Source organism: Micromonospora sp. WMMB482, from assembly GCF_019038635.1.
Classification (GTDB): Bacteria; Actinomycetota; Actinomycetes; order Mycobacteriales; family Micromonosporaceae; genus Micromonospora; species Micromonospora marina.
The window spans coordinates 1,873,988-1,982,500 of sequence record NZ_JAHOPD010000020.1 but is presented as its reverse complement, the minus strand read 5'-3'; the positions used below and the strand labels follow the sequence as shown (position 1 = coordinate 1,982,500).

93 protein-coding genes, 3 tRNA genes, 2 rRNA genes, 1 other RNA gene and 5 pseudogenes (2 of these 104 only partly in view) are annotated in these 108,513 nt (G+C 71.9%); 57 read left to right on the top strand and 47 right to left on the bottom strand.

Going from position 1 to position 108,513, the window contains the following annotated elements; translation table 11 throughout:
- The 3 genes from KSK32_RS10215 to KSK32_RS10205 form a co-directional block, all read left to right on the top strand.
- Positions 1-1,311 (top strand): 23S ribosomal RNA (locus KSK32_RS10215) (it extends 1,797 nt beyond the left edge of the window).
- Positions 1,312-1,388: 77 nt separating this feature from the next.
- Positions 1,389-1,505: ribosomal RNA gene (gene rrf, locus KSK32_RS10210) — 5S ribosomal RNA — on the top strand.
- A gap of 355 nt (positions 1,506-1,860) precedes the next feature.
- Positions 1,861-2,487, top strand: a complete 627-nt coding sequence (locus KSK32_RS10205) for an NADPH-dependent F420 reductase (RefSeq protein ID WP_216930716.1) — start codon at positions 1,861-1,863, stop codon at positions 2,485-2,487.
- 58 nt (positions 2,488-2,545) lie between these two features.
- Here the strand turns inward: KSK32_RS10205 and KSK32_RS10200 are convergent.
- A pseudogene (locus tag KSK32_RS10200) lies at positions 2,546-4,362 on the bottom strand (VanW family protein).
- Between the two features lie 186 nt (positions 4,363-4,548).
- On the opposite strand from KSK32_RS10200, the pseudogene nudC reads away from it, so the two are divergent.
- Positions 4,549-5,472 (top strand): annotated as a pseudogene (gene nudC, locus KSK32_RS10195) (NAD(+) diphosphatase); the annotation flags it as partial.
- Here nudC and KSK32_RS33295 read toward each other — a convergent pair.
- Together KSK32_RS33295 and KSK32_RS10190 are read right to left on the bottom strand one after the other, a co-directional pair.
- The gene (locus KSK32_RS33295) at positions 5,363-6,646 is read right to left on the bottom strand and encodes a lipopolysaccharide biosynthesis protein (protein ID WP_374226703.1); all 1,284 of its coding nucleotides are present in this window, start codon (positions 6,644-6,646) and stop codon (positions 5,363-5,365) included. The pseudogene nudC and the gene KSK32_RS33295 sit on opposite strands and share 110 nt — an antisense overlap.
- Positions 6,643-11,313: an alpha-(1->3)-arabinofuranosyltransferase gene (locus KSK32_RS10190; protein ID WP_216930713.1), complete on the bottom strand. Its 4,671-nt coding sequence runs from the start codon at positions 11,311-11,313 to the stop codon at positions 6,643-6,645. The genes KSK32_RS33295 and KSK32_RS10190 overlap by 4 nt, the downstream gene beginning before the upstream one ends.
- A 160-nt stretch (positions 11,314-11,473) precedes the next feature.
- On the opposite strand from KSK32_RS10190, the gene KSK32_RS10185 reads away from it, so the two are divergent.
- From KSK32_RS10185 to KSK32_RS10175, 3 genes are read left to right on the top strand one after another with little or no spacing between them, the layout of a single operon-like run.
- A complete protein-coding gene (locus KSK32_RS10185) occupies positions 11,474-13,357 on the top strand; it encodes a hypothetical protein (protein WP_254187000.1) in 1,884 nt (627 codons plus the stop codon).
- Positions 13,357-15,066, top strand: coding sequence for a DUF3367 domain-containing protein (locus tag KSK32_RS10180; RefSeq protein ID WP_216930711.1), 1,710 nt, complete (start codon positions 13,357-13,359; stop codon positions 15,064-15,066). Before KSK32_RS10185 ends, KSK32_RS10180 begins: the two co-directional genes overlap by 1 nt.
- 35 nt (positions 15,067-15,101) lie before the next feature.
- Entirely contained in the window at positions 15,102-15,296 is a 195-nt protein-coding gene (locus KSK32_RS10175) for a hypothetical protein (protein WP_091425994.1), read from the top strand.
- Here the strand turns inward: KSK32_RS10175 and KSK32_RS10170 are convergent.
- Together KSK32_RS10170 and KSK32_RS10165 are read right to left on the bottom strand one after the other, a co-directional pair.
- Positions 15,281-16,459 carry a glycosyltransferase family 4 protein gene (locus KSK32_RS10170; protein ID WP_216935972.1) on the bottom strand — a complete coding sequence of 393 codons (1,179 nt, stop codon included), beginning with the start codon at positions 16,457-16,459 and terminating at the stop codon, positions 15,281-15,283. The genes KSK32_RS10175 and KSK32_RS10170 overlap by 16 nt on opposite strands.
- 152 nt (positions 16,460-16,611) lie before the next feature.
- Entirely contained in the window at positions 16,612-17,862 is a 1,251-nt protein-coding gene (locus KSK32_RS10165; RefSeq protein WP_216930709.1) for an acyltransferase, read from the bottom strand.
- A 113-nt stretch (positions 17,863-17,975) separates the two neighbouring features.
- On the opposite strand from KSK32_RS10165, the gene KSK32_RS10160 reads away from it, so the two are divergent.
- From KSK32_RS10160 to KSK32_RS10150, 3 genes are all read left to right on the top strand, one after another.
- On the top strand, positions 17,976-19,127 hold the full coding sequence (locus tag KSK32_RS10160) for a DUF3068 domain-containing protein (RefSeq protein WP_216930707.1): 1,152 nt from the start codon (positions 17,976-17,978) through the stop codon (positions 19,125-19,127).
- A gap of 391 nt (positions 19,128-19,518) precedes the next feature.
- Positions 19,519-20,142, top strand: coding sequence for a DUF6230 family protein (locus KSK32_RS10155; protein ID WP_216930705.1), 624 nt, complete (start codon positions 19,519-19,521; stop codon positions 20,140-20,142).
- A 74-nt stretch (positions 20,143-20,216) separates the two neighbouring features.
- The gene (locus tag KSK32_RS10150; protein WP_216930702.1) at positions 20,217-21,704 is read left to right on the top strand and encodes a DUF6114 domain-containing protein; all 1,488 of its coding nucleotides are present in this window, start codon (positions 20,217-20,219) and stop codon (positions 21,702-21,704) included.
- Between the two features lie 45 nt (positions 21,705-21,749).
- On the opposite strand, the gene KSK32_RS10145 is transcribed toward KSK32_RS10150, so the two are convergent.
- The gene (locus KSK32_RS10145; RefSeq protein ID WP_216930700.1) at positions 21,750-23,420 is read right to left on the bottom strand and encodes a DUF885 domain-containing protein; all 1,671 of its coding nucleotides are present in this window, start codon (positions 23,418-23,420) and stop codon (positions 21,750-21,752) included.
- 74 nt (positions 23,421-23,494) lie between these two features.
- On the opposite strand from KSK32_RS10145, the pseudogene KSK32_RS10140 reads away from it, so the two are divergent.
- A pseudogene (locus KSK32_RS10140) lies at positions 23,495-24,590 on the top strand (DMT family transporter); the annotation flags it as partial.
- Here KSK32_RS10140 and KSK32_RS10135 read toward each other — a convergent pair.
- Together KSK32_RS10135 and KSK32_RS10130 are read right to left on the bottom strand one after the other, a co-directional pair.
- Complete coding sequence (locus KSK32_RS10135; RefSeq protein ID WP_216930697.1) at positions 24,473-25,543, bottom strand: PHP domain-containing protein; 1,071 nt, start codon at positions 25,541-25,543, stop codon at positions 24,473-24,475. The pseudogene KSK32_RS10140 and the gene KSK32_RS10135 sit on opposite strands and share 118 nt — an antisense overlap.
- Before the next feature lie 56 nt (positions 25,544-25,599).
- Entirely contained in the window at positions 25,600-26,340 is a 741-nt protein-coding gene (locus tag KSK32_RS10130; RefSeq protein ID WP_216930695.1) for a M23 family metallopeptidase, read from the bottom strand.
- A 76-nt stretch (positions 26,341-26,416) separates the two neighbouring features.
- Here KSK32_RS10130 and KSK32_RS10125 point away from each other — a divergent pair, with 76 nt between their 5' ends.
- The 4 genes from KSK32_RS10125 to KSK32_RS10110 all read left to right on the top strand — a co-directional run bounded on the left by KSK32_RS10125 (position 26,417) and on the right by KSK32_RS10110 (position 28,312).
- Entirely contained in the window at positions 26,417-26,809 is a 393-nt protein-coding gene (locus KSK32_RS10125) for a hypothetical protein (RefSeq protein ID WP_374226702.1), read from the top strand.
- A 72-nt stretch (positions 26,810-26,881) separates the two neighbouring features.
- Positions 26,882-27,052, top strand: a complete 171-nt coding sequence (locus KSK32_RS10120; protein WP_018786529.1) for a hypothetical protein — start codon at positions 26,882-26,884, stop codon at positions 27,050-27,052.
- A gap of 122 nt (positions 27,053-27,174) precedes the next feature.
- On the top strand, positions 27,175-27,696 hold the full coding sequence (locus KSK32_RS10115) for a tRNA adenosine deaminase-associated protein (protein ID WP_216930693.1): 522 nt from the start codon (positions 27,175-27,177) through the stop codon (positions 27,694-27,696).
- 148 nt (positions 27,697-27,844) lie between these two features.
- A complete protein-coding gene (locus KSK32_RS10110) occupies positions 27,845-28,312 on the top strand; it encodes a nucleoside deaminase (protein WP_353939634.1) in 468 nt (155 codons plus the stop codon).
- A 17-nt stretch (positions 28,313-28,329) separates the two neighbouring features.
- Here KSK32_RS10110 and KSK32_RS10105 read toward each other — a convergent pair whose 3' ends face one another.
- From KSK32_RS10105 to deoD, 3 genes are all read right to left on the bottom strand, one after another.
- Positions 28,330-28,797: a thioesterase family protein gene (locus KSK32_RS10105; protein WP_216930691.1), complete on the bottom strand. Its 468-nt coding sequence runs from the start codon at positions 28,795-28,797 to the stop codon at positions 28,330-28,332.
- The gene (locus KSK32_RS10100) at positions 28,794-29,432 is read right to left on the bottom strand and encodes a TetR/AcrR family transcriptional regulator (RefSeq protein WP_216930689.1); all 639 of its coding nucleotides are present in this window, start codon (positions 29,430-29,432) and stop codon (positions 28,794-28,796) included. The genes KSK32_RS10105 and KSK32_RS10100 overlap by 4 nt, the downstream gene beginning before the upstream one ends.
- A gap of 113 nt (positions 29,433-29,545) precedes the next feature.
- On the bottom strand, positions 29,546-30,253 hold the full coding sequence (deoD, locus tag KSK32_RS10095; RefSeq protein WP_216930686.1) for a purine-nucleoside phosphorylase: 708 nt from the start codon (positions 30,251-30,253) through the stop codon (positions 29,546-29,548).
- Between the two features lie 75 nt (positions 30,254-30,328).
- Between deoD and KSK32_RS10090 the strand changes: the two genes are divergently transcribed.
- Positions 30,329-30,415 (top strand) — tRNA-Ser (locus tag KSK32_RS10090).
- A 123-nt stretch (positions 30,416-30,538) separates the two neighbouring features.
- On the opposite strand, the gene KSK32_RS33290 is transcribed toward KSK32_RS10090, so the two are convergent.
- Entirely contained in the window at positions 30,539-31,387 is an 849-nt protein-coding gene (locus tag KSK32_RS33290; protein ID WP_254186999.1) for a DUF4231 domain-containing protein, read from the bottom strand.
- A gap of 142 nt (positions 31,388-31,529) precedes the next feature.
- Positions 31,530-32,581 (bottom strand): annotated as a pseudogene (locus tag KSK32_RS10080) (tyrosine-type recombinase/integrase).
- Here KSK32_RS10080 and KSK32_RS10075 point away from each other — a divergent pair.
- Positions 32,572-32,826: pseudogene (locus KSK32_RS10075) on the top strand (HAD family hydrolase); the annotation flags it as partial. The pseudogenes KSK32_RS10080 and KSK32_RS10075 sit on opposite strands and share 10 nt — an antisense overlap.
- Positions 32,827-32,919: 93 nt before the next feature.
- On the opposite strand, the gene KSK32_RS10070 reads toward KSK32_RS10075, so the two are convergent.
- Positions 32,920-33,891 carry a toll/interleukin-1 receptor domain-containing protein gene (locus KSK32_RS10070; protein WP_216930683.1) on the bottom strand — a complete coding sequence of 324 codons (972 nt, stop codon included), beginning with the start codon at positions 33,889-33,891 and terminating at the stop codon, positions 32,920-32,922.
- A gap of 258 nt (positions 33,892-34,149) precedes the next feature.
- On the opposite strand from KSK32_RS10070, the gene KSK32_RS10065 reads away from it, so the two are divergent.
- Positions 34,150-34,635 carry a TIR domain-containing protein gene (locus tag KSK32_RS10065; protein WP_216930681.1) on the top strand — a complete coding sequence of 162 codons (486 nt, stop codon included), beginning with the start codon at positions 34,150-34,152 and terminating at the stop codon, positions 34,633-34,635.
- A complete protein-coding gene (locus KSK32_RS34920) occupies positions 34,632-35,075 on the top strand; it encodes an HIT domain-containing protein (RefSeq protein ID WP_216930679.1) in 444 nt (147 codons plus the stop codon). The genes KSK32_RS10065 and KSK32_RS34920 overlap by 4 nt, the downstream gene beginning before the upstream one ends.
- Positions 35,076-35,893: 818 nt before the next feature.
- On the opposite strand, the gene KSK32_RS10055 is transcribed toward KSK32_RS34920, so the two are convergent.
- From KSK32_RS10055 to KSK32_RS10035, 5 genes are all read right to left on the bottom strand, one after another.
- The gene (locus KSK32_RS10055) at positions 35,894-36,478 is read right to left on the bottom strand and encodes a SigE family RNA polymerase sigma factor (protein WP_289256128.1); all 585 of its coding nucleotides are present in this window, start codon (positions 36,476-36,478) and stop codon (positions 35,894-35,896) included.
- The gene (locus KSK32_RS34525; protein ID WP_216930677.1) at positions 36,475-37,086 is read right to left on the bottom strand and encodes a permease-like cell division protein FtsX; all 612 of its coding nucleotides are present in this window, start codon (positions 37,084-37,086) and stop codon (positions 36,475-36,477) included. Before KSK32_RS34525 ends, KSK32_RS10055 begins: the two co-directional genes overlap by 4 nt.
- Positions 37,087-37,172: 86 nt before the next feature.
- Complete coding sequence (locus KSK32_RS10045) at positions 37,173-37,694, bottom strand: hypothetical protein (protein WP_216930669.1); 522 nt, start codon at positions 37,692-37,694, stop codon at positions 37,173-37,175.
- On the bottom strand, positions 37,691-38,305 hold the full coding sequence (locus KSK32_RS10040) for a hypothetical protein (protein ID WP_216930668.1): 615 nt from the start codon (positions 38,303-38,305) through the stop codon (positions 37,691-37,693). Before KSK32_RS10040 ends, KSK32_RS10045 begins: the two co-directional genes overlap by 4 nt.
- A 51-nt stretch (positions 38,306-38,356) precedes the next feature.
- Positions 38,357-38,869, bottom strand: coding sequence for an NUDIX hydrolase (locus tag KSK32_RS10035; RefSeq protein ID WP_216930666.1), 513 nt, complete (start codon positions 38,867-38,869; stop codon positions 38,357-38,359).
- Positions 38,870-39,046: 177 nt separating this feature from the next.
- Here KSK32_RS10035 and KSK32_RS10030 point away from each other — a divergent pair, with 177 nt between their 5' ends.
- Positions 39,047-39,379, top strand: a complete 333-nt coding sequence (locus tag KSK32_RS10030) for a YciI family protein (RefSeq protein WP_216930664.1) — start codon at positions 39,047-39,049, stop codon at positions 39,377-39,379.
- Positions 39,376-40,596, top strand: a complete 1,221-nt coding sequence (locus tag KSK32_RS10025; protein WP_216930662.1) for an RNA polymerase sigma factor — start codon at positions 39,376-39,378, stop codon at positions 40,594-40,596. The genes KSK32_RS10030 and KSK32_RS10025 overlap by 4 nt, the downstream gene beginning before the upstream one ends.
- A gap of 64 nt (positions 40,597-40,660) precedes the next feature.
- Here the strand turns inward: KSK32_RS10025 and KSK32_RS10020 are convergent.
- Positions 40,661-40,745, bottom strand: a tRNA-Ser gene (locus KSK32_RS10020).
- Positions 40,746-40,826: 81 nt separating this feature from the next.
- On the opposite strand from KSK32_RS10020, the gene ffs reads away from it, so the two are divergent.
- The 9 genes from ffs to KSK32_RS09975 all read left to right on the top strand — a co-directional run bounded on the left by ffs (position 40,827) and on the right by KSK32_RS09975 (position 51,355).
- Positions 40,827-40,916: signal recognition particle sRNA small type (ffs, locus tag KSK32_RS10015), an RNA gene on the top strand.
- Positions 40,917-41,024: 108 nt separating this feature from the next.
- On the top strand, positions 41,025-44,018 hold the full coding sequence (locus KSK32_RS10010; protein WP_216930660.1) for a DNA polymerase III subunit gamma and tau: 2,994 nt from the start codon (positions 41,025-41,027) through the stop codon (positions 44,016-44,018).
- Positions 44,019-44,126: 108 nt separating this feature from the next.
- Positions 44,127-44,435, top strand: coding sequence for a YbaB/EbfC family nucleoid-associated protein (locus KSK32_RS10005; protein WP_018786541.1), 309 nt, complete (start codon positions 44,127-44,129; stop codon positions 44,433-44,435).
- Between the two features lie 8 nt (positions 44,436-44,443).
- A complete protein-coding gene (recR, locus tag KSK32_RS10000) occupies positions 44,444-45,037 on the top strand; it encodes a recombination mediator RecR (protein WP_013289050.1) in 594 nt (197 codons plus the stop codon).
- A gap of 322 nt (positions 45,038-45,359) precedes the next feature.
- On the top strand, positions 45,360-47,021 hold the full coding sequence (locus KSK32_RS09995) for an ABC transporter substrate-binding protein (protein ID WP_216930659.1): 1,662 nt from the start codon (positions 45,360-45,362) through the stop codon (positions 47,019-47,021).
- A gap of 78 nt (positions 47,022-47,099) precedes the next feature.
- Positions 47,100-48,104, top strand: a complete 1,005-nt coding sequence (locus tag KSK32_RS09990; RefSeq protein ID WP_216930657.1) for an ABC transporter permease — start codon at positions 47,100-47,102, stop codon at positions 48,102-48,104.
- Positions 48,101-49,069, top strand: a complete 969-nt coding sequence (locus KSK32_RS09985; protein WP_216930655.1) for an ABC transporter permease — start codon at positions 48,101-48,103, stop codon at positions 49,067-49,069. Before KSK32_RS09990 ends, KSK32_RS09985 begins: the two co-directional genes overlap by 4 nt.
- A gap of 70 nt (positions 49,070-49,139) precedes the next feature.
- The gene (locus KSK32_RS09980) at positions 49,140-50,255 is read left to right on the top strand and encodes an ABC transporter ATP-binding protein (RefSeq protein ID WP_216930653.1); all 1,116 of its coding nucleotides are present in this window, start codon (positions 49,140-49,142) and stop codon (positions 50,253-50,255) included.
- Complete coding sequence (locus KSK32_RS09975; protein WP_091047835.1) at positions 50,252-51,355, top strand: ABC transporter ATP-binding protein; 1,104 nt, start codon at positions 50,252-50,254, stop codon at positions 51,353-51,355. Before KSK32_RS09980 ends, KSK32_RS09975 begins: the two co-directional genes overlap by 4 nt.
- A 53-nt stretch (positions 51,356-51,408) precedes the next feature.
- Here the strand turns inward: KSK32_RS09975 and KSK32_RS09970 are convergent, their stop codons facing one another.
- Positions 51,409-51,855: a hypothetical protein gene (locus tag KSK32_RS09970; protein WP_216930651.1), complete on the bottom strand. Its 447-nt coding sequence runs from the start codon at positions 51,853-51,855 to the stop codon at positions 51,409-51,411.
- On the bottom strand, positions 51,837-52,496 hold the full coding sequence (locus tag KSK32_RS09965) for an HNH endonuclease family protein (RefSeq protein ID WP_216935962.1): 660 nt from the start codon (positions 52,494-52,496) through the stop codon (positions 51,837-51,839). The genes KSK32_RS09970 and KSK32_RS09965 overlap by 19 nt, the downstream gene beginning before the upstream one ends.
- A 108-nt stretch (positions 52,497-52,604) precedes the next feature.
- Here KSK32_RS09965 and KSK32_RS09960 point away from each other — a divergent pair, with 108 nt between their 5' ends.
- The 3 genes from KSK32_RS09960 to KSK32_RS09950 all read left to right on the top strand — a co-directional run bounded on the left by KSK32_RS09960 (position 52,605) and on the right by KSK32_RS09950 (position 54,960).
- Complete coding sequence (locus KSK32_RS09960) at positions 52,605-52,772, top strand: hypothetical protein (RefSeq protein WP_374226701.1); 168 nt, start codon at positions 52,605-52,607, stop codon at positions 52,770-52,772.
- A gap of 122 nt (positions 52,773-52,894) precedes the next feature.
- Complete coding sequence (locus tag KSK32_RS09955) at positions 52,895-53,677, top strand: transposase family protein (RefSeq protein WP_216930649.1); 783 nt, start codon at positions 52,895-52,897, stop codon at positions 53,675-53,677.
- A complete protein-coding gene (locus KSK32_RS09950) occupies positions 53,596-54,960 on the top strand; it encodes an MFS transporter (RefSeq protein WP_374226744.1) in 1,365 nt (454 codons plus the stop codon). The genes KSK32_RS09955 and KSK32_RS09950 overlap by 82 nt, the downstream gene beginning before the upstream one ends.
- Before the next feature lie 112 nt (positions 54,961-55,072).
- On the opposite strand, the gene leuA is transcribed toward KSK32_RS09950, so the two are convergent.
- Positions 55,073-56,818 (bottom strand): 2-isopropylmalate synthase, encoded by a 1,746-nt coding sequence (gene leuA, locus KSK32_RS09945; protein WP_216930646.1) that lies wholly within the window; start codon positions 56,816-56,818, stop codon positions 55,073-55,075.
- Positions 56,819-57,056: 238 nt separating this feature from the next.
- Positions 57,057-58,331, bottom strand: coding sequence for an MFS transporter (locus KSK32_RS09940; protein ID WP_216930644.1), 1,275 nt, complete (start codon positions 58,329-58,331; stop codon positions 57,057-57,059).
- Positions 58,332-58,402: 71 nt separating this feature from the next.
- On the opposite strand from KSK32_RS09940, the gene KSK32_RS09935 reads away from it, so the two are divergent.
- The gene (locus KSK32_RS09935; protein WP_216930642.1) at positions 58,403-59,389 is read left to right on the top strand and encodes a DUF5937 family protein; all 987 of its coding nucleotides are present in this window, start codon (positions 58,403-58,405) and stop codon (positions 59,387-59,389) included.
- Positions 59,390-59,399: 10 nt separating this feature from the next.
- Here KSK32_RS09935 and KSK32_RS09930 read toward each other — a convergent pair whose 3' ends face one another.
- Positions 59,400-60,155: a hypothetical protein gene (locus KSK32_RS09930; protein ID WP_289256528.1), complete on the bottom strand. Its 756-nt coding sequence runs from the start codon at positions 60,153-60,155 to the stop codon at positions 59,400-59,402.
- 238 nt (positions 60,156-60,393) lie between these two features.
- Between KSK32_RS09930 and KSK32_RS09925 the strand changes: the two genes are divergently transcribed.
- On the top strand, positions 60,394-61,659 hold the full coding sequence (locus KSK32_RS09925; RefSeq protein ID WP_216930640.1) for an aspartate kinase: 1,266 nt from the start codon (positions 60,394-60,396) through the stop codon (positions 61,657-61,659).
- A 6-nt stretch (positions 61,660-61,665) separates the two neighbouring features.
- Positions 61,666-62,727 (top strand): aspartate-semialdehyde dehydrogenase, encoded by a 1,062-nt coding sequence (locus KSK32_RS09920; protein WP_216930638.1) that lies wholly within the window; start codon positions 61,666-61,668, stop codon positions 62,725-62,727.
- A gap of 128 nt (positions 62,728-62,855) precedes the next feature.
- Here the strand turns inward: KSK32_RS09920 and KSK32_RS09915 are convergent, their stop codons facing one another.
- Positions 62,856-64,313: a diguanylate cyclase gene (locus KSK32_RS09915; protein WP_216930636.1), complete on the bottom strand. Its 1,458-nt coding sequence runs from the start codon at positions 64,311-64,313 to the stop codon at positions 62,856-62,858.
- Positions 64,314-64,491: 178 nt separating this feature from the next.
- Here KSK32_RS09915 and KSK32_RS09910 point away from each other — a divergent pair, with 178 nt between their 5' ends.
- The 3 genes from KSK32_RS09910 to KSK32_RS09900 all read left to right on the top strand — a co-directional run bounded on the left by KSK32_RS09910 (position 64,492) and on the right by KSK32_RS09900 (position 68,116).
- Positions 64,492-65,271 carry a phosphodiesterase gene (locus KSK32_RS09910; RefSeq protein ID WP_216930634.1) on the top strand — a complete coding sequence of 260 codons (780 nt, stop codon included), beginning with the start codon at positions 64,492-64,494 and terminating at the stop codon, positions 65,269-65,271.
- Between the two features lie 8 nt (positions 65,272-65,279).
- Positions 65,280-65,972: a histone deacetylase gene (locus tag KSK32_RS09905; RefSeq protein ID WP_216930632.1), complete on the top strand. Its 693-nt coding sequence runs from the start codon at positions 65,280-65,282 to the stop codon at positions 65,970-65,972.
- A gap of 401 nt (positions 65,973-66,373) precedes the next feature.
- Positions 66,374-68,116: a bifunctional UDP-sugar hydrolase/5'-nucleotidase gene (locus KSK32_RS09900; protein WP_216930630.1), complete on the top strand. Its 1,743-nt coding sequence runs from the start codon at positions 66,374-66,376 to the stop codon at positions 68,114-68,116.
- A 57-nt stretch (positions 68,117-68,173) separates the two neighbouring features.
- On the opposite strand, the gene KSK32_RS09895 is transcribed toward KSK32_RS09900, so the two are convergent.
- Positions 68,174-69,454 carry an MFS transporter gene (locus tag KSK32_RS09895; RefSeq protein WP_216930628.1) on the bottom strand — a complete coding sequence of 427 codons (1,281 nt, stop codon included), beginning with the start codon at positions 69,452-69,454 and terminating at the stop codon, positions 68,174-68,176.
- A gap of 109 nt (positions 69,455-69,563) precedes the next feature.
- Between KSK32_RS09895 and KSK32_RS09890 the strand changes: the two genes are divergently transcribed.
- Complete coding sequence (locus tag KSK32_RS09890; protein WP_289256527.1) at positions 69,564-70,037, top strand: hypothetical protein; 474 nt, start codon at positions 69,564-69,566, stop codon at positions 70,035-70,037.
- A gap of 68 nt (positions 70,038-70,105) precedes the next feature.
- Here KSK32_RS09890 and KSK32_RS09885 read toward each other — a convergent pair whose 3' ends face one another.
- Positions 70,106-71,209 carry a calcium:proton antiporter gene (locus KSK32_RS09885; RefSeq protein WP_216935958.1) on the bottom strand — a complete coding sequence of 368 codons (1,104 nt, stop codon included), beginning with the start codon at positions 71,207-71,209 and terminating at the stop codon, positions 70,106-70,108.
- Positions 71,210-71,284: 75 nt separating this feature from the next.
- Entirely contained in the window at positions 71,285-71,971 is a 687-nt protein-coding gene (locus KSK32_RS09880; RefSeq protein ID WP_216930624.1) for an HAD family hydrolase, read from the bottom strand.
- A 196-nt stretch (positions 71,972-72,167) separates the two neighbouring features.
- On the opposite strand from KSK32_RS09880, the gene KSK32_RS09875 reads away from it, so the two are divergent.
- Positions 72,168-72,617, top strand: coding sequence for a hypothetical protein (locus tag KSK32_RS09875; RefSeq protein WP_216930623.1), 450 nt, complete (start codon positions 72,168-72,170; stop codon positions 72,615-72,617).
- A gap of 39 nt (positions 72,618-72,656) precedes the next feature.
- On the opposite strand, the gene KSK32_RS09870 is transcribed toward KSK32_RS09875, so the two are convergent.
- Positions 72,657-72,730 (bottom strand) — tRNA-Pro (locus KSK32_RS09870).
- Between the two features lie 131 nt (positions 72,731-72,861).
- The gene (locus tag KSK32_RS09865; protein ID WP_216930621.1) at positions 72,862-73,755 is read right to left on the bottom strand and encodes a metallophosphoesterase; all 894 of its coding nucleotides are present in this window, start codon (positions 73,753-73,755) and stop codon (positions 72,862-72,864) included.
- Positions 73,756-73,780: 25 nt separating this feature from the next.
- On the opposite strand from KSK32_RS09865, the gene KSK32_RS09860 reads away from it, so the two are divergent.
- Positions 73,781-74,236 (top strand): GatB/YqeY domain-containing protein, encoded by a 456-nt coding sequence (locus KSK32_RS09860; protein ID WP_216930619.1) that lies wholly within the window; start codon positions 73,781-73,783, stop codon positions 74,234-74,236.
- A gap of 70 nt (positions 74,237-74,306) precedes the next feature.
- On the opposite strand, the gene KSK32_RS09855 is transcribed toward KSK32_RS09860, so the two are convergent.
- Positions 74,307-76,745: a transglycosylase domain-containing protein gene (locus tag KSK32_RS09855; RefSeq protein ID WP_216930617.1), complete on the bottom strand. Its 2,439-nt coding sequence runs from the start codon at positions 76,743-76,745 to the stop codon at positions 74,307-74,309.
- 404 nt (positions 76,746-77,149) lie between these two features.
- On the opposite strand from KSK32_RS09855, the gene KSK32_RS09850 reads away from it, so the two are divergent.
- Positions 77,150-77,470 (top strand): WhiB family transcriptional regulator, encoded by a 321-nt coding sequence (locus KSK32_RS09850; RefSeq protein WP_018786567.1) that lies wholly within the window; start codon positions 77,150-77,152, stop codon positions 77,468-77,470.
- 9 nt (positions 77,471-77,479) lie between these two features.
- On the opposite strand, the gene KSK32_RS09845 is transcribed toward KSK32_RS09850, so the two are convergent.
- From KSK32_RS09845 to KSK32_RS09835, 3 genes are read right to left on the bottom strand one after another with little or no spacing between them, the layout of a single operon-like run.
- Positions 77,480-78,628: an ArsA-related P-loop ATPase gene (locus KSK32_RS09845; protein ID WP_216930615.1), complete on the bottom strand. Its 1,149-nt coding sequence runs from the start codon at positions 78,626-78,628 to the stop codon at positions 77,480-77,482.
- Between the two features lie 54 nt (positions 78,629-78,682).
- Positions 78,683-79,657, bottom strand: a complete 975-nt coding sequence (locus KSK32_RS09840; RefSeq protein WP_216930613.1) for an ArsA-related P-loop ATPase — start codon at positions 79,655-79,657, stop codon at positions 78,683-78,685.
- A gap of 49 nt (positions 79,658-79,706) precedes the next feature.
- Entirely contained in the window at positions 79,707-80,297 is a 591-nt protein-coding gene (locus KSK32_RS09835) for a hypothetical protein (protein ID WP_216930612.1), read from the bottom strand.
- 337 nt (positions 80,298-80,634) lie between these two features.
- On the opposite strand from KSK32_RS09835, the gene KSK32_RS09830 reads away from it, so the two are divergent.
- The 7 genes from KSK32_RS09830 (at position 80,635) to KSK32_RS09800 (ending at position 88,343) form a co-directional block, all read left to right on the top strand.
- Positions 80,635-81,069: a hypothetical protein gene (locus tag KSK32_RS09830; RefSeq protein WP_216930610.1), complete on the top strand. Its 435-nt coding sequence runs from the start codon at positions 80,635-80,637 to the stop codon at positions 81,067-81,069.
- A gap of 62 nt (positions 81,070-81,131) precedes the next feature.
- Positions 81,132-81,287, top strand: coding sequence for a DUF4177 domain-containing protein (locus tag KSK32_RS09825; RefSeq protein ID WP_013289021.1), 156 nt, complete (start codon positions 81,132-81,134; stop codon positions 81,285-81,287).
- Between the two features lie 5 nt (positions 81,288-81,292).
- Positions 81,293-81,754, top strand: coding sequence for a RidA family protein (locus tag KSK32_RS09820; RefSeq protein WP_216930608.1), 462 nt, complete (start codon positions 81,293-81,295; stop codon positions 81,752-81,754).
- A gap of 117 nt (positions 81,755-81,871) precedes the next feature.
- Positions 81,872-82,666 (top strand): MBL fold metallo-hydrolase, encoded by a 795-nt coding sequence (locus tag KSK32_RS09815; protein ID WP_374226700.1) that lies wholly within the window; start codon positions 81,872-81,874, stop codon positions 82,664-82,666.
- Entirely contained in the window at positions 82,663-86,244 is a 3,582-nt protein-coding gene (locus KSK32_RS09810; RefSeq protein WP_216930606.1) for an adenylate/guanylate cyclase domain-containing protein, read from the top strand. Before KSK32_RS09815 ends, KSK32_RS09810 begins: the two co-directional genes overlap by 4 nt.
- 134 nt (positions 86,245-86,378) lie before the next feature.
- Positions 86,379-86,837, top strand: coding sequence for a hypothetical protein (locus tag KSK32_RS09805; protein ID WP_216930604.1), 459 nt, complete (start codon positions 86,379-86,381; stop codon positions 86,835-86,837).
- A gap of 30 nt (positions 86,838-86,867) precedes the next feature.
- Positions 86,868-88,343: a serine/threonine-protein kinase gene (locus KSK32_RS09800; protein WP_216930602.1), complete on the top strand. Its 1,476-nt coding sequence runs from the start codon at positions 86,868-86,870 to the stop codon at positions 88,341-88,343.
- On the opposite strand, the gene KSK32_RS09795 is transcribed toward KSK32_RS09800, so the two are convergent.
- Positions 88,330-88,794, bottom strand: coding sequence for a hypothetical protein (locus tag KSK32_RS09795; protein ID WP_216930600.1), 465 nt, complete (start codon positions 88,792-88,794; stop codon positions 88,330-88,332). The two genes, KSK32_RS09800 and KSK32_RS09795, sit on opposite strands and share 14 nt — an antisense overlap.
- Before the next feature lie 234 nt (positions 88,795-89,028).
- Here KSK32_RS09795 and KSK32_RS09790 point away from each other — a divergent pair, with 234 nt between their 5' ends.
- Positions 89,029-90,807 (top strand): alpha/beta hydrolase, encoded by a 1,779-nt coding sequence (locus tag KSK32_RS09790; protein WP_216930598.1) that lies wholly within the window; start codon positions 89,029-89,031, stop codon positions 90,805-90,807.
- Positions 90,808-90,864: 57 nt separating this feature from the next.
- On the opposite strand, the gene KSK32_RS09785 is transcribed toward KSK32_RS09790, so the two are convergent.
- The 9 genes from KSK32_RS09785 to KSK32_RS09745 form a co-directional block, all read right to left on the bottom strand.
- Positions 90,865-92,028, bottom strand: coding sequence for an acyl-CoA dehydrogenase family protein (locus KSK32_RS09785; RefSeq protein WP_216930596.1), 1,164 nt, complete (start codon positions 92,026-92,028; stop codon positions 90,865-90,867).
- Positions 92,025-94,040 carry a biotin carboxylase N-terminal domain-containing protein gene (locus tag KSK32_RS09780; protein ID WP_216930594.1) on the bottom strand — a complete coding sequence of 672 codons (2,016 nt, stop codon included), beginning with the start codon at positions 94,038-94,040 and terminating at the stop codon, positions 92,025-92,027. The genes KSK32_RS09785 and KSK32_RS09780 overlap by 4 nt, the downstream gene beginning before the upstream one ends.
- A gap of 13 nt (positions 94,041-94,053) precedes the next feature.
- Positions 94,054-95,661 carry an acyl-CoA carboxylase subunit beta gene (locus KSK32_RS09775; RefSeq protein ID WP_216930592.1) on the bottom strand — a complete coding sequence of 536 codons (1,608 nt, stop codon included), beginning with the start codon at positions 95,659-95,661 and terminating at the stop codon, positions 94,054-94,056.
- On the bottom strand, positions 95,658-96,827 hold the full coding sequence (locus KSK32_RS09770; RefSeq protein WP_216930590.1) for an acyl-CoA dehydrogenase family protein: 1,170 nt from the start codon (positions 96,825-96,827) through the stop codon (positions 95,658-95,660). Before KSK32_RS09770 ends, KSK32_RS09775 begins: the two co-directional genes overlap by 4 nt.
- Positions 96,824-98,500, bottom strand: coding sequence for an acyclic terpene utilization AtuA family protein (locus tag KSK32_RS09765; RefSeq protein ID WP_216930588.1), 1,677 nt, complete (start codon positions 98,498-98,500; stop codon positions 96,824-96,826). The genes KSK32_RS09770 and KSK32_RS09765 overlap by 4 nt, the downstream gene beginning before the upstream one ends.
- A 104-nt stretch (positions 98,501-98,604) precedes the next feature.
- On the bottom strand, positions 98,605-99,402 hold the full coding sequence (locus tag KSK32_RS09760; RefSeq protein ID WP_216930577.1) for a TIGR03084 family metal-binding protein: 798 nt from the start codon (positions 99,400-99,402) through the stop codon (positions 98,605-98,607).
- Positions 99,403-99,434: 32 nt separating this feature from the next.
- Positions 99,435-100,046 (bottom strand): TetR/AcrR family transcriptional regulator, encoded by a 612-nt coding sequence (locus tag KSK32_RS09755; RefSeq protein ID WP_216930575.1) that lies wholly within the window; start codon positions 100,044-100,046, stop codon positions 99,435-99,437.
- 104 nt (positions 100,047-100,150) lie between these two features.
- Positions 100,151-100,894 (bottom strand): metallophosphoesterase, encoded by a 744-nt coding sequence (locus tag KSK32_RS09750; protein WP_216930572.1) that lies wholly within the window; start codon positions 100,892-100,894, stop codon positions 100,151-100,153.
- 166 nt (positions 100,895-101,060) lie between these two features.
- Positions 101,061-101,738 (bottom strand): Crp/Fnr family transcriptional regulator, encoded by a 678-nt coding sequence (locus KSK32_RS09745; protein ID WP_007466162.1) that lies wholly within the window; start codon positions 101,736-101,738, stop codon positions 101,061-101,063.
- Positions 101,739-101,957: 219 nt separating this feature from the next.
- Here KSK32_RS09745 and KSK32_RS09740 point away from each other — a divergent pair, with 219 nt between their 5' ends.
- The 6 genes from KSK32_RS09740 to KSK32_RS09715 all read left to right on the top strand — a co-directional run bounded on the left by KSK32_RS09740 (position 101,958) and on the right by KSK32_RS09715 (position 107,377).
- Positions 101,958-102,665, top strand: a complete 708-nt coding sequence (locus KSK32_RS09740; RefSeq protein ID WP_216930571.1) for an adenosylcobinamide amidohydrolase — start codon at positions 101,958-101,960, stop codon at positions 102,663-102,665.
- Between the two features lie 85 nt (positions 102,666-102,750).
- Positions 102,751-103,992: a CapA family protein gene (locus KSK32_RS09735; RefSeq protein WP_254186995.1), complete on the top strand. Its 1,242-nt coding sequence runs from the start codon at positions 102,751-102,753 to the stop codon at positions 103,990-103,992.
- 59 nt (positions 103,993-104,051) lie between these two features.
- Positions 104,052-104,831, top strand: a complete 780-nt coding sequence (gene nth, locus KSK32_RS09730) for an endonuclease III (protein ID WP_216930569.1) — start codon at positions 104,052-104,054, stop codon at positions 104,829-104,831.
- Entirely contained in the window at positions 104,828-105,433 is a 606-nt protein-coding gene (locus KSK32_RS09725; protein WP_216930568.1) for a TlpA disulfide reductase family protein, read from the top strand. The genes nth and KSK32_RS09725 overlap by 4 nt, the downstream gene beginning before the upstream one ends.
- Positions 105,430-106,122, top strand: a complete 693-nt coding sequence (locus KSK32_RS09720) for a CoA pyrophosphatase (protein ID WP_216930567.1) — start codon at positions 105,430-105,432, stop codon at positions 106,120-106,122. Before KSK32_RS09725 ends, KSK32_RS09720 begins: the two co-directional genes overlap by 4 nt.
- 76 nt (positions 106,123-106,198) lie before the next feature.
- A complete protein-coding gene (locus KSK32_RS09715; protein ID WP_216930565.1) occupies positions 106,199-107,377 on the top strand; it encodes a MarP family serine protease in 1,179 nt (392 codons plus the stop codon).
- A gap of 15 nt (positions 107,378-107,392) precedes the next feature.
- Here KSK32_RS09715 and KSK32_RS09710 read toward each other — a convergent pair whose 3' ends face one another.
- Positions 107,393-108,118, bottom strand: coding sequence for a phosphatase PAP2 family protein (locus KSK32_RS09710; protein WP_216930563.1), 726 nt, complete (start codon positions 108,116-108,118; stop codon positions 107,393-107,395).
- 30 nt (positions 108,119-108,148) lie between these two features.
- Positions 108,149-108,513: the final stretch of a phosphatase PAP2 family protein gene (locus KSK32_RS09705; protein ID WP_216930561.1), read on the bottom strand. Its footprint extends 430 nt past the window's final position; 365 of the gene's 795 nt are visible here — the last part of the coding sequence; its start codon lies beyond the right edge, outside the window — the gene reads right to left on this strand; it ends in the stop codon at positions 108,149-108,151.

Sequence of the window (108,513 nt, the reverse complement as noted above, 5' to 3'; positions counted from 1 at the left end):
TGAGCGGCCCGTACCCCAAACCGACACAGGTGGTCAGGTAGAGAATACCGAGGCGATCGGGCGAACTGTGGTTAAGGAACTCGGCAAATTGCCCCCGTAACTTAGGGAGAAGGGGGGCCGGAGACGTGAAGCCCCGCGCGGGTGGAGCGTTGTATGGCCGCAGAGAGCAGGGGGAAGCGACTGTTTACTAAAAACACAGGTCCATGCGAAGAAGTAATTCGATGTATATGGACTGACGCCTGCCCGGTGCTGGAACGTTAAGGGGACCTGTTAGCCCGCAAGGGCGAAGCGGAGAACTTAAGCGCCAGTAAACGGCGGTGGTAACTATAACCATCCTAAGGTAGCGAAATTCCTTGTCGGGTAAGTTCCGACCTGCACGAATGGCGTAACGACTTCCCCACTGTCTCAACCACAGGCCCGGCGAAATTGCAGTACGAGTAAAGATGCTCGTTACGCGCGGCAGGACGGAAAGACCCCGGGACCTTTACTATAGCTTGACATTGGTATCTGAATTAGCTTGTGTAGGATAGGTGGGAGCCGGTGAAGTCCATACGCCAGTATGGGTGGAGGCAATCTTGAAATACCACTCTGGTTGATTTGGGTATCTAACTTCGGACCGTTATCCGGTTCAGGGACAGTGTCTGGTGGGTAGTTTAACTGGGGCGGTTGCCTCCTAAAGGGTAACGGAGGCGCCCAAAGGTTCCCTCAGCCTGGTTGGCAATCAGGTGTTGAGTGCAAGTGCACAAGGGAGCTTGACTGTGAGACTGACAGGTCGAGCAGGGACGAAAGTCGGGACTAGTGATCCGGCACTGGCATGTGGAAGCGGTGTCGCTCAACGGATAAAAGGTACCCCGGGGATAACAGGCTGATCTTCCCCAAGAGTCCATATCGACGGGATGGTTTGGCACCTCGATGTCGGCTCGTCGCATCCTGGGGCTGTAGCAGGTCCCAAGGGTTGGGCTGTTCGCCCATTAAAGCGGTACGCGAGCTGGGTTTAGAACGTCGTGAGACAGTTCGGTCCCTATCCGCCGTGCGCGTAGGATACTTGAGAAGGGCTGTCCCTAGTACGAGAGGACCGGGACGGACGAACCTCTGGTGTGCCAGTTGTCCCGCCAGGGGCACGGCTGGTTAGCTACGTTCGGAAGGGATAACCGCTGAAAGCATCTAAGCGGGAAGCTCGCTTCAAGATGAGGTATCCCACCCACATTGTGGGGTAAGGCCCCCAGCTAGACGACTGGGTTGATAGGCCGGAAATGTAAGCCCGGTAACGGGTTCAGTTGACCGGTACTAATAGGCCGAGGACTTGACTACCAAGCTGCTACGCGTCCACTGTGCAACTCTGAACAAACCACCACCCACCGATGGGTTGGTTGACATGTTCATAGAGTTACGGCGGTCATGGCGGAGGGGAAACGCCCGGCAACATTCCGAACCCGGAAGCTAAGCCCTCCAGCGCCGATGGTACTGCACTCGGGAGGGTGTGGGAGAGTAGGACACCGCCGGACAACCTTTCAATTCAGGGCCACCCCACACGGGGTGGCCCTGAATTGCGTGCCCCACAAAAAGCCGGCCAACCCGCTGGCACAAGCAGGCGAACCGGTCACCACTACCCCGAAGTGGTGGCAACGGACTGCCCTGGACCCAGCCACCTCCCCGAACTGGCGGGCCTGGGCGCTCCCAGACCACAGCGCCCCGGATTCGGGTCGGCCGACGGGAATCACCACGACGGCCGCGTCAGTCTCGTACCGTCGAGCCGGGACCGTCGACGCACGCTCGCCCGCCGGCTCGGCGGCGAGAAAAGTGACGTGTCGTACGCCGGGACCGTGATCGGGTCCGACCGCACGGGGTACAGGAGTGAGCATGGAGATCGGAATCATCGGGTCGGGGCACATCGGGGGCACCCTCACCCGTCGTCTGCGTTCACTCGGTCACGACGTCGCGGTGGCCAACTCCCGCGGGCCGCAGAGCCTCGCCGACCTCGCCGCCGAGACCGGCGCCCGGGCGGTGCCGGTGGAGGACGCCGTGCGGGACGCCGAGCTGGTGGTCATCGCGATCCCGCTGAAGGCGGTGCCGCAGCTCCCGGCGGCGCTCTTCGACGGCAAGCTGGTGGTCGACGCCAACAACTACTACCCCCAGCGCGACGGTGACATCGCCGAGCTGCTGGACCGCAGCCTCAGCTCCAGCCGCTGGACCGCTGACCACCTCAAGGGCGCGCGGGTGGTGAAGGTCTTCAACAACATCCAGGCCGCGCACCTGATGGACGAGGGTAAGCCGGCGGGTACGGCGGGCCGGATCGCGCTGCCGGTGGCCGGTGACGACGCGGACGCCAAGCGGATCGTGATGGGGCTGGTGGACGAGCTGGGCTTCGACCCGGTCGACGCGGGCACGCTGGACGAGAGCTGGCGGCAGCAGCCGGACACCCCCGTCTACGGCACCGACCGGGACGCCGACGGCGTACGCCAAGGGCTGGCCGCGGCACGCCCGTGAGCAACATGGGAAAGGCCCCGCCGGGCGTGTCCGGCGGGGCCTTTCTGCGTCTCGTGGATCAGTCGTCGCCCGGCTTCGGGGCGCAGATGAAGCGCGGCTCGGCGTCGTAGCGCCAGCTGAACTTCTCCCGCTTGAACACCTCGCCGTCCTTCTTGATGACCCGGTACGCGTCCTGGGCGAACCCGACAGCGCCGGCGGCGGCGATGCAGGTCGGGCCCGGCGTCAGGTAGACCGTCTTCGGCTGGGTGATGTCGCGGCGCGGCCCGTACTCGGTCTTCACACTGTCGTAGATCTTGGTGCTCCAGATCGAGACGGTGATCGAGCTGGACGTGTACGACGTGTCGATCAGGACGCCGTACGGCGTGTTGTTCCGGAACTTGAAGTCGAGGTGCGGCCAGTAGATGGTCGACTCGATCACCGCCGGGTAGCGGCTGAAGTAGAACGAGTGCGGCTTGTGCTCGACGTCCTCCAGCCCGGCGTAGTAGGAGGCGTTGAACAGGGTGGTGGTGAACTGGGAGACACCGCCGCCGACACCAGGCACCAGCTTGCCGCCGACGATCGTCGGCGCGTCCTTGTACCCCTGGTCGTAGCCGCGTTCGCCGGTGTGCCCGTTGAGCGAGAACGTCTCGCCCGGCTTCACCAGAGCGCCGTCCACGTCCTTCGCCGCCCGGACGATGTTCTGGCTGCGCGGCGACGAGAGGCCGCCGGTGAATCGGGTGGTGAACGTCGACACCCGCTCCTTGATGCCGAGCTTCGCCAGTTCCGCCTCGGTCAGCTCGGGGGCGGCCGGCTTCAGCTCGGCGGTCACCGTACGGCCCTCGGTCTTCGGCAGCACCGCGAGCAACGCCGGGCCGAGCGCGGCGGCGTCGACCTGGCGCCCAAGCTTGCTGGGCAGCACCTTCGGCTTGCCGCCGCTGATGGTCAACCCGGCGTCCCGCGGCTCGACCTCGAGCTTCGTCAGCCGGTCGTCGAGTGCGGTACGCAGCCGATTGACGTCGACCTTCGGGGTCAGCGTGCCGGCGTCGTCGGCGGAGAAGCGCAACGACCGGGCGATGGCGGCGGGCGGGATGGAGACCGAGCCGCCATCGGTCGTGAGCGTGACCGGTGCGGCCACCGCGGGCCGGGCCAGCTCGGCGACGAGGCGGTCCACCTCCTCGCGGGTGGTGGCCGGCCACTTCTCGACGAGCGGCACGGTGACCGGCTCGGCGGCCAGCCAGCCGGTCTTCACCACAGCGGTGGCGCCGTCGGTGTCGATCGTCAGCGCCGGCTTCGGGTAGACCGGCTTCGGTGTGGTCCCGGTCCAGATGATCGCGGGCATGGTCATCTCACGCCCCTGTGCGCCCATCACCTTGCGCAGGGCCGCCCCAGCTTGGCCTGGTCGACCGTGACCACCGGCTCGACCGTCCGGGAGCCGACGAGCCGGCTCACCGCGTGCGCGTCGGCCTCGGCGGCCGCCGCCACCGTCGCGTCCACGTCGATGGCGAGCCCCACCTCGGACGGCTTCAGCTCGGCCTTGTTCTCACCGACTGTGACCGCGAGCGGGGCGTTCAACGTGTCGGCCCGGCGTTCCAGCTCGGCGCGGAGCGCCTGGGCCGCCTCCGCGCGACTCCGCCCGCCCAGCTCGGTGCCGAGCACCGTGGTGCCGCGGGGCACGTCACCGGCGTAGGCGTAGGCGCCCAGGCCCACACCGGCGGCGAGCACGGCCGCGACGATCCCTCCGGCCAGCAGCAGCCGGGCCCGTCGCGAGCGTGCGGGCTTGGCCGCGCCGCCTCCGGGTGGTGTGGCGACCGGCTCCATCTCGACGCCGGGCCAACTCACCGCCGCCACCTTGATGGTGGGACGGTCGTCGGCAGCCGGCATCTTCTCGCCGTACATCGTCACTGCAACCTCGATCGGAAGTACACGCGGGGACCGCTTCCCCCGCGGGAGACACCTACGGTAACCAACGCTCGGGCCCGCCGGGAGTGTCCGGTCCGGCGGTCGTGTCGGTTGCCCGCCGGTGTCGCACCGATCACCCGTTTCGGGGCCGTGCCGCGCCGGGGATCGTGGCACGGTGAACTGGTGCGGACACAGGATCGGGTGCCGGCGTACGGCGGTGGATGGCTGGACCGGGCGGCGGCGCGGCGTGCCGACGCGGACTGGCTGGCCGAGCGGCTGACCGACCCGGCGAGCGTCGTGCTGCCGTTGTGGCGCGACCGCTGCCTGGTCGACGGGGACGGCCCGGTCCGGCTCACCGGGGAACGTGCGTCGGCTGTCCGGGCCGCCGCGGGCGAGACCGTCTTCCTCGGGGTCGACGGGGACGCCGCGGTCTTCGCCGTCGACCTCTCCGAGCTGGCCGAGCCGGCCGCCGTGGAGGCGGCCGCCGCGACGCGGGCGGTCGACCTGCGGGCGCTGGCCGGCCGGCTCGACCCGGCCGGTGCGGCCGTCCAGGCGTACGCCCGGGGGTTGCTGCTGTGGCACCGGCAGCAGCGTTACTGCGGCGCGTGCGGCGCGGCGGCGGTGGCCGGCGGCGGCGGACACGTCCGGACCTGCGCGGACGCGGAGTGCGGGCGACTGCTGTTCCCCCGGATCGAGCCGGCCGTCATCGTGCTCGTCGAGGCGCCCGGCCCGCCGGGGCGCTGCCTGCTGGCCCGGCATGCGGGCGCGGCCGAGGGGGCCTATTCGACGCTCGCCGGTTTCGTCGAGGTCGGTGAGAGCCTGGAGGACGCGGTCCGCCGGGAGCTGGCGGAGGAGGCGGGGGTGACCGTCACCGACGTGACCTACCAGGGGTCGCAGGCGTGGCCGTTCCCCGCGGGCCTGATGGTGGGTTTCCGGGCCGTCGCCACCTCGGAGCAGGTCCGCGTCGACGGGGTGGAGCTGCTGGAGGCGCGCTGGTTCACCCGGTCGGAGTTGCGGGAGCGGATCGCGTCCGGTCGGTCGCTGGGCCGGGTGGACTCGATCGATCACCTGTTGCTGGGTGACTGGCTGGGCGCTGACGCCCCGGCACGGCCATCAGCAGTGTCGTGACGGCGGCCGTGGCGAGGGCTGCGACGACCAGACCGCCGACGGTACGCGGGCGCACGATCACGGCAACAGTCACCAGCGCGCCGGTGCCCAGCCACAGCGGTGCCGCCGCCCACCTGACGCCCCCGGCGAGACGGTCGTTGAGCAGCACGAACGTCACCGCGTAGAGCGCGCCGACGGCGGCGAACAGCGGCGCGTACCGGCCGAGCGCGGTGTAGTCGGGTCCGCCGACGAGCCGGAAGGCCAGCCCGCCGGCGACTGTCGACGCGCCCACCAGGACCAGACCGCAGGCACCAGTCACCGCGAGCGCGACGGTGCGGCTGCGGCGGTCCCCGCGGGCCAGGCGCGGCAGGGCGAGGACGGCGGCGACCTGCGGCGCCCACAGCGCGCCCTTGGTCAGGACCGTTCCCACCGAGTACGCCCCGGAGCCCGACGGCGGCAGCAGCTGGCGGGCCAGCAGCAGGTCGGCGTAGGAGACGACGAGCATCGCCAGCGTCGCTCCGCACCCGGCGGTCACCTGGGCGACGGTCAGGCGCGGGGCGGCCGACGGACGCCTGGGCGTACCGGTGAGCCAGGCCAGCGTCGGGGGTGCCAGCGCGGCGGTGAGCGCACCGAGCCCGAGCGCGCCGGTCAGGCCCGCGCCGAGCAGCAGCCCTGCGATCACCCCGCCGTATCGGGCGGCGGCCAGCAGTGCCATCGCGGCGGCGAGCCGCAGGAAGCGCTGACCGCCCTGCAACTCGCCGAGCGAACGCGACGAGAGCACCACCGAGGCCGTCGTGACCGCCAGCAGCGCGGGTACCACCGCCGGCAGGTCCAGCGCGGCGACCAGCACCGGTGTCGCCACCAGCAGCGCCCCCGCGCACAGGGCGGCCGTCAGCACGGTGAGCCGCCGGGTGTCGGACGGGCCGTGCCGGGCGTGGTGCACGGCGACCGCGAGTTGCAGGCCGAGCCCCGGCACCCCGGCGATGGCCACCAGGCCGAGGGCGGTGGCGAGCGCGCCGAGGTCGTCCGCGTCGAGCTTCCGGGCGGCGAGCACCGGCACCAGGTAGGCCAGAGCGTTCACCAGGACACCGGCGAGCGTGACGGCGACACCGGCCGCTCCCAGCCCGGTTCGCCGGCCGTCCGCCGGCTCCAGGTCCGGCCGGCTCTCGCTCACGTGATCTCCGAGACGCGGGACACCGGGACGCCGCCGGTGCCGGGCGCGGCGTCCGGTGCCGGCCGCCCGTCCGAGCCCGGCTCGACCCGACCCTCCACGCCCGCATCCCGGTCCGGATCCGGCGCGGCCCCACCGTCCGGCCCGCGGTCCGTGGCCGGCTCGGCCTCGCCGTCCGGCGCTGGGCCCGTGGCCGGCTCGGTATCGCGGTCCGGCTCTCGGTTCGCGTCCTGGTCCGGACCCGGTCCGGGGTGGTGGGCCGCGCCCGGCTCGGCGTCGCGGTCCGGCCGTCGGTCCGGACCCGCGCCTGGACCCGTGTCCGGACGGGCGAGGGCGGCGGGGGTGGCGACCGCCCCGGCGAGGGCGAGGACGCCGGTCGGCTGCCCGTCCGCCTCCGGCGCCCGTGGGCGCGGCACGACCGGGACCGCCGGTCTGATCCGGCGTACGGGCCGTCGGCGGGCGGTCGTGGAGAGCCAGAGCGCGCCCAGGGCGGCGACCGTCAGGAGTTGCGGCAGCGCGTCGGTGTGCCGGTCGCCCGACTCCAGGTGGACCCATCCGGCCAGCGCCACGAACGCGCCGGGAAGCCACGTCTCGGCGGCCCGGGCGATCCTCCTGACCCGCCGGGGGTCGGCGGTCCAGGGCAGGCGGCGCGGCCCGGGTACGGCGAGCATGAAGCCCGCCGCCACCAGCAGGCCACCGATCAGACCGCTGTGGAGCACGAGCGCGGCGGCGCCGACCGCGAGCAGCGGCAGCGAGCGGATGAGCCGTCGCCGGGCCGCCGGTGCGACGGCGACCGCGCGATCCCCCGCGGGCCGGCGATCGGGCAGCACCGCGAGCAGGACCACCACCGCCAGCAGGACGCCGCCGAGCAGCAGACCCATCCGGTACGGGGTGTCCGGCGTGAAGCGCAGCACCACGTCGCCGGAGACACCTGCCGGAAGGATCCAGCCCTGCTGCCAGCCGTCCACCACGAGCGGGGTGAGCGTCTTGCCGCCGACGGTCGCCTGCCAGCCGGTGTTTGTGTTCTCCCGGACCGCGAGCACCCGGTCGACGGGGTGCTCGGACACCCGTACCCGCCGCTCGGTGGCCGACCAGGAACCCACCTCGATGTCCCCGGCGGTGGCCTCCGCGGCGGGCGTCGCGGTCCGTGGCGCCAGCGCGACGCGGGTGGCGGTGGCGAGTGTGCCCGCCGCGGTGACGACGCGGTGCTCGCCGCTGCCCAGGTCGAGCTGCCGGGGCGTGTTCCGGCCGCAGGCGGTGACCGGCATCTCGCGCATCTCCAGCAGGTCGCGGACGGTGCCCGTGAGCGTGGTGGTGATCCGGGACGCGCCGACCTGGAGCGTCGGGCCGGAGCCGCACGCCAGCTTCAACGGCGTCTCCGGACGGGGCGCGACTGTGGTCCCGAGGGGCAGGACCGCCACCTCGCCGACCGCGACGGGCAGCGGCTCGGGCAGCCGCAGGCCGTACGGGTCGGTGCTGGTGGCGGACGGCTTGTCCAGGAACTGGATGGTGATCGAGTCGGTCCGCATCGGCGGGTCGAGCGTGAGCACGCCGTCGCCGGTGAGCAGGTTGCTGCGGAACCCGTCGTTGCCGACCACCCGGACACTGCCGAGCCGGGTAGCCGCGGTCCCCTCCTCGACGGTGAAGCGGATCCGGCTGATGACCTGCGGTTCGAGCCAGGTGAGGCGCAGGATCGGCGCCTCGTCGTTGAGCGCCGGTGACCAGCTCGTGGCGGGGTCGCCGTCGAGGACCGCGCCGGGCCGGCCGGCCGGGTCGGGCACTGCCGTCGAGGACGCGGTGACCTGCGGCGCGAGGCGCAACGGCTGGGCCTCGGCGACCAGCTCGTCCAGGGCGGCGTTCAGCTCCGGGCCGGGGGTCGGCCGCGCCCACAGCTTCGCGTCGTACGTCCCGGCCACCGGCAGGGTGAAGGTGCGGTCGATGGTGGAGCCGTCCTCCGAGCCGCGGATCGCGTCGGTGGAGCAGCGCGGCCGGCCGTCGACTGTGAAGCAGGCGGGAGTGGTCGGGGCCGCCGACACGACGACGCCGGCCGGCTGGTCGGTGGCGGGGGCGGCGGGCAGCTGGAGGGTCCGGCCGGTCTCGACGCCGGGAATCTTGATCTCGGCGATGCCCACCGACTTGTCGCCGAGCGGGCGCAGGTCGAACGCGGCGTCGACGGAGACCTCGACCTTGCGGGTGGCGTGGACGCCCTGCAGCTCGAAGACCATGTGGTCGCCGAACTGTTCGACGGTGCGGCTCTCGTACCCGGCGGTCACGGTGACTGTGGTGGGCAGGGCGTCGGCCTTGAGGTCGAACCACACCTCGACCCGGGTGACCCGGGTCGGGTTCGCCAGGTTCACCTCGATCCACTGCTTGTCGCTGTCCGAGTGCGGCGCCGACCGCCAGGATGTGGCGGTGTTCCCGTCCATCGCGGCGTACGGCTGATATTCGGGTCGGGCCCCGCCGATCGCGTCGATCTGCGAGCGGGCGGTCGAGGCGCGGATCCCGCTGATGCCCTCGAAGCGGGCGACCGTCGACCACTCCGGCCCCCAGTCGGGCAGGTAGTCGTGCGCGGGCGCGGACACCGTGAAGGTGTCGTCGGCGGTGAGCGTCTGGGAGGAGTTGTCGCGCAGCCGGCCGAACGAGACGTCGCGCCGGCGCAGCCCGTCGGTCAGCACGACCCGCCCGGTGGTCCCGTCGGCCTTCGCGTCGCCGGCCAGGACTGTGGGCGCGGCGCCGAGCTGGCCCGAGGCGGCCAGGTCGAGCAGCGACTCGGGACCGCCGACGACGGTGGTCACGTCGTCGCGGTCGTACGCGACCACCGGCTGGACTGCCCGGTCCACCCGGTACACCTCAAGCGCCGGTCCGGGCACGTCGAGACCCTGGTCGCGGAACTCGTCCGGGTCGTCGGAGCCGCCGCGTACCGGGCCGAACGACACGACGCGGGTCAGGCCGGGCGAGCGTTCCAGCGCCTGCCGCACGACCGCCGGGCGGGCCGTGTCCGAGCGGCCGTGGTCGAGGTCGGCGCGGAACAGGACGTGGCTGATCCCGGAGCGGGCGAGCAGATCGGCCAGGCCGGCCGAGCCGGCGCCGGTGGCGAGCGTCGACTCGATCGCGTCCAGCAGCCGGATCGTGGCGGGCGGGGTGAACGGGATGGCGTTGCGGACCGCCCACCGGCTGTCCAGCAGCGGCTGGGCGATCTCGTCGGTGGTGCTGCCCCAGTCGTACGCGGGGAAGCGCGCGCCGGGGACGACGAGCACGCGCCCGCGGCCGGTGTTCGCGTCCAGCCAGCCGGTCGCCTCGTGCCAGTAGCCGGGCACGTCCTTCACCGCGCCCGGCGTGGCGAGGCCACCGGCGAGCGCCGGTGAGGCGACGCCCGCGACCGCGACCATCGCCGTGCCGGCGGTGAGCCAGGCCCGGGCCGTGGCACGGCCACGGCGCTGCTCGGGCGCGGTCCGGGCGGCGCGTACGGCGAGGCTGACCAGGTGCGCCAGACCGAGCGCCAGCGGCAGGCGGAGCAGCACGTCGAACTTGTGCACGTTGCGCAGCGGGGCGCCGATGCCGTCGAGGAACTGCTGCTGCGGCCCGGCGAGGATGTTCGGCAGGTCGCCGGTGTGCCCGAGCCCGACGAGCGCGACGCCGAGGAGCAGGCCGGTGATGAGGAACCGCCGGTGCGGCATCCCGCGCCGCGACAGGCCGAGCACCCCGAGCGCGGCCACCGCCAGGGTGGCCACGACGAGCAGCGTGTCGTTCGCCAGCCGCGCGCCGGCCGGGATGGTCGCGCCGAACGGGGAGGCCAGGTACGCGACCCAGTAGGAGGCGCCGCGCAGCGTCGTCACCGCGTCGGTGACGCTCGTGGTGTTACGGGCGGTCTCGATGTAGTCCAGGAAGGGCGGGCTGTACCGCCCGAGGACCAGCAGCGGGATCAGCCACCACGCGGTGGCCAGGGCGACCGCGCCGCACCAGGCCGCGAGGGCGGTGACGCGGCGGCGCAGGGGCCGGAGCGTGGCGAGCCAGAGCAGGGCGAGCGGCACCACGGCGGCGACGGCGGTGGCGTTGACGCCGCCCGCGCAGGCCACGGCGACCGCCGACCCGGCGACCGCGCGGCGCAGCCGGGCGCCCCGGGCGAGCCCCACGAGCGGGATGAGCACCCACGGCGCGACGGCGCTGGGCCAGGACTCCACCGACGACCAGCCGAGCTGGGTCAGGATGCGCGGGGACAGTGCGAACGCGACACCGGCGATCATCCGGCCGGCGGGACTGCCGATGCCGAGCCGGCCCGCCAGCCGCACCACACCGAGGTACGCGACGCAGAACAGCAGCGCCCACCACAACCGCTGGACGATCCACGGCGCGATGCCCAGTTCCGTCCCGAACAGGAAGAACGGGCCCATCGGCCAGAGATATCCGTATGCCTGGTTCTGGAGCTGGCCGAACGTGCCGGTGGGATCCCAGAGGTGCAGCGAGCGCAGCAGCCACCCGGCCGGATTGACGTTGAGGTCGACCTTGGTGTCCGGGACCACCTGCCCCGGGGCCTGCTGGAACGCGAGGGCGGTGAGCGCGAGGCAGATCGTCAGGTGCCGGAACCGTCGCGCCGTCTGCCGGGCACGGCCGGTCTCCCGGGCGGGGATGTCCGTCCCCGTCGGCGACGTTGTCGTCCCGTCCGCACGCATTTCGGCTCCTGTCTCCGCCGGCCGTACGCGCACCTGCAACATGACGCGTGTCGCGCGACGTTATCCGGACCGGACGCGCAGCGGCGACCTGGGGGCTGCAGGGCTTTATCAGGAGAACGGCCGTCCCCACGGCGTGTAAGCGTGTGGCAGGCTGCCGACCATGTCAATGCCACAAGCAGCGGCCGAGACGCATCCGGCAGCCGTCGGCGCGGAGGACGACGGACCCGGACCGATCGGTCGTTGGATACGCGCCGACCGGGTCCGCGCGGTCGCGATCGCGCTCATCGTCGTGTCCGTCGCGTCGCGCGCCGGGCTGGCCGCCCGTGGCTGGTTCTCGCAGGACGAGTTCGTCATCGCCGCGCAGGTGCTCGACACCCGGCTGGACCCGGACTACCTGCTGGGCACGTTCAACAACCACCTCATGCCGGGCGGGCTGGCGGTCGCGTGGGTGATGGTCCGGGTCGCCGGTTTCGCCGGCTGGCCGTGGATCCTGCTGCTGGCGGCCGGGCAGGCGGCGGTGGGGATCGCCCTCTACCGGCTGCTCCGTGACCTGCTGCGGCCCGGCTGGGGGCTGCTGGTCCCGCTGAGCCTGTTCCTGTTCAGCCCGCTGACGCTCGAGGTGTCGTCGCTGTGGCTGGTCGGGCTGCTCGTGCTGCCGCCGCAGCTCGCCCTGGTCCTCGCGGTGGCGGCCCAGGTCCGGTACGTGCGTACCGGCCGGAGGCGGCACCTCGTCCTGGTCGCGCTCTGGGTCGTGTTCGGCCTGCTCTTCGACACCAAGGCGCTGCTGATCGTGCCGCTGCTGTTCCTGCTGACCGCGTTCCTGTTCACCAAGGGCCGCGCGTGGCGCAGCCTGGTGACCACAGTCGTGCGGTTCTGGCCGGCGTGGCTGATGCTCACCGTGCTGTCCGGGGCGTACCTGGCGTACTACCTGACCCGTCCGGCCCGGGGGCTGGACGAGCCCACCTCGGTCGGGCAGGTCTTCTCCTTCCTGAGCGACCTGGTCGGCGACACGATGGTGCCGGGCCTGCTCGGCGGGCCGTGGCGCTGGACGTACGCCGGTGACGGGCCGCCGCTGTCCGACCCGTACGACATCGCCAAGTGGCTGTCCTGGGCGGTGCTCGCGGCGCTGATCGTGGTCACCGTGCGGCGGCGGCCGTCCGCCGGGCGGGCCTGGCTCCTGCTCGCCTGCTACCTCGGCCTGGTCGCCGCGCTGTTCGCGGTGACCAGGCTCGGCGGACCGCTGGGGCCGCTGGTCGGCGTCGTCCCCCGGTACGTCGCGGACGTGGTGCTGGTGGCCGCGATCTGCGTCGGGGTGGCGCTGCTCGGGATGAAGGACAACGACGAGGACGACGTCTCCGCGTGGCCGCTGCCGACAGCCCTGCGGGAGCCGGGCGCCTTCGCCGTCGGTCTGGTCTCGATGATCGTGCTGCTGGCGACCATCGGGGTGGGGACGCTGTGGAGCACCGCGCGGTTCGGCGACAACTGGAGCACCAAGCACGGGCGGGACTACCTGGCCACCACGCAGGCCGAGCTGGCCGCCGCGCCGCCCGGCACCGTCTTCTTCGACACTGTCGTCCCGGACCGGGTCGTCGCCGGGTACTTCTGGCCGGACAACCTCCAGTCCCACTTCTTCCGCCCGGCCGAGCGCCGGCCGACGTTCGTGACGATGAGCGAGAAGCCGTCGACGTTCGACGAGAACGGCCGGATCCGTCCGGTCGTGGTCGAGGGTCGCAAGGTCGCGCCCGGCACCGTGGAGGGCTGCGGGCACCTGGCCGAGGGCGGCCGGACCGCCCGCATCCCGATGGACGGCTATCTGGTGGAGTGGCCGTACGTGGTGCACTTCGGCTACGTCAGCTCCGGTGACTCGACCGCGGTGTTCAAGCTCGGCGAGGCGACCCGCGAGATCACGCTCAAGGAAGGGCTCAACGACCTGTTCTTCATGCTGGAGGGCGCCGGGTCCGCGGTCGAGCTGACGTTGAACACGCCGGACGTCCGGCTGTGCACCAACCTGGTCACCATCGGCCGGGCGGTGCCGAAGCCGTAATGAGCGGACGTCCCGCCGAGGCCGGCGGTTCCGCGGTCCGGCGGTGGCGGGAGACACTGCCGCTGTACCTCGTGGCGGTCGTCGTCACCGCGCTGGTCCTGGCTCCGCTGGCGGCGCCGGGCTACGCGCTGCGGTACGACATGGTGTTCGTCCCCCGGCAGCCGCTGAGCTGGGATCTCGTGGCCCCGGCGCAGAGCCTGCCCCGGGCGGTGCCGATGGACGCGCTGGTCTCGCTGGTGACCCAGTTCGTGCCGGGCTGGGTGGTGCAGCGGGTGGCGCTGGCCGGGGCTGTCCTGTTCGCCGCCGTGGGCGCCGGACGGCTGGTGCCGACGCGGCGGCGTGCGGTGCGACTGGTCGGCGCCGTGGCGTACGCGTGGACGCCGTACCTGGCCGAGCGGCTGTTGATCGGGCAGTGGGGGCTGCTGCTGGCGTACGCCGCGCTGCCCTGGCTGGTGCGGGCGGCGCTGGACCTGCGGGCGGGGCGCGACGGCGCGCTCGCCCGGGTGGTGCTGTTCGCCGCGCCCGCCGCGATCACGCCGACCGGCGGTCTGATCGCGCTGGCGACGGTGCTGGTGCTGGCGGCGGACCGGGCCCGGCTCCGGCTGTCCGCGGTCGCGGTGGGCGGGGTCGCGCTGCTCAACGCCCCGTGGATCGTGGCGGCCCTGGTCACCGGCGCGGGCGGCACGTCCGACCCGGCCGGTGTGGCGGCGTTCGCGGCGCGGGCCGAGAACTGGGCCGGACCGCTGGTGGCGCTCGCGGGCACCGGCGGGATCTGGAACGTGCAGGCCACCCCGGCCAGCCGGTCCACCACGCTGGCCCCGCTGGCGGCGGTGGTGCTCGTGGTCCTGGCCGTGGCCGGCGCGGGGCTGTTGCGGCGGCGACTGCCGGCGGGCGCGGCGGTACGGCTGGGCGTGCTGGCCGGCGGCGCGTACCTGCTGGCCGCCCTCGCCGTGCTGCCCGGCGGGAACGCGGCGCTGAGCTGGGCGGTGGCGCACGTACCGGGGGCGGGACTGCTCCGCGACGGGCAGAAGTTCCTCGTGCCGTACGCCCTCGTGCTGGTGGTGTGCGCGGCGCTGGGTGCCGAGCGGCTGGTGGCCCGGATCGACCGGGAGGTCGGCGGGATCGTGCTGGCCGGGCTGCTGCTCCTGCCGGTGGCCGCGATGCCGGACCTGGCGTTCGGTGGGGTCGGCCGGATCAGCCCGGTGCGCTATCCGGCGGACTGGCAGGCGGTCGCCGAGCGCCTGCCCGAGAACCCCGGTGAGGTTCTCGCCCTGCCGCTGACCACCTACCGGGCCTATCCGTGGAACCCGGGCCGGGTGGTGCTGGACCCGGCCCCCCGCTACCTGCCGGGGACCGTGCTGACCGACGACACGCTCGTCGTCGACGACGTCGCGGTGGCCGGGGAGAATCCGCGCCTGCGCGAGGTACGCCGGGTGCTGGCCGACGGGCAGCCGGTCTCGGCCACCGGCGTGGGCTGGGTGCTGGTGCAGCACGGGACGCCGAGCACAGTCGACCCGGCCGTCCTGGCCGGTCTCGACCTCCGGTACGAGGGGGAGTCGCTGAGCCTGTACCGGAACCCGGCCGCGTCGGACCCGCCGCAGCGGGCCGGAGCGGGCCGCCGGCTGGTCGTGCTCGCGTGCGGAACTGCCGTTCTGGTGGTCATGGCTGCCGCCTTTTCGACCCTACGCCGGCGAGCTACTGCGTGGTAACGTCCGCTCGCACGTCTCACCATCGGAGGAATGGCATGCGTAGAGCTTTGACCCTTGTCGTGTCCGGCCTGGTGGCGGCGTTGCTGGGGGTTCTTGCCCTCGGCGGGCTCTCCGCCGCCGCGACCGCCACGGCGGAGGAGGCCGCGACCGAGGCGCGTAACGCCACGGAGGCGGCCAAGCGGGCCGGGAAGCAGGACCCGTACGCCCCCGAGGTCTACGGCAACAGGTAGGACGGGTCGCCCCGCCGCTGTACCGGGCGGGGCGAGTCCGCGGTCTCCAGCAGGGTCGCGAAGCGTTCCCCCGCCACCGGCCAGGTGAAGTTCGCCGCGTGCCGCCGGGCCTGAGCGCCCATCTCCCGACGCATCTCGTCGTCGCGCAGCAGCGTGCGCACCTTCGTCAGGTAGTCGTCGATGTCGTCGGCCAGCAGGCCGGTGCGCCCGTCGACCACCGCCTCCGCGACGCCGCCCGCCTCCCGGAACGCCACTGTGGGCGTACCCGCCGCGCCGGCCTCCACGATGGTCAGCCCCCAGCCCTCCTTGAGCGACGGCGTCAGGGCGACCCAGGCCGAGGCGAGCAGCGCGGCCTTCTCCTCCTCCGTCACGAAGCCCCGGAAGTCGACCCGGTCGGTGATGTCCAGCTCGTCGGCGACCTCGCGCAGGTGCGACTCCCACCAGCCCTGCCCGGCGACCACCAGGCGGAGCTGGGGCAGCTCGTCGGCGAGCGCCGCGACCGCGCGCAGCGCCACCTCCACCCGCTTGTGCGGCACCAGGCGGTTCAGCGTCACGAGCAGCGGGAACGGCGCGCGCCCGGCGTCGGTACGGGGCAGCTCCGGCGTGCCGTTGTAGACCACCGAGACCTGCTCCGCCGGTACGCCGAGGGTGGCGAGTTCGCGCCGGGTCGCCTCGGACACGGTGACGTACCGGCACCGCCGGTAGACGCGTACCGCCAGCGACGACTCGACCCACCAGCCGAACCGGGCGGCCCACTGCGGCAGGACCACCGGCCACTGCTCGCGGTGCACGTGGTGGATCAGCTTGACCACCGGGCGCCGGGCCCAGAGCGGGGAGAGGAACGGCAGGCCGTTGCAGACGTCGACGAGGATGTCCGGCCGGCCGCCCCGGCGTGCGGCGAGCGGGCCGAGGCCGAACGCGCCGGCCAGGTAGCAGAGCGCCGCCCAGAGGTAGACGGTGTGCCGGCCGCCGCGCCGGACGAACCGGATGCCCGCCTCGTCGACCTCGTCGGCGGGAGCCTCGCGGTGCGCGGCGCAGAACAGGGTGGCGCGGAATCCGCGCGCCACCAGCTCGGCGGCGATCCGTTCCACGTACACCTCGGAACCGCCGCCCTCGGGGTTGCGAGTGTCTCGCCAGTTGAGGAACAGCACGTGTCCGGGCATGCCGAAGCGACGCTCCACGCGAACCCTACTCTCAAGTAATTTAGCGGTGCGCGTCACATTAAGGGCTGGGGCTTGCGCCCGGCAATGCCCCGAGCGGCGGCGTTGAGCCACCGGGCGTCGTCGGATGACGCTCGGTGTTCGGCCGGTGACTGCTAGGCGGGCGCTGCGACGTCCGGCGTGGTGGCCGGGGCGGCCGCCGTGGTGGCCGGGACTGCCGGTGACGCCGCCGCCGGTCCGCGTCCGGCCGGCCGGCGCCGGCGCTGCGTGCCGAGGGTCTGGAGGGGGCGCTCGACGCCGTAGTAGCTGACCGCGGCGTACGCCAGGCCGAAGACCATGGTCAGGGCGAAGATGTTGAGGAACCCGCCGGTGAACAGCGGCCGGTCGTCGAGCAGGTAGATCAGCTCGATGACCAGCGGGTGCCACAGGAACAGTCCGTACGACACCAGGCCCATCCAGCGCGCCGAACCGCTGCTGAAGACCTCCTTCGCCCGGGTCCGGCCGCCGAACGCCACCGGGATCGTGATCAGGGCGGCGATCACGAGGTAGAGCGTCAGCTTGGTGCCGAACTCGACAGCGGTCGGGCCGGTCAGGTCGCGCGGGCCGGCGATCGGCGTCGTCGCGATCGCCATCACCGCGAGCGCGGCACCCCAGCAGGCGAGCGGCGCCGAGGCGAGGTCGTCGAGCACGCGGAAGGCGGCCGGTGCGGTGCCGGTACGCAGGGCCACGTGCGCCGCGGCCAGCGCCATGCCGGCGCCGAACCAGGCGGCGTACGAGGGGAACCACATCGTGTGCAACGCATTGTCGAGCCAGCCCGCGCCCATCATGGCGACCCATACGAGGGTCAGCAGCGCCCCGGAGGAGGCGAGCAGCACGGTGCGGACGGGACGCCAGGTCCGGCCCACGGCGAGCACGGCGAGCAGCGGCAGGAGCAGGTAGAAGACCACCTCGGTGGCGAGGCTCCAGGTCTGGCTCAGCCCGTAGCGGAGCTGGCCCGGCCCGTAGATCTGGGTGAATGTCAGGTGACGCAGCCAGTCACCGGCCGACACCGGGTGGTTGCCGGGCAGGACGACGAAGCAGACCACCACCGCCAGCCAGTACGCGGGCAGGATCCGCAGCGCGCGGCGCCAGAAGTACCGCTCGGTGCCGGGCCGTGGGCGCCCGGTGGCGACAGCGAGCGCCCACGGCCGGAACAGCAGGAACCCGGAGAGCACGAAGAAGATCGCGACGCCCACGTCCAGGCGCGCCAGCCAGCCGCCCCACGTGGTGTTCATGGTGACGGCGGTCTGGAAGCCGACGTGGTGACCGACGACCGCCACCGCGCCGATCGCTCGCAGCGCGTCGAGGGCGGGAAGACGGCCCGTTACCGATGGCTCCGGGATTGTTGGCGTGGTGGCTGTGGACATCTGGACATCCAGGGGGTCGCTTTTGCAGGTGACTGGGGAGTAACCTCCCGCCAATGCTAAGGATCGGGTGCCCCGGACGACAGACCGTAGGGCGGCAGGTTACAGGAGGATGAGTGAAGCTTCGCGTGGGCGCCGCGCTCTTCGGGCTAGGTGTCTTGTTGCTGGTCTTCGCGGCCGGGCTGCCGTTCTACGTGGCCCCCGCCGTGACCAAGCTGCCCTATGACCTGGAACCAACGACGTCCGTCGCCGAGGCGAAGGGCGCGAGGTTCCTACAGATCAAGTCCGAAGCCGGCGGGGTGAGCATCGACGTGCCGCAGGCCGATCTCGTGTCCAGCGTCGAGGTCATCCCGCAGCCGGAGGACACCAAGGACCGCTTGCCCAAGGAGCTGAAGGGCGACGCGGTCATCTGGAACGTCTTCCAGACGGTCAAGCGCAGCGACAACCAGGATGTGATCAGCCAGTACAGCACCGAGCTGGCGCTGTACCGGATCTCCGGCGCGGCAGCGCCGTGGGACGAGCAGTGGCTCAACGAGTCCGGCGCGCAGCAGACCCCGGTCGGCAACGTGCGTTACTCCGGCCAGATCTACAAGTTCCCGTTCGGCACCGGCAAGCGTGACTACCAGGTGTTCGACCGCGACCTGAAGAAGACGGCCCCGGCGCGGTTCACCGGCACCGAGAAGATCAAGGGCGTGGAGACGTACCGCTTCGAGCAGCGGATCGAGAACGAGCCGCTGAACACGCCCGAGGACAGCATCAAGACGCTGCTGGGCAAGTTCGCGCCCGGCGCGACCACCGGCCAGATCGTCTACAGCAACACCCGTACGGTCTGGGTCGATCCGGTGACGGGCGCCTACATCAAGGTCCGCGAGCAGCAGTACAAGGAGCTGCGCCCGGACACCGGCGCCCCGACCGTGCTGCTGGACGCGGACTTCAACTACAACGACGACACGATCAGCCGCAGCATCGAGACGGTGAAGGACAACCGTTTCAAGATCGGCCTGATCAGTGTCTGGGGCCCGATCATCGCCGGTGTGCTCGGCCTGATCGCCCTGATCGCGGGCGTGTGGCTGGTGACCCGGCCCAAGGGTGACGGCAGCGCCCGGCACCGGGCGGACGCGCCGAGTTCCGACCCGACGCCCACCCGCGTCGACCAGGAGCCCGTGGGCGGCCCGCTCGACGACGAGATCCCGCCGGCGTCGACGAACTGGCGGTCCGACGAGGTGCCGGCGCAGCGTTCGGGCGCCGGTGAGGTGGAGCGCCGCTGACCGGTACGCCGGAAGCACGACGGAGGGGTGGGCCGCACCGCGGTCCACCCCTCCGTCGTGGAGATCTCCCATGCGGGCGAACGTACTTTACATTCGTTACTCGATTGTAACGGCGAGATGTCCGGTGACTTTCCGTCGCGCTCACCGTCATCTATGTCCGGTTTGGCGAGACATATCACCCTCGGCCCCCTGCCTGGGCTGGGCTTTCGTGACGCCCGGTCACCTCCTCGTCCCATCCTCGTGTTACCGCCGGGTAATCGGGGGTTGTGAGCCACGCCGCATCGGGTGCACGATCAGGCTCGATCGTTACCCGTCGGTAACAGAAGGGCGGGCCCGGCGCGGGCCGCCGGTACGGAACCGCCGCCGCGCACATTCGTTCGAGGAGGAACCCGTGCAGAATCGGCTCGACAACCAGGGTCGTACCCGGTGGCGGCGGTTCGCCGCCATGATCGTGCCCACCACGGCCGCCGCCGGTGCCATCCTGTTCGGCATGTCGACGGGCGCCATCGCCTCCGACATCACCGTGTCCGGGCAGACGTTCAAGATCGGCGCCGACCGCCTGGAGGGCGAGGGCTTCAAGCAGTACGGCGGCATCGTCCGCGAGAAGGGCGAGGACGGCAAGGCCGGCGCGACGCGGCCGGTCGCCATGGCCGAGATCAGCAGCGCCGAGCTGTACAAGCTCTGCCAGTCCGTCCGCGCCGACCTGCCCGGCCTGCCGGTGGTGCTCACCATCAACGCCGGTGAGGGCAAGGAACCGGCCAGGGCCAAGGACCTCGTGATCGCGATGGACTCGCTCGAGGGCAACGCGACCTTCACCAACATCCGGATCGGCCGCGACGCCAGCGACCTCAACCCGACGGCGCAGCGGGGCTCGTTCGGCCAGAACTCCGACCGGGTGACGATCCGTGACCTGAAGCAGGTGTCCCGCTACACCACTTCTTCGACCTTCAACCTGGTCGGGCTCCGGCTCAAGGTCAACGTGGGCGACGACGCCAAGGGCAAGGAGTGCTTCTGAGTTGAGCACGGCCCGCGGTGGCCGACCACCGCGGGCCGCCGCCGTCCCCGTCCCCGCTCCGCCAGGAGGAGTACGTGACAACCGTCGAACCGTCCCACGCCCGGCTCGGCACCGCGGCCCGGGCATGGCGGACCTTCCGCCAGTGGCAGCGGAGCCGGCCGTTCTGGGGCGGCCTGTTCATCATCCTGGCCGGGGTGGAGATGCTCGCGTCCACCCGGTTGACCCTCAACGGCCTGAGTTTCAGCAGCGGTGCCACCGGCCTGCTCGCCCTGCTGATCCCCGGCATCCTGGTGACCTGCGGGGTGCTGCTCTGGCTCAGCCCGGCGCAGCGGCTGTTCTACTCGATCGTCGCGGCGATCACCGCCGTCTACTCCCTGATCGGGCTCAACCTCGGCGGCTTCTTCGTCGGCCTGCTGCTCGGCATCGTCGGCAGCGCGCTCGCGTTCGCCTGGGTGCCGACCCGTCCGGCCGGTCCCGCCGCTGACGAGGGAGACACCCAGGCGGACGACGAGCGTGACACCACAGTGGATGCCCGGGACGCCGACGCGGACCGGCACGACGCCGAGCAGGTAGGTGTCGACCAGTTGCTCACCGCCCGGCCGGCCGCTACGGAACCCGCCGACGGGCAGGCGGCCGGATCCGATGACGGGGCCCCGGAGTGGGCGGGCCGTTCGGCGGACCCGCGTGCCTTCGGCATCGTCCTTCTGGTGCTCGGCCTCGCCACCGCCGGTCTGGCCGTAGCGCCGAGGGCCGTGCACGCAGCCCCGGGCAGGCCCACCGCGAGCGCCTGCCCGTCGAAGCCCGCCACGCCGAAGCCCGCCACGCCGAAGCCCGGCACGAGCGCACCCACCGGGACGCCCACCCCGACGCCGAGCGCGAGCCCGACGCGGGAGGGCAACATCATCACCGACTTCTTCGACGGGATCGGCAACCTGTTCAGGGGCGGCGGCGGCAAGAGCACGACGCCCTCGCCCACACCGACCGCGAGCGGGCCGGCGGCCCCGACCAGCAAGCCGACGACCCGTCCCGGCTCGACCGACTGCCCGGCACCGGGCAAGCCGGGCAAGGAGGAACCGGCGAAGCCCGGCACTGTCGAACCGGGCAGGCCCCTGCCGCGTATCGCCGCCGACCCGAGCCTGCCCAAGGTGGGCCGGCAGCCGTCGAAGCTCACCGGCTCCAAGGTGACCATGACCGGGCTGCGGTTCGAGGGAATCACCGACCTCCAGACCGAGCAGGGCTCGCTCAAGGTGCTGAAGTTCAGCATGAAGGAGGCGGTGACCGATGACTTCCTGCTGGTCGCCGACGGTCCCCGGGGCCGCACCCAGCGGTACGCGACGGACCGCCTGACGGTTCGCGACGACGTCGCGTTCTACTGCACCCGGTTCGTCGGCAGGCTCGCCGGCATCAAGCTGACGCTGACCCCGGACCTGCCGTTCCCGGACGGCCTGCCGGTCACGCTGCCCATCCCGGTGACGTTCACCGACCCGGTCATCGACCTGGCGTACGTCACCAGCGACACGCTCACCGGCCGTCCGACGCTGCGGCTGACGCTCGGCGCCTGACCGGGCGGGTGCCGGCGGGACTCACCGCCGGCACCCGGCACCGGCTCAGAGCCGGGCCAGCGCCTTGCGCAGCGGGTCGAGCCCCAGCGAACCCAGGTCGAGCGCCTGGCGGTGGAACTCCTTGAGGTCGAAGTCGGCGCCCTTGCGGGCCTTCGCGTCCTCCCGGGCCTGCAACCAGATCCGCTCGCCCACCTTGTACGACGGCGCCTGCCCCGGCCAGCCCAGGTAGCGGTTCAGCTCGAAGCGCAGGTTCTCGTCCGGCACCCGGCAGTGCGCCCGCATGAACTCCCAGCCCAGCTCCGGCGTCCACCGCTCGCCCGGGTGGAAGCCGAACGGGTTGTCCTTCGGGATCTCCAGCTCCAGGTGCATGCCGATGTCCACGACGACCCGCGCCGCGCGCAGCGCCTGCCCGTCGAGCATGCCGAGCCGGTCACCGGGGTCGTCGAGGTAGCCCAGCTCGTCCATCAGCCGCTCCGAGTAGAGCGCCCAGCCCTCGCCGTGCCCGGAGACCCAGCACAGCAGCCGCTGCCAGCGGTTGAGCAGGTCGGCCCGGACGGCGGTCTGGGCGACCTGGAGGTGGTGACCCGGCACGCCCTCGTGGTAGACGGTGGTCACCTCGCGCCAGGTGGAGAAGTCGGTGATGCCCTGCGGCACCGCCCACCACATCCGTCCCGGCCGGGAGAAGTCCTCGCTCGGGCCGGTGTAGTAGATCGCGCCGTCGCTCGTCGGCGCGAGGCAGCACTCGATCCGGCGTACCTGCTCGGGGATGTCGAAGTGGGTGCCGTTCAGCTCGGTGACCGCCTTGTCGGCGAGCGCCTGCATCCAGTCCCGGAACGCCTCCTTGCCGCGTACCGTCCGCGCCGGGTCGGCGTCGAGGGCCCGTACCGCGTCGTCGATCGAGGCGCCGCGCCCGGCGATCCGCGCGGCCACCGCCCGCATCTCGGCCTCCAGGCGAGCCAGCTCGGCGAAACCCCAGGCGTACGTCTCGTCCAGATCGACAGTCGCGCCGAGGAAGTACTGCGAGGCCAGTTCGTAGCGCTCCCGCCCGGCGGCCTGCTTCTCCCGGCCCGCCGGCGCCAGCTCGGTGCGCAGGAACTGCCCGAACTCCGCGGTGGCGGCGGTCGCGGCGGCGGCGCCCTTGCGCAGCTCCGCGCCGAGCGCGCCGTCGGCGTCGATCCGCTCGACCAGCCCGTGGAAGAAGTTGTCGCCCTCCGGGTCGACCCACACGTCGCACTGCTTGGCGACCTCGACGAGCTGCACCCGCGAGCTGACCCGTCCGGCGGCGGCGGCCTCGCGCAGCGTGCGCTTGTAGCTGTCCAGCGCGGACGCGAAGCGGTTGAGCCGGGCGGCCACGTTCGCCCGGGCCTGCTCGCCGTCGGTCGGCATGAGGTCGAAGACCATCCGGATCTCGTGCAGCCCGCTGGAGATCACGTTGACCTCGCTGCCGGTCTCGCCCGCGTCGTAGCGGGCCAGCTCCAGGCCGAGGCGCTCCTGCATGGCCTCCTGGGCGGTCCGCTCCGCCTCGGTCTCCGGCTCGGTCACGTCGAGTTCGCCGAGCGTGCGGCGGGCGAGTTCGGCGCGGGCCGCGTAACCCTCGGGCGACAGGTCGTCGAGCTGGTCGTCGTAGCCGGCGATGCCGACGTAGGTGGCGCCGGTCGGGCTCAGCGGGGCCCACTCGGCCACGTACCGGTTGGCGAGGTCATCGATTCGTCCCACGAGGCGAACCCTACGTGACCCCGCATCCGGTATACCGCGCGACTTCGTCGTACCCCTGGGGCAGAGTGTCAGGGGTGACCGTCGAGATCACTCCTGACCGCGCCCCGGTACGCAGCTGGCTGCCCGGGTTCGTCGCACTCGCCGCCATCTGGGGTTCCAGCTTCCTGTTCATCAAGGTCGGCGTGGCCGAGCTGCACCCGGTGCACCTCACTCTCTACCGGGTGGCCACCGGCGCGCTGACGCTGCTCGTGGTGCTGGCGGTGCTGCGCGACCGGCTGCCCCGCGACCTGCGGGTGTGGGCGCACATGTTCGTGGTGGCCGGGTTCGGCGTCGCGGTGCCGTTCACGCTGTTCGGCTACGGCGAGCAGCGGGTCGAGTCGATGCTCGCCGGCATCTGGAACGCCACCACGCCGCTGATCGTGCTGCCCCTGGCGGTGCTGGTGTTCCGCACCGAGCGGCTGACCGCCCGGCGCGCGGTCGGGCTGGGGCTGGGCTTCGTCGGCGTGCTCGTGGTGCTCGGCGTCTGGGAGGGCGTGGGCGGCGCCCACTTCGTCGGCCAGCTCATGTGCTTCGGTGCGGCGGCCTGCTACGGGCTGGCGATTCCGTACCAGAAGAAGTTCGTCGCGGGCAGCGCGTACTCCGGTCTGTCGCTGTCGGCGGCCCAGTTGCTGGTGGCGACCGCGCAGCTCGCGCTCGTCGCGCCGTTCGCCGGTACGCCGCCGTCGCCGGCCGGCCTCTCGCCGCGCGTGGCGGCGAGCGTGCTGGCGCTCGGCGCGCTCGGCACCGGGCTCGCCTTCGTGATCAACATGCGCAACATCCGGCTGGCCGGGGCGAGCACGGCTTCCACAGTGACGTACCTGATCCCGGTGTTCGCGGTGCTCGTCGGCGCGGTGGTGCTCGGCGAGCGGATGAACTGGCACCAGCCGGTGGGCGCGCTCGTGGTGCTCGTCGGCGTCGCGGTCGCCCAGGGCCTGTTCGGGCGGCGCCGTCCACGACCGGAGGCGGTGACGCCCAGCGTCCGCATGGCCGAACCGGCCACCCGGGGCTGACCGTCAGCGACGGCCGGCCGTCCACTTCACCAGGCGGTCGGCCGTCCAGGTGTTCACCACCCGCTTCGCCGGTACGCCGCACAGCGCCGCCCGATCGCAGCCGAAACGCTGCCAGTCGAGCTGTCCCGGCGCGTGCGCGTCGGTGTCGATCGCGAACCGGCACCCGGCCTCCAACGCGAGGCGGATCAGCCGCTTCGGCGGGTCCTGCCGCTCCGGCCGGGAGTTGATCTCGACGGCCACGTCGTGCTCGGCGCAGGCCGCGAAGACGGCGTCCGCGTCGAACTCGCTCTCCTTGCGGGTACGCGCCCGGTGCCCCCGGTCACCGGGCCCGGTCACCCCGGCGGGCCGGGAGGAGACCATCCGCCCGGTGCAGTGCCCGAGGATGTCCAGGTGCGGGTTCGCGATCGCGGTCAGCATCCGGCGGGTCATCTTCGCCCGGTCATCGTTCAGGCCGCTGTGCACCGAGCCGACCACCACGTCCAGGCGGGCCAGCAGCTTCTCGTCCTGGTCGAGCGAGCCGTCGGCAAGGATGTCGACCTCGATGCCGGTGAGGATCCGGAAGCCCTTCGGCAGCGCCTCGTTGACGGCGGCGACATGGTCGAGCTGCTTGCGCAGCCGCTCCGCGGTCAGGCCCCGGGCCACAGTCAGCCGCGGCGAGTGGTCGGTGAGCACCAGGTACTCGTGGCCCAGCTCGACCGCCGCCAGCGCCATCTCCTCGATCGGTGAGCCGCCGTCGGACCAGTCCGAGTGGGTGTGGCAGTCGCCGCGCAGCGCGTCCCGCAGCTTCGCCGCCGCCTCGTCCAGGTCGGTGCCCTCGGTGGCCAGCAGCCGGCGCAGGTAGATCGGTTCCTCGCCGGCCAGCGACTCGGCCACGCAGCGGGCGGTGACGTCACCGACACCGGACAGCTCGGTCAGCTTGCCGGTGCGGGCCCGCTCGGCCACCTCGGCCGCGGGCAGCGCGCCGAGCGTCTTCGCGGCCGACCGGAACGCCCGGACCCGGTACGTGGCCTCGTTCGCCCGTTCCAGCAGGAACGCGATCCGGCGCAGGTCGGCGAGGGGATCCCGGGCACTCATGCCCTGGAACCTACGCGCATCCGCCGTCCGCCGCGTGTCCCCGCAGCGCGAGTCGGTCAGCCGCTGTGGGTGGACCGGCCGGGCGCGGCCGGGCAGCCGTGCTTGCGCTGCCAGGCGGTGACCTCGGCGACCGGCGAGCGGTTGCCGCCCTTGCGCCAGGAGTCCAGGTACGGCGCCGGCCAGACCACGCCCCGGCGGATCCACCAGTCGTCGGCGCCGGTGCACTTCGGGGAGAGGCCGAAGTGCAGGTGGCAGACGTTGTTCGCGTTGCCGGTACGGCCCAGCTTGCCCAGCTGCTGCCCGGCGCGCACCCGCACCCCGGCGTCGACACCGGCGGTGATCGCGCTCAGGTGCGAGCCGTAGTAGCGCACCCCGTCGTCGCCGAGCAGCGAGACGGAGAGCCCGCCGTTGTCCGGGCCCAGCGGCCCGCGCTTGTCGAACCGGTCGACGCGGCTCACCTCAAGCACCACGCCGTCGGTGACCGCCACCACCGGTTCCCCGCAGTCGGCGAACAGGTCGGTGCCCGGGTAGCCGCTGTGCGTGGGGTGGTAGGCGACGTCGCCGGACCGTACCGGGAAGACCCGCTTCACGTCGGTGCGGGCCTGCGACAGCGGGGAAACGGTCGGCGGGGCCGGGCTCGCCGGATCGGCGGGCTGCTCGGCGCTCGCCGGCGGGCTCGGTTCCTGCCACCTGTCGGCGCGCCCGGTGGGGGCGCCGCACCCGGCGGCGAGCGCCGCGACGAGCAGCAGGACCGGGTACGCCGGCAGCGTGCGGCGTCCGATCGATGGCGAGCGCATCCGGTCATCCTTACAGACCACTACCGTAGGGACGAATGCCGAACGCGGGACGGACGGTCCGGGAAAGGGGGCGGCGGTGACGCACGGGTGGCACGTTGGACCCGAGGGGACCGGTCCGGGGGCGTTCCCGCCACCGCGTACGCCCTCGGGGCTGTTTCCGTCGAGCACGTCGACGCGGCCCAGCTACCGCGAGCCGTACCCGGTCACCGGCGCGGGCGTCGCGGTCGGCGCGCTGGTCGCGTTCGCCTGGTTGCTGCTGTTCGGGCTGGTCGGCGGCAGCGTGGCCGGTTACGCCTGGTGGACGCTGCTGGCCGGCGGCCTGGCCTGGCTGGCCGCCGCGGTGCTGGTCCGCCACGGCGACCGGGGGGTGGCGACGGGCGTGGCGATCGTCACCGCGGGTGGCTGGAGCATCGCCGCCGCCGTCGTCGCGACCCGGTGGGCGCAGACGGGGGACTGGCCACTCTGGTGACCTTCGGTGCCGGTTTCGCTGCGTAGCGAAGGCCACCTTGACGTACGCCTGAGGACGGTCCACGCTCGCGGTATGGCCTGGACCACACCGCCGCGGCTCGACCCCGATCGGAGCCGCCGTCGCCTGCAACTCCTCGCCGAGTTGGCCGGTGCACGTGCGGTACAGCAGCGCCAGCGGCCGCAGCGGGCCCGCACCGAGCGGCTGCGCCAACTCATCGCCACCCGCCGGCGCGTCGTCGGCTGACGGGTTTTCTCTCAAGGAACGGCCGGTCCGTACGGGGCGTTGACCGCTCGCCTGCCGACCCGACCGGTTAACGTGCATCGCGTGACGTGTCGGCGTGCTGCCGAGGCTGATTTGGGGGGACCGTGTCGTACTTCGCTGCTGCCGTGGCGCGCGTCGACGGCGGCTGGACCGCCGGTGAGGTGAGCCTGCGGGGCGTCACCGACATCGAGGAGGTGGCCGACCGGCTGCGCGACGTCGAGCCGGACGCCGACCTCTCGCTGCTGTTCGTCGAGGCCGACGACACGTACCTGGTCGTCCTGCGCCTGGACGAGGGGGAGGACCTGCGGGTCTTCGGCTCGGACTCGGCGTACGCGGAGGAGTCCCGGCTGGGCGCGCTGCTCGTCGGCGACCTGAAGACCTCGGTGACCGGCCTGGAGGAGGTCGACGAGCCCCGCGCCTCCGGCGACGACGACACGGAGCAGCCCGCGGTGGACCCGGAGGCCGACCCGGTCGGCGACGCGGACCTCCTCGCCGACCTGGGCATCCCGGCGCAGAAGCTGCTGGCGCTGTGCGCGCACGAGGGCTCCATGCCGGCCGACGTGACCGCCGAGATCTGCCAGGTGCTCGGCTGCGCGGACGAGGTCGAGGAGCTGCGTGAGGTCTGAGCCCGGGGAGTCCCTGACGCCCGGCGCCGCCGAACCGGCCGACGCGACCGATCCGGCGCTGGAGACCGTACGCCCGGGGCAGCCCACGCCCGGCCGGGCCGGGCGCGCCGGTCCGGGCGCGGACGAGGCGCTCGCCGACCCGGGAGCGGTGGGCCGCCGGCAGCGGCACGAGCTGTGGATGCGCCGGGCCCTGGAGGTCGCGGTTACCGGCCCGGACGATGCGACCTCCGACGCCGACGACGTGCCGGTCGGCGCGGTGCTCTACGGCCCCGGCGGCACCGAACTGGCGATCGGCCGCAACGAGCGGGAGCTGACCGGTGACCCGACCGCGCACGCGGAGGTGCTGGCGTTGCGCCGGGCCGCGCAGCGGCTGGGCCGGTGGCGGCTGGACGACTGCACGCTGGTGGTGACGCTGGAACCGTGCACCATGTGCGCCGGGGCGATCGCGCTGGCCCGCGTCTCGACTGTGGTGTTCGGCGCCTGGGAACCGAAGACCGGCGCCGTCGGGTCGCTCTGGGACGTGCTGCGCGACCGCCGCGTCACGCACCGCCCCGAGGTGTACGGCGGCGTGCTGGAACGCGAGAGCGCGGCGCTGCTGCGCGCCTTCTTCCGCTGAGCGGTCCTGGTCTTGTCTCAGGTGCCGGCCGGTGCGGGGCGGAGCAGCGTCGCGGCCACCCCTCGGGCGACCTCGGTCCACGCGGTCGGGCGCAGGGTGGCCGGGTCCAGCCGGACGATGGACCGGGTGCCGGTGGCGTGCACGGTCGCGCCGTCGGTCGAGCGGAACTCGAAGGCGTAGTGGGCGCTGCTGGTGCCGAAGTGCTCCAGCCAGAAGTGCACGGCCACCGTGCCGACGCCGATGACCGGGGCCCGGTAGCTGATGGTGAACTCGCGGACCGCGTGGAACACGTCGGGCGTGGCGTGCACGTCGCCGCGGAAGGCGACTCCGCGCTCCGCCCAGTACGGCGTCAGCGCGCGTTCCAGCAGCACCGCGTAGCGGGCGTTGTGCAGGATGCCCATGGCGTCCAGGTCGTCGAAGTGCACCGGCACGTGCTCGACGTGCCCGAACTCGGCGACCGGCCGGTCGGCTGTGGCGTGACTCATGACTGGCCTTCCGATAGCAGGGCCGGATCCGGGCAGAGCGCCCGCAACCGGTTCAGCAGGCCCTGGCGGGCATGCCGGTAGGTGGCGTCCGGGTCGAGCAGGCGGGACCGCATCACCGCGCTGATCCCCAGCGCGTCGATCTCGTACGCGAGCAGCGGCACGTCCAGGTCGGCGGGGAGTTCGCCGAGGTCGACCGCCTCCTGCACGAGGCGTTCCAGCAGCGCGGTCCAGCTGGTGAACGCCTCGGCGAGCCGGTCCCGGACCGGGCCGGGACGGGCGTTGTACTCGAACTCGGTGTTGGCGAAGAAGCAGCCGCCGGGAAGCACCCGGGCGGCGTAGAAGTCGATCCGGGCCTCGTGCAGCGCGCGCAGCCGCCGTACGCCCCGGGGCGCCTCCAGGGCGGGGGCGACGATCCGCTCCTGCCACTGCGCCACGGCCCGGTCGACGGTGGCGAGTTGCAGCGCCTCCTTGGAGCGCCAGTGCGCGAAGAGGCCGGACTTGCTCACCTCCAGCCGGTCGGCGAGCTGCGCCAGGGAGAGGCCGTGCAGGCCGACCTCGGTGGCCAGCGCCACGGCGGTGTCCAGCACCGCGGTGCGGGTGCGGTCGCCGCGGGCGACGCGGCCGTCGGAGGTCATGCGGTCAGCGTAGGGGAAACAAGCACGACCGGTCGTATTTATTTCTGTGACCCGGGTAACGCGTGGCCGCCCCGTCACCGAGCGGTGACAGGGCGGTCCGGAATCGATCAGGGTCAGGCGATGATGGTGTCCAGCGCGATCTCGACCATCTGGCCGAACGTCTGCTCGCGCTCCTGCGACGTGGTCTTCTCGCCGGTCTTGATGTGGTCGCTGACGGTCAGGATGGTCAGCGCGCGGGCCTTGAAGCGCGCCGCGATCGTGTACAGCGCCGCCGACTCCATCTCCACCGCCAGCACGCCGTAGTCGGCGAGCGTGTCGTACAGGTCCGGCCGGTCCGTGTAGAACGCGTCCGCCGCCAGGATCGGCCCCACCCGCATGCTGACGCCGCGCCGCTCGGCCACCTCGACCGAGGTACGCAGCAGCCCGAAGTCAGCCACCGGGGCGTAGTCGATCAGCCCGTCGAAGCGCATCCGGTTCATGTTCGAGTCGGTGGACGACCCGATCGCCGCCACCACGTCCCGCAGCTGCAGATCCTCGGTCAGGGCGCCGCAGGAGCCGACCCGGATCAGCGACTTCACGCCGTACTCGTTTACCAGCTCGTGGGCGTAGATCGAAGCGGACGGCATGCCCATGCCGGAGCCCTGGACGGACACGTCGACACCGTTCCACTTCCCGGTGAAGCCCAGCATGCCGCGCACCGTCGTGTAGCAGCGGGCCCCCTCCAGGTAGGTCTCCGCGATCCACTTGGCCCGCAGCGGGTCGCCCGGCATCAGGACCCGCTCGGCGATCTCTCCCGGCTCAGCGCCGATGTGCGTACTCATGGCAAAGATCCTGCCAGGCCGGGCCGAGGGATACCGGTTCGGCGTCCAAGCCGGCGGTCCTGTACCCTCGTCGGCGGTGGCGTGTCCGAGTGGCCTAAGGAGCACGCCTCGAAAGCGTGTGAGGGTTTACGCCCTCCGCGGGTTCAAATCCCGCCGCCACCGCTCGTGAACAGCGAGAACGCCCGGTCGATCCGCGAGGATCGACCGGGCGTTCCGCTTGTGGTCTCAGTTCTGGTCTCGGTTGCCCCTGCGGGGCCGCGTGGCACAAGATCACGACAGCGTGACTCACTCCTCGCGTGTCACCTCGACCGGCTGGTCGAGCTGCTGCTGCCGCTTGTTCTGTTCGTCGCGTAGGCGCTCGACCGTGTCGGCGAAGAGTGCGTATGCCTCAGGCTCCTTCAGGTTGGCATACTTCCCCACCCGAAGTTCAACCGCTTCGTATTCCCGCTCAATGGCATCAGCCGTCTGCTGCGAATTGAAGCTGCGCTCGTGGTATTTGAAGTAGCCAGTGAAGCCGGCGGCGAGACCGACTGCCGCGCTAGCCCCAACGGTAAGCCACCTTGCCTGGACGAAGGAGACGGATGCCGTAGCAATGGCCGAGGTGATCACCGAACCGACGATGATGATGCTTTGGAAGCGGTTGTGCACTCTGCGGGTTCGGCCTGCATCCTCCCTGAACTGAGAGATCAGATCGGGGACGTCATCTCTATACCGCTTCTGTGCAGGCAGGGCGGAGTCCTGGGCGCCGCCGCTTCCGGTCTCTGACTCTGCCTGAGTCCTTCGGCGAACGACGTGCAGCTTCTTGATGATGATGCGGGTAGAGCGTGTGCGCTTGTACTGCAAGTAGGCAAGCGCTGGCGAACCCAGAAGGGAGACGCCCGCCGCAACGTAGAGAGGAATGGCGAATCGGGAAATCTGATCGGACAGCTTCAGGGTTGCGACTGCGGCGAAGGCGATAAGAGCGAGGTTGCCGAGGAAGATCCAGGCCAGCCCGACTCTGCGCCAGATTTCTTGCAGATGGAGCTTTTCCTCTGCGTCAATAATTAAGCTGCGAACGTGGTCTGGCTGCCAGGCCGTAGATTCGTCGTTGACGACGTCGGCCCATTCTTGCTCATTTGATACCCCCGCCTGCATGGCCGCCACGTTATGGCGAGAGCGAAGGGGTTGGGAAGGTCGACGATTGTCGTTATATCGACACTTGCCATTGAAGACTAGATGTGGTTCGTGCTAGGCGCACCCGATGCGAGCTGCATCGGGTGCGCCGTCATCAGCCGCTTCAGCCTGAGTCTCGTGTAACCCTCTCGGCGTTTGTGGTGCTGCTGCTCCAGAGCAGGCCGCCGACCTGCCGGGCAATGTCGCGCCGCACCTGCGTGGTCAGATGCTGGTAGCGAGCCGCCATCGCCGAGTTTGACCAGCCCATGATCCCCATCACCGCGCGTTCGGCCACGCCGAGAATCAACAGCACCGTCGCCGCCGTGTGCCGGGCATCGTGCAACCGGCCGTCCCGTAGTCCGGCGAGCCGGAGAAGCCGCTTCCACTCGTCGTAGTCGGTGCGTGGGTTGACCGCTCCGCCCGTCGGCGTAGCGAACAGCCAGTCGTCGTCCTCCCAGAGCTGGGCGGCGATTTCACGCTCCTCCGTCTGCTCGTCGCGGTGCTGGCGGAGTAACGCCACCAGTTCGTCAGGTAGCCCGATGCTGCGTCGTCCGGCTCGGGATTTTGTCTCGGCGGTGTCTGCGCGGACCTGGCGGCGATCCGGGCAGTGCCCGCCGTGTTTCCGTCCGCACGGTGAGCGGCACCCGTGCTCCCACCTCGGACGCTGTCGGCCGCGCCGGACGATCAGGGTTCCGGCGTCGAGGTCGACGTCCGACCAGCGCAGGCCGAGCGCTTCCCCTTGGCGCAGTCCGAGGGCGAGCGCGACCGCCCACCGCGCGCTGTTGCGCCGGCCACGGGTGGTGGCCATGAGCCGCTGTACCTCGGCGACCGTGTACGGCTCGATCTCGCTTTCCGGTAGGCGTGGTGCCTTGGCGAGGGTGGCCGGGTTCTTGGCCAGGTGCCCCCGGCGTACCGCCTCGTTGAGCGCCGTCCGGATCGTTCGATGCGCCTGGTGGGCGGTCGCTGGGGCGCTGCCGGTCTCTTGCATCCGGCGGGAAGCGCTCCAGGTGCTCGGGCTCCAGGCGCTCGATCCGGTGGGCACCGAGGCCGGGAATGAGGTGCCGGTAGACGGCAACCCGGTAGCTGGCGAGGGTGTTCTCTCGCACGGCCGGACCCGGCGATGTTCTCCACCCAGTGAGTCAGCCAGGTCTTGACCGTCCAGCGCTGGCCGGCCATACGCCGATCCCGCCCGCATGAAACCCAGTCCGGAGCCGATTTTGCAAGCTGTTAGTGTCTTGGGGATGTCACCGGAGCGCTGCGTACTTATTGGCGATTCCCTCTCGGATATCGAGGGGGCGCGAGCCAGTGGGGTGCGAGCGATTGGCTATGCGAACCGACCGATGAAGGTAGAAGCTTTCCAATTAGCCATGGCGGACGTTGTAATAACGAGCATGGGCGAGCTAGCGCAAGCGCTGATATAGGGCAGTGGCCGGACTTTTCGCCCGGCCACTGCACACCCATTTAAGTCACCTAACGCAGTCAGGTCGCGGTCCATGGAATCTTATGTAGGACTGTTAATGCCTATGTACATGAGCGGACGAGAGTGCCGAAAAGTCGAGCCGATCAATAATTGATACCAGATGGTCCTCACAGTAGTGTCCCAGCGCTGTCTGGAACATCCCGGCGGCCACCTTGGTAGACGACCTCGTCGCGAAGGTAGCAAGCTTCGCATTCTTGTACATACTCATGTCGTGCCATTCAAGGTAAAGGGCCTCCTCCCCGCCGCCCTCGAATGAATGACGCTTTAACTGGGCGAAGAAGCCGAGGGAGAACATGCCAGAGATGGCGCTTGTGATCTCGGGTCCTGGAATTCCGATATCACGTCGCATGAGGTCCAGATTAACATGCGGGTTGGTCAAGCTGCCTTCCGGACACGCCATAGTAAAGACGTATCCAACCAGGCGACGCTCATCGACAGTCGCACGCTTCAAGCTGCCCAACAGTGCCTCGGCGACTCGAACACACCTATTTTGATCCCCTTCTGACTTGAGCTTAAGCGTCTTGAAGAGAAGGTCCGGATTTGGCGGCAGGTAATTTTTTCTGACTATTGGTCCGAGCTTCTTGGCTGCCAAATTAGCAACTTCGCGCGCCGTTGTTTTTCGAGCGTCCAGAAAGCCAACCGAGGGCAGCAGGCCAGGCACTTCGCTGTCGTCAAAAATGACGGGAAGGATATACTCCTGGCTTTCACTCATTGCGCGTGCTTGCGCAGCTCGTCTCTCGTGGGTAGTCCATACCTTCTCCGCATACTCATTGGACGCGAATAAGATGCAGTACTTCGCCGACTTCCGGTAGATCCACGAGAGGTGCTCATACAGATCTTTGCCCCACAGCCTAGCTTTCTCGTCCTCATCATAGAAAACCCGTATTCCCAGTCGCGATAGCTCCCCCGCCACCTCCGAAACATAGGGACGCTGCTCTCCGGCGAAGGACAGGCAGATATCGTATTCGCGGCCACTTGAGTCCGGATTCTCGACCTTCCAACCCATTTGCACCATCCTCGCTTGGACTGATTCAGCCAACTGCCCCATCTCAGCATCCAGTCGAGAGGGGCGCGAGGGGCACCCAAGTATTGCGCCGAAATGACTGTTTCGATACGCTTTAGACGCCACGAATGCACCTCGCTGCAGCAGAGTCGGTATGCGGACAGAGGTGAGCCGTCGCCACTGTCCCACCCTCGTGCTACGAAGATCAGGCAACTAGGCAACACGGTCGACCTTAGTGGTCGACCGAAGAGAAAGGAAACCATGGCTAAGTCGGTCTTCTACAGCTTCCATTACGAACGCGACGTTCATCGGGTGCAGCTCGTGCGGAACATCAACGCCCTGGAAGGCCAACCACTTCTGAACGCTCAACGGTGGGAAGAGGTTAGGCGGAAGGGCGCTAGCGCTATTCAGGATTGGATTCATGGCCAGATGGCGTACAAGAAGGCGGTCATCGTGCTAGTCGGACAGGAGACCGCTTCCCGGCCGTGGGTTATCTACGAGATTGAAAAGGCATGGAATGACAAGAAGCCGTTGCTAGGCATCCGCATCCACGGGCTGTCCTCGTTCGGCACGACCGACAGGTCGGGCGCAAACCCGTTTGAAGAGGCAGATATCGAAGGAAGCGTTCCTCTTTTTGACCCCACAGCAACGGACTGGCGTGGCGGCATCGATTCTCAAACCACCTACAAGAACCTGGCCATTAACATAGAGTGGTGGTCGGGGCAGGGGGTAATCCGCTCGCGATGAGATCCGACGCCGGCTGCCCGTTCTGCGAGATTGTCCAGCGACGGAACCCTGATACCCGAGAGATCTACCGCAACGAGCACGTAGTTGCATTCTTTCCGCTGGAACCCGCGACACTGGGTCACACACTCGTGATTCCGCGCCAGCATATCCCTGACATCTGGTCGCTAGACGCGGAAATGGCTTCTCATCTGGCAAGAGCGACCCTAGGGTTATCGCGCGCGATAAGGCGTGCGACCGAGCCAGAGGGCTTGAACGTAATCCAATCCAATGGGGCTGCGGCCACGCAATCCGTGTTCCACCTACACGTCCACATCGTTCCTAGGTGGGCGAACGATCAACTAGGGCGTATTTGGCCTCCTGAGACCAGCTACTCGGAAACGCAGAAAGATGAAGTTTGGGAACGGATCCGTAATGAGTGCCGGGAAGTGAGCAGGGAGTGACCCACCCTCCCGAGAAGACCAGCGTGGACCCCGATGACCGACGGAAGCACTTGGACTATATCCAAGCTGTCGTGACGCGGATGTCATCGGCCTCCTCGGCCGCGAAGGGTTGGCTACTTCCGGTAGTGACCGCAACTTACGGCTATTCTTTAACCAAGAAGGACAGCTCCGTCGCTATTCTGGGCGTTGGGGCGGTGCTTTTATTCGGTTTCCTTGATGCAAACTACTTGCGCCAAGAAAAGGCGTACAGGCGACTCTATGACGCCGTCGCACGCGGGACGAAAGATATCCCACTATTCTCGCTCGACCCGTCGCACGCGGATGATCCCATTCCCCCGGCAGCCACGCGTCTACAAGAGATTCGACTACGCGTGAGTCGATGGTTCCCAGATCGGAACGTTTGGCTTTCATGGTCGGTCGCGCCCTTCTACGGGGCGGTCGTCATTGTCGGCTGCTTGATCGCGTTGTTGGCCCGGTGATGACTCGTCTCACTTGGGGGGCGTTGAGGTGTTCCGTGAGGGCAGTGGGCGGCGCAAAGTCGGCGGGACGCGACGTTCGACCACTCGGTCGTCCGGCTGATGAGCGGTCTTAACTGTGGTCTCATTCGCTGCCGTACGCGGCCGTCCGTGGCGGTCCGACGGACAGGCGAGCCGCTGGTCATGCTTAACGTTGGACTGGCCCGGACGGCTGGTCGCAGACCTCGAAAACGTGTGAGGGTTTACGCCCTCCGCGGGTTCAAATCCCGCCGCCACCGCTCGTGAACAGCGAGAACGCCCGGTCGATCCGCGAGGATCGCACCGGGCGTTCCGCATTCCGGGTCAATTCCCGGTGAAGTCCTCGCCGAGCAGCGCGCGGATCCGGCTCAACGCCCGGGCGTCCCGCATCTTCACCGCGGACACGGAGATGCCGAGGATCTTGGCGACGGTGGCGACGCTCTGGTCCTCCCAGTGCCGCAGCACCACGATCGCCTGGTCCCGGATCGGCAGCGTCGCCAGTGCGGTCATCAACGCGACGTGCAGGTCAGTCGTCGCCGCCGGTTCCGGTCGCTCGGGCAGGTCGGCGCAGACCACCTCGGTGCCGCTGCGTCGGCTCCGCTGGTCGAAGACGGCGTTCATGAGTACCCGGCGGCTGTACGCGTCGAGGTTCGCGGCATGCCGGATCCGGGCCCATGAGGCGTACATCCGGGTGAACGTGATCTGGGTCAGATCCTGGGCGAGGTGCCAGTCCCGGCACATGAGGTAGGCGGTACGTCTCAGCCGGGGCGCGGTCACCGCGACGAATGCGCTGAAGTCCTCGTCCCGGGTGCTGCGCTCGCGGCGACGGGCGGCGCTCCACCGGGCCAGCGGTCCGGCCGGGCGTTCGGCGGACGGCGTTGCGCGTACGTCGACCTGCCCGCTGGTCACTCACCCTCCCCGGAGTCCGAGCTCGCCGGGCACGGATTGCCCAGGATCTGATCGACGCCGTCCCGGTCGTGGAAGTTCGCCATGAGTTCGGAGAAGTCCTTCGCCCTCGTCAACGCGACCTGGAAGGACTCGGGCATCTGCTCCGGTTTGACCGCGTGGACCAGATCCGGGCTGTTCCGGTACATCTCCTTGAATCTGGCGTACGCCTCGTCCCGGCTCTGGAACGTCACGCTCCGCACGAGCGGATCCGACCGGAGCGCGTCGCGCAGGTCGAGTCGCTGCTGGTCGGTGATCTCCTGCCGCAGGAAGACACGGATGTCGACCGGCTCGTCACCCCACTGCCGCGCACAGGTGGCGTCGGCGGAGGGCATCAGCGCACCGGCCGCCACCGCCGGCGGCACCGGTTCCCTCGATGCCGGCGTCAGGTTCAGGGCGACCAGGACGGCGGCGATGGTGACGAGACAGGCCCCCGCGCCTCCCGTGACCAGCCGGCGTCTGCGTCGCAGCGCGGCGCCCCCGGCTATCGCCTCCCGGGCCAGCTCCCCGGCTGGGGGTGCGGGTTCCATCCCGAGTGCCCGCTCGAAGAGCACATGCAGTTTCTGGTCCACAACTCGCTCCCGGTGTCCGATGACGTCCTCTCTAAGGGACCGGTCGAGTCGCCGTATCGGTCACACCGGAGTTCCGGCGGGTCGGGTCAGCAGGGGCCGTAGCCCTCGTCGAAGAGGCGGCGGGCCCAGTCCGCGTACCCGGCGATGATCTCGCGGACGGTGACCCCGTCGTGCAGGAACAGGTACGCGCGGTCGCCGTCGCGGGCGAGCAGCCCGGCGAAGCGGTGACTGCCGGGCGGTGCCGGCAGGTCGACGGCGCCGGGGTACGCGGCGCGAACCTCGCCGACCGGCGTGCCCGCGCTGATGCCCTCGGGCGTGCTCATCGGGTCGTCGAGCCAGAGCAGGACGAGCCGGTCGTCGACGAAGATCGGGCTGACCGATCCGTGCCCGACGAGCGCGGGCCCGCATGCCTCCTCGTCGGCGCGCAGCACGCCGCGCCGGGTCAGGTCCGCCTCCGTGTCGCCGAACTCCGCGTTGCGCAGGCCCTCCAGGCTGACCACCTGGGCGGCGCCGACCGGGCGGGCCGGCCACTGTGGATGAACGCCGCTGCCGGCTGCGGACGCGGCAGCAAGCATCGCGGCAATAAAGCCGAATTGTCGTAGTTTCATGCAATCCCCCAGTCACCAACGGGGCCAGGGCGATGAGGTTGCTGGTGCTGGTCGGATTGGCGCAGTTCCCACTCGTCGGCCAGCTCGTCCCAGTAGTCGGCGGACAGTCCGCGCCGGCCGTGCGCCAGCCAGCCGTCCGTGTCGCGCTCCAGGTGCAGGCCCAGCTCGGCGAACGGGTCGATCCACGCGCCCGGCTCCGCGCCCAGCCGGGCCAGCGCCGTGTTGATCGGCCACTCGGTCCGCGGCCGGTCCAGCGCGGCGTCGTACCGCGGGCCCCAGCTCACCTCGCCGCCCAGCCAGACCACCGCCGCCTGGTGGCCCAGCCCGCCCGCGAACTCCGCTTCCAGGTACGCCACCGGGCCGCTCCTCGACCAGCGGGCCAGCACCTCCGCCAGCGGCGGCGACAGCACCAGCCGGAACGGGCGCTCGGCGTGCGGCTCGTCGGTGGCGTAGTCCGGCAGGCCACCGGTCAGTTCCTGCACCAGTTGCGGGGTGACCGGCAGCAGCGCGAAGTCCTGGCGGAGCGCGGCGAGCACCGCGTGATCCAGGTCGGCGGTCTGCTCGCGAAGCAGCTCGACGTCGGCGACCACGGCGCTGAGCTGGTAACTCATCCGGTCCTCTCGGCGTCCACAGGCTGTGGATGGAACATGTGTACGACGGTCTCAGGTGGTTCCGTTGGTCAGGTACCTCGGGCGTCCGTCGCTCAGCGCGGCCACCGCGTGACGCAGCCGATGCCAAACGTACGGGCGAAGCAGCGCCTGCGCATCATCGAGCGCAACGAATCGGGCGTCGGCCAGTTCGCCGTCAGCCGGTTTCATCGGCTCGGTGGGCGGCAGTGCGCCGCCGTCGAAGATGAACATCAGGCTGTCGTCCCACGGGCCGTGCGGTGCCACCCAGTCCACCACCAGCAGCGGTCCGACGCGCAGGTCGAGACTCAACTCCTCGCGTACCTCCCGCTCGGCGGCCAGGTGCGGCGGCTCGTTTGCCTCCGCCATGCCGCCCGGCAGGTCCCAGTCCGGCTTGTAGCGCGGATCCACCAACAGGATGTCGCCGTCACCGTTGCGCAGCAGTACGTCGGCTCCCACCCGCTTCCGGGGCTGCCGCGCGTTGCCCTCGGCGAGGTGGGCCTGCCAGGCTGCCGGATCTCGCTCGTACAGGGGACGCTCGTCGGCCATACCGACGATTGTCGGCTGTCCTCACGCCGTCGGCAGCGGCAGCGCCACCCATCTCTGACGTGCCGCGTACGAGAATTGCGTGATCGACCTCGTCGGAGGCTGTCGGAACGGGGCGGCGGCGTTCGTAGCCGGGGTGACGGCGGCCCGGCCGGCGGCCGAGGAGCGAAAGAGGGACCGATGGCGCAGTACCTGATCTCCGTACTCGACGACACGACCGGCTCGGCCACCGAGGCCGAGATGGCCGCGATCGGTGAGTTCAACGAGCGGTTGCGGGCCGACGGCCACTGGGTCTTCGCCGGTGGGCTGGCCGCACCGGAGACGGCGACAGTCGTGGACGCGCGGGACGGCAGCCCGGTGCTGACCGACGGGCCCTACCTGGAGACGAAGGAGTACGTCGGCGGGTTCTGGATCATCGAGGCACCCGACTTCGACGTGGCGCTCCCGCTCGCCGCGCTGGCGTCGCAGCAGTGCAACAGGCGGGTCGAGCTGCGGCCGTTCCTGGTCGCGTGACAGACGTCGGCGAGGTGCTCACCCGGGCTCACCGCGAGGAGTGGGCCCGGGTGGTCGCCACGCTCGCCCGGCGCATCGGCGATCTCGACGTGGCCGAGGAGATGACAGCCGAGGCGTTAGCCGCCGCCGTCGAACGGTGGTCGGCCGACGGCGTACCGCCGAACCCCGGCGCGTGGCTCACCACCACCGCGTACCGGCGGGCCGTCGACCGGATCCGGCGCGAGAGCCGGCGGGAGGACAAGCACCGGGAGGCGCTGATGCTGGCCGACGTCCCGGAACCGCTCGGTGTGATCGACGACGACCGGCTGCGCCTGATCTTCACCTGCTGCCACCCGGCGCTGGCCATCGAGGCGCGGGTGGCGTTGACGCTGCGCCTGGTCGGCGGGCTCACCGTGCCGGAGATCGCGCGGGCGTACCTGGTCCAGGAGTCCGCCATGGGCAGGCGGATCACCCGGGCCAAGACGAAGATCAAGGCGGCCGGGATCCCGTACCGGGTGCCGTCGCGTGAGGACCTGCCGGCCCGGGTCGGCGGCGTGCTCGCCGTCCTGTACCTGATCTTCAACGAGGGCTACCTCGCCTCCGGCCCGGCAAGGGAAGCGGTGCGTGCCGACCTGACCGCCGAGGCGATCCGGCTCACCCGGCTGGTCCGTACGCTGCTGCCCGACGACGACGAGGCTACCGGGCTCCTGGCACTGATGCTGCTCACCGAGGCCCGCCGGCCCGCCCGGGTCTGCGCGACGGGCGAACTCGTCGTCCTCGCCGAGCAGGACCGCGGCGCCTGGGACCGTGAGCTGATCGCCGAGGGGCACGCCCTGGTCCGGGCGTGCATCGCCGCCGGCCGGCCGCCGGGCCGCTACCAGATCCTCGCCGCGATCAACGCCGTCCACACCGACGCCCGCGACGCGCGGGACACCGACTGGGCGCAGATCACCGCGCTCTACGACCATCTGGTACGCGTCGACCCGTCGCCGATCGTTCGGCTCAACCGGGCGGTGGCGGTCGCCGAGCTGGACGGGCCGCAGGTCGCGCTCGCCGAGGTGGACGGGTTGCCGCTGGACGGCTATCACGCGTACCACGCGACGCGCGCCGAGTTGCTGCGCCGGATGGGACGGGGCGGGGAGGCGCGGGCGGCGTACGACCGGGCGATCGAGCTGGCGGGGAACAGCGCCGAGACGGCGTACCTGAGGCGGCGGCGGGACCAGTTGGGCGACCGGTGAGGGGTGCCGCGGAGAACGACTCAGGGCCGGTCCCCCTGCGGGTACCGGCCCTGCCATCTGCGAGCGGAGGATACGAGATTCGAACTCGTGAGGGTGTGAACCCAACACGCTTTCCAAGCGTGCGCCCTAGGCCTCTAGGCGAATCCTCCGCGAGCCAGGATACAGGTCTCCCGACGGTGGGCCACCCCACCCTCCCGGAAGATCCACAACCCGTCGGGTAGGCTTGGCGTCACCTCCCGTGCGGCGGTACCTCGTGAACCTCCCCAGGGCCGGAAGGCAGCAAGGATAAGCGAGCTCTGCCGGGTGCACGGGAGGCCTTTCTGTCTCCCGGGCCGGGTAACGTCGCTGCGGGTCGGGTCACGGGGTGGTGGGTGGTCACCCGGGGCCGACCGGCGCAGAATGGCTCTCCTCGAGAGGAGGCGGGACGGGTGGCACTGGCCCTTTACCGCAAGTACCGGCCGCGGACGTTCGCCGAGATGATCGGCCAGGAGCAGGTCACCGAGCCGCTGTCCCAGGCGCTGCGCAGCGGCCGGCTCAACCACGCCTACCTCTTCTCCGGTCCGCGGGGCTGCGGCAAGACCTCCAGCGCCCGGATCCTGGCCCGCTCCCTCAACTGCGAGCAGGGCCCCACCCCCGAGCCGTGCGGGCAGTGCGACTCGTGCCGCGGGCTGGCTCCCGACGGCGGCGGATCGATCGACGTCATCGAGATCGACGCGGCCAGCCACGGTGGTGTCGACGACGCCCGCGAGCTGCGCGAGAAGGCGTTCTTCGCGCCGGCCCGCAGCCGCTTCAAGATCTACATCATCGACGAGGCGCACATGGTCTCGTCGGCCGGCTTCAACGCGCTGCTCAAGCTGGTCGAGGAGCCGCCGGAGTACGTCAAGTTCATCTTCGCCACCACCGAACCGGAGAAGGTCCTCGGCACGATCAAGTCGCGGACCCACCACTACCCGTTCCGGCTGTTCCCGCCGAAGGTGGTCCGCCCCTACCTGCAGCAGCTCTGCGAGGCCGAGGGCGTCACCGTCGACCCGGCGGTCTTCCCGCTCGTGGTGCGCGCCGGCGGGGGCAGCATGCGCGACAGCCTCTCCGTACTCGACCAGCTCATCGCGGGCGCCGGCCCCGCGGGCGTCGGCTACGCCCGGGCCGCCGCGCTGCTCGGTGTCACCGACGCCGCGCTGATCGACGAGATGTGCGACGCGCTCGCCGCCGGTGACGGCGCCGCCGCGTATGCCACCGTCGACCGGGTCGCCGAAGCCGGGCACGACTCGCGCCGCTTCGCCTCCGACCTGCTGGAACGCCTCCGCGACCTGATCGTCCTGCAGCAGGTGCCCGACGCCGCCGCCAAGGGCCTCATCGACGGCCCGGCCGACCAGATCGAGCGGATGGCCGCCCAGGCCCAGCGCCTCGGCCCGGCCACGTTGTCCCGCTGCGCCGACATCGTGCACAACGGCCTGGTCGAGATGCGCGGCACCACCGCGCCCCGGCTGCTGCTGGAGCTGATCTGCGCGCGCATGCTCCTGCCCGGCGCGGACGACTCCTCCGCCGGCCTGCTCCAGCGCCTGGAGCGGATGGAGCGCCGGCTGACGCTCGGGGGCGCCGAGGTGCCGCCGGCCGCCGCCGACGCCGCGCACCCCACCCAGACCCCCGGGGTACGCCCGGCGGCTCCCGCCCCGGGCGCGGCTGCCGCCGCGGTCCACCCGGATTCCGCCGGCACGCCGGCGGCTGCCGGTGCCCCGACCGGCGCGGCTGCCGCCCGTGCCGCCGCCGCTGCGGTGGGTGCCCGGAACGCCGCACCCGGTTCCCGACCGGCTCCCGCCGTGACGGAGCCGGCAGGCGGCCCGGAGGCCGGTCCCGCTGCCCCGGCCACTCCCGAGCGGGCCACCGTCGACCCGGTCGCTTCCGGCCCGGCCGCTGTCGCCTCTGACGTTCCCGCCCGGCGCCCGGTACCGCAGTCCGCGGTGATGCCCGACCCGGCCGCGCCCGAGCCGCCCCGCCCCGGCGCGGCGAATCCCGGCGCGCTCGACGCGGTAGCGGTGCGCCGGGTCTGGCCCGAGGTGGTCGGCAAGGTCAACCGCAGCAACAAGCGGATCGCCGCGCTGATGCGGGACGCGGTGGTACGCGACCTGGACGGCGACACGCTCGTGCTGACCGTGAAGTCGACGGTGCTGGCTAAGATGATGGCCGACCACGCCGCAGTGCTGACCGACGCGCTCTACGAGGAACTGGGCGGTCGCTGGCAGATCCGCTGCGAGGTGGCGGGCGAGCGCGGCGGTTCCTCACTCGGTGGCCCGTCCCGCCCGTCCGGAGCGGGCCGTGCGCAGGCCGACGCCGCACCGGCCCGCAACGCGTCCGACAGCGCCTCGGCCAGCCCGGCAGCCGACACCGCGCCCGGTCGACCGGACTCCGGGACGGCGGGCACCGCTGACGGCCGTCCGGTCGCCGACGCGGGGCGTGTCCACCCGGACGCGGGCGCGGCTGACGCCGGGTACGGGCGGCCTGCCTCCGGTGCGGCCGGCACCGTGCAGACGCCCCCCGATTACGTCCACGCGGGCGCCTCCCGCTCGGCCGCAGCCGATGCGGGACCGAACCGTCCCGGCTCCGACACCGGACCGGGCCGCCCGGGTTCGGTCCACGCCGGGCCGGGCCGTCCGGACTCCGGCGTCGCCGGACGTGATGCGATCGGCGGCGCCCCGGGACAGTCGACGACCGGCTCGGGCGGCACCGCGGGCAGCCGAGCCGCGGCCAACCCGGCCACCGGAAGCCGAGGTGCGGGAGACCGGGCCGGGGGACCGGCGGGCCGGGGTGGTGCGGGTTCGCCGGACGCCTCGCACCGGCCGGCGGCGACCCCGGCGGTCGATCAGGCCGGCGAGGAGGACTGGCCAGAGCCGGCCCGGCCCGGTGGCGCGGCGACCGGCACCGCACCGGCGACCGGCACTGCCCCGGCCGCGAGCGCCGGCGACGGGGAGGACTGGCCGGCGGCCGCCCGTCCGGGCGGGGGCACGGCGACCGCCACTGCGCCTGTCGTCGTACCCAGGCCTGCCGCACCTGCGGCGGCGCCGGCGCCTGGGCCGAGGCCGGCGGGGGCGAAGAACAGCGCGATCGCGGCGGCGCGTGCCGCGGCTGCGGCGGCCGCTGCGGGCGGTGGTCCCGGCAAGGGGCCGCGCGCGGCGCAGCCGGCGCGGAAGACGGCCGATGCGGAGTGGGCGGGCGAGCCGCCCTACGACCCGGACTTCGACGGCCCGGTGCGGGGCGGGGGCGCGCCGGCGGCGGCGTCCGCCTACGAGGGGTTCGATCCGGGCGACGAGCCGCTGGACGACGTGATCGACGAGCGGACGGCCCGGCAGTCGAGCGAGGAGCAGGCGGTGCAGCTGCTGCGCGAGACGTTCGGGGCGGAGAAGATCGACGAGGTGGACGCGCGCTGAGCGCGCGCCGACTGCGAATCAGCGGTGCCGTGGCCCGACTAGGCTGGGCGCGGCCGAGCAGACGAGTGGAAGAAGGAGCGGTCCGTGCGCCCAGGTGGACAGCCGAACATGCAGCAGATGCTGAAGCAGGCGCAGAAGATGCAGCAGCAGATCGCCAAGGCCCAGGCCGAGCTGGCCGAGGCGGAGCTGACCGGCACCGCCGGCGGCGGCCTGGTCACCGCTACTGTCGCCGGTACCGGTGAGCTGAAGGCGATCAAGATCGACCCGAAGGCGGTCGACCCGGAGGACGTGGAGACGCTCGAGGACCTGGTGGTCGCGGCCGTGCACAACGCCGCCGAGGCGGCCCGCGAGCTGACCGAGCAGAAGATGGGCCCGGTCGCGGGCGGCATGGGCGGCCTCGGCCTGCCCGGGTTCTGAGCCGGCAGATGTACGAGGGTGCCATCCAGGATCTGATCGACGAACTGGGCCGGTTGCCGGGCGTGGGCCCGAAGAGTGCCCAGCGGATCGCGTTCCACGTGCTGTCGGCGGATCCGGCCGACGTCAACCGGCTGGCCGGCGCGCTGCGCAAGGTCAAGGACCTGGTCCGGTTCTGCACGACCTGCTACAACGTGGCCGAGTCGGAGCAGTGCCGGATCTGCCGCGACCCACGGCGTACCGACGAGGTGCTCTGTGTGGTCGAGGAGCCGAAGGACGTGGTGGCGATCGAGCGGACCGGCGAGTTCCGCGGGCGCTACCACGTGCTCGGTGGCGCGATCAATCCGTTGGAGGGCATCGGCCCGGACAACCTGCGGATCCGTGAGCTGATGACCCGCCTCGGCGGTGGCGAGGTCCGCGAGCTGATCCTCGCCACCGACCCGAACACCGAGGGCGAGGCGACCGCCACCTATCTGGCGCTGATGGTCAAGCCGATGGGGATCGCGGTGACCCGGCTCGCGAGTGGACTGCCGGTCGGCGGCGACCTGGAGTACGCCGACGAGATCACGCTGGGCCGGGCCTTCGAGGGCCGACGCGCCGTCTGAGTTCAGCCCTGCCGCCTCCGGCGGGTGCCCTGCGGGGTGCCCGCCGGACGTGTCTCCGGGCCGGACCGGGACGTTCGTCGATCTGACAGGAACGTGCGTCCGGGACCGGATCGACGTAATAAATTCGCCCTTCAAACCGACGAAAGTTCGGCGGCGGAAGGGATCCCCCTTCGATTCGTATGCCTCGTTGCGGAACAGACACGATTCGATACCAACCCACCCCCTGCCCGTTTCCGCGCCGTCCACCCGAGGGCTAAGGTCTGCGCACATCGGTGACCCTGTCACCACGTTGTCCGTACCCCCAAGGACGAGGTGAAGCACCATGCGTGCATCCAGGCCGAAGGTCGCAATCGCGGCCGTCGCGGTCGCGGCCCTCGCGGTTGCAGGCTGCGCCGAGAGCGACCGTGAGAGTGGCTCCGGAGATAGCAAGAAGGACACCCTCGTCTTCGGCGTCGCCGGAGACCCGAAGGTGCTCGACCCCAGCTTCGCCAGCGACGGTGAGTCGCTGCGCGTGGCGCGCCAGGTCTTCGAGACCCTGGTCCGTCCGGAGGAGGGCGGCACCAAGGTGACGCCGGGCCTCGCCGAGTCCTGGACGCCGGATGCGGCGGGCACGACCTGGACCTTCAAGCTCCGCTCGGGCGTCAAGTTCCACGACGGCACCGACTTCAACGCCGAGGCCGTCTGCGCCAACTTCGACCGTTGGTACAACGCCAAGGGCCTCATGCAGAGCCCGGACGTGACCGCGTACTGGCAGGACGTCATGGGCGGGTTCGCCAAGAACGAGAACCCGGACCTGCCGCCGAGCCTCTTCAAGTCCTGCACCGCCAAGGACGCCACCACTGTGGACCTCGCGTTCACGCGGGTCTCCAGCAAGATCCCGGCCGCGCTCATGCTGCCGTCGTTCTCGATCCAGAGCCCGAAGGCGATGGAGCAGTACGACGCCAGCAACGTGACCGGCACCGCCGAGGACATCAAGTACCCGGCGTACGCGATGGAGCACCCGACGGGCACCGGCCCGTTCAAGTTCAAGGCGTGGGACATCGCGAACAAGACGCTCACCATCGAGCGCAACGACGACTACCACGGCGACAAGGCCAAGCTGAAGACCATCATCTTCAAGACGATCTCGGACGAGAACGCCCGCAAGCAGGCGCTCCGCTCGGGTGACATCCAGGGCTACGACCTGGTCGGCCCGGCGGACGTGGAGCCGCTGAAGAAGGAGGGCTTCAACGTCCTCACCCGGCCCGCCTTCAACATCCTCTACCTGGCGATCAACCAGAAGGGGAACCCGAAGCTGGCCGACCTGAAGGTCCGCCAGGCCATCGCGCACGCGCTGAACCGGCAGGCCCTGGTCGACTCGAAGCTGCCCCCGGGTGCCAAGGTCGCGATGAACTTCTTCCCGGACACCGTCGAGGGCTGGAACGGCGACGTCACCAAGTACGACTACAACCCGGAGAAGGCCAAGGCCCTGCTGGCCGAGGCCGGCGCGTCGAACCTGACGCTGAGGTTCCACTACCCGACCGAGGTCACCCGGCCGTACATGCCGAACCCGAAGGACATCTTCGAGCTGCTCTCGGCGGACCTGAAGGCGGTCGGCATCAACGTCCAGGCCATCCCGCTGAAGTGGAGCCCGGACTACCTCAACGCCACCACCTCCGGAGCCAAGCACGACCTGCACTTCCTCGGCTGGACCGGTGACTACGGCGACGCGTACAACTTCATCGGCACCTTCTTCGACCGCCCGAAGGACGAGTGGGGCTTCAACAACGCCCAGCTCTTCGAGCAGTTCAAGGACGCCGACACCACCGCCGACGCGGCGGCGCGGACGGAGAAGTACAAGGCACTGAACAAGACGATCATGGACTTCCTGCCGGGTGTGCCGATCTCGCACTCCCCGCCGGCGATCGTGTTCGGCAAGGACGTGACCGGGATCAAGGCGAGCCCGCTCACCGACGAGCGGTACGCGACCGCAGAGTTCAAGTGATCTGAAGGCACCGTACGCGGGCGGGCGCTGTGACCACAGCGCCCGCCCGCACCCCTCCGCACCCCCTCCGAGGCGCCCGTGTTCCGGTTCATCGTCAGACGCCTGCTACAGCTGATACCCACGCTGTTCGGGCTCTCCGTCCTGCTGTTCATCTGGCTCCGCCGCCTACCCGGCGGGCCCGAGACCGCGATCCTCGGCGAACGGGGCACGCCCGAGACGCGCGCCGCCATCCGGCGTAACCTCGGCCTCGACGAGCCGATCATGGTCCAGTACGCCCGCTTCCTGCGACGGATGATCCGGCTCGACCTGGGCACCTCGACCGGTACGAAGCGGGCGGTCACCACGGAGTTCGTGGAGCGGTTCCCCGGCACCGTCGAGCTGACCGTCATGGCCCTGATCCTCGCGGTCGGCATCGGTATCCCGCTCGGCTACCTGGCCGCCCGCCGCCGGGGCCGGTTCCTCGACCACGCCTCGGTCGGCGGATCGCTCATCGGCATCTGCATCCCGGTCTTCTTCCTGGCCTACGTGCTCAAGGCGATCTTCGCGGAGAACCTGGGCTGGTTCCCCTCCAGCGGCCGGCAGGACCCGACCATCGGGGCGACCCGGGTCACCAACTTCTTCGTCCTCGACGGAATCATGACCCGCGAGTGGGACGCCGCCGCCGACGCGCTCTGGCACCTCGTGCTGCCGGGTGTCGCGCTCGCCAGCATCCCGCTCGCGATCATCGTCCGGATCACCCGGGCCAGCGTGCTGGAGGTGCTCAACGAGGACTTCGTCCGCACCGCCGAGGCCAAGGGCCTGACCGAGCGGACCGTCCGCCGCCGGCACGTCCTGCGCAACGCCATGCTGCCGGTGGCCACCTCGATCGGCCTCCAGGCCGGTCTCCTGCTCTCCGGCGCGGTGCTCACCGAGACCGTGTTCGCGTTCAGCGGCATCGGCGCGTTCGTCGCCGAGTCGATCAGCCAGCGCGACTACCCGGTGCTGATGGGCTTCATCATGATCATTGCGGTGGTGTACGTGCTGGTGAATCTTCTGGTCGACCTCTCCTACAGCGTGATCGACCCGAGGGTGAGGGTGCGATGACCATCACCGGTGGCAAGAAGCGCGAGAAGATCGACCGGCTCGCCGAGATGTCCGCCCGCGAGGACGAGCAGGGGGTGAGCCTCTGGAAGGAGGCGTTCCGCCGGCTCCGCCGCAACCCGGCGGCCATCGTCGGCGTGGTCATCCTGGCGATCTTCGTCCTGGTCGCGGTCATCGGGCCGTTCCTCGTCCCGTACAGCCCGACGGACTCCATCGGCATCCGCGAAGGGCTGGTGAAGTCCGGCCAGGGCATCATCCCGGGCGCCTCCGCCGACCACTGGCTCGGCTTCGACCACCAGGGCCGCGACGAGTTCAGCCGCCTCGTCGTCGGGGCCCGGCAGACGCTGCTGGTCGGCGTGGTCTCCACGCTGATCGGCCTCGCGGTCGGCGCGCTGATCGGCGGCGTCGCCGGTGCCGCGGCAGGGCTCGGCGGGCGCTGGGGCCGCTGGATCGACACCACCCTGATGCGCTTCATCGACATGCTGCTGGCCATGCCGAGCCTGCTGCTCGCGGTGAGCATCGCGGCGCTGCTCGGCGCGAGCCTCACCACCGTGATGATCGCCGTGGGTGTGGTGTCCGTGCCGATCTTCGCCCGGCTGCTGCGCGGCTCGATGATCGCTCAGGCCAACAGCGACTACGTACTGGCCGCGACGTCGCTCGGCGTGAAGAAGTCCAAGATCGCCCTCACCCACGTGGTGCCGAACTCGATCGCCCCGGTCATCGTGCAGGCCACGCTGACACTGGCGACCGCGATCATCGAGGCGGCCGCGCTGTCCTTCCTCGGTCTCGGCAACCCCGACTCGGCCATCCCGGAGTGGGGCGTCATGCTCGCCGACGCGCAGCCGTACCTGGGCATCCGGCCGGGCCTGGCGATCTATCCGGCGCTCGGCATCATCATCACCGCGCTCGGGTTCACCCTGCTCGGTGAGGCGATGCGCGAGGCCCTCGATCCGAAGCTGCGGAAGTAGGTCAGTCAGTCATGTGTGAGGCGCGAGGAGTGAGCTTGCGAGCCCCGCAGTCGCGAACGGAGGGTCGGTAATGGCACTGCTCGAAGTGGACGACCTCTCCGTCACGTTCGCCCGTCGTGGGCAGCGCACCGTGCACGCGGTGGACGGGGTGTCCTTCTCGGTCGACACCGGCGAGGTGGTCGGCCTGGTCGGCGAGTCCGGCTGCGGCAAGAGCGTCACGTCGCTGGCCATCATGGGCCTGCTGCCCAAGCAGCCGGGCCTGCGGGTCGGCGGCAAGGCGGTCTTCGACGGCACCGACCTACTCCAGCTCGACGACCGGTCCCGCCGCGACATCCGCGGCCGGGACGTCGCGATGATCTTCCAGGATCCGCTCTCCTCGCTGAACCCGGTCATCCCGATCGGGCTCCAGGTGACCGAGGTACTCGCCCGGCACCGGGGCATGAAGGGCGAGGCGGCCGCCAAGGAGGCGGCCGACCTGCTCGACCGGGTGGGTATCCCGGACCCGCGCCGGCGCCTCAAGGAATACCCGCACCAGCTCTCCGGCGGCATGCGGCAGCGGGCACTGATCGCCATGGCGGTCGCCTGCCAGCCCCGGCTGCTGATCGCCGACGAGCCGACCACCGCGCTCGACGTCACCATCCAGGCGCAGATCCTGGAACTGCTCAAGGACCTGGTCCGGGACTCCGGCACCGCCCTGGTCATGATCACCCACGACCTCGGTGTGGTCGCCGGCATGTGCGACACCATCAACGTGCTGTACGCCGGCCGGGTGGTGGAGACCGCCACCCGCCGTCCGCTGTTCCGCCAGCCCCGGCACCCGTACACCGAGGGGTTGCTCGGTTCGGTGCCCCGCCTGGACGCCGGCCGCGGCGAACGGCTGAACCCCATCCCCGGCTCGGTGCGGGACCTGCTGCCCTGGCCGGACGGCTGCGCGTTCGCCCCGCGCTGCGCCCGCCGCGTCGACGCGTGCGTCGGCGAGCCGCCGGAGCTGGTGCTCACGCACGACGCGCGCAGCTACCGCTGCGTCAACCCGGTGCCGGTGCCCGGCCTGACCCCGGAGACGGACGTCCACGCGACCGCGCCGACGACCACCGAACCGGGTGCGGTGCCGGCCCAGGCCGAGCCGGCCGACCCGCCCGCCGTGCCCGGCTTCGGACCGGCTCCGCGCGAGGAGGAGACCCCGTGAGCGACAACGACATCCTCGTCGAGGTGCGCGACCTGAAGGTGCACTTCCCGATCCGGCGGGGCGTGCTCTTCGACCGGACCGTCGGGCACGTCAAGGCGGTCGACGGGGTCGACCTGAGCATCCCGCGCGGCAAGACGTACGGGCTGGTGGGCGAGTCGGGCTGCGGCAAGTCCACGCTCGGCCGGGCGCTGCTCCAGCTCACCCCGCCGACAAGCGGCGAGGTGAAGTTCGACGGCGTCGAGCTGACCACGCTGCCCGCCGGCAAGCTGCGCGCGACGCGCCGCCGGATGCAGATGATCTTCCAGGATCCGATGTCCAGCCTGGACCCCCGGCAGAACGTCGAGTCGATCCTGACCGAGGGCCTCCAGGCCCACGGCATCGGCGCGAACCGGGACGACCGGCGGCGGATCATCGGTGAGACGCTCGACGCGGTCGGCCTGCCGAAGTGGGCGCTGTCCCGCTACCCGCACGAGTTCTCCGGCGGCCAGCGCCAGCGCATCGGCATCGCCCGCGCCCTGGTCCTCGGCCCGGAGCTGATCGTCGCCGACGAGCCGGTCTCCGCGCTGGACGTGTCGATCCAGGCGCAGGTGGTGAACCTGCTCGACGAACTCCAGGACAGCCTCGGCCTGACCTACCTGGTCATCGCGCACGACCTGGCCGTGGTGCGGCACATCTCCGACGTCGTCGGCGTGATGTACCTGGGCGCGCTGGTGGAGGAGGCGCCGAGCGACCGGCTCTACACCGAGCCGCTGCACCCGTACACCCGGGCGCTGATGTCGGCGGTGCCGGTGCCGGACCCGGACGTGGAGGACCGGCGCGAGCGCATCCTGCTCGCCGGTGACCTGCCGTCGCCCGCCAACCCGCCGTCGGGCTGCCGGTTCCACACCCGCTGCCCGTGGGCGCAGCCGACCCGCTGCGCGGACGAGCGGCCGGAACTGCGCCAGATCGGCGCCAGCCGGGTGGCCTGCCACTGGGCCGAGCAGATCGCCGCCGGTGAGCTGCGCCCGCACGAGGTGACCGCGAAGGTCACCCGGCCGGAGGACGAGGGCGAGGAGCCGGGCGTGGTCTCCGCGCCCAGCGAACCCGGATCGTACGTCTGACCCGACGAAGCGCGTCCCCACCCGGCCCGGGTGGGGACGCGCTTCGTCGTCCGTCAGCCCTCGGGGCGGTTGAGCAGTCCCACCGCGATGGTGTGCACGGCGTCGAGCGCGGCCGGGTCGGCCAGCGGCGCCGAACCGCCGGTGACCGCGTACCACTCGTCGGCGTCCTTGTACTGCACCCGCAGCGTCACCCGGCCGTCCGCGTGCTCGGTGCGCAGCGTCAACTCGCCGGTCACCACGCCCACCTCGTCCGTCATGACCCCGCCCGGACCCGCGGTGACGTCCGAGGTGCGGTCCGCCGGTCCGCCCGGTGCGCCCCCGGCCGGCGCGCCCGGCACCGCGTCGGCGGTCATGCCCGCCCCGGCGACGTCCGCGGACTCCGGCTGCCGGCCGTCCGCCGTCATCCCGGCCGAGGCCGGGCCGCCCGGTGCGGACTCTGGTGCGGCGCCTGCCTCCGGCGCCGGTGTGGCGTCCGGCCCGGTCACGGTTTGCTCGCCCATGTGCAGCCCTCCAGCATGTCGGTGAGAGCGGCCTTCTCGGCACTCGTCACAGTCAGCCGCCAGTAGTGCTTGACCGTCACCCAGTCGGCCGCGTACTGACACCAGGACGACCGGTTCGACGGCTTCCACTGGGACGGATCCTGGTCACCCTTTGCCCGGTTCGACCGCGCCGAAACCGCGATGAGCTGCGGCCGGGTCAGGTCGTTGGCGAAGTCACCGCGCTTCGAGTCGTCCCACTCCTGCGCGCCCGAGCGCCACGCCGCGGCCAGCGGCACGGTGTGGTCGATGTCCACGTCCGACGGATCGCTCAGCACCATCCCGTCGTAGACGCTCTCCCACCGGCCACCCACCACGTTGCAGCCAGACAGCTTGATGCCCTCGCCGTCGCGTTGCAGCACGCTGTCGCGTACGTCGCAGTTCTTGCCGGTGTCCCGCCAGTGCGGGAAACGGGAGCGGCTGTAGCCCTTCATCGACCCGGCGGTTGCCACCGTCAGCTCACCGAGCTGCTTGTTGACGTTGCCGGTGGCGCTCGGTGGCGCCTCCGGCTCGGTGACCGACACGTCGCAGCCGGCCACGCCGAGGGCGAGCACCGCGCTCAGCGCGGCCGCCAGCCCGGCTCGGGCTCCTGATCTGGTACGCACAGACGTCACCTCTCCAGCTTGCGTGCTCCGGGCGAGTCCGCACAGTACCCGGCGGCGGTTTCCGCGATTCGTGGCGTCGACGGTGGGCGGCGGGCAGAGTGGTGAGACGTGACCGCACCCGCCTCCGCGCTGCGTACCGGCTCCGCCGCCGGACGAGGCACGCTGCTCGCCGCGATCCTCGCCTCCGGCATGGTGTTCCTGGACAGCACAGTCGTCAACGTCGCGCTGCCGCACCTCGGCGCCGAACTGGACGCCACAGTCGCCGGTCTTCAGTGAGCCTTTTCCAAGCTGATCTTGCAGCTCAGGGCGGTTGCGGTAGGCCCGGTGATCGATGGGTGCGAGGCTCCAGGTAGGACAGCTGTCGACCAAGACTCGAAGCCCCGACCGGGAGCCTCGCCATGCTGTCCTACCCCGCCACGATTCCGTTGTCCAGCCGCACCCTGAACCACCTCGCCGAACGCATCCGCGGCCACCGTAAGCAGCGCCGATCCCGGTGGCGGCGTCTCGAACCCGGCCGGCAGGCGCTGCTCGCTCTCGCCCATCTGCGCAACGGCGACACCTACACCCGACTCGCGGCCGGATTCGAGATCGGCGTCGCCACTGCTTGGCGCTACGTCCAGGAAGCGATCGCCCTGCTCAGCTCGGCAGCCGATGACCTGGACACCGCGATGCGACGCATCCGGCTGCTGGCGTACGCGATCCTGGACGGCACGCTCATCCCGATCGACCGAGTCGCCGATCAGAGGCTCTACTACAGCGGCAAGCACAAACGCCACGGCGTGAACGTGCAGGTCATCGCGGACGCCGCCGGCCGGCTCGTGTGGGCATCACCGGCACTGCCCGGGTCGGTACACGACCTGACCGCCGCCCGCCATCACGGCATCATCGATGCTCTGACCCGCGCGGATGTGATGACCTTCGCCGATAAGGGCTACCAGGGCGCCCGTGGCAGCGTGCGCACCCCGTTCAAGCGACGCCGCTTCCGCCCGAAGCTGTCACGCCGGCAAAAGGCCGTGAACCGGGCCAACGCCAAGATCCGCGCCCGCGGAGAACGAGCGATCGCCACGCTCAAGACCTGGAAAATTCTGGTCAAGCTGCGCTGCTGCCCACGCCGAGCCACCGCGATCGTCCAGGCCATCCTCGCCCTGCACCACGTCGAAGCGAACCGCTACGCAGGATGAAAATGGCTCAGTGGACCGTCAACGGCTACCTGCTCATGCTCGCCGCGTTCGTGCTGCTCGGCGGCGCGCTCGGGGACCGGTTCGGGCGGCGGCGCGTCTTCCTGCTCGGCGTGGTCTGGTTCGCGGTGGCGTCGGTGCTCTGCGGGCTGGCCCAGGACACCGGATGGCTCGTCGCCGCCCGGTTCCTCCAAGGCGCGGGCGGGGCGCTGCTCACCCCCGGGTCGCTCTCAGTGCTCCAGGCCAGCTTCCACCCGGACGACCGGGGCCGGGCCATCGGTACCTGGTCAGGACTGTCCGGGGTGTCCACGGCGCTCGGTCCGCTGCTCGGCGGCTGGCTGATCGACACGCTCTCCTGGCGGTGGATCTTCTTCGTCAACCTGCCGCTGGCCGTCGGTGTGGTGCTCGCCGCGCTGCGCTGGGTGCCGGAGAGCCGGGACGAGGAGGTCTCGCGTACCGGGGGCGGCCGGCGGTTCGACGTGGCGGGGGCGCTGCTCGGCGCGCTCGCGCTCGGCGGCGTCACGTACGCGCTGATCGACGCCCCGGCGCAGGGCGCCTCCCCGGCGGTGCTGGTCGCGGCGGTGCTCGGGGTGGTCGCCGTGGTGGTCTTCGTGCTCGTCGAGCGGCGGCGCGGCGACACCGCGATGCTGCCCACCGGGCTGTTCTCCAGCCGGCTGTTCTCCGTGCTGAACGTCTTCACGGTGGTGGTGTACGCGGCGCTCGGCGGGTTCACCTTCTTCCTCGCCGTCTACCTGCAGAACGTGGTCGGCTGGTCGGCGCTGCTCACCGGCCTGGCCACCGTGCCGATGACGGTGCTGCTGCTGTTCGGCTCGCCGCGCGCGGGAGCGCTGTCGGCCCGCATCGGCCCCCGGCTGCCGCTCACCGTCGGCCCGGTGATCGCCGCGGCAGGTCTGCTGCTGCTGCGCCGCGTCGGTCCGGGCGCGTCGTACTGGGTGGACGTGCTGCCGGGCGTGGCGCTGTTCGGCGCCGGGCTCACGTTCGTGGTCGCGCCTCTGACCACGTCGGTGCTCGGCGCGGTCTCGGACCGCTTCGCCGGGGTGGCCAGCGGCTTCAACAACGCCGCCTCCCGGGCCGGCGGCCTGCTCGCGGTGGCCGCGCTGCCGCTGCTGGTCGGGCTGTCCGGCACCGGGTACGAGCAGAAGGGCGCGCTCGCAGGCGCGTACCGGGGGGCGCTGGCGTGGTGCGCCGGGCTGCTGCTGGGCGGCGCGGTGCTAGCCGCCGTGCTCATCCACCGCCCCCGGGGGGAAGGAAGGGCCCCTTCTTAACGCCTCCGGTAGAGGAAGGGCCCCCTATTAACACTCGGACCATTCGGGCGCGGATGTTAAGAAGGGCCCCTTCCTATGCGTGAAGCGTTAAGAAGGGGCCCTTCCTTGCACCTCAGGCGCGGGTGCGGTTCACCGCGCTCGTGACCGCCTTGATCGACGCGGTGACGATGTTGGCGTCCACCCCGACGCCCCACACCGTGCCGCCGTCCACCTCGCACTCCACGTACGCGGCGGCCTGCGCGTCCCCGCCGGAGGACAGCGCGTGCTCGTGGTAGTCGAGCACCCGTACCGCCACGCCCAGGGACTGCAACGCGTTGACGTACGCGTCGATCGGGCCGTTGCCCACGGCGGTGAGTGCGCGGGTTTCGCCGCCGAAGCCGACGCGGGCGTCGATCTCGACCTTGCCGTCGACGGTGCCGATGGTGTAGTCGGACAGCTTCACGGCCGGGTCGACCTGGTGGTCGACCAGGTAGTTGCGGGCGAAGATCTCCCACATGGCGCCCGGCTCGACCTCGCCGCCGTCGTGGTCGGTGACCTGCTGCACCACGCCGGAGAACTCGATCTGGAGGCGGCGTGGCAGGTCGAGCTGGTGCTCGGTCTTCATGATGTACGCGACGCCGCCCTTGCCGGACTGCGAGTTGACCCGGATGACCGCCTCGTAGGTGCGGCCCAGGTCCTTCGGGTCGATCGGCAGGTAGGGCACCGCCCAGGTGAAGTCGTCCACCGGCACCCCGGCCGCCGCCGCGTCGGCGTTCAGCGCGGCGAAGCCCTTGTTGATCGCGTCCTGATGCGAGCCGGAGAACGCGGTGTAGACCAGGTCGCCCGCGTACGGGTGGCGCTCGTGCACCGGCAGCTGGTTGCAGTACTCGACGGCGCGCTTGATCTCGTCGATGTTCGAGAAGTCGATCATCGGGTCGATGCCCTGGGAGAACATGTTCAGGCCCAGCGTCACCAGGTCGACGTTGCCGGTGCGCTCGCCGTTGCCGAACAGGCAGCCCTCGATCCGGTCCGCGCCGGCCAGCAGGCCCAGCTCGGCGGCGGCCACGCCGGTGCCCCGGTCGTTGTGCGGGTGCAGGCTCAGCACCAGGCTGTCCCGCCGGGGGAGGCGCCGATGCATCCACTCGATCGAGTCGGCGTAGACGTTCGGCATCGCCATCTCGACGGTGGCCGGCAGGTTGATGATCAGCTTCCGGTCCGGGGTCGGGTCGATCACGTCGATGACCGCCGAGCAGACCTCCAGCGCGTACTCCAGCTCGGTGCCCGTGTACGACTCCGGCGAGTATTCGTAGTGGATGTCGGTGTCCGGGGTGTGGATCTCCGCGTACTTCTGGCACAGCCGCGCGCCCTGGGTGGCGATGTCGGTGATGCCGTCGCGGTCCAGGCCGAAGACCACCCGGCGCTGGAGCGTCGAGGTGGAGTTGTAGAAGTGCACGATGGCCCGGCGGGCACCGCGCAGCGACTCGAAGGTCCGCTCGATCAGGTGCTCCCGGCACTGGGTCAGCACCTGGATCGTGACGTCGGAGGGGATCAGGTCCTGCTCGATCAGCTGCCGGACGAAGTCGTAGTCGGTCTGGCTCGCCGACGGGAAGCCGACCTCGATCTCCTTGTAGCCCATCTGCACCAGGAGCTGGAACATCCGCCGCTTGCGCTCGGGCGACATCGGGTCGATCAGCGCCTGGTTGCCGTCGCGGAGGTCGACTGCGCACCAGCGGGGCGCGGCCTCGACGCGGCGGGTCGGCCATTCGCGTTCCGGCAGCTCGACGCCGAACTCGCGGTCGTACGGAACGTAGCGGTGGACCGGCATCCGGCTGGGGCGCTGGCGGGCGAACGGATCGGTCTCGGTGACAGGTTGAGCCATCTCGGAGTGCTCCCTGGAACATGTGGCGTCAGCAGATCGGAAAGGTGTCGGCGAGATGCCGGGCGACGGTGCGCGGCGGTGCCGAGAAGAAGATCGGATGTGCTGGACGGCGCGTTTCCACTCCGCGACGAGGTGCCGGCCGGTCAGGCCTCGTCGCGGCAGCCAAGGAGAAGGTACGCGCGCCACATGACAGGGTCACCCTACGTGGTGGGACGTGTCGTGGGAAGGCTGGTCCGGACTATGGGACCAGAGTCACCGAGTCGGAGGACTTCGTCACACCCGGTAGCCGAGGTGTCCGCTCGGCCCGGGCCACCGCGGGCACGATCGCCAGTCCGACCAGGATGAAGATCGCCGCGGCCGGGTACCAGCCCCAGCCGCCGGTGCTCACGCCGAGCGCGGTCAGCCCGGCCGGGGCGATCAGGAACTGCAACTGGGAGCCGAGCCCGAACGCGCCGACGTACGCGCCGCGCTGGGCGGCGGGCGGCAGCGTGGCGGTGAGCCCCCAGGTGCCCGCCGACTCGATCAGCTCCGCCAGGATGAGCAGCGTCGCGGCGGCCACCAGCACCACCACTGTGAACGCTCCCCGGGTCGCCCCGGAAACCGGCAGGACCAGGCAGAACAGGGCGATCAGCACCGCGCCCCGGCGGGACGCCCGGGCCGCGCCCGGCGCGGTGTCCGCGCCCCGGCTGGCCCGCACCTGGAACAGCACGATCAGGACGGTGTTGAGCAGCACCAGCGCGGCGATGATCGTCTTCGGCGCGTCGGTGTGGGTCAGGATCCACAGCGGCATCACCGTCAGGTAGAGCGTCTGGTGCGCGGTGAGCAGCCCGGAGAGCAGCGCGACGGTCATGAACGGCCGGTCCCGCAGAACCGCCAGCCGGCTCATCGGCTCGGCCGGGCGGTTCACCTCCGGCAGCCGGGGCAGCCGGCGCACGAAGCCGGCTGTCACCAGGAAGACAGTGGCGATGAACCAGACCATTCCGCGGTACGCCCAGATCGTGTCGACGGCCAGCACCAGGCCGCTGATCACCGCGCCGAGCCCGAAGCCGACGTTCAGCGAGGAGCGCTGGTAGGCCATCGCGGTGACCCGTTCCTCCGGGCGCAGCACGTTGATCGAGTAGACCTGGCGGGCCACGCCGGTCGCCGCGCCCGTCACGGCCAGCGCGATCACCACCGCGAGGAAGCCGGCGAAGCCGCCGACGAACGGGTACGCGGCGAACAGCGCCGCGTCCAGCAGCAGGCAGATGATCCACACCCGCTGCGGCCCGTACCGGTCGGTGAGCCCGCCCAGCGGCACGGTGCCGAGCAGGGACGCCCCGGCGGCGAGGGAGAGGCCGAGCCCCACCTGGGCCGGACTCAGCCCGAGCGCCCGGGTGAAGAAGACGGCGCTGCCGGCCTGGAACAGGCCGTGGCCGACGGCGAACACCATGGCCTGCACGGCCAGGGCGCGGGTCAGCCCGGCCGGCGGTACGACGTGACGGACGGCGGTGCGCATGCTCTCTCTGGCCCCCATGACCGGTGAGCAAACCGTGCCCCCCACGGTCGGGTCGAGCCTTTTAGGCTGAACCGAATCCGGGGGTGCGCATGTCCGAGTTGCGGTTCACGACGGCCGACGTCGCGGGCGTGCGGTTCGGTGTGTCACCGGCCAACGAGACGGTCATGAGCATGTGGGCGCTGGCCGACCCGGCCCGCTACCCGGTGCACCTGCAGTGGATCGACCGGGCGCGGGCGACGCTGCGCCGCCCGGAGGTGGCCGAGCGGGTCGGTCCGCTGGTGGATCTCACGCTGCCGCGACGCTGGCTGCCCGACTTCCTCACCCCGGCGGCCCGGCCGGGGGTGGAGATGGACGGCCAGCTCGACCAGATCGCCGCGACGCCACCCGACGTGGTGGTCAGGGATCTGCTGGCGACCCTTCCGAGCCGTCCGCTGCGCCCGTTCGGGCGGGCGTTGCTCGCCGACCCGGCCGGGCTGCTGCCGCGGCTCGTCGAGGCGATGCGGGTCTGGTACGACGAGGCGATCGCCCCCGACTGGCCGCGGATGCGGGCACTGCTCGACGCCGACGTCGCGTACCGGGCGGCCCAGCTCGCCGAGGGTGGTGCGGGGCAGCTGTTCGAGCGGATCCATCCCAGCCTGCGGTGGCTCGGTGACCGGGTGGTCAGCGACGACCCGTTCGAGCGGGACTTCGACCTGCGGGGGCGGGGACTGGCGTTGAACCCGAGCGTGTTCAGCCACCAGCGGGTGCTGTGGAACCTGCTGGAGGACTCGATGCCGGCCGGGGCGTACCCGGTGCGGGCGGTCGGGACGCTGTGGGAGCGCGCACCCGAGCCGGTCGGCGACGCGCTGGCCCGGGTGGTCGGCGGCGGCCGGGCCGCGTTGCTGCACCTGCTCGACGCGGCGTCGACCACCACCGACCTCGCCCGGCTCACCGGGCTGTCCGCCGGGAACGTCTCCCAGCACCTCTCCGCGCTGCACGCCGCCGGTCTCGTCACCCGGTCCCGGGCCGGCCGGCACGTGCTCTACCGCAACACCGAGGTCGGCGCCGCGTTGCTGCGCGCGGCGCGGGGCGGCTGAGCGGGCCGCGTCACGGCGTTCCCGGGGCGTCCCGTCCCACCGGCTCGCCGTCGGTCACCGCACCGGCCAGCTCGACGGTGCCCGGCGCGGCACCGGGCTCGCCGGTCAGCGTGAGGGTGCCGAATCCGGCCCGTACCGCAGCCGGTGTGCCGTCCTGACGGAAGCAGTAGATGCCCACGTCCAGCGGCGCGTTCAGCGACGCCGAGGTGCTGTCGACCGTGTAGCACGGGCCGTCGGCACCGGGTAGCGGCTCGGCGGGGGAGACCGCGAGCGGCGCGCGCCGGTCGGTCAGCACCTCCAGCCAGTCGGTGAACGGATGCTGCACCCGGGGGTCCAGCCGGCGCGGCACCGCGTCGTCGGCGTCGCCGAGGCGGACGCAGGTCGCCGCCCGCGTCCAGCCGGCCGAGGGCAGCGCGCACTGGAACAGCCCGTCGGGGGTGCCGGCGAGCGACACGTCCACCGTGCCGGCGTGCGCCCAGCCGGGCACGTCGACCCGCCAGCTGCCGTCGTTGGCGCTGGTCACCAACACCGTGCGGGGCGCGCCTTCGGCGGGTGTGAACGTGTACTTGGCGGTGAGGTGCCGGTCCTGCGCCGCGGCGGCCAGTCCGGCCAGTTCGTCGCGGGCGGCGTCGACCTGCACCGGGACCGGGTCGGCGGCGCCGGTGGGCGCCGCCTCGGGACGGCCGCCGTCGCAGGCAGCCAGCAGTACCGGCAGGGTGAGCGCGAGCACGCCGGTCAGGCGGGCCGCACGTCGATGAGCGTGCACCGGCTCATTCTGCGTCGTGGGTGCGGTCCCGGTCAGCCCACCGTACGGCTGTACCGCTTGGCGTGTCGCGTACTCCCGGGCTGGTGAGCCGCCCCACGGCGGGGCCGGATGGTGGGATCACCCGACCCGGCCTCGCGGCCCGCCCGATAGGCTGAGGCGGTCTGACACGCGCCGCCGGACCGAGAGACCCGGCGGCGTCGGCACGCTCAGGGTCGTCGCTGGGAGGGAGTGCGCCGTCGTGGCACTCGTGGTGCAGAAGTACGGCGGATCCTCCGTCGCCAACGCCGAGCGGATCAAGCGGGTGGCCGAACGCATCGTGGCCGCGCGCAAGGCCGGCGACGACGTGGTCGTGGTGGTGTCCGCCATGGGCGACACCACCGACGAACTGCTCGACCTGGCCAACCAGGTCAGCCCGCTGCCGCCGGGCCGCGAACTGGACATGCTGCTCACCGCCGGGGAGCGGATCTCCATGGCGCTGCTCGCCATGGCGATCCACAACCTGGGGTACGAGGCCCGCTCGTTCACCGGTTCCCAGGCCGGCGTGATCACCACCTCGGTGCACGGCCGGGCCCGGATCATCGACGTGACCCCGGGGCGGCTCAAGGGCGCGCTGGACGAGGGCGCGGTGGTCATCGTGGCCGGCTTCCAGGGCGTCTCGCAGGACACCAAGGACGTGACCACGCTCGGGCGGGGCGGCTCGGACACCACGGCCGTGGCGCTCGCCGCCGCGCTGGAGGCGGACGTCTGCGAGATCTACACCGACGTGGACGGCATCTTCAGCGCCGACCCGCGCATCGTGCCGAACGCCCGGCACATCAAGCAGATCACCTACGAGGAGATGCTGGAGCTGGCCGCCTGCGGCGCGAAGGTGCTGCATCTGCGCAGCGTCGAGTACGCGCGGCGCGCGGGCTTGCCGATCCACGTCCGTTCGTCATACTCGACCAACACCGGCACGATGGTCACCGGATCGATGGAGGACCTTCCTGTGGAACAGGCACTGATCACCGGGGTCGCCCACGACCGCAGCGAAGCGAAGATCACGATCGTCGGTGTGCCCGACGAGCCGGGCGCCGCCGCGTCGATCTTCGACACCGTGGCCGGCGCGGAGATCAACATCGACATGATCGTGCAGAACGTGTCCACCGAGGGCACCGGCCGCACGGACATCTCGTTCACGCTGCCCAAGGCCGACGGCCCGACCGCGATGACCGCGCTCAGCAAGATCCAGGAGCCGGTCAAGTTCAAGGGCCTGCTGTACGACGACCACGTCGGCAAGGTCTCGCTGATCGGCGCGGGCATGCGCTCGCACCCGGGCGTCGCCGCCGGCTTCTTCGCCGCCCTCGGCGCGGCCGGCGTGAACATCGAGATGATCTCCACGTCGGAGATCCGGGTCTCCGTGGTCTGCCGCGACACCGACCTCGACAAGGCGGTCCGCGCCATCCACGACGCCTTCGAGCTGGGTGGTGACACCGAAGCCGTCGTCTACGCCGGCACCGGGCGGTAACGCGCCATGACGTCGCTGCCCACACTCGCCGTGGTCGGGGCGACAGGTGCCGTCGGTACGGTGATGTGCCAGATCCTCTCCTCCCGGCGCAACGTGTGGGGCGAGATCCGGCTGCTCGCCTCCGAGCGGTCGGCCGGCAGGCGCGTGCGGTGCCGGGGCGAGGAACTGACCGTCCAGACGCTCACCGCCGACGCCCTCGACGGCGTCGACGTGGCGATGTTCGACGTGCCGGACGACGTCTCCGCCCAGTGGGCCCCGGTCGCGGCGGCACGCGGCACGGTGGTGGTGGACAACTCGGGCGCGTTCCGGATGGACCGCGACGTGCCGCTCGTGGTTCCCGAGATCAACCCCGAGCAGGTCCGCAACCGGCCCAAGGGCATCATCGCCAACGCCAACTGCACCACGCTGGCGATGATCGTCGCGGTCGCGCCGCTGCACCGCGAGTACGGCCTGCGCGAGCTGGTGCTCGCGTCGTACCAGGCGGTCTCCGGTGCGGGGCAGGCCGGCGTGGACGCGCTGCACCTCCAGCTCGGCAAGATCGCGGGCGATCGGGTGCTCGGTTCCCGCGCCGGTGACGTGCGACAGGCAGTCGGCGACGAGCTGGGTCCGTTCCCGGCGCCGCTGGCGCTCAACGTCGTACCGTGGGCGGGCTCGCTCGCCGACGGCGGCTGGTCCTCCGAGGAGATGAAGCTGCGCAACGAGTCGCGCAAGATCCTCGGGCTGCCCGACCTCAAGGTGTCCGCCACCTGCGTACGGGTGCCGGTGGTGACCGGTCACTCGGTCGCCGTGCACGCGGTCTTCGCCACCGAGGTGGACGCCGAGGGTGCCCGCGAGGTGCTGCGCAACGCGCCGGGTGTGATCCTGGTCGACGACCCGGCGGCCGGGGAGTTCCCGATGCCGATCGACGCGGTCGGCACCGATCCCTCCTGGGTGGGCCGGATCCGTCGCGCGGTGGACGACCCCCGAGCGCTCGACCTCTTCGTGACCGGCGACAACCTCCGCAAGGGCGCCGCCCTCAACACGGCCCAGATCGCCGAACTCCTGGCCAAGGACCTCACCCGTCCATAACGCGCCCCTGCCCCGCGCCCCGCGCCCCCGCCCTCCGGCGTCGATCTTGCACTTTCAGCCCTGACGGCGGAGCATTTGCACCTTTCGCCGGGGCAGGAAGTGCAAGATCGCCGGAGTGGGAGCGCGGGTCAGGCGGCGGAGAGGTGGACTCCGTCCCGGCCGTGGCGCTTGACCGCGTACAGGGCCTGGTCGGCTCGGTGCAGGGTGCGTTCGGGGGACTCGCCGGGTCTCGGCAGGGCGACGCCGACGCTGATCGTCCGGCCGGTGCGGCGGGCTGCCTCGGTGAGCCGTTCGGCGATCCGGACCGCCTCCTCGGGGCGGCTCACCTCGATCACCGCCACGAACTCGTCGCCGCCGGTCCGGTACAGCTCGTCGCCCTGGCGCAACGCGCCCTCCAGCGCCCGGGCCAGCCCCACCAGCAGCCGGTCACCGGCCTGGTGGCCGTACGTGTCGTTGACGTCCTTGAACCCGTCCACGTCGATCGCCAGCAGCGCGGTACGTCCCGGCGTGGCGGTGGCGATCCGCTTCCCGAACGGGCCGGTGTGCCGCAGCCCGGTGAGCGGGTCCGAGCTGGCCTGCTCGCGCAGCCGGGCGAGCGTACGCAGCCGGTCCAGGCAGGTCCACGCCTGTCCGGCGAGCAGCTCGATCAGGTTGACGGTGGTCGGGTCGGGGCACAGACGTTGCTCGTCGGCGACGAGCAGCACGCCGCCGGAGACCGGTGTGCCGACCGGCACCGCCACGAGCGTGCGCGCGCCGGCCCGGGTCAGCGGCAGGTACTCCTCGGTGGGCGGGTGGCCCGCCTCGCCCAGCGTGTACGCCGAGCCGTACCGGTGGGCCCGGTCGATCATGCGGTCGAGCGCTGCTGGTCCGGCCTCGGCCAGCTCGGCCCGGATCCGCGCCTCCAGTGCGCCCGGGGTGTCGGTGGGTGCGCCGAGGCGTGGGCCCTGCCGGCCGGTGAGCACCAGCACGGCGGCGGAGAGCGCCGACACGTCCCGGGCCGCGGCGAGCGCTGCGGTCATCAGGTCCCAGTCGGTCGGCGCCGCGGTGAACGCGGCGGCGTGCCGGAGCAGCTTCTCGCTGCGGCTCTCGGCCGGTGGCCCGCCGAGCGCGGCGATCCGCTCGCCGAGGCGGTCGGCGACCAGTTCGGCGGTCTCCCGCCACGCCGCGAGCCCGACCGGCTCACTCCACTGAAGGTCGAGCACCCCGATCGGACGGCCGTCCGGGTCGCGTACCGGGACACAGAGTTCGGCTGTGACGTCCGGGCGGACCGGGAGGTAGTCGGGGTCGGCGCTGACGTCGGGCACGGCGGCGGTGACGCCGGAGGCGTAGACCCGACGGACCACCGAGGGTTCGGGCCGGTGGCGGCCCGGCGGGGTGCCGTCGGCGGTGGCCGGTACGTGGGAGAACACCTGCCAGGCGCCGGTGGCGGCGACGCAGCGCAGACGGTCGTGGACGCGGAGCAGGACGGTGGCGGTCGCCGGCGTGTGCCGGGCGAGCGCGGCGACGGTCCACTGGCACGCCTCCGGGACGGTCGACGCCGTGGGGAGGCGCACCGTGACGTCGCGGAGGACTCGCTCGTGATCCACGTCGTTCCTGCTCGGAGGGGGTGGGGTCGCGATCAAGCGTACTCAGCGCAACCGTCGCCGACCTTCGTACACATGTGCTATCCACAGGCTGTGGACGGCGCCTGTGGGCGAGATCGGGCCTGCGCGGGGAGGCCGCGCGGCGATAGCGTGAGGGCCCGGGCACCCGAGGAGGCGGCCGATGCTCATCGCCCAGCTCAGCGACCCACACGTGACCACCGGCCCGCTCGCGGCCGACCCGGCGTCCGGGTTGCACCGGGCGCTCGGCACGGTGCTCGCACTGCGTCCCCGGCCCGACTGCGTGGTGATCACCGGTGACCTCACCGCCAACGGCCGGCCCGACGAATACCTCGCCCTGCGCGAGATCGTCGGCGCGTTTCCGCTGCCGGTGCACCTGGTAACCGGCAACCACGACGACCGCGAGTCGCTGCTCGACACGTTCGGCGGCACCCCCTACCTGGCCGGCGGCTTCTCGGCGCACTACCACGTCGACCTGCCGGACGCGACGCTCGTGGTGCTCGACTCGCTCACCCCGGGCAGTCCCGGCGGACGCCTCGGCGACGAGCAACTCGCCTGGCTGGACGGGGTGCTCGCCGGGCGTACCGACGCGCCCGCCGTCGTATGCCTGCACCATCCGCCGGTCCAGGTGGGCGTGCCGGGCATGGACGCGATGGGCCTGGCCGACGCCGAGGCGCTCGCCGCCGTGGTCGGCCGTCACCCCCATGTCGTACGCGTCGCCGCGGGGCACCTGCACCGCCAGGTGACGAGCGCGTTCGCCGGTACGGTGCTGACCACCGCGCCGAGCACCTGGATCCAGGTGAGCCTGACCATGACCGGCGAGGAGGAGCCGGGGTTCGTCGCCGAGCCGACCGCCTTCCTGCTGCACCGCATCGCCGACGGCGGCTGTGTGACGCACACCGTCCAGGTCAGCCACGCCGCCGGGCGCACCTGCTGGTTCTGACGCCGCCGATGCTCTGGTACGTCGCGTACGGCTCGAATCTGCACGCCGCGCGGCTCGGCTGGTATCTGCGTGGCGGGTGCCCACCGGGAGGGCTGCGCACGTACCCCGGCTGCCGGGACCGCCGGCCACCGCGCCGGACCGTTCCGGTGCTGATCCCCGGCGGCGTCTACTTCGCCGGGGAGTCGCGGGCCTGGACCGGCGGCATGGCGTTCTACGACCCGCTGCTGCCCGGCCGGGCAGCGGGGCGCGGCTACCTGGTGACCGTCGAGCAGTTCGCCGACATCGCCGCGCAGGAGATGTACCGGCCGCCCGGCGCCGACCTGGCCGGGATCCTCGCGGCGGTCGAGACCGGACGGGCGACGCTCGGGCCGGGCCGCTACGAGACGCTGTTGCGCGTCGGCGTCCACGAGGGCCTGCCGATGCTCACGTTCACCGCGCCGCACCGCGCGGTGGAGGTGCGGTGGACCCGGCCCGCCCCGGTCTACCTCGGAATGCTGGCGCGCGGGCTGCGCGAGGCACACGGCTGGGACGCCGCGCGCACAGTCGGCTACCTGGCGGGCCGGCCGGGGGTCGCCGGGCGGTGGACGCGTCCGGCGTTGCGCAGGCTCGTCGGCACCGCCCACAACGGATCTCCGACCGGCCCTCCCGGGGGTCAGTCGAGTTCGGACAGTTCACTCGATATGCCGGGCCGTCGGACATGAACGACCGTTCGGTCCGCGATGGGTGTCCGGCAGGAGGTGATTCCGGCAAGGACGGTTGCCAGCGCAAGGAATTCCGCGTGACATGAGCGTCGGCGCCGGCTCCCTGTCCCTGGGAGCCGGCGCCTTCGACGGCGGCGGGCATCGACAGCGCGCGCCGCGCGGAATTTCACCTGACCGTCATGTCCGACTCGTCCGGCAGACCGGTACGGGGCACCCGGGACAACGACGCTTCCTGATGCCGCCCCGTTCGACCTGGCGGCCGGTGGATGAGAAGCTACCCAGGCGGGGCGGCGTTCCCCCGAGTACCGCCCTCCGCGATCGACACCTGTCACGGCACGGATCAGGGTCGCCGGGCGAACCATCGCCCGGACGCCACATACCGGCATCTCACGAGGAGTTCCATGTCCGTCACCGGGATGCGACGCCGGGCCGCCATCGGCCTGGCCGCACTCGCCGCGATTGCTGTCACCGCGGTCGCCGTCACCCCCGACCAGGCCGAGGCCCGTCCGAAGCCGGTCGACGTCCAGTTGCTCGCGATCAACGACTTTCACGGCAACCTGGAGCCGCCGACCGGCTCCAGCGGCACCATCGAGGGTCAGCCGGCCGGTGGCGCGGAATACCTGGCCAGCCACCTGAAGTCGATGCGCGCCGCCGCCGAGCAGCAGGGCAAGGGCACTGTCACGGTCGCCGCGGGTGACCTGATCGGCGCTTCGCCGCTGCTCTCCGCCGCGTTCCACGACGAGCCCACCATCGAGGAGATGAACCTCGTCGGGCTGGAGTTCGCGAGCGTCGGCAACCACGAGTTCGACGAGGGCGCGGCCGAGCTGCTGCGCATGCAGCGCGGCGGCTGCCACCCGGTGGACGGCTGCGCCGACGGCACCCCGTTCTCGGGCGCCAAGTTCCGCTACCTCTCGGCGAACGCGTTCAAGACCTCCACCGGCCTGCCGCTGATGCAGCCGTTCGGCATCAAGATCGTCAAGGGTGTCCCGATCGGCTTCATCGGGATGACCCTGGAGGGCACCCCGAACATCGTCAGCCAGGAGGGCGTCGCCGGGCTGCGGTTCACCGACGAGGCCGACACCGCCAACAAGTACGCCAGGATCCTGCGCCTGCTCGGGGTCAAGAGCATCGTCGTGCTGCTGCACGAGGGCGGCGTGCAGAACGGCGGCGGCATCAACGACTGCACCGGGTTCAGCGGCCCGATCGTCGACATCGCCAACCGGATGGACCCGTCCATCGACGTGATCGTCAGCGGGCACACCCATGCCGCGTACAACTGCAACATCAACAACAAGCTGGTCACCAGCGCCAGCTCGTTCGGCCGCCTGGTCACCCAGATCGACCTGAAGATCGACCCGCGTACCCGCGACGTGGTCACCGCGTCCGCGAACAACGTGGTGGTCACCCGGGACGTCGAGAAGGACCCGGCCTCGACCGAGCTGATCAACCGGTACAAGACCGCGCTCGGCCCGGTGGCCGACCGGGTGGTCGGCGAGACCACCACCGCGATCACCAAGACCCAGGAGAACCTGTACCAGACCGGGGTCGACGCCAACGGCAAGCCGACGTACCAGACCGGTGAGTCGCCGCTGGGCAACCTGATCGCGGACGCGCAGCTCGCCGCCACCGACACCGAGCAGAACGCGGTCGCCGCGTTCATGAACCCCGGTGGCGTCCGCGCCGACCTCGACGGCGGCCCGGTCACCTACGCCGAGGCGTTCACCGTGCAGCCGTTCGCCAACAACCTGGTGACGCTCGACCTGACCGGCGCGCAGCTCTACTGCATGCTGGAGCAGCAGTTCACGGTGGCGCGCGTGCTCTACGCGTCCTCGACCGTCAACTACGTCGTGGACGTCGACGGCACCACCGCGCCGGCCGGCACGCCGTGCGCCGGCACCCGCGTCGTCCGGGGCAGCCTCACCGTCAACGGCACCCCGGTGACCGACACCGCCACCTACCGGGTCACCGTGAACAACTTCCTCGCCGGTGGCGGCGACGGCTTCAGCGTGCTGACCGGTGGCACCAACGCGGTGACCGGCGAGATCGACCTGGACGCCTTCACCGCGTACCTGACCGAGAAGTCGCCGGTCTCCCCGCCGGCGCTGGACCGGATCCGCACCACCACCGAGGTCGCCGCCGGCTGACGGCCGACCGTGACGCCGACGGGCCCCGGAGCGACGCTCCGGGGCCCGTTCGGCGTGTCAGGCCCGCGCCGGCTCCGGCGCCTCGGCGGCCGTCAGGCGGCCGTCCTGCGCGGCGGTGAGCAGCGGACGCAGCGACAGCGCGAGCACCGAGGCGGCCAGGCAGCCGCCCACCACGACTGCCACCCACACCCGGCCGTTCGCCGCGCCGATCAGCGGACCGGCGGTGACCGGGCCGACCACCCCGCTGATCCCGAAGATCATCGAGCTCATGGCGTTGTACCGGCCGCGCAGCTCGTCGGTGGCGAGCGCGTTGGTGATCGCGGGCATGACCGGCGACAGCATCGTCTCACCGAACCCGAAGATGGCCGAGCAGGCCACCACGCCGAGCGCCGCGAGCACCGCGTCGGCGCTGCCCACCACGCCGGCCGCGCCGAGCACCAGCCACGCGCCGGCGAAGACCGCGCCGACGGTGGCGAGTGCACGGGTACGGCTGCGCCCCTCCAGCCGCCGGATCACCAGCAGCTGGGAGAGCACGATCATCACGGTGTTCGCCGCCAGCGCCCACGCCACCACCCGTGGGGTCACCTCGACCACCCGGACCGAGTACGCCGCGAAGCCCACCTCGATCTGCGCGTACCCGCAGGTGGTGAGCACCAGGCCGAAGACGACCAGGCGGCGGAACGGCCGGTCCCGCAGCACCGTGAGATAGCCGCCGGTCCTCCGGTCGTCAGCCTTCGTGCCCGCGGCCACGACCGGGCGGCGTCCGACGTGCGGCAGCGTGAGCAGGATCAGCGCGGGCGTCAGGTAGCTCACCGCGTCCAGCAGGTAGATCACCTCGAAGGTGATCGGACGGGCCACGTCGACAACCGCGCCGGAGATCAGGCCGCCCGTGCCGATACCGAGGTTGAGCAGCGCGAAGTTGAGCCCGAAGACGCGCTGCCGCTCGCCGTCGTCGGTCAGCGAGGCGAGGATCGTGTTCTGCCCGGCCCAGATCGCCGAGCTGCCCACGGCGACGAGCGTCATCACGCCGAACGCCGAGGCGGTCGAGTCGACCAGCGCCAGCGAGCCGGTACCGATCGCCTCGATCACCAGGCAGGGCAGCACCACGCGGCGCGCGCCGAACCGGTCGATGAACGTGCCGGCCAGCGGCGAGAGAGCGAGCGTGACCGCGCCGAACCAGCCGATCACCAGCCCGGCCCGGGTGTCGGTCAGACCGCGTACGTCGGTGAGGTAGATGAACAGGAACGGCAGGGTGAGGCCGCGCCCGACCGCGGAGAACAGCGTGCCGAGCAGGATCCGGCGGGCTTCGGGACGGGCGGGCAGGGCGCGGCGCAGCATGGCAGGGATTCTGTTCGGCGGGTACGACGCTCGCGACCCGTTTACCCCTTACGCACGCGGTGCCGGGCCGGAAGGTGAGCGATCACACGTGCTCTGCCATGCTGACCCGGTGACGACGACCTGGCGGCACCTGCCCGCACCGGCCCGCGAGATCGCCGAGACGGCCACTGATGCGGTGACCGCCGCGCGCGCCCGCGACGCCGAGGCGTACGCCCCGGCCGTCGAGCGGCTGGCCGCCGCCGACCGGTCCGGGCTGGTGCTCGGCGGCGTGGTCCGGCTGCTGCTGGAGGAGGGGCATCCGGACGGGCTGGACGGCGACGACGTACGGCAGGTGCTCGAACAGTGCGTCCGGTCGGCGGCGCCGTGGTGGCCCGACGTCGACCCGCACGTACTGCTGGTGCTGCTGGCCGGCGCGCTCGGCGTCTACGACCCGGGCGACGACGAGAACCCGCCCGGCCCGGCGGCGATCGCCAGGCACGCGCCGCTGCTGGTGGCCGATCTGCTGGCGGCCACCGGGCGTCCGTTCGCCGAGTACCTGACCGCCGCGTTCGCCGAGGTGGCGCGGACGGAGACGCACGACTGACGATTCTGCCGGCCTTTTCTGGCCCGCGCGCCCGCGTCCTGGCGGCGGCCGGCGTCCGGCGTGGCAGCTCACGGGCTGGCAGCCAGGAAGACGAATGCGGCGAGCAGCACCAGGTGCACCCCGCCCTGGAGCACTGTCGCCCGCCCCGGCACCACGGTGAGCACCGCTGCCACAGCGGTCAGCGCCAGCAGCGTCATCTGGGTGCCGCCCAGGCCCAGCACCAGCGGCCCGTCCAGCCAGATCGAGGCGATCGCGATGGCCGGGATGGTCAGGCCGATGCTGGCCATGGCCGAGCCGAGCGCGAGATTGAGGCTGATCTGCACCCGGTCCCGCCGCGCGGCGCGGGCGGCGGCGAGCGTCTCCGGGAGCAGCACCAGCAGCGCGATGACCACGCCGACGAACGCCTGCGGCAGGTTCGCCGCTCCAACCGCGCTCTCGATCGCCGGGGAGATCGTCTTCGCGTCGCCGACCACCGCGACGAGCGCCACCACCAGCAGGGCCAGGCTGGCCAGCGCGGTACGCGTGGACGGCGGCTCGGCGTGCCCGTCACCGTCCTTGTCCTCGGCGAGGATGCTGCCCTCCTGGGTCACCGGGAGGAAGTAGTCGCGGTGCCGGCCGGTCTGCACCATGACGAACAGCAGGTAGAGCGCCAGCGAGGCGACCGCCGCGAAGGCGAGCTGCGCCGGGGAGAACTCCGGCCCCGGCCGGCTCGTGGTGAACGTCGGCACCACCAGGCTGAGCGTGGCGAGCGTGGCCACTGTCGCCAGCGCCCCGCCGGTGCCCTCCGGATTGAACACCGCGACCTGCCGCCGCAGCGCGCCGAGCAGCAGCGACAGGCCGAGGATGCCGTTGCAGGTGATCATGACGGCGGCGAAGACCGTGTCCCGTGCCAGCGACTGCGTCTTGTCGCCGCCGCTGATCATCAGCGTGACGATCAGACCGACTTCGATCACGGTGACCGCCACCGCCAGCACGAGTGACCCGTACGGTTCACCGACCCGGTGCGCGACCACCTCGGCGTGGTGCACCGCGGCGAGCACAGCCGCGGCGAGCAGGGCCGCCACCACGAAGATGAGCGGACCGGGCAACTCCCGTCCCCAGGTCATCACGAGTACGAGCACGGCGACCAGAGGCGCGACGGTGGTCCAATCGGTCAGGCGGGATCGGATCATCGGCGACATGCGCATACTTTGCCAGCAGGCAGGGTCAACGGCGCGTGGCGGGGTGGATCCGGGCGGTCCGCCGGTCTATTCGGCCGCGCTGGGAATCGGGGCCGATTGCTCCAGGTGGGCGGGCAGGTCACGGAGGTTTGCGATCACCGGTCCGGTCCAGGCGGGATCGGTGTCCTGGTGTTCCGTGGTCCGGAGCACCGTCATGCCGACCGCCGCCGCGCCGGCCAGCTCGCCGTCCGCGCCGTCGCCCACGTACACGCAGTCGGCCGGCGCGACACCCAGCCGCCGCGCGGCGGCGCGGTAGATCGCCGGATCCGGCTTGGCCAGCCCGACCTCGCAGGAGAAGACCGCGACGTCGAAACGCCGCGCGAGCGGGCCGCTCGCCCACGCCTCGGCTGTCTCGGAGGTGGCGTTGCTGATCAGGGCCAGCCGGTGCCCGCGCCCGCGCAGCGCGTCGACGACGTCCAGGGTGGCGGGCGAGACCCGGCCCAGCACCCGGCGGGCGAGGGCGCGCCGGTGTACGGCGGCCCGGGCCACCTGCTCGTCGGTCGGCGCGCCGCCGAGGCGCCCGGCGAGGATTCGCACTGTCTCCTCCACGTCCCACCGGACGAGGCGGTCCCGCCAGGTGGCGTGGTACGCGGAGACGAGCGCCGCCGGATCCACGCCGACGACGAGCGCCATCTCGCCGACCACGCGGTCCCGCTCGTCGTCGGCGCCGTGGATCAGGGTGTGAAAGAGATCGAAGACCACCGGCTGCGGCATCCCGGGATCCTACTGGGACGGTGACCAGGGCTGGGAAGTCGCCGTCGGCACGGTCCGTCAGCGCCCATGGACGTCCATCCTGGCTCGCGTCCGTCGTCACCCAGCGTCAGACGTTGAAGTGGAACCGAGGCCGGCCTGGCCGCGACCTGAGGAAACTTGACCCGGCGCAGTGCCTCAACCGTGAGATCATCATGACGTGAGTCACGCGGACGAACTCGACGACAACTGGCTCAACGGCGAGGAAACCACCTGCTCGGAGTGCCACGAACGCCTTTACCGTCTCGATCACTCGCCGCTGCTGGACTGCTACTTCTTCTATTGCGACGGCTGCCCGATGCGGGTGGATGTCAGTTACTACGACAGCACCTGTATCGCGATCACGGATGCGCTTCCTGTCCGAGACGAAACCCGTTCCGCACTGATGGGCGCACTTGAAGCACAGCTACGACGGTGCGACTGTGGCGGGCGGTTCCGGGACTCGGCTCCTCGGCGCTGCCACCGGTGCTCCGCCGTCCTGACGGCCATCAGTGCGCCCTCCGGTGTCGATGTCTGGCCAGGTTGGTGGACAGACGAGACGGACACGACTTCGCTGGAAGAGGAGTTCACCGCCAAGTACTTCCGGACGGAGGACCTCTGGAAGCACTAGAGGGCACATCCGTCGATCGGATGTGCCCTCTTACCTCTGTCGGGGTGGCCGGATTCGAACCGACGACCTCTTCGTCCCGAACGAAGCGCGCTACCAAGCTGCGCCACACCCCGAGGCGTGCCGACAAATAGTAGCCCACCCGCCCGCACGGTCAAACTCGGTACCCCCCGCCCCGCCCGGCCGGCAGATCTTGGTACGGAACGGCCCTCGGAGGGGCGGCCGCGTACCAAGATCTGCCGGGGGATCAGCGGGAGATGAGGGTGAGGATGCTGGCCTCTGGGGGGCAGGCGAAGCGGATCGGGGCGGTGGGGTGGGTGCCGAGACCGGCGGAGACGTGCAGCCAGGAGTCCGAGCCGGGCCAGCGGTGCAGCCCGCGCGCCATCGAGCGGGGCAGCCCGCAGTTGGTCACCAGCGCGCCGTACCCGGGCACGCACACCTGGCCGCCGTGGGTGTGCCCGGCGAGCAGCAGGCCGAAGCCGTCGGCGGCCATCCGGTCCAGCACCACGGGCTCGGGGGAGTGGGACAACGCGATCGACAGCGCCGCGTCGTCACTGACCGGGCCGGCCACGGCGTCGTAGTCGTCCCGTTCGATGTGCGGGTCGTCCACGCCGGCGAGTTCGATCTCCCGCCCGCCGGCCTTGAGCGTGGTGCGGGCGTTGTTCAGGTCGGCCCAGCCGGCACCGGTGAGGATGTCGCGCAGTTCCTCGTACGGCAGCGGCACGCCCTCGGTGTACTCCCGGTCGGGCAGGAAGTAGGTGAAGGGGTTCTTCAGGACCGGGCCGGTGTAGTCGTTGGAGCCGAAGACGAACGCGCCGGGCAGGTCGAGCAGCGGTTGCAGGGCGCGCAGCACGCCCGGCACCGACTCGGGGTGCGCCATGTTGTCGCCGGTGACCACGACCAGGTCGGGGTCGAGCGCGGCCAGCGAGGCCACCCAGTCCTGCTTGCGTCGCTGGTCGGGCATCATGTGCAGGTCGGAGAGGTGCAGCACCCGCAGCGGTTCGGCGTCGGTCGGGAGCACCGGCACGTCGTACCGGCGGAGGGTGAACATGTTGCGCTCGACGAGCGACGCGTACGCCAGGGTGGCCGCGCCGGCGGCGACGGTTCCGGCCGCGAGCCGGAATAGTGTGCGCTTTCGCATGGCGTTCAGGGTAGTTTCACCGTCCATGAGCACGCTGAAGGACCGTCTCACCGCCGACATGCGCGCCGCTCTCAAGGCGCGCGACGAGCTGACCACCTCCACGCTGCGGATGGCCCTGGCCGCTGTGGGCAATGCCGAGGTCGCCGGCCGGGAAAAGCGCGAGCTCAGCGACGACGAGGTGCTCGCCGTGCTGACCAAGGAGGCGAAGAAGCGCCGCGAGGCGGCGGTGGCGTTCGCCGACGCGGGGCGCGCCGAGCAGGCCGGCAAGGAGACCGCCGAGGGTGAGGTGCTGGAGCGCTACCTGCCCAGGCAGCTCTCCGACGACGAGCTGGCCGAGCTGGTCTCGGGGGCGCTCGCCGCGGGCGGCTTCACCGGTAAGGCGCAGATGGGCCCGGCCATGAAGGCGGCCCAGGCCGCGGTGGCCGGCCGGGCCGAGGGCGGTCGGGTCGCCGCCGAGGTACGCCGCCAGCTCGGTCTCTGAACCGCGCTCCGGTAGCGCGGATACGACGACGGCCACCTCCCGCGCGGGAGGTGGCCGTCGCTGTCCGGGATCAGTTGCCCGGTCGTCCTGGCCGGCCGTTACCCGGTCCGCCCGGGCTACCCGGTCGGTCCGGTGTGGCGGTGCCGCCCTGCTCCGGGGTGCCCTTGCCGGAGCTGACCTCGATCATCACCACGCCGCCCTTGATGGTGCGCCCGTCGGGGCTGGTGCCGGCGGCGGTGCCGGCCGGGCACTCCGACGGCACCTTGTTGCTGGAGACCACCGGCTCGAAGCCGGCACCCTTCAGCCGGGACTTCGCGGTCTCGACGGACTCGCACTTCACGCCCGGGATGGAGCGCTGGTCACCCAGGACGATCTTGCCGTTGGGCGACGTGAAGTTCTTCCGCTCCTTGCCCTTCATGGCGTCCCGCAGCGTCTGGTAGACCGCCGGGTTGATGCCGGTGGGCGTGTCGTGGCCCATCTTCTGGTTGGTCTGCGGCCAGTCCGGGTCGGCCATGATGCCGGCCACCGCGTACTGCTTGGTCATCGCGACCAGGGCGGAGGTCTTCTCCGAGTCGGTGGTGCCGGACTTGCCGGCCACCGGCGCGTCGACGATGTTGTGGACGTTGCCGGCGGTGGCGGTGCCGCACTTCGAGGTGGAGGAGCGGTCACCGACCGGGCAGCGCGCGGCGTCCACGGCGGCGCGGGCCACCTCGGTGCTGACCCGCTGCTCGCAGCGGGGGTTGGCGACGTCCAGCTTCTCACCGTCCGGGCCGCGGATCTCCTGCACCGGGATCGGTTCGCAGTACTTGCCGTCGGCGGCGAGCGTGGCGTACGCGTTCGCCAGCTCCAGCGGGGTGGTCTGGGAGACGCCGAGGCTGAACGCGCCCCACTGGTGCGGGTTGGCGGCGAGCTGCGCGTCGCTCGACGAGCGGAACGTGATACCGAGCTTCTGTGCGGCCTTCACCACGTTCTCCGCGCCGACCCGCTGCTGGAGGTCGATGAAGAACGTGTTGACCGAGAAGCCGAAACCGCTCCACATGGTGTGCGGGCCGGCCATCGAGGCGTTGGCGTTCTTCGGACAGTACTTGCTGGTGCCCGGGCAGGCGGCGGGCGAGTTGAACTCGACCGGGTAGTCCGACTTGAACACCGGCTGCGCGTTGATGGAGTAGCTGAGCGGGTAGCCCTTCTCCAGCGCGGCCACGAGCGTGAAGATCTTGAAGGTCGAGCCGGCCTGGTAGCCGGCGATGCCGGGACCGCCGGTGACCAGCGGGTTGACCGTGTTGGGGTAGTTGCCCCGGATCTTCTTCTTGGCCTTCTTCGGGTCGCTGGAGATCTTGTTCTGCGGGTCGGACGGGTCGTCGAGCTTGAAGTTCCGGTTCACCGCCACGGCGCGGACGCGGCCGGTGCCCGGCTCGACGGCGGCCACCATCCGGGCCGCCTTGCTGCTCTCGCCGAGCTTGTTGCGGACGGCCTTGTCGGCGCCCTTCTGCGCCTGGACGTCCAGCGTGGAGACGATGGTGTAGCCACCGCTCTTGAGCCGCCGCTCGCGGTCGTACGAGGTGGCGCCGAACGTCTCCTGCTGGAGCCACCAGCGGTAGAGGTAGTCGCAGAAGAAGCCCCACGAGCGGGTGGTGGTCTGGGTGCAGCCGTTCGGGGTGCGCTTGCCCTTGACCTGGAGCTTGATCTTCTTGGCGGCGTCCGCCTCCTGCTGGGTGATCGCGCCGATCTGCACCATGTTGTCGATGACGTAGTCGCGCCGGCCGACCGCCTCCGGGTAACCCGCCTTCGTGGTCGGGTCGAATGCGGTGGGGGCCTTCACCATGCCGGCGAGCATCGCCGACTCCTGGATGTCGAGCTTGCTCGGCGGCTTGTTGAAGTAGACCTGGCTGGCCGCCCAGATGCCGTACGCGCCGTTGCCGAACGCGGCGATGTTCAGGTAACGCCGGAGGATCTCGTCCTTGGAGAGCTCCTTGTCGACCTGGAGCGCCAGGCTCATCTCGCGCAGCTTGCGGCCGCTGGTGTCCTCGGTCGCGGCGACGACGTCGGCCGGGTGCGTGGCCGAGTAGGAGATGGCCAGCCGGACGTACTGCATGGTGAGCGTCGACGCGCCCTGCCGGGAGGCGCCGGCGGCCTGGTTGTTGACGAAGGCCCGCGCCACACCGTTGATGTCCACGCCGTTGTGCTTGTAGAAGTCGTGGTCCTCGGCCGCGATGATGGCCTTCTGCATGGACGGCGAGATGTCCTTGAGCTGGACGTCCTTGCGGTTCTCGTCGTACATCGTGGCCAGCACCGTCTTGCCGTCGGACGCGAGCAGCTTGGTGATCTGGGGCGCCCGGGCGACTGTCAGTTCCTTGGGCAGCGCCTCGAACGTCTCCGCTCCGGCCTTGGCTGCGAGTCCGGACATCGCCGCCACGGGGAAGGCCGCCGCGGCGACCACCACTCCGGCCAGGAGGCCGCAGATCAGCAGCGATGCGGCGTTGGTCAGCACGTTGTGGTCACGTTTCCGCATCCAGGTCACCTCGACAGGGTACGCGAGCAGGAATCGGCGGGCGCGCGGGGAACTTTCCCCATTTCCTGCACGCGCCGGCCTCGTTGTGCTAAACGCACGAGCCCTGGTCCGGGGTTGCGTGAGATCCGGCGGAAGTCTCTGACGAAGTCCCGGAGTGGCGCAGCGTTTTCACGTACTCGGGCGGGGTAGTCGCGGGGCGAAAGCCCGGGAAGCCGGGAGTGTCCGGAATGATGGATTTCGCCGACAACGTTGCGTAATCGGGCGACTACACAGCATGATGGTGGCGGCGACCGCAGCCATGAGTCGTTTGTGCCGTCCTGGGGTGGCCGGCGCGGACGACCAGGGGGATGTACGAGGGCTGCTCGCGCGAAGTCGGTAGGTACTGCAAGGGGGGACGTGTACAGATGGGCATGATCACTGACTGGCCGTCACTGGCGGCGTGTCAGAACGGAGACCCGGACGCGTTGTTCGTACAGGGCGCCGAACAGAACGTGGCGAAGAGGATCTGCCGGAGCTGCCCAGTTCGGTACGAGTGCCTGGCCGACGCGCTCGACAACCGAATCGAGTTCGGCGTGTGGGGTGGCATGACCGAGCGCGAGCGCCGGGCGTTGCTGCGCCGGCACCCGCAGGTCGCCAGCTGGCGCAAGATGTTCGAGGCGGCCATGAAGAAGAACGCCAAGGAGAAGGCCGGCAAGGACAAGATCCTGGTCACCACGGCCACCTGACCGGACCGGTCAGCTCCGGCTGATCGCCTCGCCGATCGTCCGCAGCCCGTCGACGTCGTGCACGTCGGCGGGCTGCGCCGTCACCGACACCGCCGGCACCGCCGGGAACACCTCGGTGAACCGGGCCGCCACCTGCTCCTCGCGTACCGCCTGCTGGGCCAGCGCGGCGTGCGCGCGCAACACCTCGACGGTGCCCTCGTGCCCGCCCACGCCGGCCAGCCGCTCGGCGGCGGCCAGGCTCTCCGCGGCGGACAGGTCCGACGCCGGTCGGTGCACCCGGTTGAGCACCAGCCCGGCCAGCGGCATCCGCTCGGAGCGCAGGCGGCCGGCGAAGTAGGCGGCCTCCCGGACCGCGTCCGGCTCCGGCGCCGCGACCAGCAGGAACGCCGTCTCCCGCGCCTGGAGGATCCGGTACGTCTGCTCGGCGCGCTGCCGGAACCCGCCGAACATCGAGTCGAGGGCGGCCACGAAACCGGACAGGTCGGTGAGCAGCTGGGCGCCGATCACCTTCTGCACCACCTTGGAGAACATCCCGAAGCTCGCCGTGACCAGGCTGAACATGCTCCGCCCGCCGCTGCGCGCCGGAGCCAGCAGCAGCCGCAGCATCCGGCCGTCGAGGAACCGGGACAGCCGGGCCGGCGCGTCCAGGAAGTCGAGCGCGGAGCGCGACGGTGGCGTGTCCACCACGATCAGGTCCCACTCACCCCGGGCGTGCAACTGACCCAGCTTCTCCATCGCCATGTATTCCTGCGTGCCGGCGAAGGTGGAACTCATGGCCTGGTAGAAGGGGTTGGCGAAGATCTCCGCCGCCTTCGCCGGGTCGGTGTGCTGGAGCACCACGTCGTCGAACGTGCGCTTCATGTCCAGCATCATGGCGTGCAGTTCGCCACCGCTGGCCTCGACGTCGATGCCCTTGACCTGCCGGGGTGTGTTGTCCAGCTCGGTCAGGCCGAGCGACTGGGCCAGCCGGCGGGCCGGGTCGATGGTGAGCACCACCGTGCGCCGGCCGTGCCGCTCGGCCGCCCGCAGCGCCAGTGCCGCCGCAGTGGTCGTCTTGCCCACACCGCCCGCCCCGCAGCAGACCACGATCCGTACGCCGTCGTCGGCGAGGATCTGGTCGACGTCAAGCGGAGGCGCCGCGTCTTCGGAAGGCACCAATCGAGCGTATCGGTCCCGAGGGGCACTCTGCTCCGTGCCGGCCGCAGGTGTGAGTCAATCCGCCCGGACGAGGGCCTCGGCGAGCGTCTCCAGCCCGGCCCGGTCGACCCCCTCGGGCAGCAGTGGCAGCTCGACCAGGGGCAGACCGAGATCCACCAGGTCACCCCGGAGGGAGTCCTCCAGCTCACGGCGTACCTGCTGGTCGCGCGCCTCCTCGACGAGCCCGGCCACGGTCGGGCCGTCGGCCGGCAGGCCGGCGGCGGCCAGCCCGCGCTTCAACTCGGCCGCGGTCACCGCCCGCCCGGCCGGCACCGGCGGGCGGACGCCGTTGACGATCACGCGGCCGACCGGGAAACCGAGCTGGGTCAGCTCGGCCACCGCGTCGAGCGTCTCCTGGACCGGCATCTCCTCCAGCAGCGTGACCACGTGCACAGCGGTCATCGGCGACCGGAGCAGCGCGGAGACGCCCTCGCTCTGGGTCTTGATCGGGCCGACCTTCGCCAGCCGGGCGGTCTCCGCCGTCACGTTCAGGAAGCGGCCGATCCGCCCGGTCGGTGGCGCGTCCAGCACCACCGCGTCGTACGTCCGGCGCGACCCGCTGGTCCGGGTGGTCGCCTCCTTGACCTTGCCGGTGAGCAGCACGTCGCGCAGGCCCGGCGCGATCGTGGTGGCGAAGTCGATCGCACCGAGCTTGCGCAGCGCCCGGCCGGCGGCGCCGAGCTTGTAGAACATGTCCAGGTACTCGAGGAGCGCCTCCTCGGCGTCGACCGCCAGCGCCCGCACCTCACCGCCGCCGGGCGCGTCGGCGAGGTGCCGTTCCTCGTACGGCAACGGGTCGGTGCCGAAGAGCTGGGCGATGCCCTGCCGGCCCTCCACCTCGACCAGCAGGGTGCGCCGGCCCCCGGCGGCCAGGCCGAGGGCCAGCGCGGCGGCCACGCTCGTCTTTCCCGTGCCGCCCTTGCCGGTCACCACGTGCAGGCGGGCCGGCCATCTGCCGGCTGACTCGGCCGGCTGCTCACTCGCTGCCACCCGTCGAGCCTAACCAGCCGTCGGGACCAGCCCTGTCCGGCCGGTGGGATCAGCCGACCTCGCAGACCCACCAACCCGTCTTCCGCACCACCGTGAAGCGCAGCGCCTGCTCGGCGACCTTCTCGTCGGCGGTGGTCATGGTCACCCGGGCGGAGACGGTGGCCCGGTCCCCGGTCTGGTTGTCGACGGTCGGGGTGGGCCAGCGGAACCGGGGGTTCTGGTACTGCCCGACGTACTTCTGCACCTCGGCGACCTTGGTGGTGATCTTCTCGTCGTCGCGGGCCGCGGAGCAGACGAACGCGGCCGCCTTCTCGGCGTCGCGTTCCTGGTAGACGGCCTTGAGGAAGCCGTCCACCGCGACCTGCGGCTCCTTCGCGCCCTGGCCGTCCTCGCTGTCGCGCAGGGCGAGGAACGCGGCAGTGCCCCCGCCGCCGCAGAGCAGGACGGCGGCGGCCAGCACCAGCGAGACGATCAGCACCGCCGGTCGCCTGCGCGGCTGGGGTTCGGACGGGTATGCCGGCGGCGGACCGGCTGCGAGTGCTGCGGGTGCGAGTCCCGGCGGCGCGCCGCCGGTGGGCGGCGGTTGCGGATTCGGGTCGCCGGGCGTGCCGGTGTCGCCATCGGCGGGCGGTTGGGTCATCTGTCTCCCCCCGGGTTGCGGCTCCCGTCGCCGCCCCAGGCGACGGGCACGGGTCGAGGTGTGCGGGCGCGCGTCTGCGCGCGTCCAGTCCGGAAGGGTATCGGTCGGCGGGGCGGTTGCCAGCCCCGCGTACGCGCCCCGCCGGGCGGGAACGGCCACCGTGTTCCCGACCAGCCTTGTGTCGCAAATGTGACTGGACGTGACGAGATGTGCGCGTCCCGTTGCCGGGACTTGTCGCAGGATCTACGTTCTTCCCCGACGCGGAGAGCCGGGCCGCCGGACGGCTCCGAGCCGGACGGCGGTATTGGTGAACAGGTACGATGCCCGGAGGCGACGGATGCGCGACGCGGAGAACAGTCCCCGAGCCCAGTTCCCCGGTGACCGGGCCGGACGGCCGGGCGAGGGGCCGGGCGCGTCGCTGAACGAACGGTCCTACGGCCCGGCGGCCGAGGCGGTTCGGACGCTTCCCCGTTCCGGCGGGACGGTACGGGACGAGGACGAGCCCGCATACGTCATCCATCTCCAGGTCCGGGTGCCCGACCTGGCGGCGGCCACCGCGCTCGCCGGTACCGTGGCCACCTCACTGGGCTTCCTGGTGGAGCTGGACGCGGGCGAGACCACCGTCTCCACCGCCGACGACCAGAACAACAGGCACCGGGTCTTCTGCGACCTGCTGCTGCCCGACCGCAGCCGGTGCCCGCAACGCTTCGAGCACGAGGGCCCGTGCGGCGAGCCGCCGTACCCGCCGGAGCCGCGTCCCGCGTCCTGGTGACGGCGGCGGACCGTAGGCTGTGCCTGACCGAAGTCCAAGTCAGGCAAGGGAGCCCTCCTCCGATGCAGAAGTGGGAATACGCCACGGTGCCGCTGCTGGTCCACGCGACCAAGCAGATTCTCGACAACTGGGGCGAGGACGGCTGGGAACTGGTCTCCGTGGTCCCCGGCCCGAACCCGGAGCAGCTCGTCGCGTACCTGAAGCGTCCGAAGGGCTGACCTCGATGAGCAACGGACCCCACGCGAAGCTCGCCGAGCTCGGCCTCGAACTGCCCGAGGTGGTGCCGCCGGTGGCCAGCTACGTGCCGGCCGTCCAGTCGGGGCAGCACGTCTACGTGTCCGGCCAGCTGCCGATGGCCGAGGGCAAGCTGCTCGCCACCGGGAAGGTCGGCAACGGCGTCTCGGCCGAGCAGGCGAAGGATCTGGCGCAGCGGTGCGCGCTCAACGCGCTCGCCGCGATCGACGCGCTGGTCGGGCTGGAGAACGTGGTCAAGGTCGTGAAGCTGACCGGCTTCGTGGCCAGCGCACCCGGCTTCACCGGCCAGCCCGGCGTGATCAACGGCGCCTCCGACCTGCTCGGCGCCGTGTTCGGCGAGGCCGGCCGCCACGCCCGCAGCGCCGTGGGCGTGGCCGAACTCCCCCTCGACGCCCCGGTAGAGGTAGAGGTCATCGTCGAGGTCGCGTGATCCTCGCGCCCGCGATCTTGCGGTTGTGGCCCCGGCAGAAGCCCCAGACGGGGACAAAGCGCGGGCCGGAACTGCAAGATCGCGGGGAGCGGCGGGCGGAGTCGTACGATCGCAGCCATGGGTGGGCGTATGGCCGGTGCGGCGGGGGCGCTTGCGGACGGGCTGCCGGGGTGGGTGACGTTGCTGCGTGCGCCGAACCCGGGGCCGATGACCCTCGACGGGACGAACACCTGGGTGCTGCGGGCCGGGCCGGACGCGCCCGCCGTCGTGGTCGACCCGGGGCCCGCCGACGAGGGGCACCTGGCCGCGATCGCGGCGCACGGGCCGGTCGGGCTCGTGCTGATCACGCACGGCCACGCCGACCACACCGAGGGCGCGCCCCGGCTGCGCGAGCTGCTCGACGGCGTACCGGTGCTCGCCGCCGACCCGGCGCACACCGCCGGAGGTGAACCGCTCACCGCCGGCACCACCCTCGACGTGGGGCTCGACCTGCGACTGCTGCCCACCCCCGGGCACACCGCCGACTCGGTGTGCCTGTTCGCCGCGCACGACGGCGAGCACGTGGTGCTGACCGGTGACACCATCCTCGGCCGGGGCACCACAGTGGTCGCCCACCCGGACGGGCACCTCGGCGACTACCTGTCGAGCCTGGAGCTGCTCTCCACGTACCGGGGGATCCCGGCGCTGCCGGGCCACGGCCCGGCGCTGGCCGACTGCGGCGTGGCGGCCGACTTCTACCTGGCCCACCGGCGGGCCCGGCTGGACCAGGTGCGCGCCGCCGTCGCCGCGGGCGCCACCACCGCGGCCGAGGTGGTCGCCGTGGTCTACGCCGACGTCGACAGGTCGCTGTGGTGGGCCGCCGAGTGGTCGGTCCGGGCCCAGCTCGAACACCTCGGAGTGGAGCAGCCGTGACCTGCCCGGTGTGCGGAACCGTCGCCGTGCCCGGGGCGCGGTTCTGCCACAACTGCGGGGCGGCGCTGCCGGCCGCCGCCACGCTGCCCGCCGCCGAGCGCCGCGTGGTGACTGTGCTCTTCGGCGACCTGTCCGACTTCACCTCCTGGTCGGAGGACCTGGACCCGGAACGGGTCGGCGCGGTCACCGACCGGGTGCTGGCGGCCCTCGCGGGCGCGGTCAAGACGTTCGGCGGGCACGTCGACAAGCTCACCGGCGACGGGATCATGGCGGTCTTCGGCGCCCCGGTCGCGCACGAGGACGACGCCGAGCGGGCGGTCCGCGCGGCGCTGTCCATGCAGCGCGCGGTGCGGCGGGTGCTCGACGACGAGCGCGGCGGCGGCGCGCCGCTCGGCCTGCGCGTCGGCCTCAACACCGGAGACGTGATCGCCGGCATCCAGGCGGCGATCGAGTACACGGTCATCGGCGACACGGTGAACACCGCCGCCCGGCTGGCCGACGCCGCCGCGGTCGGCGCGGTCTACGCCGGGGCGCGCACCTCCGCCGCCACCCGGCACGTCGCCTCCTGGCGGGCGCTGCGCCCGCTGCGGCTCAAGGGCAAGCGGGAACCGGTCGAGGCGTACGAGCTGCTGGGCCTGCTCGACGCGCCCGGCACCCGGTCCGGCCTCGGCGACGAGGCGCCGTTCGTGGGCCGGGAGACGGAGATCGGCCGGGTCGCCGGCCGGCTCGCCGAGGTGATCGACCGGGGCGAGCCCCGGGTGCTGCTGATGACCGCCGAGGCGGGAATCGGCAAGTCCCGGTTCGCGGCCGAGGTGGAACGCCTCGCCGCCGGCTACGACGTCGGCGCCGGGCGGTACGCGGCGCACACCGGCGCCCGGGTGCTCTCGGTGCGCTGCGAGGCGTTCGGCGAGCGCCGCCGGCTGGCCCCGCTGGCCGATCTGGTCCGGGCCGCCGTGGGCCTGCCCGGCGACGCGGCCACCGCCGTCACCCGGCCGGCCGTCGAGGAGCGGCTGCGCCGCCTCGGCCAGCGCCTGTCCCGGCTCCCCGGTGACCCGCCGGCGATCGCCGTGGACCAGCTCCTGGCCCTGCTCGGGTACGCCGAACTCCCGCCCGCCGCGGAGAACGGCGAGTGGAACGCGGCCAGTCCCCCGCCGGACGACGAAGCGGTGCCGACGGCGGTGGCGGATCTGCTCAGCGCGCTCGCCGGTGAGGCGCCGCTGGTGATCGTGGTGGACGACCTGCACGACGCCACCGCCGAGACGCTCAAGGCGCTGGCGCTGACCCTCAACCGGCTCAGCGGGCCGGTGCTGGTGCTGCTGCTCGGCCGCCCCGAGCTGGTCCGGACCGCCGGCGCGCTGACCCGCGTCGCGGACGCCGAGGTGCACGCGCTGCCGCCGCTGCGCGGCGCTGACGCGTCCCGGCTGCTCACCAGCTACCTGTCCGGTGGCCGCATGCCCCAGACCGACGCGGACCGGCTGCTCGCCACCGCGCAGGGCAACCCGTTCTACCTGGCCGAGCTGGTCACGCTGCTGATGGAGCGCGGGGCGCTCACCGCCGGGCCGGGCCGGGGCGCTGATGTCGGCTGGCGACTCGCCCCCGGCTCGCTCGGCAGCCGGCTGCTCTCCCGGGACCTGGCCGCGGTGCTCGCGGCGCGTATCGACGCGCTGCCGCCGAACGCCCGATCGGCGCTGCGCGACGCCGCCGTGGTGGGCGACACGGTGCCGGCGGGCGCGCTGGAGGCGTTGCGGGAGCAGCGGGTCGGACGGGACGGGCGGCCCGCCGCGGTGGCCGCCGTCGAGCTGGACCGGGCCGTGGAGGAGCTGCTGCAACGGCGCATGCTGCACCGCACCCGCAGCGGGTTCGCCTTCGCCACCCCGCTGATGCGGGAGGCCGCGTACGCCGGGGTGAGCAAGGCCGAGCTGGCGGAGCGGCACGCGGCGCTGGCCCGCTGGGCCGCACCGGAGAGCGTCGACGAGACCGGTGTCGCGCCGGGGGGCGCGTTCACCGAGGCCGCCCGGGACGACTTCGTCGCCGAGCACGTGGAGCGGGCCACAGCGCTCGCCGACGCGGTCAAGCTGCGCCCGGACGCACCGGCCCGGGCGGTCACCCCGCTGGGCGTGGCCGCGCTGGGCCGGGCCGCCCGCCGGTCGCTGCGGTCGGGGGAGCCGGCGCTGGCGGTCGAGTACGCCGAACGCGCGGCCGAGCTGGCCCGCGACGGGGTGCCACCGGCCGACCGGGTGGTGCACGCCCGGGCCCTGCTCCAGATCGGCCGCCCGGCCGACGCGCTGGCGTTCGCCGAGAAGATCGCCGCGAACACCGGCGACCCGGCCACCCGGACCGCGGCGCTGCTACTCGCCGGGCAGGCCCAGCAGACCCTCGGCGACGCCGAGCGGGCCGAGTGCAACTGGCAGGAGGCGTTGCAGGTGGCCACCGAAGCCGACCTGCCCACACTGCGGGCCTCGGCGATGCGGCGGCTCGGCATGGCCGACTTCATCGCCGGCCGGCTCGGGCAGGCGAGCAGCCGGCTGGCCGCGTCGTACCAGGTCAGTCTGGCCGCGCGGGATCCCCGGGGGCAGGCCTGGTCGTTGCAGAACCTGGCCTGGGTGACCACCACCCGGGGCGACTTCGCCGGCACCGACGCGGTGCTCGGCCGGGCCGCCCGGCTCTTCGCCGAGCTGAAGGATCCGTACGGGCGGGCCTGGCTGCGCGGCACCACCGCGTTCGCCCGGCTGCTCGCCGGCCGGCTACGGGAGGCGTGCCGGCTGGCGCGGGTGTTCCTGCCGTTCGGGGAGCGGGTCGGCGAGGCGTGGGCGGTGGGGACGCTGCGCGCGGTCGAGGCGTACGCGACCGCCGAGCTGGGCGATCTGGCCGAGGCGGACCGGGCCGCGCGGCGCGCGTACCGGGACTTCGCCGAGGTGGGCGACGACTGGGGGCAGGGTTTCGCGCTGGTGGTGCGCGGGGTGGTGGCGCGCGGGCTGGGCGAGCCGGAACACGCGGCCGACCTGTTCACCGAGGCGCTCGAATACGCCGACCGGACCACCCACCCGCTGCTCACCGGCATGGCCGGCACGCTGCGCGGCTTCGTGGCGCTGGACATGGGCGACCACGAGACCGCCGAGCGGGAGGCGCGGTCGGTGCTGACCCGGGTGGAGCCGCACAACCCCCAGGCGCCGGCCCAGGTCGCGCCGCGGGTGCTGCTCGCCATGGCCCGGCTCGCGGCGGGTGACCCGGGCACCGCTGTGGGGCTGCTCGCACCGGTCGCGACCGGTGCGGCGAACGCGCCGTCGCTGCTGTTCTCCCGGCGGCAGACGATGGCCCGGTACGCCGCCGCGCTGCTCGCCCACGGCCAGCGCGAGCAGGCGCTCGACTGGGCGCAACGGTCGATCACCGCCCCGGCCGAGGACGTACGCAGCCAGGTGGTGGCGCTGCTGGTGCTGGCCGAGGCGCTGGACGCCTGCGGCCGCCGGGCCGAGGCACTGACGAACGCGGAGGAGGCGGTACGCCTCGCGTACGCCACCGAGCAGCGCAGTGAGCGGATCGTCGCGGACGCCTTGCGGGTCCGCCTCTCCGGCGGCTGACCGCCCTTGTTCTGACGGTTCCGGGGATGTGTTCGTCGGTGGAGCCGGTTAGCGTGGGGCGGCGACAGTCGTGGATCGACTCTCGCCTTCCGGTGCGCGCGTGCGTCACCGGCAGACCACGCTGGGGAGGAACGATGAGGCTGCCGCGCTCGGGCGCCGGCTGGACGATCGCGGTCTTCGGGCTCCTCGCGCTGCTGCTCGGCGCGCTCGGTCTGATCTGGCCGGAGACGCAGCTGCGCCTGCTCGGCTTCGAGGTGCCGTCCGAGCGTGCTGCGGGCGACTACACCGGCACGTTCCTCACCGCGTCCTCGATGGCCTCGTTCAACATGGGGGTCTACTACCTGCTCGCCGTCGCCACCGAGTGGCGGCCGTTCTACCGCTTCACGGTGTGGTTCCGCCTGGTCACCTTCACCGTGTTCACCATCGCGGTGCTCTCCGACGTCGCGCCGGACCGCTTCTTCGCGGTCGCCGCGTGGGAGGGGCTGGGCGCCGTCGCGACGGCGGCCGGTCTGTGGTGGGACGCCCGCCGGGCGGGTGCCGCCCCTGACGACTCCGTCCCGGGTCCGGTGCCGGCCACCGACGCGGCGCGCTGACGGGTCCGGATCGTTGGGTATTTTCGAGTCGTGACCGAGACCCCGCCCGGCGCCCTGCGGCTGCCCATCGTGCCCGGTCTGACCGATCTTGAGGTGTTCGCCCGGGGCGGGTACGCCACCATCTACCGGGCCACCCAGATCTCGGTGGGGCGCGAGGTCGCGGTCAAGATCGAGAACCGCACGCTTGACAGCGAACGCGACCAGGCCCGCTTCCTGCGCGAGGCCCGTGCCGCCGGGCGGATGTCGTCGCACCCGCACGTGGTGGACCTGTTCGACGTCGGGGTCACCGTCGACCAGCACCCCTACCTCATCATGGAACTGTGCGACGGCTCGTACGCCGAGCGGATGCGCACCTCGCCGCTGGGCCCGGCGGAGACCCGCGACCTCGGCGTGAAGATCGCCGACGCGCTGGCCCACTCGCACGCGGCGGGCGTCCTGCACCGCGACGTCAAGCCGGCGAACATCCTGCACTCCGAGTTCAACCCGGCGGTCCTGGCCGACTTCGGTCTGGCGGTGCTCGCCGAGTTCCGTGACTCCTCGGTGATGCTGGAGGCGCTCACCCCGGCGTACGCGCCCCCGGAGACGTTCAACCACAGCCCGCCCACGCCCGCCGTCGACGTCTACTCGCTGTGCGCCACGCTCTACGCCGTCATGTACGGCCGTCCGCCGCGCTGGCACTCCGAACGTAACCCGAGTCTGGTCACCGTGCTGGAGATGTTCCAGCAGCCGATCCCGGGCCTGCCCGGCGTGCCCGGCGAGCTGATCGACGTACTCCGGTTGGGCATGTCGAACGACCCGGGTGGGCGGCCCTCCGCGGTCGAGCTGCGTAGCCTGCTCGCCGCGCTGCCGCTGGACGGCGCCCCGGCGACCGGCGGCCGGTACGACGGCGCCACCGGCGACCGGTTCCACCACACCGGCGGGCCGAATCCGCGACCGCCGGCCGACGACGACCACCCGACGGCGGCCTCGCGTGCCCGGCGCTGGCCCAAGCGCTGGTTCCTCGGCGGCGCCGGGGTGCTGGCGCTCGCCGCCTCGGCCGGGGGTGGCTGGGTGGCCGCCGGGCACACGCCGCCTGTCGCGCCGACACCGGCGCCCAGCGGCGTGGCCGGGGCGGCGCCGGTGCCCGGCTGCGCGTCCGCCGACGTGCGGCTGCCCGCCGGGGCGCGCTGCGCGACGGAGCTGGAGTGCTTCGGCCCGGTACGCCTGCGCCGCGACCGGGCCGAGGCGAGCCGGGTGCCGTGCGACGGCCAGCACACCTGGGAGACCTACGCCGCCGGTGACCTGCCGGCCGGTCTCGCCAGGGCCCGGCACGAGACGGTGGCGGCCGACCCGGCCGTGCGGCGGGTGTGCAACGCCGACACGTTCCGGCTGATCAGCGGTGGCAGGTCGGCGAGCGGGTGGAACCTGGAGGTGCTGCCGCCGGAGGCCGAGGCCGACCGCACCTACCGCTGTCTGGCGGGCCGGGGCGTGAACGCGCTCGCCGGCCCCACGCTCACCGGTCGCTGAGCCCGTTCACGGTCCGTCCCTGCCGCACCGACCGCGGGTCGAGCGTCTCCAGCGTGTCGGCGTCCACCGCAGTCGCCGCCCGCATGCCGCGAACGACCCGCGGGTCCAGCGTCTCCAGCGTGTCCGCGTCGATCGGCTGGCCCGCCGGGGTGCGCAGGTTCCGCACCGCACGCGGATCGAGCGTCTCCAGCGTGTCGGCGTCCACGCCGTACCCCTGGTGGGGGACCGGCCAGCTCTCGGCCTGCGGGGTCGGCCCGCCGGTGCCGCCGGGCTGGCGGGCGGCGGTGATCGTCACTCCCGTGATCATGGCGAGCAGGACGCAGACCAGGGCCAGCACGACCGACAGGATGCCGGGCGGACGCCACGCGGCGAGGGTCACCACCGCCGTCACCGTCGCCAGGGACGCGACGACGGCCTTCGCCCGCGCATCGGGCTTCGGGAACGATCTCACCCGACAAGCATGGCCCAGCGCGTCCACCTGTCAACCGGCGGGATGAGACGGTTTCCCGTCAGCGATGCTCCACTTCGGAGTCCCGAGTAGCGACGATCGAGAAAAAATCGTTACATCATCTGGTCGTTTGCCGTATCGATCCAGGTTTGGGGACCGCTAACGTGTCCGTCGATCCCTAAAGTGACGGGGGTCGAGGTCTCCTCGACGGCACTGTTCCCGACGGAAGGCAGCCGCATGCCCCGTTCATTCCGTTCCCTGGCCGCAACCGGGATCGCCGGCGTCCTCCTCGCCGGACCGGCCGTCGCGCCCGCCGCGGCGGCCACTCCGCAACCACCCGCGCACGACAGGACCAGCGCCGCCGAGGCGCGCCGGGTGGACCGCGTGCCGACGCCGAAGCTCGACTGGTACGCCTGCTACGACTACGCCGAGTGCGCCACGGTCCGGCTGCCGCTGGACTACGACAACCCGAAGGGCGCCATCACCGAGGTCGCGCTGCTGCGGGTCAAGGCCCGCGACCAGCACCGCAAGGTCGGCAGCCTCTTCCTCAACCCGGGTGGCCCGGGTGGCTCCGGCACGAGCATCGCGCTCGCCGCGCCCTACTTCCTCGGCGACGACCTGCTCGACCGCTTCGACATCGTCGGCGTCGACCCGCGCGGGGTCGAGGCCAGCGAGAACATCAAGTGCTTCCGCTCGGTGAAGGACCAGACCCGGGCGTACGCCGGGCTGAACGTCGCGTTCCCGTGGACCAGGGCGGAGGAGAAGGCGTACGTCGCCGCGTCCAAGGCGGTCGGCAAGGCGTGCTCCACCACCGGCAAGCCGCTGACCGGCGCGGCCTCCACCGCCGAGGTGGCCCGCGACATGGACGTGCTGCGCCGGGCCGTCGGCGACAAGCGGCTCAGCTACCTCGGGTTCAGCTACGGCACCGCCCTGGGCCAGTACTACGCCAACATGTTCCCGGACCGCTTCCGCGCCCTGGTCATCGACGGCGTGCTCGACCCGAACGCCTGGATCGGCCAGGGCAGTGCCCGCAACCAGCTCCAGGAGACGCGACTGCGCAGCGCCGACGGCGCGTACCGGGCACTGCGAGAGATCCTGGCCCGGTGCGGCAAGGCCGGCGCCGAGCAGTGCGCGCTCGCCGCCACCGGAAACCCGCTGGCCGCGTACGAGACGGTGGCCAAGCGGCTGCGCAAGAAGCCGGTGGTGATCGAGGATCCGGACTTCGGCTCCTTCACCGTCAGCTACGCCGACTTCGTCGGGGCCACGCTCGGCGCGCTCTACGACCCCTACGGCTGGCAGTCGGTCGTCGACCTCACCGTCCAGCTCCTGGCCCTGACCGACCCGGCCGCCGGCAAGGCCGCCACCACGTCGGCCCGCAAGGCGCTCGCGGCCCGCGCCGCGCAGGCCCGGCAACAGCGGGGGTACGACTTCCCGTACGACAACAGCCTGGAGACGTTCCTGACCGTCGACTGCACCGACGCGTACCACCCGAGGAGCGCCGACGCCTGGCCGGCGCTGTCGGCGAAGGAGGACAAGCGGGCGCCGTACTTCGGGCGGGCGTGGGCCTGGGGCACCGCGCCCTGTGCCCGCAACACCTGGACGGTGCGGGACGAGGACGCCTGGACCGGGCCGTTCAACCGGGTCACCGCCGCTCCGGTGCTGGTGGTCGGCAACTACTGGGATCCGGCCACCAACTACCAGGGTGCGGTCAGCTCGGCCAGGCTGCTGCCGAACAGCCGCCTGCTGAGCAGCGACAGCTGGGGCCACACCGCGTACGGCACCTCGGCGTGCGTGACCGGCCGGATCGACGCGTACCTGCTCACCGGCAAGCTGCCAGCCAAGGGCACCATCTGCGTCGGTGACGCGCAGCCGTTCCGGGAGGACGCGGCGGCCGGCCGGGCGGACGCGTCGAAGAGCGAGCTGGCCCGGGCGGGCGAGCCGAGCCCGGGCGAGCCGAAGCGGCTGCCGCCGGTGGCGACGCCGCGCCCGGCGGCCGGCACGCTGACCGTCCGCTGACGGACCCCCGGGGTACGGCGGGTGATCGGGCACCCGCCGTACCCCGGGCCCATCCCATCAGTAGGACTTGTCCTGGCCGAGTACGTGCTGGGCGACGAAGTTGAGGATCATCTCGCGGCTGACCGGGGCGATCCGGCCCGCACGTACCGCGCCGAGCAGCGTCGCCACGCCGTACTCGGTGGTCATGCCCGCCCCGCCGAGCACCTGGACGGCGGTGTCGACGGCGAGCGCCGCGGCCTCACCCGCCGCGTACTTGGCCATGTTGCCGGAGATGCCGGCTTCCAGGTCGCGGCCCGCGTCGTAGAGCGTGGCCGCCTTGTGGATCATCAAGCGGGCCAGCTCGACCTGCACTGCCGCGTGCGCCAGCGGGTGTGAGACGCCCTGGTGCGAGCCGATCGAACGCCCGCCCCACACCTTGCGGGTGGACGTGTAGTCGCTGGCCCTCTCGATCGCGTACCGGCCGGTGCCGGCGCCCATCGCGGCGACAGTGATGCGCTCCGGGTTGAGCCCGGCGAACAGGGCGGGCAGCCCGGCGTCGAGCGACTCGCCGACGAGCGCGTCGGCGGGGAGCCGGACGTCGTCCAGGAAGAGCAGGAACTGGTTCTCCGGCGACAGGATCTCCATGTCCAGCTTGGACATCTCCAGGCCCGGCGCGTCGGTCGGCACGATGAACAGCGCCGGCTTCAACTTTCCGGTGGAGGAGTCCTCGGTGCGTGCCACCACCAGCACGTGCCCGGCCTCGTCCACGCCGGAGATGTAGATCTTCCGGCCGCTGAGCAGCCAGTCGTCGCCGTCGCGGCGGGCCACTGTGGCGAGGCGGTGGAAGTTCGAGCCCGCGTCCGGCTCGGTGATCGCGAAGACGATCTTCTGGGAGCCGTCGGCGAGACCGGGGAGGTGCTTCTTGCGCTGCTCCTCCGTGCCGTGCTTGTTGATCACGGTGGCGGCGATGGCGGGGGAGACCACCAGGAGCAGCAGCGGGCAGCCTGCCGCGGCCAGTTCCTCGCACACCAGCGCCAGCTCGGTGATGCCGCCGCCCCCGCCGCCGTACTCGGTGGGGATGTTCACGCCCAGGTAGCCCAGCCGTCCGGCCTCGTGCCACAGCTCGGTGGTGTGTTGCCCCGCTTTCGCCTTGGACACGAAGTAGGAATGGCCGTATCGGCGGCCGAGCGCCCGGACGGCATCGCGGAGCTGGTCCTGTTCGGGGGTCAGGTCGAAGTTCACTGCGCGTCCTCCTCGGGGTCCACCACGGCAAGTACGGCACCCGTCTCGACCTGGCCGCCGGCCGGCACCGGCAGCTCCGTCACCACGCCGTCGGCGGGGGCGAGCACGGGATGTTCGAGCTTCATCGCTTCCAGCGTCAGCAGCAGGTCACCGGCGGCGACCCGCTGACCGACCTCGACGTGCACCCGGGTCACCGCGCCGGGCAGCGGCGCGAGCAGCGACCCGGCTGCCAGCTCCGCTGTGGGCAGGGGCAGGCGGGGCAGCTCGGTGAGGCTCGCCGCCCCGTCCGGGCCGTCCACGAAGACAGACGACCCCACCCGGTGTACGCGGAAAGCCCGCCGCACCCCGTCCACGTCGAGCACTACGCGGTCCGGGGTGGCCGTCACCAGCTCGACCACCGGCAGGTCGGTGTTAGCAGGGGCCCCTTCCTCTACCGAATCCGTTAAGAGGGGGCCCTTCCTTCCCCACTCGGCGAGCGCGCCGGTGCGGTCGAGGCGGTAGTGGATCTCGACCTCCTCGTCACCCGGACCGGTGAAGCGGGTGACCTGCGGGAAGGACGGCACGTTGCGCCAGCCCGACGGCAACCCGGCGAGCACCGGGGCGGCGGCCCGGCGCGCGGCGGCCCCGGACAGCGCCGCCGCCAGTGCCGCCACCGGAAGCTGCTCCGCCGGCAGCAGCGGTTCGAACACCTCCGGGTGCCGCTCCAGGAAGCCGGTGTCGACGTCCACGGCGGCGAACTCCGCGCTGCGCAGCACCCGGACCAGCAGATCCCGGTTGGTGGCCACGCCGTGCAGTTCGGCGCGGGCGAGCGCACCGGCCAGGGCGCGGGCCGCCTCGGTGCGGGTGGGCGCCCAGGCGACGAGCTTCGCCAGCATCGAGTCGTAGTGCACGCTCACCGTCGAGCCGTCCACCACACCCGAGTCCAGGCGCAGCCCCCGGGCCGGACCGAACTCGGCTGCCACCCCGGGGATCGCGAACCGGTGCAGCGTGCCGGTGGCCGGGCGGAAGCCCTGAGCCGGATCCTCGGCGCACAGCCGTACCTCGATGGCGTGGCCCTCGGCCGGTGGCGTGGTGGTGACCGGCAGCGGCTCGCCCTCGGCGACGAGCAGTTGCAGCCGGACCAGGTCCAGCCCGGTGGTCAGCTCGGTGACCGGGTGCTCCACCTGGAGGCGGGTGTTCATCTCCAGGAAGTGCACCTGCCCGTCCGGCGCGAGCAGGAACTCCACGGTCCCCGCGCCGACGTAGCCGACGGCCCGCCCGGCAGCCACCGCCGCCTCGTGCAGCGCCGCGCGCACGTCGTCGGGCAGCACACCGGGTGCCTCCTCGACGATCTTCTGGTGGCGGCGCTGGATCGAGCAGTCGCGTACCCCGAGGGCCACGACGGTGCCGTGGGTGTCGCCGAAGATCTGCACCTCGACGTGGCGGCCGCGTTCCACGTACCGCTCGATGAAGACGGTGCCGTCGCCGAACGCCGCCGCCGCCTCGCGGCGCGCACCCGCGACAGCCTCGGCCAGCCCGGCGGCGTCGCGGACGATCCGCATGCCCCGGCCACCGCCGCCCGCCGCGGCCTTAACCAGCACCGGAAACGCGGTGACCTCGGCCGGGTCGGTCCAGGTGGGCAGCATCGGCACGCCCGCGTCGGCGAGCAGCGCCTTGGCGGCCATCTTGTCGCCCATCGCGGCGATCGCCTTCGCCGACGGCCCGACCCAGGTCAGGCCCGCGTCGGTCACCGCCGCGGCGAACTCGGCGTTCTCGGCCAGGAACCCGTAGCCGGGGTGGACGGCATCCGCGCCGGAGCGCCGGGCCGCGTCCAGGACGGCGTCGATGCGCAGGTACGTCTCGGCCGGCGTGTTCCCCGGCAGCCGTACCGCCTGGTCGGCGTCGGCCACGAAGGGCGCGTCGGCGTCCGCGTCGGAGTGCACGGCGACCGTGCCCACGCCGAGAGCGCGGCAGGTGGCGAACACCCGGCGGGCGATCTCCCCCCGGTTCGCAACCAGAAGTTTCGTGATCATTTGAGCAGACCCCCTACATCCGGAAGACGCCGAAACCGTCGGCGCCCTTCACCGGTCCGTTGTGGACCGCCGACAGGCACAGCCCGAGGACGGTACGGGTGTCCCGGGGGTCGATCACCCCGTCGTCGTAGAGCCGCCCGGACAGGAACAGCGCGCCGGACTGCGACTCGATCTGCTGCTCGACCATCATCCGCATGGCGGCGTCGGTGTCCTCGTCGTACTCGCGTCCCCGAGCGGCGGCCGCCTGCCGGGCCACGATGGACAGCACACCGGCGAGCTGCGCCGGGCCCATCACCGCCGACTTCGCGTTCGGCCAGGTGAACAGGAACCGCGGCTCGTACGCCCGGCCGCACATGCCGTAGTTGCCGGCGCCGTAGGAGGCGCCCAGGTTGACGGTCAGGTGCGGCACCTTCGAGTTCGACACCGCGTTGATCATCAGGGCGCCGTGCTTGATGATGCCGCGCTGCTCGTACTCGGTGCCGACCATGTAGCCGGTGGTGTTCTGGAGGAAGACCAGCGGCGTGTCCGCCGCGTTGGCGAGCTGGATGAACTGGGTCGCCTTCTGCGCCTCCTGGCTGAACAGCACGCCCCGGGCGTTCGCCAGCACGCCGACCGGGTACCCGTTCAGCTCACCCCAGCCGGTGACCAGCGCGGTGCCGTAGCCGGGCTTGAACTCGTCGAACGCGCTGTCGTCGAGCACCCGGGCCAGCACCTCGCGCGGGTCGAACGGCACCTTCAGGTCGGCGCTGGCGATGCCGAGCAACTCCTCCGGGTCGTACCGGGGTGGCAGCGGGTGGGGGTTGCGCGGCGGGGGGCCGTGCTTGCGCCAGTTGAGCCGGCGGACGCACTGCCGGGCCAGCCGGATGCCGTCGCGCTCATCGGAGGCGAGGAAGTCGGCCAGGCCGGACGTGGTGGCGTGCATCGCCGCGCCGCCGAGCGACTCGTCGTCGGTGACCTCGCCGGTGGCCATCTTCACCAGCGGCGGCCCGGCCAGGTAGACCTGCGACCGGTCCCGGATCATGATGGTGAAGTCCGACATACCCGGCACGTACGCGCCGCCGGCGGTGGCGTTGCCGAAGACCACGCTCACGGTCGGGATCCCCTGCGCGGAGAGCCGGGTCAGATCACGGAACACCCGGCCGCCGGGAATGAAGATCTCCGCCTGGGTGGGCAGGTCCGCGCCGGCCGACTCGACCAGGTTCACCATCGGCAGCCGGTTGGCCGCCGCGATCTCACCCGCCCGCCGGGTCTTCGCCAGGGACCACGGGTTGATCGCGCCGCCGCGTACCGTCGGGTCGTTCGCCACGATGAGGCACTCGACGCCCTCGACCACGCCGATGCCGGTCACGGTGCTGGCGCCGACCGGGAAGTCGGTGCCGTACGCGGCCACCGACGACAGCTCCAGGAACGGGCTGTCCGGGTCGAGCAGCAGTTCGATCCGCTCGCGGGGGAGCAGCTTGCCGCGACCGTGGTGCCGGGTCACGTACTTCTCGCCGCCACCGCCACGGGCCTGGTCGAGCGCCGCCTCCAGTTCGGCGAGGCGTTCCAGCAGCGCCTCCCGGTTGGCGGTGAAGGCGGGCGCGGACGGGTCGACGGTGCTCTGCAGGACAGTCGTGCTCATAGGCCCATGCCCTTCGCAATGATCTCGTTCATGATCTCGGTGGTGCCGCCGCCGATGCCGAGCAGACGGGCGTCCCGGTAGTGCCGCTCGACCTCGGCGTCGCGCATGTAACCGAACCCGCCGTGCAGTTGCAGCGCCGCGTCGACCACCCAGTCGCAGGTGGCCACCGCGACGTTCTTCGCCATGGCCACCTCGGTCACCACCGGCTGCCCGGCGGCCACCCGCTCGGCGACGTCGTGCACGTACGCCCGCGCCGCGTCGGTGCGGCTGTGCATCTCGGCCAGCCTGTGCCGGACGACCTGGCGCCCGACGAGCGGCCGGCCGAACGTGGAGCGGTCCCGGCACCACTGCACGGCCAGGTCCACACAACGCTGCGCGGTGGCGTACGCCTGGGTGGCGAGCGACAGCCGCTCGTTGGCGAACTGCTGCATGATGGCGAGGAAGCCGGTGTCCTCCGGGCCGACCCGGTTCGTCACCGGCACCCGGACGTCGGCGAAGGACAGTTCGGCGGTGTCCGAGCAGTGCCAGCCCAGCTTCTCCAGCCGCCGCCCCACTGTGAACCCGGGCGTGCCCCTGTCGATGACCAGCAGGCTCACCGAGCCCGAACCGGGGAAGTCGGTGCAGACCGCAGTGGTGACGAAGTCGGCGCGGGCCCCGCTGGTGGTGTACGTCTTGGACCCGTTGACGACGTAGTGGTCGCCGTCGCGTACCGCGCAAGTGCGGATGCCCGCCACGTCCGAGCCGCCGTCCGGCTCGGTGATCGCCAGCGCGCCGATCATGGTCCCGGCCAGCGTGGGCCGGACGTACCTCTCGATGAGATGCTGCGGACCGCCTCCGCCTGAGCCTCCGTTGTCGCCGCAAGCGGCGACGATGTGCGGCAGCGCGATCCCGTGCGTGAACAGGGCGGCGACCAGCCCGGACGACCCGCCCGAGCGGATGATCTCCTCGGTGACCACCATCGAGTCGAGCAGGTCACCGCCACTGCCGCCGACCGACTCCGGGAAGCCGATGCCGAGCAGGCCGATCTTCGCGGCGGTCTCGTGCAGCGACCGGGGCACCTCGCCCGCCCGCTCCCAGTCGGCCAGGTGCGGCAGCACCTCACGGGTGACGAACGAGCGGGTCAGCTCACGGAGTTGCCGGCGTTCCGGCGTGTCCACGATGGTCATGCCGGAACCTCCGCCGGAAGGTCGACCACCCGCGAGCGCAGCAGCTCGCCGAGCGCCTTGGCCTGGGGGTCGAAGCGGGTGGAGGCGGCCACGCCCTGCCCGAGCAGCCCTCGGATCACGAAGTTGACCGCGCGCAGGTTCGGCAGCTCGTACCGCTCGACAGTGAGCGACGCGGTCTCCGGCAGCAGTTCGGCGAGCCGCTCCACTGTCAGCCAGTCGCGCAGCCAGGGCCAGGTCGCGTCGGTACGGGCCCAGACGCCCAGGTTCGCGTCGCCGCCCTTGTCGCCCGACCGCGCCCCGACCAGCTCACCGAGCGCCCCGCGCCGGGTTCCGTGCAAGGAAGGGCCCCCTTCTAACGCCTCGTGTTGTATAGGGGCCCCCTGCAAACCGCTCGTCACCGTGGGCGGCGGGATCGGCACCCGCTCGCCCGAGGGCAGCACCGCGACGTGCTCGACAGCGTCCTGCGCGATCGCGTCGGCGGTGAACACCCCGTACGGCGTCGCGTCACCGGGCAGCGTGGTGAGCGTGCAGCCCGGGTAGGAGGCCAGCGCCAGTTCCACCGCGGCCGCCGAGAACGCCCGCCCGGCCCGCGACTTGTCGCCGTCCCGCAGGTGTACGTGCAGCAAAGCGCTCGCCGCCTCGGTGTCGCCGGTGTCCGGGTGGTCGGTGCGGGCGAGCGTGAACTCCAGCCCCTCCGCGCCGACCGACTCCTCGATCTGGCCCCGGACCAGTGCCGCCTTGGCCGGGATGTCCAGCCCGCACAGCACGAACGTCATCGAGTTGCGGAAGCCGCCCAGGTTGTTGACGCCCACCTTGAGCGTGGCCGGCGGCGGCGTGCCGCGTACCCCTGAGACGCGTACCCGGTCCGGGCCCTCCTGCTCCAGCCGTACCGTGTCCAGCCGGGTCACCACGTCCGGCCCGAGGTAGTCCGGCCCGCCCACCTCGTACAGCAGCTGGGCGGTGACCGTCTCGACCGTTACCGCGCCACCGGTGCCGGGGTGCTTGGTGAGCACGGACGAGCCGTCCGCGTGCAGTTCCGCGATCGGGAATCCGGGCCGGTGCCCGCCGTCCGGCAGCTCGGTGAAGAAGCTGAAGTTGCCGCCGGTGACCTGCGCGCCGCACTCGATCAGGTGCCCGGCCACAGTCGCGCCGGCCAGCGCGTCCAGGTCGTCGCGGGTCCACCCGAAACGGGCGATCGCCGGGCCGACCGCCAGCGAGGCGTCGGTGACCCGCCCGGTGACCACCACGTCCGCGCCCGCGTCCAGGCAGGCCGCGATCCCGAACGCGCCCAGGTACGCGTTCGCGGTCAGCGCGTCCGGGCGCTGGATCGCGTCGCCCTCGACGTACCCGACCCGGATCTGGAGGCCGAGCCGGTCGCCGAGCGACCGGATCGCGTCGGCCAGCCCCGCCGGGTTGAGGCCGCCCGCGTTGGTGACCAGCGTGACGCCGCGCTCCAGCGCAGTGCCGAGTACACCCTCCGCCTGGCGCAGGAACGTCTTGGCGTAACCGAGCGACGGGTCGCGCATCCGGTCCCGGCCGAGGATGAGCATGGTCAGCTCGGCCAGGTAGTCACCGGTCAGCAGATCCAGCTCGCCGCCGTCGAGCATCTCCCGCCAGGCGGTGAAGCGGTCGCCGTAGAAGCCCGACGCGTTCCCGATCCGCAGCACGCTCACGGGCTGGTCTTCGTTCGCGGCTGCGGGGCTCGCAAGCTCGCTCCTCGCGCTCACGGGCTGGTCTTCGTTCGCGACTGCGGGGCTCGCAAGCTCGCTCCTCGCGCTCACGGGGACACCTCGCCGTTCGCGGGCTCGCGCTTGCCGCCGGGCGGGCCGGCGAACGCCTGGGCCACGTCCAGCCACTCGTCGGCCACCGGCCCAGTGGCGGTCAGGGCCAGATCGGCGCGGTGCCGGCGCTGCGTGACGAGCAGGCAGAAGTCGAGTGCCGGGCCGGTCACCCGGTCGGCCGCGTCAGCCGGCCCGAACTCCCACACCTCGCCGCCCGCGGGTGGGGTCAGCTCGACCCGCACCGGCGCCGTGGGCACGTCGCGGCCGTGGGCCGCGAAGCCGTGCCCGAGGGTACGGAAGCCGAGGTGCGCGATGTGCCGCAGGCGCTCGGTCGGGGTACGGCTGACGCCCAGCGTGTCTGCCACGTCCTCGCTGTGCGCCCACGTCTCCATCAGCCGTGCGGTCACCATCGACGCCTGCGACATGCTGGTGCCGTACCAGGGGATCTTCTGCCCGGCCGGGACGGCGGCGAGCGCCCCGGCGAGCGCCGACCGGCCGGCACGCCAGCGGGCCAGCAGCGCGGGCGGTGGCGCGAGGAAGGACTCGGCGCCGTCCTCGACCAGGCGCGACAGGTCCGGCGCGGCCATGACCGAGGCGAAGAACGCGGCCTCGTCGGCGGCCGCCAGGTAGGCGACGTGGTCGGTCCAGGCCAGGTGCGCGACCTGGTGCGCGACGGTCCAGCCCGGGGCCGGTGTCGGCCGCTCCCATCCCTCCGGCGGCAGGTCCGCGACGAGCGCGTCGAGCTGTTCGGACTCGGCGGCCAGGTCCGCGAGCAGAGCTGTCAGGTCGACCATCGTGCCTCCGGGCGGGGGTGGACGTCAGGGGATCAGTGCCGCTCGCTCTCGGGGGTGAGCAGCGTGGCGAGCTGGCGTTTCCAGGTGTGCAGCAGGGCGGCGCGACGGGGCGAGTCGTCGCTGAGCAGGTTGGCCACGCCGAGGCCGCGCAGCAGGTCGAGGGTGGCCTGGACCGACTCGCGTACGCCCGGCCTGCGCTCGTCCACGCCGAGCAGCTCCACGGTGAGCCGGTGCATCTCGCGGCCGATCCGCGCCTCCAGCGGCACCAGCGCGGCGCGCAGCTCGGCGTCGGTGCGTGCGGCCACCCACAGCTCCAGCGCGGCCACGAACAACGGGCCGGTGAAGGAGGCGGCGAGCAGGTCGACCACCCCGTCGAGCCGCTGCGGTCCGGAGGGCAGCGTCGCGGCCTCGGCGCGCAGCTCGGCCGCCCGGCGCTCGGTCAGGTGCGTGACGGCGGCGGTCACCAGCGCGGCCTTGGTGGGGTAGTGGTGCAGCTGGGCGCCCCGGGAGACACCGGCGCGGGCCGCCACCACAGTCGTCGTGGTGCCCGACCAGCCGTGCTCGACCAGGCACTCGACAGTCGCCTCCAGCAGCCGGGCCTGGGTGGCACGGCTGCGCTCCTGCTGCGGGACCCGGCTCGACACGCAGACAGCGTGCCCCGCCCAAAACAAACAGTCAAGCCTGACTTTTTTTAAGGAGGGGCACCTTGTTAACGCCTCCGGTAGAGGAAGGGCCCCTTGTTAACGCCTCAGCGGCCGTCGCGCGGGGCGAAGACCGTGAGGGCGTCGGCGTCGGAGTGGCGGGAGCGGACGTACTCGTCGGCCCAGGCCGCCGCGTCCGGGAACGTGGACTCGGCGGCGACCCGGGCGCAGGCGGCGTCCACGTCGAAGCGGGTCCGGCGCAACTGCACGCCCGGGCCGAGCAGCGCCCACCAGGCGCCCGCGCCCCCGTACGGCATGCCGACGCTGCCCGGGTTCACCACCAGGCGGCGGTCGACCAGCCGGGTGAAGGGCATGTGCGTGTGCCCGCAGACCACTGTGCCGACCTCGGCCGGCAGGCCGGCGAAGACCTCGGCCCAGCGGTCGAGCCGCGAGTCGACGAGCACGACCTCCTCGTCGTCGCGCGGGGTGGCGTGGCAGAACAGCACGTCGCCCAGGCCGGTGACCGGCAGCGTGACGGACGGCGGCAGCGCCGCCAGCCGGGCCACCTGGTCGTCGCGGAGCTGCCCGGCGGCCCAGTTGGAGACCTCGATGGCCGACGGCTTGCCGGCCCTTGCCTGCACCAGCTCCCGGTCGGCGTTCCCGCCGACCCAACAGGCCCGGTCACCGAGCACGGCCAGCCGGTCCAGCACCTCGACCGGCTGCGGGCCGGCCGCCAGGTCACCGGTGAGGACGATCAGGTCGGCGGCTGCCACGTCCGGCTCGGCCAGGACGGCCTCCAGCGCGGGCAGCACACCGTGGATGTCGGAGAGGACGGCGACGCGATCGGGCATCGTCCCAGCCTGGCGGCACCGGTCCGGGAGGACCAAGCGATTCTGCGGCGGGCAGACACGGCACCGGCCCGGCCGCTCAGAGACGGCACCGGCCCGGCTGGGTCAGAGACGGCATCGGCCCGGCTCCGCGCGGTGGCGGGCCGGGCCGGGAAGCCGGTACGGAGGATCAGACCCGCGCGCGGCGGGCCAGGCGCTCCGGGTCGAGGATGATGATGCTCTTGCCGTCCAGCCGCAGCCAGCCGCGCGAGGCGAAGTCGGCCAGCGCCTTGTTGACGGTCTCCCGGGAGGCACCGACGAGCTGGGCGATCTCCTCCTGGGTGAGGTCGTGCGTCACGCGCAGCACGCCGCCGTCGCGGGTGCCGAATCGGCCGGCCATCTGGAGCAGGTTCTTGGCGACCCGGCCCGGCACGTCCGTGAAGATCAGGTCGGCGAGCGAATCGTTGGTCCGGCGCAGCCGGCGGGCGAGCACCCGCAGCAGCTGCTCGGCGATCTCGGGCCGGTTGTTCAGCCACGGCCGCAGCGCCTGCTTGCGCAGCCGGACCAGGCGGGTGTCGGTGACCGCCGTGGCCGTCGCGGTACGCGGGCCGGGGTCGAACAGCGACAGCTCACCGACCATGTCCGACGGGCCCATCACGGCGATCAGGTTCTGCCGGCCGTCCGCCGCGCGGCGACCCACCTTGATCTTGCCGGACAGGAGGATGTAGAGACTGTCGCCGGGCTCGCCCTCGTTGAACACGATCTCGCCCTTGCGGACCTCGATCGTCTCCATCTCCTTGGCGAGCGCCTCGGCAGCCTCCGGGTCGACACCCTGGAAGATCCCGCTGCGGGCCAGTACCTCGTCCATCGCGCACCTCCGCCTGCGCGTGCCGTCCGTCGGCCGGGTCCGCCGTCCGCTGATCCCTCGCGCGCCGCCAGTCTAGGCGCACATGAGCAGTAATCAGAGGTGCACCCCTGGAATCTTGATCGTTGGGCGTAACCTGCCCGACCTGGAGAGCAGCTAAGATCCCGCCTCCGGCCCGGGCCGGCGCCACCCGTTCCCACCTGTGATCGTAGGGTGACCGGCGTGCTGTGTGAGCCGTTCCTGACCAGCCGGTCCGAATCCGGGTGGGACATCCCGCTGCTGGCCTGGCGGGCCGAGGCGCCGCTGCTGGCGGTCGGCTCCGCGCCGCTGGGCGGAGGGCTCGGCGTCCGCGGGTGGGTGCTGAACGCGACGGTGCCGATGTCGTACGACCGGGACGACCCCGCCGCGCACCTGGCCGAGCTGGCGCACGGCCTCGACCTGGACGGCCCCGGGGTCGGGCTGCTGACCGGCGTGGACGTCAGCGAGGTGGTCCGCCGCGCCGACGGCGGCGTCCGGGTCTGGGCGACCGTCGGCCTGGGCACGCCGGTCTGGGCCGCCGCGCCGGAGCCGACCGCCGCCGTGCCCGAGCCGGCGCCGCCCGCCGCGAGCGAGCGGGCCCGGCCCGCGCAACGCGTCGGCACCGTCAACATCGTCGCGTACGTGCCGGTGCGGCTCGGCGACGCCGCCCTGGTCAACGCCGTGGCCACCGCCACCGAGGCGAAGGCGCAGGCGATCTGGGAACTCGGACTTCCGGCCACCGGCACCCCCACCGACGCGGTGACAGTGCTCTGCCCGGCCGACGGCGATCCGGCCCCGTACGGCGGCCCCCGGTCGGCCTGGGGCGCACCGCTGGCCCGGGCCGTGCACGCCGCCGTCCGCTCCGGCGGCGCCGGGACCGTCGTGCCCTGGTCCGACCGACGGGCGGGCTGACGTGCGCCAGTCATATCCGGCGCGCCGGGTTTTCCGACCGATCGGCCCTCGTCGCGGCGTCCCGGGGACGGTAGCGTCGCCGACGATGTACGCTCCCGCCCGTTCTGTGCCCCGTACCCTCCGCGCCGCCGTCGCCGGACCGCCCGCCGCCGCTCCCGGCCCGCCTCGCGCGGTGCTCGGCCGGCGCCTGGCCGCGTTCGCCGCGCTCGTCGCCGTCCTGTTCGTCGCCGGGTGCGGCGGGGACACCGGCGGGTCCGGCGGCGACCCCCGATGGCAGGCGGGACAGGGCGGCGGATCGACCGGCTCGGCCGGGCCCGAGACGGGTGACCAGCCGGCGGCGCCGGACGCGTCGAAGGAACCGTCGATCTCGCTGACCGCGACCGGCGACGTGATCATGGGCAACGCGCCGAACCGGCTGCCACCCAACGGCGGCAAGGGCTTCTTCGACGACGTGAAGTCGGCGCTCAAGGGCGACCTGGTGATGGGCAACCTGGAGGAGCCGCTCACCGACGACACCGGCGCCGGCAAGTGCGGCCCGGAGCCGAAGAACTGCTACCAGTTCCGCGCGCCGCCCGGCTACGCCGCGCACCTGCGCTCGGCCGGATTCCAGCTGCTCAACCAGGCCAACAACCACGGTTACGACTACGGCCGCCAGGGCTACGAGAACACCCAGTCGGCGCTGGAGGCGCACGGGCTCAAGCACACCGGCGCGCCGGGCGAGATCACCGTGGTGGACGTCAAGGGCATCAAGGTCGCCGTGGTCGGCTTCTCGTCGTACCCCTGGTCCAACAGCCTGGTCGACCTGAACGCCGCCAAGCAGGTGATCGAGATGGCCAAGGAGTCGGCCCAGATCGTGGTGGTGCAGGTGCACATGGGCGCCGAAGGGTCGGACAAGACCCGGGTGAAGCCGGGCACCGAGATGTTCTTCGGCGAGAACCGCGGTGACCCGATCCGCTTCTCCCGCACCGTCATCGACGCCGGCGCCGACCTGGTCATCGGGCACGGCCCGCACGTGCTGCGCGGGATGGAGTTCTACAAGGGGCGGCTGATCGCGTACAGCCTGGGCAACTTCGCCGGTGGCGGGAAGTCGCTGAACAGCTCGGGGCGGCTCGGCTGGGGCGGGGTGCTCAAGGTGTCGCTCACCGCCGACGGGACGTTCGTCGGCGGCACGTTCACCTCCACCGTGATGAACGGCGTGGGCCGTCCGTCGGTGGACCGGCAGAACCGCGGCCTCGGCCTGGTCCGCGACCTGAACCGGTCCGACTTCCCGGACACCGGCGCGAAGCTCGACGGGACCGGCAAGATCACCGCACCGGCGGGTGGCTGAGCGCACCCCGGCCGCGCCGAGGCGCCGGAGCGTCGGCCCCGCGACGTAGGCTGGCCGACGTGACCACGCGCTCCCCCGAGACCGACCTCGGCCGTACGCGCCGCGCCCGGCGCATCGGCCGGGTGCTGACCGAGACGCACCCCGACGCGCACTGTGAACTCGACCACTCCAACGCGCTGGAGCTCGCGGTGGCGACGATCCTGTCCGCCCAGTGCACCGACAAGAAGGTCAACGAAGTCACGCCGAAGCTGTTCGCCCGCTACCGCACCGCCGCCGACTACGCCGCGGCGGACCGCGCCGAGCTGGAGGAGCTGATCCGGCCCACCGGGTTCTACCGCAACAAGACCAACTCCCTGATCAACCTCGGGCGGGCGCTCTGCGAGCGGTACGACGGCGAGGTGCCCGGCCGGCTCGACGACCTGGTGACCCTGCCGGGGATCGGCCGCAAGACCGCGAACGTCATCCTCGGCAACGCCTTCGGTGTCCCCGGCATCACCGTCGACACCCACTTCCAGCGGCTGGTGCACCGGTGGCAGCTCACCACCGAGACCGACCCGGTGAAGATCGAGCACGCGATCGGCGCGCTCTACCCCAAGCGCGACTGGACGATGCTGTCGCACCGGGTCATCTTCCACGGCCGCCGGGTCTGCCACGCCCGCAAGCCCGCCTGCGGCGCGTGCACGCTGACGAAGCTGTGCCCCGCGTACGGCACCGGACCGACCGAGCCGGCCGCCGCGGCCAAGCTGCTCAAGGGCCCCCGGGCCCGTGACCTGGCGGTCGCCGTGGGCCTCGACCCCGACCTGGTGCCGCAGCAGGCGGCCGCGGCGGACGTGCCGTGATGCGCCGGCTCGCGTACCTTCTCGTCCCGCTGCTGCTGGCGACGGCGGGCTGCACCGCCACGGCCGAGGAGCCGGAACGTCCCGCGCCCGCGACCCGTGCCGAACGCCCCTCGCCGTTCGCCGACTGCGCCCCGCTGACCGTCGCGCCCGCCTCGGCGTCCCCGGCGCCCGCCGGATCGACTGGAGACCAGCTCCCCGACCTGACGCTCAACTGCTTCACCGGCGGCACGCCGGTGAACCTGCGCGACGTCAAGGGCCCGGCGGTGATCAACGTCTGGGCGTCCTGGTGCCCGCCGTGCCGCAAGGAGCTGCCCGCCTTCCAGCGGCTCAGCGACCGCGCCGACGGCCGGTTCCAGGTGATCGGCGTGAACAGCCGGGACAGCCGCGGCGGCGCGCAGTCCATCGGCGAGGACTTCGGCGTCGACTTCCCGATGCTGCTCGACCAGGGCGACGCGTTCCAGCGCGCGCTCGAACGCAACGCGTTCCCGCTCACCGTGCTGGTCGACGCCGACGGCCGGATCCGGCACACCGACGCGACCGGCGCGCTCGACGACGCCCGCCTCGCCGCGCTGGTCGAACGCCACCTCGGGGTGCGGGTATGACCCGACGGCCGCCGCTGTGGTTCGACCCGCTGCTGGGCCGGCTCGGCACCGCGCGGGCGGAGGACTTCACCCGCATCGTCACGCCGGAAAGCGGCGGCCGGGAGAGCGCCGTGCTGGTGCTGCTGGGCGAGGAGCCCGGCGCCGGGCCGGACGTGCTCGTCCTCCAGCGCGCCGCGACGCTGCGCAACCACGCCGGGCAGCCGGCCTTCCCCGGCGGCGCGGCCGACCCGGAGGACGCCGACGCCCGTGCCACCGCGCTGCGGGAGGCGAACGAGGAGGTCGGCCTCGACCCGGGCAGCGTCACGGTGCTGGCCGAGCTGCCCCGGCTCTGGATCCCGGTCAGCGACTTCGTGGTCACCCCCGTGCTCGCCTGGTGGCACGACCCGCACCCGGTGCACCCGCGCGAGCCGGCCGAGGTCGCGCACGTGGCCCGGCTGCCGGTCACCGAGCTGGTCGACCCGGACAACCGCATGCGGGTACGCCACCCGAGCGGCTGGATCGGCCCGGCCTTCTCGGTGCGCGGCATGCTCGTCTGGGGCTTCACCGCGGGCGTGATCGACCGGCTGCTGGAACTGGGCGGATGGTCCCGGCCCTGGCCGCACTCGCGCGTGGTGGAGTTGCCTCCGGTCGGCGCCACGCCCGCTCCGTCGGCGGGCACCGAGCCGGCCGACGAGAGCCCGGTGCGGTGATCACCCGTACGCATCCCCGGGTCACGTTCCGCGAGCGCTGAGCCGACCGCGGGCCCGGTGCCCGTACCCTTGGGGCGTGTCCGCCGTGGATCTCGTCCTCCTTCTGCTCATGCTCGTGTTCGCGATCAGCGGATACCGTCAGGGCTTCGTCATCGGGGCCCTGTCGTTCTCCGGCTTCTTCCTGGGCGCCCTGCTCGGCCTCCAGGTCGGGCCGCTGATCGCGCAGCAGTTCGCGGCGAGCGGCACACGCGTACTGATCTCCCTGGTGGCGATCTTCGGGCTCGCGGTGCTGGGGCAGGCACTGGCCGGGTGGCTCGGCTCCAACCTGCGGGCCGCCATCACCGGGCCGGCCGGCCGGAAGGTCGACGACGTCGGCGGCGCGTTCATCTCGGTCATCGCGGTCATGCTCGTGGCGTGGCTGGTGGCAGTGCCGCTCGGCTCCTCCTCGGTGCCGTGGCTGGCCTCCTCGGTCCGCAACAGCGCGCTGCTCACCGTCGTCGACCAGGTGCTGCCGGACAAGGCGCAGGACCTGTCCACCGCGCTGCGCGACACGGTCGACACCAACGGCTTCCCGGACGTGTTCGGCGACCTCGCGCCGACCCGGGCCCGGCAGGTCGCGCCGCCCGACCCGGCGCTGGCCAACTCCCAGGTGGTGCAGAACAGCAGGCGGTCGGTGGTGAAGGTGCTGGGCTCCGCGCCGAGCTGCTCGCGCCGCATCGAGGGCTCCGGCTTCGTGTACGCCGACGACCGGGTGATGACCAACGCGCACGTGGTGGCCGGCACCCGATCGGTGGCTGTGGAACTGCGCGGGGAGCGGTACGACGGCGAGGTCGTCGTCTACGACCCGGACCGGGATCTGGCGGTGCTCCACGTGCCCGGGCTGCCCGGACCGTCGCTGCGCTTCGCCGCCGGACCGGCCGCCACCGGTGCTGACGCGATCGTGCTCGGCTTCCCGCTCGACGGCCCGTACGACGCCCGCCCGGCCCGGATCCGGGACGTCGACCGGATCACCGGCCCGGACATCTACTCGGCCGGTGACGTCAACCGGGAGATCTACACGATCCGGGCGCTGGTGCGCAGCGGCAACTCCGGCGGCCCGCTGGTCTCGTCGAACGGCCTGGTGCTCGGCGTGATCTTCGCGGCGGCGGCCGACGACCCGAACACCGGTTTCGCGGTGACCGCCGCCGAGGCGCGACCGGTGGCGCTCGCGGGCGCGGAGCGTACCCGGGGAGTGGCCACCGGCGACTGCACCTGAACCGGCCGGCGGTGCTCAACCACCCGCCGGTGCTCCCGCCGGTGTCGTCTCGTCGCCGGAGCGGGTCAGCGGCAGCCGGGCGCGGCCCCAATCGAGTGTGCGGTCGAGTAATGCCCGCGCCATGATCGCCACGCAGGTTCCGCCGTTGAGGAACGAGGCGACCACGTCGCTGGGGTGGTGCATGCCCCGGTACATCCGGGTGAGCGCCACGCCGATCGGCACCAGCACCAGCAGCGTCCACCAGCCGACCTTGGCCGGTGTGCTGCGCGCCCGCAGCGCCAGCAGCACCGCGAGGCCGACGTAGAGCGCGGTGGCCGCCGAGGTGTGCCCGGACGGGAAGCTGGACGTGGGCGGGGAGGCGTCCATGTGCGCGACGGCCGGGCGGACCCGGTCGATGACCATGGTGGTGAACAGGAAGATCAGCGCCTGCGCGGTCACCGCCGCGCACAGGAACAGCGGTTCCCGCCAGCGGTGCAGCACCAGCCGCAGCACCAGCACCGCCAGCACCGTCACCACGACGATCATCTGGGTGCTGGCGAGCGTGCTGAAGACCAGCGAGACGTCGTTCCACCCCGGCGTCCGGTCGCCGGCCAGCTCACGGTTGACCGTGTCCTCCACGGTGAACGGCCAGGTGCGGGCCAGCACCCGGGTCACCAGCAGGCCCAGGCCGACCATCAGCGCGAAGAGCAGGGCCAGCGGCAGCAGGACGCGCCGGGTGACTCGGATCACGACATCGGACATGGGCTCGCCTGTACCCCGGCGCGGGTCCGGCTACGCCCGGCCGTTCTCCGGCCGCTGGTCGGCCAGCGCCGGCTCGACCCCCTCGCGGAGCGGGTGGGCGGACGGCCGCCCGGATCCGCTGCGCCAGGTGGCGAAGGCGGCCGAGGTCGCGGCCACCACCGCCACCCCGAGCACCCAGCCGCCCACCACGTCGCTGATCCAGTGCACGCCCAGGGCGATCCGGCTGAGCCCGGTCACCACCGTGACCAGCAGGGCGGCTGTCCACAGCGCGACCCGGCCCCGGCCGCTGGCCCGCACGAACGGCAGGAACACCAGCAGCAGCACACCCGCCGCCAGCGTGGCGTTGAGCGCGTGACCGGACGGGAAGGAGTAGCCGGCGGCCCGGGCCACCGGGG

Bases quoted from the DNA above. Each gene is read 5' to 3' on its own strand.
- KSK32_RS10205 (WP_216930716.1), top strand. From the start codon at position 1,861: ATGGAGATCGGAATCATCGGGTCGGGGCACATCGGGGGCACCCTCACC.
- KSK32_RS10190 (WP_216930713.1), bottom strand. From the start codon at position 11,313: ATGCGTGCGGACGGGACGACAACGTCGCCGACGGGGACGGACATCCCC.
- KSK32_RS10185 (WP_254187000.1), top strand. From the start codon at position 11,474: ATGTCAATGCCACAAGCAGCGGCCGAGACGCATCCGGCAGCCGTCGGC.
- KSK32_RS10180 (WP_216930711.1), top strand. From the start codon at position 13,357: ATGAGCGGACGTCCCGCCGAGGCCGGCGGTTCCGCGGTCCGGCGGTGG.
- KSK32_RS10175 (WP_091425994.1), top strand. From the start codon at position 15,102: ATGCGTAGAGCTTTGACCCTTGTCGTGTCCGGCCTGGTGGCGGCGTTG.
- KSK32_RS10170 (WP_216935972.1), bottom strand. From the start codon at position 16,459: ATGCCCGGACACGTGCTGTTCCTCAACTGGCGAGACACTCGCAACCCC.
- KSK32_RS10165 (WP_216930709.1), bottom strand. From the start codon at position 17,862: ATGTCCACAGCCACCACGCCAACAATCCCGGAGCCATCGGTAACGGGC.
- KSK32_RS10135 (WP_216930697.1), bottom strand. From the start codon at position 25,543: ATGAGTGCCCGGGATCCCCTCGCCGACCTGCGCCGGATCGCGTTCCTG.
- KSK32_RS10130 (WP_216930695.1), bottom strand. From the start codon at position 26,340: ATGCGCTCGCCATCGATCGGACGCCGCACGCTGCCGGCGTACCCGGTC.
- KSK32_RS10120 (WP_018786529.1), top strand. From the start codon at position 26,882: ATGGCCTGGACCACACCGCCGCGGCTCGACCCCGATCGGAGCCGCCGT.
- KSK32_RS10105 (WP_216930691.1), bottom strand. From the start codon at position 28,797: ATGAGTCACGCCACAGCCGACCGGCCGGTCGCCGAGTTCGGGCACGTC.
- KSK32_RS10100 (WP_216930689.1), bottom strand. From the start codon at position 29,432: ATGACCTCCGACGGCCGCGTCGCCCGCGGCGACCGCACCCGCACCGCG.
- deoD (WP_216930686.1), bottom strand. From the start codon at position 30,253: ATGAGTACGCACATCGGCGCTGAGCCGGGAGAGATCGCCGAGCGGGTC.
- KSK32_RS33290 (WP_254186999.1), bottom strand. From the start codon at position 31,387: ATGCAGGCGGGGGTATCAAATGAGCAAGAATGGGCCGACGTCGTCAAC.
- KSK32_RS10070 (WP_216930683.1), bottom strand. From the start codon at position 33,891: ATGGGTTGGAAGGTCGAGAATCCGGACTCAAGTGGCCGCGAATACGAT.
- KSK32_RS10065 (WP_216930681.1), top strand. From the start codon at position 34,150: ATGGCTAAGTCGGTCTTCTACAGCTTCCATTACGAACGCGACGTTCAT.
- KSK32_RS34920 (WP_216930679.1), top strand. From the start codon at position 34,632: ATGAGATCCGACGCCGGCTGCCCGTTCTGCGAGATTGTCCAGCGACGG.
- KSK32_RS10045 (WP_216930669.1), bottom strand. From the start codon at position 37,694: ATGAAACTACGACAATTCGGCTTTATTGCCGCGATGCTTGCTGCCGCG.
- KSK32_RS10040 (WP_216930668.1), bottom strand. From the start codon at position 38,305: ATGAGTTACCAGCTCAGCGCCGTGGTCGCCGACGTCGAGCTGCTTCGC.
- KSK32_RS10035 (WP_216930666.1), bottom strand. From the start codon at position 38,869: ATGGCCGACGAGCGTCCCCTGTACGAGCGAGATCCGGCAGCCTGGCAG.
- KSK32_RS10030 (WP_216930664.1), top strand. From the start codon at position 39,047: ATGGCGCAGTACCTGATCTCCGTACTCGACGACACGACCGGCTCGGCC.
- KSK32_RS10005 (WP_018786541.1), top strand. From the start codon at position 44,127: ATGCAGCAGATGCTGAAGCAGGCGCAGAAGATGCAGCAGCAGATCGCC.
- recR (WP_013289050.1), top strand. From the start codon at position 44,444: ATGTACGAGGGTGCCATCCAGGATCTGATCGACGAACTGGGCCGGTTG.
- KSK32_RS09995 (WP_216930659.1), top strand. From the start codon at position 45,360: ATGCGTGCATCCAGGCCGAAGGTCGCAATCGCGGCCGTCGCGGTCGCG.
- KSK32_RS09985 (WP_216930655.1), top strand. From the start codon at position 48,101: ATGACCATCACCGGTGGCAAGAAGCGCGAGAAGATCGACCGGCTCGCC.
- KSK32_RS09980 (WP_216930653.1), top strand. From the start codon at position 49,140: ATGGCACTGCTCGAAGTGGACGACCTCTCCGTCACGTTCGCCCGTCGT.
- KSK32_RS09970 (WP_216930651.1), bottom strand. From the start codon at position 51,855: ATGGGCGAGCAAACCGTGACCGGGCCGGACGCCACACCGGCGCCGGAG.
- KSK32_RS09955 (WP_216930649.1), top strand. From the start codon at position 52,895: ATGCTGTCCTACCCCGCCACGATTCCGTTGTCCAGCCGCACCCTGAAC.
- leuA (WP_216930646.1), bottom strand. From the start codon at position 56,818: ATGGCTCAACCTGTCACCGAGACCGATCCGTTCGCCCGCCAGCGCCCC.
- KSK32_RS09940 (WP_216930644.1), bottom strand. From the start codon at position 58,331: ATGGGGGCCAGAGAGAGCATGCGCACCGCCGTCCGTCACGTCGTACCG.
- KSK32_RS09935 (WP_216930642.1), top strand. From the start codon at position 58,403: ATGTCCGAGTTGCGGTTCACGACGGCCGACGTCGCGGGCGTGCGGTTC.
- KSK32_RS09920 (WP_216930638.1), top strand. From the start codon at position 61,666: ATGACGTCGCTGCCCACACTCGCCGTGGTCGGGGCGACAGGTGCCGTC.
- KSK32_RS09910 (WP_216930634.1), top strand. From the start codon at position 64,492: ATGCTCATCGCCCAGCTCAGCGACCCACACGTGACCACCGGCCCGCTC.
- KSK32_RS09905 (WP_216930632.1), top strand. From the start codon at position 65,280: ATGCTCTGGTACGTCGCGTACGGCTCGAATCTGCACGCCGCGCGGCTC.
- KSK32_RS09900 (WP_216930630.1), top strand. From the start codon at position 66,374: ATGTCCGTCACCGGGATGCGACGCCGGGCCGCCATCGGCCTGGCCGCA.
- KSK32_RS09895 (WP_216930628.1), bottom strand. From the start codon at position 69,454: ATGCTGCGCCGCGCCCTGCCCGCCCGTCCCGAAGCCCGCCGGATCCTG.
- KSK32_RS09885 (WP_216935958.1), bottom strand. From the start codon at position 71,209: ATGATCCGATCCCGCCTGACCGATTGGACCACCGTCGCGCCTCTGGTC.
- KSK32_RS09880 (WP_216930624.1), bottom strand. From the start codon at position 71,971: ATGCCGCAGCCGGTGGTCTTCGATCTCTTTCACACCCTGATCCACGGC.
- KSK32_RS09865 (WP_216930621.1), bottom strand. From the start codon at position 73,755: ATGCGAAAGCGCACACTATTCCGGCTCGCGGCCGGAACCGTCGCCGCC.
- KSK32_RS09860 (WP_216930619.1), top strand. From the start codon at position 73,781: ATGAGCACGCTGAAGGACCGTCTCACCGCCGACATGCGCGCCGCTCTC.
- KSK32_RS09855 (WP_216930617.1), bottom strand. From the start codon at position 76,745: ATGCGGAAACGTGACCACAACGTGCTGACCAACGCCGCATCGCTGCTG.
- KSK32_RS09850 (WP_018786567.1), top strand. From the start codon at position 77,150: ATGGGCATGATCACTGACTGGCCGTCACTGGCGGCGTGTCAGAACGGA.
- KSK32_RS09835 (WP_216930612.1), bottom strand. From the start codon at position 80,297: ATGACCCAACCGCCCGCCGATGGCGACACCGGCACGCCCGGCGACCCG.
- KSK32_RS09830 (WP_216930610.1), top strand. From the start codon at position 80,635: ATGCGCGACGCGGAGAACAGTCCCCGAGCCCAGTTCCCCGGTGACCGG.
- KSK32_RS09825 (WP_013289021.1), top strand. From the start codon at position 81,132: ATGCAGAAGTGGGAATACGCCACGGTGCCGCTGCTGGTCCACGCGACC.
- KSK32_RS09820 (WP_216930608.1), top strand. From the start codon at position 81,293: ATGAGCAACGGACCCCACGCGAAGCTCGCCGAGCTCGGCCTCGAACTG.
- KSK32_RS09815 (WP_374226700.1), top strand. From the start codon at position 81,872: ATGGGTGGGCGTATGGCCGGTGCGGCGGGGGCGCTTGCGGACGGGCTG.
- KSK32_RS09805 (WP_216930604.1), top strand. From the start codon at position 86,379: ATGAGGCTGCCGCGCTCGGGCGCCGGCTGGACGATCGCGGTCTTCGGG.
- KSK32_RS09790 (WP_216930598.1), top strand. From the start codon at position 89,029: ATGCCCCGTTCATTCCGTTCCCTGGCCGCAACCGGGATCGCCGGCGTC.
- KSK32_RS09780 (WP_216930594.1), bottom strand. From the start codon at position 94,040: ATGATCACGAAACTTCTGGTTGCGAACCGGGGGGAGATCGCCCGCCGG.
- KSK32_RS09775 (WP_216930592.1), bottom strand. From the start codon at position 95,661: ATGAGCACGACTGTCCTGCAGAGCACCGTCGACCCGTCCGCGCCCGCC.
- KSK32_RS09770 (WP_216930590.1), bottom strand. From the start codon at position 96,827: ATGACCATCGTGGACACGCCGGAACGCCGGCAACTCCGTGAGCTGACC.
- KSK32_RS09760 (WP_216930577.1), bottom strand. From the start codon at position 99,402: ATGGTCGACCTGACAGCTCTGCTCGCGGACCTGGCCGCCGAGTCCGAA.
- KSK32_RS09750 (WP_216930572.1), bottom strand. From the start codon at position 100,894: ATGCCCGATCGCGTCGCCGTCCTCTCCGACATCCACGGTGTGCTGCCC.
- KSK32_RS09745 (WP_007466162.1), bottom strand. From the start codon at position 101,738: ATGGACGAGGTACTGGCCCGCAGCGGGATCTTCCAGGGTGTCGACCCG.
- KSK32_RS09735 (WP_254186995.1), top strand. From the start codon at position 102,751: ATGTACGCTCCCGCCCGTTCTGTGCCCCGTACCCTCCGCGCCGCCGTC.
- KSK32_RS09720 (WP_216930567.1), top strand. From the start codon at position 105,430: ATGACCCGACGGCCGCCGCTGTGGTTCGACCCGCTGCTGGGCCGGCTC.
- KSK32_RS09710 (WP_216930563.1), bottom strand. From the start codon at position 108,118: ATGTCCGATGTCGTGATCCGAGTCACCCGGCGCGTCCTGCTGCCGCTG.